The sequence below is a fragment of the Actinomycetota bacterium genome (assembly GCA_014360655.1).
Classification (GTDB): Bacteria; Actinomycetota; Geothermincolia; order Geothermincolales; family RBG-13-55-18; genus JACIXC01.
The window spans coordinates 1-115,343 of the sequence record JACIXC010000002.1 but is presented as its reverse complement, the minus strand read 5'-3'; the positions used below and the strand labels follow the sequence as shown (position 1 = coordinate 115,343).

Sequence of the window (115,343 nt, the reverse complement as noted above, 5' to 3'; positions counted from 1 at the left end):
GTGCCGCCTTCGCCGCACCCGAATGGACCACCACGAGGAGTTCTCCTTTCGCCCCCCCGAGGACATCATCCGGCTGCGGGCCCCCCCCGCCATCATCGAGTGCCCCTTCTCCCTCCTCCCGGTGCGCAACGGGGCCCAGGAAAACGAGCGCGGGGAACCTCCTCGCCAGGTGGCGGGCGGCCTCCCGCGGCAGGCAGTCCCGGTGCATCACGAGCACGTCTCCCCGCGACGGCGACCTGGGCACGCGGCGCAGGGGGCACGCTCCGGGCGGCGCATGCCCGCTGGCAGGATCCGCCACGCAGACCACGTTCGCGATCCCCGCCCCTTCCAGCCAGGCCCTGACCGACAGCACCCTGTCGGCGTACGCCTCTCCCTCGCGCCATTCCCGCACGAGCTGGTAGACGCGCATGGCGCCGCTCTGCGACGGGCCCTCCGCCTTCGCCCGCTTCCGCGCGGTCACGCTATCCACCGCCATCCCCGGCCTCCGGACAGGGGAAACCGCTTCCCCGCAGGGCCTCGCCGAACCTGCGCACGATACGGTCCCAGGAATAGTTGCGCAACACGTAAGCCCTCCCCAGCTCTCCCATCTTCGCCCGCAATCCCGGGCTGTCCAGCAGGAGGTCAAGCGCCGCGTGGAACTGGTGGTAGTCGCGGAACCACAGCCCCCCCTGCGAGTTCTCGACGTGGCTCCTCGTCACCGGGCAGTCGCCGTGCACCAGCGTAGGCGTCCCCGCCAGCCAGGCCTCGAGCTGCACGATGGAAAAACTCTCATTGAGCGACGGCTGGCACAGGACGGCGGCGGCCGCGTAGGCGTCCCTCTTGTCCTCTTCTTTCAGGAAGGCGAGGTCCACCACCTTCCCCTCGAACCCCCGGGGCACTTCCACCGGCCCCGAGCCCACCAGCACCAGCCTCAGGTCCCGGCCCGTGTGCACCAGGTAATTGCAGAAATAGCGGATGAGCAGCGGCGTGTTCTTGCCGCTCTCCCGCCGCCCGGCATACAGGACGAAATCTCCCTGCAGGCCGAACCTCCTCCGGAACCTGGCCTCGTCTGCCACATAGTCGTCAAGGCCCAGTCCCACGACGTGGCCGTCGGCTTTCTCGCCGTAGAGCCTCTTCGCCAGCTCCCTTTCCTGGGGCGTGTTGTAGAGCACGCCCTTCGCCTCGCACACCATGCGGCGGAAGATACCCAGGCGCGCAAAGGGCTCGTCGTGCAGGCACGGTATGAGGAGGGCCCTGTCCCTGACCCTCTCCCACCCCAGGTAGGTGGTGCCGAAAAGGTAGGGGATGAAGAGGAAGGCGCGGTACCGTTCCGCGTTGCGCGAGATATACTCGCACATCTCCTCGCTGTAAACCACCGCCTTCAACCAGCGGAGTTCGTTCCTGCGGGAAAGCCTCCTGCCCTCCTCGATGGCGGAAGCGAGGCGGCGGAAACGCTGCGGGCGCAAGGCCTGCCTGCTGGTGGGAAAACGCCTCACGCGCACCCCGCCGACCAGCTCCTCACCCGCGGGGTAATGGTTTTCCCACGAAAAGCTGTTCAGCGCGCAGGTGGTCAGCACCTCCACCGGCCAGCCCCGCCCGTGCAGTTCCTCGGCCAGGCTGCGCACGAAGGACTCCGCTCCCCCCACCACTTCCTCGCCGTAACGGACCACCACGAAGGCGATCGGTCTTTCCGCCACCCCTACCTCCATGCCTTCACCAGGTAAAAAGCGGGGCCGAGGAGCTCGCCGGCGATGCCGCCCGCACCAGGCCTCGCCTGCTCCCACTGCGCGAGAAGTCCTGCCAGCTCCTCGCGGGCCGCTGTCTCTTCCGGGCCCGCGAGATATTCTATTTCCACCTTCTGGAAGTGAGCCGCCGACAGGATGAAGTGCATGGTCTCGGGGTGCACCAGGCGCAGGACGGTGGGGTCGCGGTAGGCTGCTTCGCAGGCGAAAAGGGAGCGGGGGCAATGGTTGAGCACGACGAGCGGCGCGCCCTTGGCCATCTTGTGGCCCAGCAGCTCCACCACGCGGTACAGCTCCGCTCGGCCGCTCCTTTCTCCGAACTCGTATACGAAGACGGCCTTCAGGCTTTCCGTCGCCGCCTTTTCCAGGTACTGTCTGGGCTCCATGTGCTCCACGCGAAGGCCGGACTCGCGCGCGAAACCCACCAGGCCGGCGTCCGCCTCCACGCCAAGGGCCTCCCTTCCCCTTTCAGAGCAGGCGAGAAGGAATTCTCCCCTGCCGGCGTAGAGGTTGACGATCTCCGCCCCGGGCGGGAAAAGCTCTACCGTTCCCGCCACGCGCTCCTTCACCTTCTCGCGGTCCTCGCCCCAGCGCAGGTAATAGGAAAGCCTGTCGAAGACGGCCCCGTCGCAGAGAGCCCTCTCCTCCACCAGCAGCTCCCTCACCTTTTCCAGGGCCTCCAGCACCTCACCGTTAAAAGCGCTCTGCGGCGAAAAGACCAGGTCGAGGTAGAGGCGCATGAACTTCCTTATCACGCGCTTGACCAGGACCACCAGCGGGCCGATCACCGGCTTCGAGGATGCGATGGGATGGTCGGCGGAAACCGGCGCATAGTGCCGCGCGTACTCTATGGCGAGGGACAGCTCGTGCAGGGGGTCCTCGAAGCGGGGGACACTCACCCGCTTACCCCATTCCTCCAGCTCCTCCAGGGTCATCTCGGGCGGGAGGTCCTTTTCCCGCGCCCGCAATCGCTCCTCGATGCGGGCCATGATCTCCCGGGCGTCGATCTCCGGGTCCTCTATCCTGATTATCTCCTGCGCGCCTTCCATGTTCCCGCACCTCCCGCGCGTTCACGCCGCCATGTGCCTGCCGGGCGACGGCCGCCGCCCTCCCGCCCGGCATCCTCGTACGGCATGCCCCGGCTCAACCACCGCCCTTGTGCAGCCTCACGATCTCGCAATCCATGCCCAGGTAACCCTCATCCTCCCCGTGGGACTTCACGTCGAACTGGTATTTCTTATCCAGGAAATGGTAGTTGACCAGCCCGTCCGAAGACATGGCGTTAACGGTTAGGAAATACCTCCCGTCAAGGAGCATCAGGCTCGGTATGTTGAAGGCGAGGCAACCCTCCCCTTCCACGGTGCCCAGGCCGAACCCCCTGCGTTGCGTGCCCGTCCCGTACACCAGTAGTCCCTGGGAGTTGTGTATGGCTATGGAGAAGACCGGGTCCTCCACGGGGGCGTGCGCCCGGAAGGTGACCCTGATGCTCATGGGTTTCCCCGTCTCGAACTCCACGCAGGGCCTCCCCTCGCCGTCGAGCAGCAGCACCTCGGTCATCTCGAGCTCCCTGGTCCCCGCCTCCTCGCCCACGGGCCGCAGCGACATGGCCTTGTGGTACTCGCCCGCCACCTCCCAGGGATCCCCCAGCATCCTTATCCTTCCCGATTCCAGCCACAGTATGCGGTCCGAGAGCTGGGCGGCGGTATCGGTGGTGTGCGTCACCAGGATTATGGTGGTTCCCTCCTCCTGCAGCCTCCTTATCCTCTCCAGGCACTTGGCCTGGAAGGCCTCGTCGCCGACCGCCAGCACCTCGTCTATGAGCAGGATGTCCGGGTCGACGTTGATGGCCACGGAGAAACCCAGCCGCACGTACATGCCGCTCGAATAGTTCTTCACCTGGTTGTCGAGGAAGGCCTCCAGCTCGGAAAACTCCACGATCTCGTCGAATATGGCGTCCACCTCTTTCTTCTTGAAGCCCAGGATGGAGGCGTTCAGGTAGATGTTCTCCCTGCCGGTGAGATCGGGATGGAAGCCGGCGCCCAGGTCCAGCAGGGCGGCCACCTTGCCGTGCATGTTGATCTCCCCCTTGTCCGGCTTGAGGATGCGGGTCATCATGCGCAGGAGCGTCGACTTCCCCGAGCCGTTGGGACCGATGATGGCCAGCGTTTCGCCGTGTCGCACGTCGAAGGTGACGTCGTTCAGGGCCCAGAACAGCTCGTAGCCCCTTTTCCTCCAGTTGATGATCTTCTCTTTCAGGTTGTAGTTGAGGTCGTGGTAGAGGCGGAAGGACTTGCTCACGCCCTTCACCTCCACCGCGATCCCGTCTTTTCCGCCCCGGTACTCGCCTGCCATGTCCCCTTCCTAGATGAATTCCGCAAAGCGGTGTTCCTGGGAAGTGAAATAGCGGTAGCCCAGGTATATGAGCACCAGGGATCCCACCACCACTCCCAGGATCCATTTCCAGCTGATATAGACTGCGCTCGGCGCGTTGACCCGCGAATTGTACACCACGTACTGGTAGAGCATGGTGACGTGCGCCATGGGGTTGAGGAGGTATATCTTCTGGGCCCAACCGGGAAACCTCCCCAGTATGAAGGTGATGGGATAGACGATGGGGTTCATCCAGAACCATGCCAGGAGCAGCAATTCCGTGAAGTACTGCACGTCGCGGAAATACACGTTCAGGGCGCTGAGGAAGAGGGAAAGCCCCGCGATGAGGAGGATCTGCATCATCATGACCAGGGGGAAGGCGAGTATCCAGGGCGTGAGGGGGACGCGGAATATGACCAGGAAGACCACGAACACCAGCTCCTGCAGGAGGAAGTGGAAGGCCTGCGCTCCCACCTGCGAGAGCGGCAGGACCTCGCGCGGAAAATATATCTTCTTCACCAGCAGGTAATTCGACACCACGGAGCCCACCGACAGCGCCATGGAATTGGAGAAGAAGTTCCAGGGCAGGATGCCGGCGAGCAGGTAGAAAGCGAAGTACTCGATGCCCTCCGACCTCATCCGGAAGATCACCCCGAAGGCCACGTAATAGACGGCGAGCATGATCAGGGGATAGATCATGGACCACACGAAGCCCAGCACGGAGTTCTTGTACCTTACCTTGACTTCCTTGCGCGTCAGGTTCCACAGCAGCTCCCTGCTGCGCACGAGCTCCATTGCCCTGGCGCGCATGCCCTCGGCGTTCCCGCGCTTTCCCGCCTTCATCTCACGCCTTTCCCCGTCTCCTCCGCGCTCGCACCATGCCCCGGCCCGCCGCCCCTCGGCTTCAAGGCCTCCGCGCGCCACGTCACCGCCGCAACCTCGCTTTCCCGCGTCCTTCCGCTCCCTTCCTGGAATAATTCATCACTACATTATACAAGTCCTGCGCTCTCCCACCCGTACGGGACGGCCGTCGCACCCGTCGGGTCCGCGCGCATCCGGAGATTCGCATCGGGAGATTATAACACGCGCCTCGCGGGGTGACGGCATGCCCGCGCCTACCGCGCCCGTCCCACGTGCGCAGGCAAGGCGGGCTTACCGGCTACAGGATTGACGCGAGCCAGTCCGCGAAGCCGTCAAGGTGTTTCTGCCTGGCCGCCCGGAAAGCCTCCTCCCTCCCTCCCCTTGCTTCGCCACCGCCTTGCGCGCGCGGGCGCGCGGCATGCTCCGCCGTCACCCTTGAGAGGGATCGGACGCATGATGGCGCGTCCTCGCAGGATATACCCATCCCCAGGAGCCCCGTGATGCTCGCGGCCAGGGGACAGTCACGCGGGGCCAACGTCTCCTTGCCCCATGCCAGGGCGAGGCACAGCTTCCAGCCCCAGTCCTCGCACCATGCCGCCTGGCAGTAGATCTCCGCAACCCGCAGGAGGAGGCGCTGAAGCGGCGGTGGCGCGGATGAAAAATCCCTCGCCGCGGGGCCGGCTATGCCTTCGTCGCCGATCCCTATGCCTTCGTCGCCGATCCACTCCACCCTCTCGCGACCCGATGCTCCCGCGTTCCCTTCCTCCCTCCCGAGCAGAACGGGCTCCCATGCGGCGGAAGCGGCGTGCCCGTGCCGCAGCACGTCCATGACCTCCTCCCTTGCCCGCCGGGAGCCCTCCACGCCTACCGCCACCGGGAAGGGCAGGCCGTCCTCCCCTGCCAGGCGCGCCCTCCACTCCTCGACCTCCCCGCCGTCGCACACGTCATCCAGCGGCGACGGGAAAAGGGCCGGTGGCGGGAGATGGAAGAAGGGCTTGCCCGCCTCTCGCAGCCACTCTTCCCAGAGGGGCTGGGGATCCGCGACCCCGCGCGCATACCCCACCTGCCATGCGAGGAACGGCAGGGACTCCAGCACATGCCCGCGGGAAAGCAGGGGCACCAGCACCAGCGGCTTTCCCGCCGCCCTCGCGGCCCTGGCGGCCGTGCAGGCGGTATAATGGTGCGACCTTGCGCATATGACCAGGTCATACCCGCCGGCCCGTTCTTCCAGTGCCCGTCGCAACCCCCTCGTGCGCGGTCCCACGATATCCCTCCAGAGCCTCTCCACGTCGCCCGGCAGGGACGCCGGCGCCGGCGCAAACTCGCTTGGTATTTTCTCCCAGTAGCCCGCGGGAGGGCGCGAGAGGTCGGGCTCGATGGAGACCTCGTGCCATCCCGTCGCATCCTTCACGCGCAACCCGCGCAACCCCAGCCCGAGCTCCCTCCTGTCAGCCGCCGGCCGGAAGGTCTTCTCCGGCCGCAGGAAGACGGACAGGCTCTCCCGCAGCGGGACCGCGCAGGCGACGTCCTTCTCCTCGCCCTCGCCGAAGGCCACCCGCTCCGCCGCGCCCGCCACCATGACCTCCACCGCCTGCTCAAGCGGGGAAAGGACCCTCATCTCCACCCTCTCCACCCCGTTGCCCCACAGCAACAGCGTTCCCGGGCCGCGCGACCAGCGGCCCGGGCCGTCCGCCCATATCTCGTAGTCGTGCCACCCGGCGGCCACTATGCCGTGGGCTGCGGGCAGGGCCCGACTGCAGTAGGCCCCCAGGGCATCGGCCGTCTCCACGCGCTCCCACCACGCGCTGCGGGGGCGTCGCGCGCAGGCGCCCGGCGCCCTTCCCCGCCCCGCCGGCGGGAAGCGGTTGACGGCGCGCGGCCCTTCACTCCCGCCACCCTCGGGGTAGCAGCGGTTCCAGGCGAGCGCTCCCGAGTAAGTGGGCACGGGCGCCGATGAGGTGGTGGTGAATATCACCGTCTCGCAGTCGCGCTCCCGCAGTCCCTCCACCAGGCTCCTCAGGAGCACCGTCTCGAGATCCCAGGAGCCCTCCTCCCAGTAGGAGGTCACCAGTGCTATGCGCAAAGCCGCTCTCCTCGCCATGCGCCGTGTCCTTCCCTTGTCGGCCTCACCGCAACCTTCGCCTAACGCCTCAACTCGAGCCTCGCGATGGCGAAGCCCCTCGCGGGTCCGCCCGGCGGGGACTCCGCCGCCGCATCCATCCTCGCCTCCAGTGTTATTTCCAGCAATCCCCCGACGGGTTCCGGGAACGCCAACTCACACGTGGCGGGATACGACCGGAAGGCGAGTTCCCCCAGGTGGCTCCCGTTCACGGACACGGCCAGTCGGGCATCGCTTCTCTCCGGTCCGTAACAGGCCTTTATCCGCAACCTGCCCGCCTTCTTCCTCGGACGCAGGAAGGCGACGGCCCTCTCCCCGCTCCAGCGGAAGCGGGTCCCGTCGGGAGCCGTTTCCCGGCGATGCCAACCCTCGCCCAGGTTCGCCTCGTCGCCGGGCCCCATGACCAGCCCGTCACGGTATCCCGTCACCTCGCCCGCAAGGCGCGGGCGGTAGTCCTGCAGCAGCGGGGAGGGGCGCAGCGAGGGGACCTCAAGGCGGGTGACCATGATCTCGTGCAACAGCTCGCGGTCCTCCTTCCTGCGCATCCCCGCCCATTTCCGCCTCTCCCGCAGCAGGCTGCGTGCGTGCACGAGATTCCAGGCAGGCGCGAGGAGCATGCGCCAGGCGAGACCCAGCCTCTCCGCCGCTCCCCTCTCCGTGTCTCGCCAGTATTCTCCCAGGCGCAAGAAATAGAGCCGCCACCAGTAGGGCCAGCAGGAGCGGAGGGTGCTCGACTGGAAATACTTGGCCATGAGGCGTATGCGGTTCCTCTCCGCGAGGTATACCTTGCGCGAGGAAAAGGAACCCATGCTGAGCGAGAAGTGGTGGTACGCCCTGGCCCGGGGCACGTACACGGCGCGGTAACCGAGGAGGTGGGCGCGCCAGCCCAACTCCACGTCCTCGTAATAGGCGCGCAGCTTTTCGTCGAAGGGCCCCGCCTCTTCGAGGAACTCCCTTTTCGCCAGCATGGCCGCCCCGCAGGGGAAGAAGATATAGGGCGACGAAACGCGCCCGCCCTCGCGCTCGTAGATATCCCGGTCCCAGGCGTAACCCGCCAGGTTCATCATGCCCCCGGTGCTGTTGATCACCCTCCTGTCGGAGTAGAAGAGCAGGTGCGACCCGAAAAGCACGGCGTCGCTCCAAGTATCCACGGCGGCCAGCATGCTCTCCAGCCATCCCTCCCCCAGCACCACGTCGTTGTTGAGGAAGGCGACCCACGCGCCGGAGGAAGCCCGCGCGCCGCGGTTGAGGGAATGGGGCAGACCGCGGTTCCCGTCGTTCACCAGCAGGGTCACCTGGGGATACCTCGCCCGCACCATTTCCACGGACCCGTCCGTGGACGCGTCGTCGACCACGATGATCTCGTGCTCCCCTCCTCCCTGGTTCAGGATCGAGTCCAGGCACTCGGGGAGGACCCCGAGACCGTTGTAGTTGCCGATGACGAAGCTGACCTTCGCTCCTGACATGTCCTTTACGGGTGGTCCTTTACGGATGCGCCTTCCAAGGTTTCCATCCGCCCCTGGCGCGGATGCTGCGGAGGCGGCTGTCCTCAAGGCGTTCGGCCATGCGCTTCCTCCCCTCCGCCGCAACCGCCTCCCGGTCCGCCACGAGAAAAGGATACGTTATACGGGGCGCGCGGGCAAAGCGGGCCGAGCCATGACGCGCAGAACGCCCGGCGAACACCGTTCCGCCGAAAACGACGTTCCCGTCCCGAAGGTCGATACCGGCTCACGGCGGCGAGGGGGGACCTGCTGCCTCTCGGCCCGCGCCCCAGAAAATGGAGGCCTTACTCCTCCGGTGAAGCCCCTACTCCCCCGGCGGAGGGTGCAGGCTGACGAGAAAGGCGTAGTTCACGTCGTCGACGCCCAGGACCGGCTGCATCACCGTCACCTTTTCTATCTTCATGTAGGCGGCGAGCTCCGGCGGCATCTCCGACAACACGAGCCCCTCCTCCAGGTCCGGCGCCGTCGCGTGGAGCACGAAGTAGTCCACTCCCTTCTCCTTAACGTCCGGCCAGGGGTCCTCCGGGTCCACGTCCCCGGGATCGAAATTGCTCCAGTCGCCTATATAGAGGACATCCCTCCCCAGGTAGTAGGAGGCCATCTGCCCCGCGTGCGCGGCCAGCACGGTGTCTTCCGGGAGGTTGTCGCGCACCCAGAACATGAGCTCCCGCAGGGCGATACCCCCGCAGTCGTCCTCCAGGCGCAGGATGTTGCGCCAGAAGTGGTCCCTTATTATGGGGACGGACGAGACGCAGGCCATGCACAGGAGAGAGATCATGAAAACCGTGGCGCCGGCGACCAGCGCCCTCCGCGTGAAGGAGGAGACGATGATACCGTAAAGGGCGGAGAAGGCGACCCCTGCGAGCACGCACATGAGCGCGGCCGCCCCCACGACGTACCGCGAGGAGAAATAGAAGAAGAGGCAGTGCAGCGGCCCGAAGAGCAGCCACCAGAGAAAGACGGCGGGGAAATAGCGCCGCAGCTCCCTTCTCCATGCGGTCAGCGCCATGCCGCCGTAACCGAGCAGCAGCAGCCAGTAGTTGTAGGTGTGGGTGGTCCCGTAGAGGGCCACCGACTCCGTGAAAAATATATATTTCTTGAAGCGGCTCCACAGGATGGGCACCGCGATGGTCTCCTTGTGCGCGGATACCTCCGTCAGGTAATCCAGGGGAAAGGGGTTGCCGCGCACCGCGATGTTCCTCAGCAACCAGGGCGAATAGGCGAGCGTGAAGAAGAGCGTCATGAGGAGCAGGGTCTTCCAGGCCATCCTGCGGCGAGCCACCTCGTAAAGGACCAGGAGGAAGAAGATGGCCATGGCGAGCAATCCCTCCCAGCGCGTCATGGCCGCGAGGCCGCTCACGAACGCCGCGCCGTACAGCGACCTGGCGTCTCCCCGGAAGCGCCGTTTCCAGAAGCGTAAAAACAGGTAAAGGGCCGTGCAGGCCAGGAAGACGAAGAGGCCCTCGCTCATGGGGATCGTGGACCAGGTCACGGAGATGGGTTCCACGGCCGCGAAAAGCGCCGCGAAGACGCCCGCCTTCCTGTCCAGCATGAGCCGGGCGATGCCGCAGGCGGGGAAAACCACCAGGGAGCTGAAGAAGATGCTCACGGCCTTGGCCGCCGATTCATAGCTGGGAAAGATAAGGGAGGCGAGCCCTATGGCCGCCGGATACAGCGGCAGGAACTTGCCGTGGGGCATGCCGCGGAGGGAATAGGAGAAGCCGTGCATCAGCCCCCGCGCCAGGTTCAGGTAATAGTAACTGTCGTACGTGTAGATGTGCGTCCACCGCGCGTAGCGGCAGCGCAGCAGCACGGCGAGCACGAAGACCAGGCACAGGAGGACGGGGTATCTCCTCCCGTAGAGCCCGGCAAGCGTCCTGCGCAGGAACGTCCTCTCTCCCAATGCCCGTTTCACCTCTTCCGCCGCATCAGGGCCTCTGCAGGATCCGCACTCCCGTACCTCCCGATATCGGCTCACCGTCGGCTGCGACCACGGAAAGGTTTAGCTCGCAGCTCCCGTACTCCCCAGGCAGGCGCAGGGAGAAGGGGACCGCCGTCACCTGGCCGGGAGAGAGGTCGCAGGGCAAGGGGCACCTCATCCTCTCCTCGTGCGTCCCCTTTTTCCAGCTCACCTCGAGGAGGGTCGCCCCCACGCCGTCGGCGTCCCTTGTTCCCGCCGGAAGAAGGACGCTCCCCGCGTTCTCCACCTCCACCAGCAAGGGCACGAGCCCTCCCCTGGCGCCCACGACCTCCAGCACCTCCGGCACATCGTGGATCTCGGCCCGCTCGTGCCTCTCCTCCCCTCCGCGGGCTGCCGCTTCCTCCACCCTGACGGAGGCTTCCAGGGTGGCCGCCCGCGGCCAGTCGATCAATTCCACCTGCAGGCGGTATACTCCCGGCGGCGGGACCTTGTTCAGGGTGAAGGGGACCAGGGAACGATCGCCCGGCGCGAGGTAGAAGGGCGGCCAGAACCTCACCTCCTCCTCCAGCGCCGTCTCTCCCCCGGCCGACCACCGCGCCCGCAACAGGTGTGGTCCTTCATCGAGATAGGCGTAGGGGGAACCGCTCGCGTTGCCCACCAGCAGCCCGCACCCCGCCTCCATGCCCGCCCCGATAACCCCGGGGGCCGCCAGGTCCACCTCGAGCTCATCGGGCCCCGGCGCAGCAGACGCGGTGCGCACGGCGAAGACCTCCTCACCGCCGAAATCCATCACCGGCTCCAGTCCGCGGGTGCCGTGCAGCCTCACCCTGAAATCCTCCCTCCACTCCTCCGGAACCCAGTCCCAGTGCCAGATGACCAGGTCGATGCGGAGGGCCCCCAGCATCTCCACCGTCCGCGGCGAGGGGAAACCCTGCATCTCCGCCACGATCCTGCGGTAACTGTAAGGCCAGTAGTTGTTGCCGTTGGCGATGGTGCGTCCGTGGAAGATGCTCCAGTACGTGCACAGGCTTTCGCGGTAGAGGTAGGTCCAGAGGTCGCTCGGGGCGATGGCGAGGGCGCCGTCGTAGTTGGGGGACGGCTCGATGTCCCCGAACGGCAGCTCGATCACGCGCACGTCGCCCTGCTCCTGCAACCACCGGTACACCTGCGGCATTTCCCCGCGAAGGGGGACCTCCTTGAAGGGGAGACCGTACACGGCAAGCTCCGCCAGGAGCAGGAGGATCAGCGCCGCCGCCAGCGCCCCGCGAGGCGAAAGCAAACCGCGCCTGTCCTGCCGGCAGTTGAGCAGCAGCCCCCGCATCCCGATCCCGCCCAGGACCGCCAGGCAGAGGGATAGGGGAGCGAAGAACCTGGCCGGCACGCGTATGAATCTCAGCAACCCGATATCGTAGAAGGCGACGTAGAAGTAGTTCCTTATCCCCGCCACCCGGGGGCCCAGCATGAACAGGAAGATGACCGCCGCCGCGAAGAGGTATGCCGCCTCCGCATCGCGGGACCCGCCGCGGAAAGCGGCCGCTTCCTCGCTGCCGTCTTCCCCCCGCGCCAGCAGCAGGTACAGGCCGGCGCAGGCAAGGAACAGTATGACGAGGCCCGTGAAGACCACCTTCTCCCCCCCGTCGACGGCCCTGACCAGGGGGTTGTTGTTGCCGTACAGCAGGCTGTTCTGGAAGGTGGTGCGGAAGTCCCGCGGGCCTATCCCGTAGAACTCGCTCTCCGCCAGCGTCCGCTCGAAGCCGGGAAGGCGCCGGTGGGTCTTCAAGTATGCAAGGGCGAAGGGGGAGAGGAAGAGGAGGCAGACCGCCATGGCCAGGACGAGGGCCAGGACTCTCCTCCAGGGGAAATCGCGGCGCGAACGCCACGCGTACGCCAGCAGCAGCAGCCCCACCACGACGGCCGCGAAAACGAAGTAATACCAGCTCTCCAGCGCCTGCGCCAGGAAGAAGAGGAAGAACAGGAAAAGATGCTTCTTCCTCCCCTCCTTCCAGAACTTGTGGAAATAGAGGACGGCATAAGGTAGGAACGCCGAAAAGAAGGCGTTCAGGTGCGTCACCTGCGCGAACTTGTAGTTGCAGAAGGCGAAGAAGGTGCCCGCCAGCAAGCCGGCACGGTAATCGTCCGTCAGGTACCTGACGAGCAGAAAGGCTCCCAGACCGGAGAAGATGAAAGAGAACAATATCAGCAGGTTGTGGCAGAGAACCGGGTTGCCGGTGGCGAAATAGACCGGCGCTATCAGGAGAGACAGGGTGAAGAAATGCTCTGAATAGGTGATGACGTCCCTGGCGGGATAGAGTATGTTGCCCTGGAAAAAGCTGGAAGGCGAGGTGAATATGCTCTTCGCGCCGTGCGCGATGATCCAGTTGTTCAGGAGCGGGTCCACGACGTCCCCGACGATCAAGCGGTGCATGCGCAGGACGAGCGGGAAGGTGAACGCGCAGGTGACGACGGTGAAGAAAAGCAGGGCCAGGGCCGTTTCCCGTGCAGACCTCTTCTCGCTCAACGCCCGGCTGACCTCCGAAAGACACATATCCCCGCTATCCCCGAAAACCATAGAAATCGATCCGACCGGAGCCGGGTTAACCGGGTCCCCGCACCGGGGCCGCGCGCCGCGAAGGCGTCCTGGGGAGAGAGCGTACGGGAAAGCGACCGCGGGTGTGCGCCCTCACTTTTCCTCGTGGTATTCCTGCTCCGTGTTGACGGACCAGATGTTCGACTTGTCCGTCCTCCCCTCCAGGATGTTGTCCACGGCCATCATGGCCGTGAGCATGGAGTGGTCCTGGTTGTTGTAGCGGTGCATGCCGTTGCGGCCGATGGGGAACAGGTTCTCCAGGCCGTCGAGGAATCGCGTCACCACGCCGATCTTCTCGTAGGAACCCAGGTAGGCCGGGTAGCACTTGGGCATGCGCACCACCACGTGGTCGAGAACGTCCTCCCCGTCGATGAAACCTATCTTCACCAGCTCGTCGACGGCGAACTTCGCCATCATGTCGTCCGGCATGGACCATATCCCGTCGCCTTCGTTGCAGAAGTACTCCAGCCCTATCCACACCTTCTCGGGGTCCGCCACCATGTAGGGGCTCCAGTTGTTGAATATCTGTATCCTTCCCAGCTTGACGTCCCTCTCCTGCACGTATATCCAGTTGTCGGGCACGATGTCGTTCACCGTCTTCACGTCCGACTCGTTCTTCACCTTGAGTTTACGCAGGAGAACGCCCACGGTGACGAAATCCCGGTAGGGAAGCCGCGACGCCACCTCCCTCACCTCCCCCGGCACGTCGGGGCCCATCGCCGCCACCAGGTCCCTCAGCGGCATGGTGGAGAAGACGTAGTCGGCGGGGAAACGCTTCTCCTCCCCGCTCTCCAGGTCCCTGGCCACCACCTCCACGATCCTGCCGCCGTCGCGGACCAGCCCGCATACCCTGTGCCGCATGAGCACCCTGCCCCCCATATCCTCCACCAGGTCGGCGACCTTCTCCCACAACTGCCCGGGCCCCAGCTTTGGGTAGAGGAAGCGCTCTATGAGGCTGGTCTCGGTGTCCTTCTGCGAGAGGCTCCCGTCCCTGCTCACCGCCTTGCGCAGGGCGTGCAGCAGGGCCTTGGACATGGAAAGGCCCTTCACCCTCTGGGCTCCCCACTCCGGCTTTATCTCCTGGCAGGGAACACCCCACACCTTCTCCGTGTAGTCCTTGAAGAAGGAGCGGTAGAGCTCGCGCCCGAAGCGGTTGATGAAGAAGTCCTCCAGCGATCTCTCTTCGCGGATGGGGAACGCCTGGGCGTAGAGGTAGCTGAAACCCACCTTGAGGGAGCGGGCCAGCCCCATGTTGGTAAAGGTCCGGCGGCTGAGGGTTATGGGGTAGTCGAAGAACTTGCGCAGGTAAAGGATGCGGGAGATCCTGCCCCGCACCAGCATCACCTCGTCGCTCTTCTCGGGATCGGGGAAACCCGCCGCGCGCGCCTTTTCCTGCAAGGCGAGCTCCGCGTACCACTGCTCCGGCGCATAGGGGACCTCCCTCCCCAGCACCAGGTCGTCCCTCGCCGGGGCGCCCTGCAGGGGGAAGATGTTCAGCCACCAGCTCATCACCCGGTCGGACTTGGAGAAAAAGCGGTGGCCCCCGATGTCCATGCGGTTCCCCTTGTACTTCACGGTCTTGGAGATGCCGCCTATGTCGGAGGTCATCTCCAGCACCACGGGGACGATGTCCGTGCGCGTCAGCAGCTCGTAGGCTGCCGTGAGCCCCGCGGGTCCCGCACCGATAACGACCGCTCTTTCTCCCATGTTCCTTCTCCCGCTTCCCGTTCCGCCGTTTGCGATCCCGCAAACCTTTATATCATCATAAACGCGCCCCCTCAATAATTCGCGGGAGCCCCCCCTCCGCCCCTTCCGCTCCCTCGGCCCCTTCCGTCCCCGCCCGGTGCCCAGGTGCCTGGGTTGCCTGTCACCATGGCTTCTGGTAACATACAGCGGGAAATTGACAGGAGGTCGAGATGTCCAGGATCTGCGAGGTTTGCGGCAAGAAACCCTCGTTCGGGTTCAATATCAGCCACTCCCACCGCAAGACCAAGCGGCGGTGGAACCCCAACATCCAGAAGATCCGGGTGCTGGTCGACGGCAAACCGGCCCACATGAACGTCTGCACCAAGTGCATGAAGGCGGGCAAGGTCACGCGCCACTGACCTCACGAGAAAGCCTTCTCCACGTCGTAGAGCATGGCGTCCAGTGCCTCCAATACCGTTTCCGCTTCCTCCCTTGCGATGATCAGCGGGGGCAGTATCTGGCTCACCGAGGTGTCGTTGTTGGCGTAGATGGTCAGGATCCCGTGCCTGAAGCCGGCCAGGGTCATGAGGGGGCCGCAGGCCTCGTTGGCCATCTTCAGGCCCATCATCAGTCCACGCTGCCTGGTCTCCTCGAGGATGTCGGGATGTGACCTCCTGAGGGCGGCGAAGCCCTCCTCGAACACGCGCGCCACGTCGCGCACGTGCGCGAGGAATCCCTCCTCCTCGAGGATGCGCAGGACCTCCAGGGCCACGTGGCAGCCGAGCTCCGCGCCGCCGAAGGTGGACACGTGTATGAACGGGTTTTCGTCGAAAAAGGGGTTGAGGCGGTCGCTGTAGACGGTGGCGGTGATGGGATAGAGCCCGCCCGAGAGGCCCTTGCCGGTCACCATGATGTCCGGGACCACCCCGTAGGTATCGATGCACCACGTCGCCCCGCAACGCCCAAGCCCAGTCTGAACCTCGTCGATGATCATAACCGCCCCGTAGCGGTCGCACAGCTCGCGCACGCCCGCGAAATAACCCTCGGGCGGGATCACGATGCCCAGGGTCGCGGGTATGGCCTCGAATATCACCCCCGCCACGTCCTCGCCCATGCATTCCTCGAGCGCGGAAAGGTCGCCGAAGGGCACCTTGTAAAAGGCGGGCGGCAGGGGAGCGAACGGCTCGCTGTACTTGTCATCCCCCGTGGCCAGCGCGAACCCCGTGTGCCCGTGGTAGCCGCCCACCGCGGAGATGATCCCCGGCCTGCGGGTGTGGCCGCGCGCCAGCTTGATGGCCGTGTCCACCGCCTCGCCCCCTCCCACGCCGAAGATGACGCGGTTGAGGTCGCCGGGCGAGAGGGAGGCGAGCTTTTCCGCCAGCAGGGCCCGGTGCTCGCTTATGAGGTGGTGATTGCCGATGTCCAGCTCCTCCAGCGCGTCCCGCAGCGCGGCCACTATACGCGGGTGACGGTGCCCGAGGTTGAAGACGCCGCCGTTGCAGTGGCAGTTGATCAGGCGCTCTCCGTCAAGGTCCCACACGTATATCCCCTCGCGGCGCGCGAAGATGAAATCTATTCCCACCTGGCGGAAGAACCTCGCTTTCCCGCTGGAGACGTGCCTGGCGAACCTCTCGATCACGGTCTCCTTACCGTCACGCCCGATGAACTTCATGGTCACACCCCCAAGCTGCCGCTAAGTCCCCTTCCTTCCTCGCCGCATCACCGCCAGACATCACTATGACCAAGCCCTCCTCCGCCCTGCCGCCGGGGCCGCGACCGCGCAGCGAGGCCTCACCGGCGGCGCCTTATCCTCCCGGGCAGGATGTAGGGATATTCGCGCCGCAGGACCGTGCCGCGCAGAAAGCGGTCCAGCCTGCGCATATAGAGGTAGAGCGACCATATGAGGGCGTCCTCTCGATAATAGGAAGACACCTCCTTCACGCTGAGGGGCTCCACCCCGAGGTGGGGCGCCTCCCGCAGGAAGAAATGGTTCACGGTCTCCACCAGGCGGGGTACCAGGTCCGCCCTGCCTTCCTTGTAGAAGTTGGCCACCAGGTCCGTCGCCACCAGGCGGGGCCGGTAGTAACGGGTCATGACGTCCCCGAGGAAGGCCAGCCTTATTATCCACACCAGGAAAGAAGGCGCGCTGCGCAGGAAAAGCTCCGGGTCGAGCTGTTCCGTCCCCGCCACCCTGAAAAGCGGGGTGCTGGTATCCAGGTAATACAGGACCTGCCCCTCCTCCAGGCGCGGGTTGCCGGGGTCGAACCCCGCGACGGACCAGTTGGATATCTGTCCGTCTATGGCTACCTCGAACTCCTTCTGCCTGAGGTTGTAATCCCAGACCTTGCGCAACTCGCGCAAGACGAGCAGTACGAGCTCCGAGACTCCCCCTGCGTCGAGGAAAGCTATGGCGTTGTTGCCGATGGAAGACGACGGCACGCGTTCCTGCAATATGAAGAAAACGGGTCGTCCTCCCTTTCCCGTCGTCTCAGCGTAACCGTGCGGGGGAAGCTTGAGCCCGATCTCTTCCTCCAGGAGGCGGTTGTACTCCACGTATATGCGCTCGTATTCCTCTATTTCACGCCGGTCGCGGAATATCGGCAGCCGCTTGCACGCTATACCCTCCAGGTCCCCGCGCGCTATCTCGAAGACGGTGCTTATCTCGCCGTATCCCAGTATGCGCGCCGGGATGGCGCTCCTTTCCGGCCGGCTCGGCTGCAGCCCGAGCTCGAATTCCCGCAGCAACTCCGGGTCGACCTCTATGGCTGGCACCGCGGTCCGCCTCCCAAGAAGTCGAGCAGCGGCGGAAGCCCGCCGCTGCAGCCACCTTCACCGGGGCGAGCGCGCCCCTCTCCCCTCGTGTTTCGCTGCCTCCGCACGGGGGAGTCCGCTTCCTTCGCCGCCACGGTCCCTACGCGACCATGGTCGGTTTCGAGCCTGCTGCTCCGCGTGATGACCGGGCCCTCGCCATCCCGCGTGCCGCGCGAGGGCTATACCAGGTTCTTATCCTTCTTGATCTTTTCCGCTTCCTTCTCCAGCTTCGTAAGTTCGGCCGCCAGCTCGTCGACCTTCTTCATGTTCTCGCTTCCCATGAGCATGGAGATGAGGTCGACGTCCTTTCCCTGGGCGACCGCCGCGAAGGCCTCGCTCATCTCCACGATGAGGGCCTTGGCGGCATCCACCATGCTCTGCCTGACCTCCACGGCATCGATCATAACGGAGGCGTACTCCTTGTAGTCCTGTACCCCCTCGAGACCGGTGATCTTCTTGTAGGACGCGGCGGCTTCATCCAGCTTGTCATTGATCCCGGCCAGTGTGGTCTCGATCTCCTTCTGCAGGGCCGCGCCGGCTTCCCCGGTAAAGGCGGAAAAATCGCCCTGCATCGCCTTGCCCGCCAGCTCCGTCTGCTTGTTCTCCATGTCGCTCCACGTCACCTTGGCTTCCTCGTAGTAACCGTCTCCCTCCCTCATGTACTGCTTGGCGGTGTCCTTGTTCTTGTCGCCGCACCCGGCGACCGCGGCGACGAGAGCGAGCGTGAGGACGACAACCAGACCGATCAGCAACGCCTTTTTCATCTCTCGTACCTCCTGTGACGAAAATGCCTTCCTTCTCGATACCTTTCGCGAACGTCCTTTTCCCTCCGCGTATCCTATATTCTATCGCGGCCGCGCCTTTCCCTTTTACGGGTCCGGTCCACTGCGCTCCGCGGCGCCCACACCCTCTCCCGCCGCCGCGTCAATAGAAACGTGCATCACGCGGTTGCTCTCCGCCCGCGTCCCGCCGCTCCCGCCCGTCGGGGGAGTTCCCGTCAGGGCAGGGACCCGGCCTGTATGGCCTCGCCGCTCCTGATATCGTAGAGCCTCACGGTGTCGTCTTCCAGGATACCCACCGAGGGAACGCCGTCGCCCTTGGGCAGGGACGGGCTCCCCGGATTGCAGACGAGGAGGTCGCCGTGTTCCCATATGCCGTGCACGTGGGTGTGGCCGCGCACGAGAAGACGCATCCCGTACCTTCGTGCCAAATCCACCAGCTCCGGCTCGCCCATGGCGTCGCCGTGGGTGAGCATGATGTTCAGCCCCTCCAGGCGGCATATCACGTAAGGCGACAGGATGGGGTCCCGCAGGGCCAGCTGGTCCACGTCCGAGTCGCAATTCCCCCGCGCGTGCAGCACGGGGATGGGGCATTCGTTGAACTCCCGCGCCATCTCCTGCGGGTCGTAGGTGGGCAGCACCGGGTTGAAGGCCCCGTGGTAGAGGTGGTCCCCCGCGTGGAGGATGAGTTCGCATCCGCTCAGGACCCGCATGGCCATGCGCCAGGAAGCCGGGTCACCGTGCGTATCGCTGACCAGCCCGATCCTCATCTCGGCAACCTCCTTCCCCGAAGCGAGCCTTTCCCGTGCCTCCGCCTTGTTCAACCAGGCGTTTCCCGCCTGCGTCAATCCTCCCTGTCTGGCTTCGGCGCCCGCATGTCGCCGCCCACATGCATGTCGCCGCCCACATGATAGGATAGCAACGGCCGTGGGCCGGTTCCATATCACGCCCGTCTCATCGCCCGCGGGAGAGGGGGTTCACCGCTCCCCTCCCCGCCCCCAGGCGCAGGGAGCTGCGCAGCGCCGCCGTCACGTCCCGCTTGGCCCCCCGTACCGCGCACGTGAACCCCTCTCCCCGCGCGAGGCGCGCCGCTATGGCCGCCGAGAAGACGCAGCCGGTGCCGTGATCGTCCTCCGTCTCCACCCGCGGCGAAGAGAGCGCGAGCATCTCCTTCCCGTCATAGAATATGTCGGTGGCCTCCTTGCCGGCCAGGTGTCCGCCCTTCACCACCACGCAGGTCGGCCCCAGGGCGAGGAGTTTCCGGGCCGCTTTCCTCATCCCTTCCACGCCCCTTATCTCCTCGCCACAGAAGAGCGATGCCTCGTACAGGTTGGGCGTGAAAACGGCGGCGAGTGGGAGCAACGACCCCGCCATCACCGCGACGGCCTCCGCGTCCAGCAACCGCTGCCCGCTGGAGGAGAGCACCACGGGATCGACCACCAGGTTCCGCACCCCTCTCTCCGCGAGGAAGGCGGCGAGCGCTTTCACCACGGCGGCGGTGGCCAGCATGCCCGTCTTCACCGCCGCCACCGCCATGTCGTCCATCACGGCTTCCACCTGGGAGATCACCACCTGCGCGGGAAGATCGAAGCGGGAAACCACCCCCAGCGTGTTCTGCGAGGTCACGCTGGTAAGGGCGCACGCCCCGTGCACGCCGAGGGAGAAGAAGGTCTTGAGGTCGGCCTGTATGCCCGCCCCGCCCCCGGAATCGGAACCCCCCACGGTGAGCGCCACCGGCCAGCTCTTCTTCCCGGACATCCTGTTCCCCCGCATGACCTCCTGCCGCCCGTCAAGCCACGCACGGTCCTCCCCGCGCCGTGCCCGTTTCTCCATCCCTCCCCCGCGCCATTATGGAAATTATTCCCATGAAGGACCGTGCAGGGGCGACCTTCCCGCCGCGCCTCATCCCCGCCCGAAATGCTCGTAGCCGAGGCGGGAGACCTCCACCCGCCTTCCCTCCCCGTCCAGGACGGTGACCCCGCCGCCCTCCGTCACCCTGCCGATTATCGACGCCGGCAGCCGCTCCGCCATCTCACGCGCGCTCTCATCGCCCGCCGTGATGACGAGCTCGTAGTCCTCGCCGCCGTGCAGGGCTGCTCCCAGGTGATCCGTCCCCAACTCCCGCGCCAGCTCCCTCGCCTCCCGTGAGACGGGGATCTCCTCGAGATAGACCTCGGCGCCCACCCCGCTCTCCTCGCAGATGTGCCCCAGGTCGCGCAGCAGGCCGTCGCTCACGTCTATGGCGGCGGTGGCACCCATCCGCATAGCGAGCCTGCCCTCCTCCAGGCGGGGACGCGGGTAAAGGTGCCGCGCGGCGCAGGGATGTCCCGCCTCCCCTCCCCTCCTCAGCCATTCCAGGCCGATACTGGAATCTCCGAGTGACCCGGTGACCAGGACCAGCTCACCCGGCCGCGCGTTTCCCCTCGCCAGGTAACGCCCGCCCTCCAGGCTGCCCACCAGTGATATCGAAACGAACAACCCCCCGGCCGAGCGCACTATATCCCCTCCCGCCAGGCGGCACGCGAAGGCGTCTCCGCACTCCAGCATGCCGCGGTACATCTCCTCCACCGACTCCGTCTCCACCTCTTCCCGCAGGCCCAGCACCACCAGCGCATAGGAGCTTCCGCATCCCCCCATGGAGGCCAGGTCGGAGAGGTTCGCCGCCAGCGCCCGGTAGCCCAGGGAGTGCCACGAGGTATAGGAGAGGTCGAAGTGCACCCCCTCCACCAGGGCATCGGCGGTGTATGCCCACAGGGCCCCGCCGGGGCCGCGGATGACCGCGGCATCGTCACCCACGCCGCGCAGGAGGTCGCCGGCCCCCTCGCCCAGCATCCCGCGCAGGATGGCGATGAGCCCGAATTCCCCCGCATCCGAGACGCGCAACGTTACCTCCTCGCCTCGCCCTGGCCTCCGCGCCAACCCGGCTCCTCTCGTTCCCCCGCGCTCACCCGCAGGCCGGCACCTCCTCGCGCCCCAGGTACTCCGAGATGAAGCGCATGGCGCAGAAATCTCCGCACATGGTGCAGGCCTTCTCGCCCTCCACCTGGCGCTCGCCGAAGAGGCGGCGCGCCTTGCGCGGGTCCAGGGCCATGCCCAGCTGTCCCTCCCAGTCCAGCGCCTTGCGTGCCCGGCTCATGCGCAGGTCCCATTCGCGGGCCGCCGGGATCCCGCGCGCGATATCCGCCGCGTGCCCGGCGATCCTGGTCACTATGACCCCCTCCCTCACGTCCTCCGCGGTGGGAAGCCCCAGGTGCTCGCGGGGCGTGACGTAACAGAGGAAATCGGCGCCCGCCATCGCGGCCAGCGCTCCCCCTATGGCCGCCGCCACGTGGTCGTATCCCGCCGCGACGTCGGTGACCAGGGGCCCCAGCACGTAGAAGGGGGCGCCCCCGGTTATGCCTTTCGCCAGCCTCACGTTGGCTTCCACCTGGTGCAGGGGTATGTGCCCCGGTCCCTCCACCATGCACTGCACCCCCGCCTCGCGGCAGCGCTTCACCAGGCCGCCCAGCACCACCAGCTCGGCAACCTGCGCGGGGTCCGTGGCGTCCTCGATGCAACCCGGTCGCAGGCCGTCGCCCAGGGACAGCGTCACCTCGTACCTGCGGGCAAGCTCGAGCAGGCGGTCGAATCGCTCGTAAAGCGGGTTCTCCTTCCCGTTATGCAGGATCCACCCCGCCAGGAAAGCGCCGCCGCGGCTGACGATGTCCGCCACCCTGGGGTTGGATTTCAGGGTCTCGAGCACCCCCGCGGTCACCCCGCAGTGCACGGTGATGAAGTCGACCCCCGACGCGCAGTGGTCCTCTATGGCGCGGAACATGTCCTCTTCACTCATGGCCACGATGCTGCCCTTTTCCTCCTGCGCGCGCACCGCCGCCTGGTAGATGGGCACCGTCCCCACCGGCACGGGCGAGGCAGCCACCACCGCCTCCCGCACCCTGTCTATGGGCCCGCCCGTGGATAGGTCCATCACCGCGTCGGTGCCCGCCTCCACCGCAGCGCGCAGCTTGGCCAGCTCCTCGTCGACCCCGGCATAGTCGCTCGAGGTCCCGATGTTCGCGTTTACCTTGGTGCGCGAACCTCCCCCGATGACGCACGGCCTCTCCATTCTGCGCGCGACACTGCAGGGGACCACCGCCGTCCCGGCGGCTACCGCCTCCGCCACGTCCTCACTGGAAAGTCCTTCCAGGGAAGCGGCATCCGCCACGCAGGGCGGCAGTATCCCCCTCCTCAGCTCCTCCATCACCGTTTTTCTTTCCATATCCGTCCCTCCCGGACGTCATCCGAACATGCACGGGGGTCGGGCCCCGCTCATTTCCTGCAGGAGTCCACGGCCCTGCGCAGCCGCCTGACCGCGGCCTCCATGTCCGCGGCGGAGGCGACGGCCGAGATCACCGCCACCCCGTCCGCCCCGGCCGCGAAGACGGCCTCCACCTTCCCCTCGTCTATGCCCCCTATGGCTACCAGGGGCAAAGCCACGGCGTCCCTGATCCTGCGCAGGCCCTCCAGCCCTATCGGCTCGCCGGCGTCGGCCTTGCTGGGGGTGGGGAAGACCGGGCCCACGCCGAGGTAATCGGCGCCCTCCCTCTCCGCCCTCACCGCCTCCGCAACCGTGCCCGCCGAGATGCCCAGTATCAATCCCTCTCCCAGCAGGGCCCTGGCGGCGGGGGCAGGGAGGTCCTCCTGGCCCAGGTGGACGCCGTCCGCCCCCGCGGCGACGGCCACGTCCACGCGGTCGTTCACCAGGAAAAGGCAGTCGGCGCCGCTCTCCTCCACCGCACCGCGGACCTCCAGGGCGAGGCGGTAGAGCGCGCCCCCATCCAGCGCCTTGTCCCGCAGTTGCAGGGCGTCCGCGCCTCCCGCCAGGGCGGCGCGGGCAACGTCCACGTGTCCCCTGCCCCGCCCCGCGTCGGCGAGGGTTATAACGTAGACTCCCAGGCGCAGTCGTCCCGCCATCCTCACCCCAGTGATTCCAGGGCCAGTTCCGCGGCCCTCTTCCCGGAAAGGAGCATCCCCCCGAAGACGGCCCCCATGCGGTACGAGCCGAAGACGGCGTTCGCCGTCATGCCGGCCACGATGAGCCCGGGATGCACCTCCCTCGTGTTCTCCACCAGGGAACCTTCGCCCTTCTCCGCCCACATGGGCATCTCCCCCACCACGGAACCGTCCGGCGTGGGAAGGCGCAGCCCGGGCACCTTGCGCGTTAGGGTACGGCATACCTCCGCGTCGTGGCCGGTGGCGTCGATGACCAGGCGCGCGCGCAGCGCCATGGGGTCCACGTGCAGCCCCGCCCTCTCCACCGCCATCCAGTTGAGCACCACGCCGCACACGCGGTGGTCCTCCCTGAGAACCAGGTCCTCCACGCCCATGCCCACCCAGATGCGGGCTCCCGCCCGCAGTGCCGCGGCGGCGCAGCACGACACGGCTTCCACGGAGTCGGCCACGTAGAGTCCAGGCGCGGCCTCCCGCAGGCGCACTCCCACCTCATCCAGCAGGGGCTTCGCCTCCTCCTGCACCACGATGCGCGGGAAGAGCATGCCTCCTCCCCACATCCCACCTCCCACGTAGAGGTTCCTCTCGAACACGGCGGTCTTCGCGCCCGCCCGTGCCAGGTAGCGCGCGGCGGTTATCCCCGAGGGCCCCGCGCCCGCGACGGCCACGTCGAGCTCCAGGTCGGCCAGGAAGTCCTCGCAGAAGGAGCGCGTGATGCACGCCGTTATCGCCGTCTCTTCCAGTGACACCTTTCCTACCTCCGTTTCCTCCTCGCCGGAGCGGACCTTCCCGCATAAAAAGCGCCGCCCGACCGGGCGGCGCCGCGAAAACAATCGATCGTCACGAATCGACCATGTTCCCTACGCTGGCATTACCCAGGTCAGGTTCCGAGGGTATGCTCTCAGCCCCCGCTCGGGAGCACCCCTACATGGAGCTTATGCGGTTGTCAACCTGCGCTGCGGCTTCGGGACAGGCCCTGCGGCTGCGCATACGGCATATTTCCTCATGTAAAATATACAATAAGGCAACAGGGGAAGGAAGGGCGGACATCAACCCGTTCGTTCCGCCCCATACCGGTACGTTGCCGTTTTCGCGCGAAACGGCGTGAGTCGAAATCCCGGAAAGGAGGTCGCCATGGCGGAAAAGGAGGAAAAGGCGCCGCGCAAGCCCCGGACCGGCAAGGCCGCCACGACGGGAGAAAAGCCGCGGGAGGGCGCCGGCAAGAAGGCGGCGGGCAAAGACGCGGCGCGCGATAAGGGCAAGGCCACCCGGGAGGAGACCGGCACGGGAAAACGTGCGGCGACCCGCGCGCAGGCCGCGACGAAAGCGGAGGAGCGGGAAAAGCCCGCCGCGGGCGGGACGGCGGAGGACTCCGCGCCCGGCACGCGCGAGGAGCGCGTCGAGGCGCGCGAGGAGCGCGAGGTAAGCGAGGAGGAATTCCACCGTCTCCTGGAGGAGAGCCTGGAGCGGGTCACGGTGGCCGATGTGGTGCTGACCATGATGAACCAGATGGCCAGCATGGGTTACCTGAAGATGGGCCTGCCCGAGAGCGTGAACCTCAAGTACCGAGACCTGGACCAGGCGCGGCTGGCCATCGACATCCTCGAGGCGATGGTCAAGGGCGCGGAGGGGAAGATCGCCGAGGAGGGCCTGAGGCCGTTTCGCGGCGTCCTGGCCAACCTGCAGCTGAACTTCGTGCAGCTCAAGAGGGGATAGGGCAACGTGCCCCCAAGGCGGCCCGCCAGGCGGTGGCGGGGCGGCCTATTCCCAGGAAAAGGCATCGATGGCGTGCACGGCCACGTGGACCGCTTCGCGCTCCTGCCTCTCCCCCGCCAGGGTACAGCTAACGTCCTTGAGGACCAGGAAACCGCGCTCGTCGACCTCGTCCAGCGTGCCGCGGAAATAATGCCCGCCCACCGTCCAGATCATGAACTCGCATTCCTTCTTGGGCTCACAGAGCGCCCTGAAACCCTCCAGGTCGGCCACCGGCATCACGCTCCTCCCTTCAATCTCTCGAGTCGCCTTCGCGCACGCGCGTCATGCGGCTTGTAGAAGAGATAGTCCTCCAGGTCCTGGCACGCCTCCTCCGTCTTTTTCATCTCCATCCAGGCGAGGGCCCGCCTGTAATAGGCCTGCGCGTAGTCCGGATAGAGCTCCAGGGCCATGGAATAGTCGCTGACCGCGCCGTCGTAATCGCCCGCCGAGGCGCGCACGTCTCCTCGCGCCGCGTAGGCCGCCGCGAAATCCTGCTTCAAGGCGATGGCCCGGCCGAGGGCTTCCATCGCCTCCTCGTGCCGCGACAGCTTCCCCAGCGCGATTCCCAGGTTGTACCAGGCCACCACGAACTCGGGGTAGAGCTCCACGGCCTTGCGGTAAAGGGGGACGGACTCGTCGAACTTTCCCCTGGAATCGAGGAGCTGGGCCTGGGAGTTCAGTTCAGTCGCCTCCTTGATGGCCTCGATGCGGCCGCCAAGAAAGGAGAAACCGCAGACCGGGCACCTCTCGACCCCCAGGGGTACCTCCTTGCTGCAGTTGAAGCACCGCGTCGTTTCGGACAAATCGCGCCCCTCGAAAAAATGGCGCCCTTGGGGAGATTCGAACTCCCGCACGTGGCTCCGGAGGCCACTGCTCTATCCACTGAGCTACAAGGGCACCGGTAAGCCCTGAGCGACACCTACATATTAACAAGGCCCCCGGGGCTTTTCAACGCAAGTCATGTCGCGAGACGCCGTGCGAGAGGCCTTTCCGGAAGCAATCCTCCCGCGCGACGGTGCTTCCCGCGGCGCGGGGCCTTTTCGCGCTCCGTCCCTCACCCGCCTTGCCGCGCAGGCTTGGTGGCCCGGGCCGTGGAAGCCCGCGGGTGCCGTCCGCGCCTTTCCTTCCCCTTCCCCGTCCCCTCGCTCGGGGGACTTCCCGCCGCGGGGCAACCCGCTCCCCCCGGGGACTACCCCCGCTTACTCTCCTCCGCGGGCAGAAAACGCCACTCGCCCCCCTCCCCCTCCGTCCTGCGCACCTCCCCCCGTTCCTCGAGGATGAGCAGGTGCCCCAGCGCCTCCTTCAGGGCAAGGAAATGATCGATGTCCGGGGGCTTGTTCCGCACCTGGGGAAAAAGGCGCAGGGCCACCTGCCAGACGGTGCTGCATCCCTCGTCCACCGCCTCCGCCGTCTTCTCCAGCCTGCGGCGGTGGTGCAGCAGGTTGAAGTCGATGCGCCTCCGCACCTGCCTGATGGGCTGGCCGTGCCCCGGATACGCCTCCTTCACCTCGTATCCCTTCAGGAGCTCGAGGGACTCCATGAACTGGGAGAGGCCGGTGACATGGCCCCTGCGCGGTGGGCAGTAGAGCTCCGGGTTGGGGGTGATGGAGCGCATGAGGTGGTCGCCGGAGAAGAGTATCCCCTCCTCCCTCTCGTAGAAGCAGACGTGGCCCGCGGTATGTCCAGGGGTGTGGATGACCTCCAGGCGACGGTCACCCGCCACCACCGTCTCGCCGCCGCGCAGCCTGCCGTCCAGGGGACAGGGTTCCGACAGCTCGATCCAGCGGTGCGCGAGCCCGAATATGGCCTGCGCCACGTCCTCCGGAAAACCCATGAGCGGGTTCATGGACGCGTAGCAGGCGTATTCCCGGCGCAGCCTCTCGCGCGCCCTCTCGATGCGGGGGCTTTCGGCGCGGTGCGCGACCACGCGCGCCCCCGTCAAGCTCCTGATCCTCGCCGCATTGCCGAAATGGTCGATATGGGAGTGGGTGAGGTAAAGGTGGTGCAACTCGCGCATTCCCGCCGCCCGCAGGGCGCCCTCCACGATCTCCGCCATGACGGGGTGGTAGGGACCGGCGTCGATGAGGGCGGGCTCCTTCCCCAGGAAAAGGTAGAGGTTTACGTTGCGGAGCACGTGCGGGATGGGGATATCCACGTGCACGATGTCGTCGCGGATCTTCCTTACCAGATCCTGGTAGCTGAAGCTGTCCCGGCTCATCCCACCATGGCCGTTTCCAGGTACGGTTCCCAGGTGGGGTGTATCTCGCCCGCCAGGCTGAGGAACCACACGTGGTCGCGGGGTTCGCTGGGCTTGCGCAGCAGCTTCAATCCCGCCTCCGCGGGCAGCCGGTTCATCTTGCGCGTGTTGCACCTCCTGCAGGCCGCTACCACGTTTTCCCAGCTGTGCTCTCCCCCGCGACTGCGCGGGACGACGTGGTCGATGCTCTCCGCCCTGCCCCCGCAGTACTGGCAGGTGTGGTTGTCGCGCGCGAACACGGCCCTGCGGTTGAGGGAAACCGTCCTGTAGGGGACGTTGACGTAATAGACCAGGCGTATCACGGAAGGAAAAGGCATCTCGAGCCTCTCGGAATGCAGGACCCCGTCACCCTCCTCGATGACCTCCGCCTTGTTCTTGAGAACCAGCACCACCGCCCGTCTCAAGTTAACGAGGTTCAAGGGCTGATAGGACGCGTTGAGAACCAGTACCCTGAGCATTGTCTCCTCTTCCACGTCACAGCGGCGCCAGGCCCCTCCTATCCGCTGCGCGTAGTTACCTCCTTCTTCCTTCCTCTCCTCGCCGCTTTGCACCTAATATTAAACTATGAGGCGCGTATGGAACAACGGGCGGGCGCCGTTCCGGCCCGCTCACGGACGCCTGCCGCGCTTTTAATGCCCCGCGCCCAGGGCTCCGGTCTCCTCGAGCAGGCGCAGCGCCGCGAGCTCCGCCAGCACGGAGAGGTCCTCGGTGGGCAGGTAATGCGGCGCGCTCGCGTCGAAGAAAACGCGCGCGCTCGCCGGGAATTCCTCGTCCCCGTCGTTGAAGACGAGCAGCAGCGGCACGCGCGGCAGCACGTACCAGGCCGCTGCCACGTCCCCGGGAAGGTCCACGGCCTCGGCGTTCTCCTCCGCCCATCCCCGCAGCTCCTCCCGCCGCCCCGCCAAACCGCGGGAGAGGGGGTTCTCCACCTCGGCCACGAAGGCAGGCTCGTGGTAACGCGCCCCGGGAAGGTCGCGGTAGGCCACCCACCTTCCCTGCACCGGCGTGCCGTCCGCGTTCACGAGGTAATGCACGACGATGAGCGCCTCCCGCGCCCCCGCGGGGCTGCCGTTTCCGCGCGCCACCGTGCCTTCCGGGTAGGAGACGGAGTACGGCTCGCCGAAGAAGGGGACGAAGAAGGTGCGCCGCGGGTAGGAATAGAAGGTCCCCGAGCGTGAAGCCATCCAGGACGGGTCCAGGAGCCTGAACTCCCTCGCCGCCTTCTCGCGCGCCCTCTTCAGGTCCTCCGGCGCGTGGTCGAGTGCCATCCGAGATCACCTCGCCTTTCCGAATCCGGCATGAATATAGCACACGGCGGGCCGGCGTCCCATGAGCCGTGCGGGCGCGCGGGAACGGCCGACGTGCGGAGCTTTTAAGGGGTGCACGGTCGCCTACCTTATCCCCCAGGCGCGATGCAGCTGGGGGATGACCCGGACATCACGGAAATGGGCGGAGGCGATGCGGAGGAAGGCGGCCGCGCGCTCCGCGCTTATTCCCACCCTGTCCCGCGCAACCGCTGCGGGCGGCTGCGCGCCTCCCGCGCAACCTTCGCCCCGGCCCTCGCCAGCCGGCGCTTCCTTCCCGCCGCCCCATGTGCCAGGCCCCCGCGCCGTATCCCGTAGGGGGAGGGATACCGGCTGCAGCACCAGCGGCACGCCTTCCGCCACCCCCGCCATGACGCGCAGGAAACGTTCCAGCTCTCCGGCGGGGGTACCCTCCTCTATGACCACCTTGAGGAACAAGCGCCGCGAGGAGGCCAGGCGCAGGAAATCCCGCTGCGCTTCCAGGTAGTCTTTCCCGCCCTGGGAATACGGCAGCTTGAGGTCCATGGCGATCCAGTCCACCCATTCCAGCAGTGCGGCCAGCTTCTCCGGAAGGGTGCCGTTGCTCTCTAGGTAGACGGGCATGCCCCGGCGGCGCAGCACGGGCAGCAGCTCCGCCAGCCCTTCTGCCTGCAGGAGCGGTTCGCCGCCGGTGAGGCTCAGCGAGTGCATGCCGCTTTCCCATAACGCCGCGACCCGCTCGGCGAGGAGCCGCGCATCCAGCGGGTTGGTAACTGTTTCCAGGAGCCCTTCCCATCCGTACACGCGACACGTGTCCGACTCCGCCCTCGCCCAGGGCGTGTCGCAATACGAACAGTCGAGGTTGCACCCTCCCAGCCTCAGAAAGACCTGCGGGACCCCGGCAAGCACGCCCTCGCCCTGGAAGGACGGGAATACCTCGCAGACGTTCACAGGCACACCACCGCTTTCCCCCCGCGCGCGCGACAGCTTATCCCGCACGGCGACGGCGCGGGCCGCCCCCGCCCGCGTCGGCCGGGGGCGCATGCCCCGCGAGGCGGGTACGCGGTGCGCGGGAGCGTAAGCCGGAAGGACACGACCGCTCTTCAGGTGACGGCGCGCACCTTGCAGCGCGCGAGCTCCATCCCCTTCATCTCGTTTATGAACCCCTGCAGGACCTTGAGGATGAAATCGTCCACAGGGATCTCCAGGTCGTCAAGCCCCAGGGTGGGCACGGGAGTGTTGCGGCTGGAGATGTTGATGCCCGTATGGATGAGCGTGGACACGGGGCTGGCGGTGGCCACGCTCACCGTCAGCTTGCGGTTCTCCTCCTCGCCCTCGTCCACCTCCACCTCTATGTAGAGGTCATCGCCGCGGCGGTTGATGAAGAGCTCCGGTTTCAGCTCCTCGATGACGTCCTTGATCACGCAGAGGAGGAGGCGCTGAATGGCCAGGGTCAGGTCAAGGTCGCGCCCGAAGAGCTCCACTATGAAATGGGCCATCTCCTCGCTGTAGATCTCGGCCTTCTTCTTGCGGTCCTCCAGGTCCACGAGATCGTCCACCCCCACCCGGCAGGGTCCGCGGAAAGCGACCACGGAGTCGCCCTGCACGTCGTGCTCGGTATAGGCGTAATGGGAACGCAGCTGCGAGCCGTCGTAGGTGATGCTTCTACCCTTGATGTATTTACCCTTCATGGAATCTCTCCCCTTTGACCGGCGTCCCCTTGCGGCGAGCGCCCGCTCCCGAAATATCCCTTCAGCCTATCCCTCACCCCCAACCCCTCGGCGGCTGCGAGAAGCCGTGCGCAGGAGGGGCAGGAACCGCACATCAATTCCCCCTCATTATAGCACGACCAAAGGTAGCGAAAATCGAGTCCGCAGGCGAGGGCCTCTGCCATTATTTCCATTTTATTCATGTTCTTGGTAAAACTCCTCAGGCGCACCCTGGAGAGCGTGGAATAGGAAAAGGCGCGGTTCATCTCCCTTATGAAAGCGGGGGAGTTGTCCGGGAAGACGGCGCCCTCCTCCGCGTTGAGGCCCATGACCACGTACCTCATCCCCAGCGCCTCCGCCAGGCAGGCGCCCACGTTGGCCAGCAGGCCGTTGCGGTTGGGGACCCAGAGCGCGTGCAATGATGCATCGTCCCGCGCCGTTGTGGGCTCACCGTCCCCTGCCCCTTCCGTCCCCGCCGCCACGCCCGTAAAAGCGACCCCCGGCGTGGTCAGGGCGTCCCTGGAATATTTACCCAGCCACTTCGCCGCGATCACCTCGTGTCGGACCCCGTGCACCGCGCACAGCGCGGACGCCCTTTCCACCTCGCGCCGCGCCGCCCTCTGGCCGTAGTCCACGGTGACGGCAAGCCCCACCCCGCCACGGCGCAGAGCCATGAGAAGATTCACGGCGGAGTCCAGGCCCCCGGAAAGGAGCACCAGGTTTTCCGACTTTTTCCTCCGCATGTCCCGCGATGCCTCCATGCCCCAACACCGCCTCAAGGTTCCGCGGTGAGCCGCACCTTCCCCGCTGCACGCGGCGCGGGCTATGCCTCCCGGTAGACCACGCGCGTGTCCGGGGACTCGGATACGCTCACCCAGGAAAGCCGCACCGCCCCCGCCCGCTCGCCCATCCTCCTCGCCAGCTCGCCGTAGACGTGGCGGGCCAGGTTCTCCGAGGTGGGCGCCATCGCCGTGAAGGGCTCCACCTCGTTGAGGCAGCGGTGGTCGAAGGCGGAGACGATATCCTGCAGCCATTCCTTGACTTTCATGAAGTCGACGAGGATGCCCGTATCGTCCAACCGCTCGCCCGCCACCGCCGCCTCCACCCGCCAGCGGTGGCCGTGCAGGCGGGCGCAGGGCCCGTGATACCCGGGCAGGCGGTGCGCGGCGTCGAAGTGCACGGCGGCCGAGATCTCAAATTCTTCCATCATCGCCCTCCTCCACGCGCGCCCCCAGGCGGCAGCACCCCACGGCGGCCACGAAATCGGGGGGGTGGGGGACCAGGGGCTCCGTCCCCAGCCTCTCCCCGATGAGCCTGCGCAGGGCATTATTGTACGCCACCCCGCCGGTGAGGACCAGGGAAGCCGCGGGGAAGCGCGCGAGGAGCGGTAGGAGGCGGCGCAGTATGGCGTGGTTCACGCCCGCCGCCAGGCGCTCCCTGGGCACCCCCTCCCCCAGCAGGCCCACCAGCTCGCTCTCCCCGAAGATGGCGCAGGTGGAAGAGAGCTCCACGGGGTCCTCCCAGTGCCCGCCCAGCTCCTCCAGGCTCATGCCCAGTGCGGCGCACATGTTCTCCATGAAGCGCCCCGAGGAGGCGGCGCAACGGTCGTTGGCGGCGAAGTCAGCCAGCCGCCCGTCCTTCATGAGCAGCGCCTTGGAATCCTGGCCTCCCACGTCGAGGATCACGGCGTCCCGCAGCCCGGTGAGCTCACGGACTCCCGCCACCACCGCCTCCAGCTCGGGCACGGCAAGCGCTCCCCCGCCCAGGCGCGCGCGCCCGTAACCCGTCACCGCCAGGGGCAGACCCTCCTCCATGCCCAATCCCCCGTATAGAAGGGTGCCGCCTCCCCCGCCGGGTTCCACGTGATCACGATAAAAGGCGGCGGTGTCGAAGGGCCCCAGGTAACGGTAGCCGCCGCCATCCTGTTCTGCGGCGACCTTCACGCGGCGGCTGCCCAGGTCCACCCCGTAACGCACGTCCATCAGCCTCTATCCTTCCTCAGCACGGAGACGAAGTTCTCGAGGCGCATCCTGGTGCGGGCGTCGAGGCGGGAGGAGCGGTCCATCTCCAGGGTGAGCATGGGCAGGTCGAGCGAGCGGCGCAGGATGATGTCCTCGACCTGCCGGAAACAGAAGCTCTGCACGTAATGTATCAGCCCCCGCAGGCGGCGGCGTGCCGCCTCGCGCCTTATGTCCCTCAAACGGTAAAATATGGAATAAGGATAGCTGTAGCGGCGGTACTTCTCCACCAGGTCCCCCGTGTCGAAGGGCAGGCTGAACTGCCTCTGCGTCTCGTTGTAGACCACCCTCGCCCCCAGCGATTCCAGGTATTCGTAGAGCTCGGGGGCCATGGGGGGGACGCCCACGTAGCCCAGGCGCACCATGTCTTCGGCGCGCCTGAAACCCTCGTCCCGCCTCCTCTTCGCGACCTCCTCCAGCAACAGGTCCAGCTTCGTTGCGAACCCCTCCGGGTCCCCCTCGAAATCGCTGCAGCTCACCAGGGCGAGATGGTTTTCCAGGCCCCTCACCAGGCCCTCTTTCCAGGACAGCTCGTCCACGCGGCGGGCCTTCCTCCTCACCCTGTCCAGGCGGCGCATCTCCGCCTGCGCCTCCTCCAGGGTGGTCCCCAGGCGGCGCGCGAAGCCCTCGACCTGCGCGCGCAGCAGGTCGTAATCGCGCTCGTAGGGATAGGCGAAGGGGATGACCTCCATGCCCTCGCACTGCAGGGTCTCCATGAGGGCATGGGTGTTGGAGCAGTCCCCCTGCGTGACGGCCACCACCGCCCCCAGGTCGGGCATGCGCCGCACCGCCCCGTATATCCCTTTTATCCAGGCGCAGAAGGAGCGCGGGAACCCCGCGAGCTCGGCCTCCTCGATGAGCTCTCCGCAGGCGGGGCTGGACACGAACACGTTGTTGAGGTCGACCGGCACGTGCCCGGCGGCGTAGATGACCTCGACGGGTACCGTGGTGGTGATTCCTATCCTCGCCATATCTCCCATGTTACCAGACATATCCGGGGACACTAAGGGCGCCGGGGGCGGGAGCCCGTGTCGCTCTGATGCATCCCCGAGTGAGGACGAAAACGGGCGTCCGCATTTCCGGGCAGGACCACGAACACGTCTTCGCCGGGCACCGTCGCGCCCTGGCCCCGGGATATGTCCGTGTTGCTGAAGCGAGAGGGGGCGCCGGCAGGCGCCCCCTCGTTCGCACGTCACGTTGGCGCTCAGCCCCAGGGGAAGGTGTCGGTGACGCCCATGAGGTTGGCGCCGATGATCACGCGCTGGATCTGGTTGGTTCCCTCGTAGATCTGCATGATCTTGGCGTCGCGCATGAGCTTCTCCACCAGGTACTCCTTCATGTACCCGTAGCCGCCGTGGATCTGCACGGCGTCGGTGGTCACCCGCATGGCCATGTCCCCGCAGAAGGCCTTGGCGTAGGAGGACTCCAGGGAGCAGGGCTGCAGTTTATAGGCCTTCCACGCCGCCAGCAGGTAGAGGCGCCGGCCGGCCTCGATCTGCATGGCCATGTCGGCCAGCATGAAGTTGATGGCCTGGTGGGCGATGAGGGGACGCCCGAACTGCACCCTCTCCTTGGCGTACTTGAGCGCCTCCTCGAAGGCGGCGCGGGCGATGCCCACGGCCCCGGCGGCGACGCTGGCCCGCGTCATGTCCAGGGTCACCATCACGTTGTAGAAGCCCTGGCCCATGGGTACCAGGAGGTTCTCCTTGGGGACCTTGACGTTGTCGAAGATGACCTCGGTGGTGTTGGAGGCCCTGATCCCCATCTTGTCCTCGTGCTTGCCGATGGACACGCCCTCGAAGGCGCGCTCCACGATCACCGCCGCGATGCCGCCGTACTTCTTCTCCTTGTCGAAGGTGCAGAAGACGGTGTAGAAGTCGGCGAGGCCCCCGTTGGTGATGAAGCACTTCTGCCCGTTGAGGACGTAGTGGTCGCCCTCCTCCACGATGGTGGTGGAGATGGCGGCGGCGTCCGAGCCGGCTCCCGGCTCGGTGAGGCAGAAGGCCGCGAACTTGGGGTTGTCGGGATCCGCCAGGCGGGGCAGGTACTTGTGCTTCTGCTCCTCGTTGCCCGCGATGAGCATGGGGGTGGTGGCCAGGCTGTTCGCCCCGATGGCGGTGGCGATGCCGGCGCATCCCCAGAAGAGCTCCTCGCTGACCATGGCCGCGGACACCTGGTCAAGCCCTCCCCCGCCGTACTCCTCGGGGATGGCCATGGCGGTGAGCCCCGCGGCCGCTGCCTTCTTGATGAGCTCGTCGGGGATCTCACCCGTCTTGTCGCACTCGAGTGCGACGGGCCTCATCTCGTTGAGGGCGAACTCGTGGGCCATTTTCACTGCTGCTTTTTGTTCTTCGCTGGGTTCGAAATCGATCATCGATCAACCTCCTTACCTCTTCGAACTCCTCGGCGTACGTTACCGCTTCCTGCCCTCCGGGCCTGAGCTGCCCGGCTGTCTATATCATCCAGTACGCGCCCCTAACGGCCCACGAACTTGGCCTTGCCGGGTCCCTCGGCCAGGAAGGTGCGCATACCTATCTTCTGGTCCTCCGAAGCGAAGCAGATGGTGAATCCCTGCGACTCGATGACCAGCCCCTCCTCGATGGAGCATTCCATGCCCTTGTTGATGGCCCTCTTGGCCATGGCCAGGGCCACCGCCGGGCCGGTCGCGTACCTGGCTGCGACCTTCTGGGCGTACTCGATCACCGACTCCTCCCCGGTGACCACCTTCTGCACCAGCCCCATCTCCAGGCATTCCTGTGCGCTGTAGAAACGTCCGCTGTAGATCATCTCCTTCGCTCTCGCGGGTCCGATGAGGCGGGGCAGCCTCTGCGTGCCGCCGGCGCCGGGGATGATGCCCAAAAGGATCTCCGGCTGCCCTATCTTGGCGTTCTCGTGCGCGTAGCGCCAGTCGCAGGAAATGGCCAGCTCGCAACCTCCCCCCAGGGCGAAGCCGTTGATGGCCGCGATGACCGGCTTGGGGATGTTCTCCACCTTGCTGAAGCTCTCCTGTGCCAGGACGTTGAACTTGGTGATGTCCACGGCGCTGGCCTCGACCATCTCCTTGATGTCCGCACCCGCGGCGAAGTTCTTCTCCCCGCCGGTGATGACCACGGCCCTGACCTGGTCATCCGCCGCCAGCTCGTCGGCGCACCTGCCGATCTGGCTGAACAGCTCGGCGTTGAGGGGGTTCAGGGGCGGGCGGTTCAGGGTCACCGTTGCAACGCCGTCCTTTATCTCGACGATGAGCAGATCGTAATCGTAGGGCATGACTCACCTCACTTCCCTTGACCAAGAGGAAACTTCGCCGATAGAGAGGCTGGCTTCGGTTCTCACCTCCTCCTCTAATCCCGGGTTCTCCCGGCTTCTGCGTCCCAGGGTGAGAATCCCATCCCTTGGAGTGTTCTCGCTGGCAGGCGGCCTTTTCCGCCGCTCGACCTTCACGCAGGTCAACCTAAAAAAGATTATCATCAAGCCCAGTCATAGTCAATAAAAGCGGGGTCATGGGGGAAATCCCCCGGCCGCGGACCCCGTGCAGGCAGGGAACGGGGGTGGCGCGAGAGGTAAGGGTCGATGAGCATGGAAGCACCTTCGCTGACCAGTTCGAAACCCGCCGTCCCCGGACAGGGCAGGTGCAACGTCGCCCCCGGGTCACCCATCGTCCCTTGCCCGGTCCAGGGCACGGGCGATGCGCTGCAAACATTTTTCCCGTCCCAGGAGCTCCATGGATTCGAAGAGGGGCGGGCTCACCCTGCTCCCGGTGAGGGCCACCCGGATGGGCTGGAAGGCCTTGCGGGGCTTCAGGCCCATCTCCTCCGCCAGCGCGCGCAGGAGGGACTCGATGTTTTTTGTGTCAAATATTTCCAGTTCCAGAAGGCGCTTCCCGGCCTCCTTGAGCAGCGTCCTGTTCTCCTCGCCGCGCAGGAGCTCGCGCGCATCCTCCTCCGTCTCCGGTTCGCGGAAGAGAAAGGCCAGCAGGGGCACCGCGTCGGAGAGCACCTTCATCCTCTCGCGGACGAGGGGGGCGGCACGCCGCAGCTTGTCCAGCGCCTCACCGTCATCCCCAGCGATCAGGCCCTCGCGCGCCAGGAAGGGCGCCACAGCCTGCGCGAGCTCGGCGTCGCCGAGGGCCATGACGTACTGGGAGTTCATCCAGTAGAGCTTGTCCGTGTCCCACACGGCCGGCTTGGAGGTCACCCGCTCCAGCCCGAAGTTGGCCACCAGGGTATCGCGGTCGATGATGGTGGTGGCGTCGTCCAGGGACCAACCCAGGAGCGCGAGGAAATTCACCATGGCCTCGGGGAGAAAGCCCATCTCGCGGTAGTGCCCCACCGCCACGTCGCCGTGGCGCTTGGACAGGGGCCTGCCGTCCCGCCCCACGATCATGGGCAGGTGTGCGAAGACCGGGGCCTCCGCCCCCAGGGCCCGGTAGAGCAACAGTTGCTTGGGGGTGTTGGGGAGATGGTCGTCCCCGCGCACCACGTGGCTTATGCGCATGTCGATGTCGTCCACAACCACCGCGAGGTTGTAGGTCGGGGTGCCGTCGTTGCGCAGCAGCACGAAGTCCTCTATCTCCCGGTTGCGGAAGGTTATCTCTCCCCGGATGGCGTCTCTCACCACCGTCTCCCCCTCGGGAACGCGGAAGCGCAGGGCATAGGGCCTCCCCTCCTTCGCCAGGCGTCGCACCTCCTCCTCCGTCAGGGAGAGGCAGCGCCGGTCGTACATGGGGGGGCGCCCCTCCTGCAGCGCCCGCTCGCGCCTTTCCCTGAGCTCCTGCGGCGAGCAGAAGCAGCGGTAGGCGTACCCGCCTTCCAGGAGCCTGTGCGCCGCCTCGCGGTAGAGGGCCATGCGCCCGGTCTGGCGGTAGGGCCAGTGCTCGCCCCCGGCGTCGGGCCCCTCGTCCCAGTCCAGGCCCAGCCAGCGCAGGTCGCGCAGGATGGCCTCTATGGCCTCCTCGGTGGAGCGGGAGAGGTCTGTGTCCTCGATGCGCAGGATGAAAGTCCCCCCGGAGCGGCGCGCCAGCAGCCAGTTGTAGAGGGCGGTGCGCGCCCCTCCCACGTGCAGGTAACCCGTCGGGCTGGGTGCGAAACGCAGGCGCAACGTCTTTTCCTCCTCGCTCGGCGCTTGCATCCGTCTGCATCCACCTTCCAAGAACCGGGAAGGCGACGGTGATGGATTAATGATAGCAGATGGCGGCATGCCCCTCTCTTGTCCGCCCGTTCCTTCTCGTCGATGCAAGGTTACTGCGGGGAAGCCACATCCCGCGCCACTCTCAGGCGGCGGGCCGGGGCGTTTCCACCCCGCGGTGCGCGGAGGTCCATTCACGTCCATCCTCGCCCGCTCAAGGCGCGGGTCCGGGTGGCGGCATGGGGAGCCTCGTGAGCGGGGGATAGATGAGTTCCTCTCCGCCCCCGCGCCTTCCGTCCCGCCCGCGCCCGCCCACCTCTTCCCCGCGCACCTCCCTTTCCTCCCTCAATTCAAGGAAGGTCATGGTCCACAGGGAGGACTTGAAGCACTGTACCAGCGTTTGCCCCGGCAGGAGCAGCGCCGCCAGGACAAGGTAGGCGGCGGCCCTGGGGATCCAGCGCGGGGCTTCCACGGACACCGCGCGGAGCAACTGCGTGAACGCCCAGGGGAGCAGCGCGGCGAGGAGCCATGCCGGAACGATGAAGGCCACGTCCACCGCCAGGGCCTGGAACCACGCGACGCAACACCTGGCGGCGTTGGCGCGAAACAGCTCCCAGCCCTCCCTCCACGCCACCGGCGAGGGCTTATCTCCGAGAACCGCCGCCCGTCCCGCGAGGAGGACGGCTATCCCCAGCGGCATGTAAACCAGCGCCAGCAGCGCGAGCCATGAGAGGAACGCCAGGAGATACGGCAGGAAGAGGCGCAGGTGCGGGTCCCACTTCTCCCAGAGGAAGACGAAGGGAAAGGTCACGTAGATGACCGCCACGCGCAGGGCGTCCCACGGCAGGAGGACGGCGCTCAACGAGAGGTACCTCTTTCGGTATCTGGCATAATTTACCATGATGGAAGCGCTCTCACCCTTCGCCGCACTCGCCGCCTGCCCTATGAGGACCAGCTCGCCCGCATACCCCCATGCCCTCAGCAAAGCGAAGACGGCCAGGGCCACGAGCGCCATCACCACGATGTCCGCGATGCCCCTGCCGCCCCCTCCCCGCACCCGGTTCGCCGCCACCTCCCCGGCCCTGTAGGGACCCCAGTCGAAGATGATGCGCCAACAGTCGGCGAACCCCACGGCGACCAGGAGCCCCGCCGGCCACAGGCGCCGCTCATGAAGCGCCAGCCGCAGCGCCTCCCGAAAAACGTCCCCCGCTCCCTTTTCCAAGGATTACCTCCCGGTCCTTGATGGCGGACGTAGGATTTATCGTCATGGACGGGCCGTGGGTAAACGGGCGCGGGTTCACATTGCGCTCAGCCCTCCAGGAAAAGGCCCGTGGGAGCATCAATGACAGCCGCTGCGTGCGCGGAAAGAGACACACGGAGGCGATGCAGTAAGGTCTCAGCAGGCGCTTTTGGACAGGGGTTTGACCGAAATCAACAATTCACTTACCCTTAAACAAGGGGAATATGTTAACGGGTAGATAACATTCCCCGCTCTCCGCATCGAGGGGATGACGGGAGCCAGGGAGTGAGGCTGCGAGAAGGAGGCGGTGAGAGAGGATGGCGCAGGAGCAACGTGACACGCTGGACGCATCCATGCTGGTCCCCGAGCCGGAGGAGAACTTCTTCCTCCCGCAGGACGTCATCGACCACATGGAGCGCATCAACGAACTCTCCAAGAAACACCCGGTCAACGTGCTGGTGGCCGGCAAGCAGGGTTGCGGGAAGTCCACCCTGGTGAGGCAGTTCGCGGCCCGCAACAGGAGGCCGCTGGCCACCTTCCAGGTGGGCATCCTCTCCGAGCCGGGGCAGCTCTTCGGGGACATGCGGCTCAAGGAGGGGGAGACCTACTACCAGCAGTTCCTCTTCCCCCAGGCCATCCAGACCCCCCGCTGCGTGATACACCTGGAGGAGATCAACCGCCCGGAGCACCCCAAGGCCCTGAACATGCTCTTCTCCGTGCTCGCCGAGGACAGGCGGGTGTGGACGGACGAGCTCGGGCTGATCAAGGTCGCCCCCGAGGTGGTCTTCTTCGCCACACTCAACGAGGGCGAGGAGTTCATCGGCGTGGAGATGCTGGACGCCGCCCTGCGGGACAGGTTCTACGTGACGCTCATGGATTACCTCCCCCCCGACGTGGAGTTGGAGGTGCTCAAGCGCAAGACGGGCGTAGACGAGGAGCAGGCGCAGACCATCGTCAACGTGGCCAACCAGTTGCGCAGCAATTCGCAGGAGCCGGTGATGGTCTCCACCCGCCACACCCTGATGATCGCGGAGCTGGTGGCCATAGGGGCGTCGGTCAGGGAGGCCTTCATCTACAGCCTCCAGGTGAGCAGGGACATCCTGGAATCCACCCTCCTCTCCATGCACCTGGAGATGGGGCTGACCAGGAGCGACGATGGCCGAGTCTATAAACCCTACTGAGCGTGACGCGAACGCCGGGGGGTTCGCCGAGGAGGAGAGCCTCTCCGAGTTCTGGCGGGTCAACGTCTCCCACCTCGAGGCCACCGAGCTGGCCAACCTCCTGCGCGCCCTGCGCAAGGTGGCGGGAAGCCTGGGGCGGAACGTGGGCGACGTCATCTATGCCGGCATGTCCATGTCGCCCGGGGCGATAGTCATAGACCCCGAGCCCATCCTCGGCAGGTATCCCGTCAATCCCAGGCAGGTGGACCGCTTGGTGGGCGTGGTGGTCCACGAGGCGCTGCACCGCACGGAGTGGAGCGACCTGGTGTGGCGGGGCGTGAAGCACGTGAGGCCGGACCTGAGCCCGCGCCAGAAAGTCGTCCTCAGCAAGATCATCCAGGTGGGCGAGGACATCTACGTCGATTCCGTCTCCGAGCGTTCGATACTCGGCCTCTACACCCGCAAGGCCAGGAGGACGGCCATGCGCATGATGGAGCTCGGGCTGCGCGCCGGCGAAGTCTCCGTGGACAAGCTGCTCCACCTCTGGTGGTCCTGGGCATGGGGACAGGATATATCCGAAGCCGACCTCATCTGCTACGGTGATGCGCTCGCCGTCCTGCAGGGGATCACCCCGGAGCTTAGGGCGGTCATGGACAGCGGAAAGGGGGTGGTTGAGCGCTGCGACCTGCGCCGGGAGATCTACATACGGGCCCTGGAGGGCATCAGGGACACCGTCGCCTCCTGGAAGATCGTGGATAAGATGGTCCCCTGGAGCCTGTTGAGCGACGAGCCGCTCAGCGAGGAGAGGGCGGGCGGCGGCGGGGGAACCCGGCTCGACCCCACCACCTTCATGGAGATAGAGGCGAAGATGGCCGAGAGTTCCGGCGACCTGACCTCCGTGATCAGGTCCGTCGTCGACGATCCGGAGCAGGAGATCCTCCCCACCCGCATATGGAACTTCTACATGCCGGCGCTCAGCGTGGTGGACCGCCACCAGGCGACGCGCCTCAAGACCATCATGCAGTGCTACGCGGACAGGAAGGTGCTCATAAGCCGCGGGCTTTCCAGCGGCAAGGTGGACAGGAAGCGCCTTTACCGCGCGCCCATCAACGGGGCGTGCTTCCTCGACAAGCAGAAGATACCGGACGCGAGCTGGAGCATCTGCCTGCTCATCGACGCCTCGGGGTCCATGGGGAGGGGGAACAGCTGGAGGCTCGTCGAGTCGACCGTCGCCACCCTGCACGAGGCGCTCAGGGGATCCACCACCCGCCTGCAGGTTTGGGCGTATTACGAGTCGCACCACGTCTGCGTGCTCACCAGCCTGCTCAGGGGGGACGAGTTGATGTCCGTGTCCCCCACCGGCGAGACGCCTTCCGGGCAGGCGTTGATAGCCGCGGCTTACATGCTGCCCAAGGACAGGAAACGGAAGATGATAATCCACATCACCGACGGCGCGTCGAACGCGGGCTGCGACGTCCGCTACGGCATCGATTACTGCGACAAGCAGAACATCCGGCTCATAACCCTGGGCTGCGGCCTGGAGGACCGCCAGGCCATGCTGGAGCAGTACGGGAGGTCGGTGCAGTTCATAGACCACATCTCCCAGTTGCCCTCCGCCCTGGAGAAGCTCCTGAAGTGGGCCTTCGTCTACGGGTTCCGGGGCAAGCCGGGCCTTCCCAGGGGCCTGGAAAAGGTCCTCAACCCCGACTGACCGCCACGGCGCCCAAGACAGCGGTCACAAGCACGCGGGTAATGATACAGATTGTGCTCGGGGCTAACCTTGTGACCGGGGTTCGCTTTCCGCCCAGGAAACCCGAGCTTCGCCATGCCGCTACATCCCACCGCCGCCGTCATGGATTTTGGCCATTATCTCCTCAGCGAGCCCATGGAAGCGTCGCTTGTCAAGGGCAGGATAAAAATGAGCGACATTTTCCAATCACAACATACACTAACGTATAACATACCCAGAAGCGTGAAAATTCAGCTTATGACAAGTTGTCATGGTTGATACTCTATCTTTACTGCCGGTTCGTCGGTGACGAACTCCTCCCAGCTTTCATCGCCGCAAGACGAGGCCCTGAATGACTTGATTAAATTGTCTTTATCGGGTGAAGCCGATCGCTCAAGCACCCAAAGCCTTTTCCCTTTTGGGTACTCAAACTCGGACGATGCGAAATCCCGACGAAATTCCACCTTGTCGCTGTATACATGGATTATGGGCTCTGGCAAGGAATGGAATCTCCAGGGCGCATAGATGATCAACTCTCCGATCCCTAATCTCCCCTTTTCTCTTAATATGTAGTCGTTGCCTGCCCGGGTTCATAAACATGGTGGACACCCCCTATACTTGCTTTGTGTAGCAAACGAAGCAGAGCAAGGAGGTGTCCAAATGAAGGGTTCAGTTGGAACCACCACTAGTATCTACCACACCAGGCTTCCCCATCAATGGAGGTTGGAGAGAATGATGGGCGAGGTCCTCTCCAAGGAGGCCAGAAGGAGGCTGCGCTGGATAGAGCACTTTCACCACTGCGGAAATGCCAGGATGACCTGCCGCCGTGCCATGTTGCCATTCCGGCAGGTGCTTACCGTCATTCTTCCACTATCTCGCTGCTTCGCCCCTCGGCAGTAACGGTGTTGCGGAGGGTGCCCACGCCCTCGATGACCACCTCCACCACGTCACCGGGGAACATCTCCCCCACGCCGGGGGGCGTCCCGGTCATGATGACGTCCCCGGGATAGAGGGTCATGACGCGCGAGGTGAAGCTCAGGAGCTCCTGCGGCGTGAAGATCATGTTGGAGGCCGCCGAGGACTGGCGTACTTCTCCGTTGAGGCGCAGCTCCACCACCAGCTCCTGCACGTCCACTTCCGTCTCGATGAAGGGGCCCAGGGGGCAGAAGGTATCGATGCTCTTGCAGCGCGTCCACTGCCCGTCCTTGGCCTGCAGGTCGCGGGCGGTGACGTCGTTCCCGCAGGTGTAGCCGAGGATGCAGGAGGAGGCTTCCCGGGGTGAGACGTCGCGACATTCCTTCCCGCATACCAGCACCAGCTCCGCCTCGTAGTCCACGCGCCGGCTCATGGAAGGGTAGACTATCTCGCCCCCGTGGGCGAGCAGCGAGGAGGGGGGTTTCATGAAGAGCACCGGCTCGTCGGGGATGGGCATGCGCAGCTCCTCGGCATGGTCCCGGTAGTTGAGCCCCACGGCGATTATCTTCTGGGGATAGACGGGGGTGAGGAGCTCCACCTCCTCCAGGCGGCAGGTCCTTCCCTGCCTGCGTATCCCGGTGAAGGGGGTGCGCTCGATCTCGTGCAGGAGGCCGTCCTCCAGCACCCCGAAACGTATGTGCCCCTTGTGCCGGTACCTCGCGATCTTCATGGTAGATTATGGAATATTCAGGGCTGCGCCTTCTTGTGCAGGAGGCCGTACTCCACGGAGTCCACCAGGGCCTGCCAGGAGGCCTCGATGATGTTCTCGGAGACGCCGACGGTGCCCCAGGTCTTCTCCCCGTCGCCGCTCTCGATGAGCACGCGGGTAACCGCCGCGGTGGCCTTCTCCGGGTCGAGGATGATGACCTTGTAGTCGGAGAGGTCGATGTCTTCCAGCTCTGGATAAGCGCGCCCGATGGCCAGGCGCAACGCGTTGTCCAGCGCGTTCACCGGACCGTTCCCCTCCGCGGTGGCGATGATGCGCCTGCCGCGCACGTGCACCTTGATGGTGGCCTCGGTGACCACCTTGCCGTCCTCGCGCTTCTCCATGATCACCCGGAAGCTCTCCAGGCGGAAGAAGACGCGGTGCATGCCCAGGGCGCGGCGCATGAGCAGCTCCAGGGAGCCGTCGGCGGCCTCGAAGTGGTAGCCCCGGTGCTCCATCTCCTTGATCATGTCCAGGATCTCCTGCACCTTCTCGGGATGGCGGGAGAGGTCCACGCCCAGTTCCTTCCCCTTGATGATGATGGTGGACTTGCCGGAGAGCTCGGAGACCTCGATGCGCTGCATGTTGCCCACCAGCTCGGGGCGGATATGCTCGTACGTCTCGGGGTCCCTCGTCACCGCGCTCACGTGCATGCCTCCCTTGTGCGCGAAGGCCATCTGTCCCACGTAAGGCTGGTGCAGGTCCGGCTTGATGTTGGCGATCTCGCTCACGTAATGAGAGAGCTCCGTGAGGCCGGCGAGGGCCTGCGGAGAAACCGCCGGGATGCCCATCTTGAGCACCAGGGCCGGGATTATGGAGCACAGGTTCGCGTTGCCGCAGCGCTCCCCGTACCCGTTGATGGTCCCCTGCACCATGTCCGCCCCTTCCGCCACCGCCACCAGGCTGACCGCAACGGCGCACTCGCTGTCGTCGTGCGCGTGTATGCCCAGGGGCACGGGTATCTCTTCCCTGGCGCGGCGCATTATCTCCTGCACCTCCCAGGGCAGGGTCCCGCCGTTGGTGTCGCATAGGCAGACCCAGTCCGCGCCAGCTTCCACCGCCGCCTTCACCGTCTCCATGGCGTAGCGGGGGTTGTCCTTGTAGGCGTCGAAGAAGTGCTCGGCGTCGTAGACGACCTCGCGGCCGCGGCGCTTCATGTACTCCACGGAGTCTGCGATCATGAAGAGGTTCTCGTCCAGGCCGGTGCGCAGGGCGGTGCGCACGTGCAGTTCCCAGCTCTTGCCGACGATGCACACCGCCGGCGTCTCCGCGCGCAGCAGATCCTCCAGGTTGCGGTCCTTGTCCGCACCGATCATGGCCTTGCGGGTGGAGCCGAAAGCCACCGGGACGGCATGCCGCAGGTCCACCTCCTTAAGGCGCCGGAAGAGTTCCTCGTCCTTGGGGTTCGAGCCGGGAAAACCGCATTCCACGTAGTGCACGCCGAAGTCGTCGAGGCGCCGCAGGATCTTCAGCTTGTCCTCCACGGAGAGGGAAACCCCCTCCCTCTGCGCCCCGTCGCGCAGGGTGGTGTCGTAGATCTTGACGGACCTTTCCTCCATGATCACCACTCTTCTCTTCCGCTAATGCTCCCGTGCCGTTGCTTCCATATTATGGGAATAATGCAACTGACGTCCCGCGGGCGGGCACGGACGCTCGACCTACCGCGGCCGGCCTTTAATCCACGTAGTCCAGCCACTGCTCGTAGGCCTTCTCCTCGCCCCTCACGATGCGGAAGAACTTCTCCTGGATGCTGCGGGTGATCGGTCCGGGATCTCCCAGGGGCCGGTCGTCCACCTCGCGTATGGGCACCACCTCCGCCGCCGTCCCGGTGAAGAAGGCCTCGTCGGCGGTGTAGAGGTCCGTGCGCACCAGGTCTTTCTCGCGGCAGGGTATCTCCAGCTCCTCCGCGATGCGCATCACCGAGTCGCGCGTGATGCCCTCCAGGGCGCCCGAGGAGGTGGGAGGCGTGTAGAGGTACCCGTTCCTCACCACGAAGATGTTCTCCCCCGCCCCGTCGGCCACGTGCCCGTGCATGTTGAGGAGGATGGCCTCGTCGTACCCGGCCTCGGTCACCTCCATCTTGGCCAGGATGGAGTTCAGGTACTGCCCGGTGGCCTTGGCCGCGGTGGGGATGCTGTTGGCCTCGTTGCGGCGGAAGGAGGAGACCTTGGCGCGCACGCCGTTCCGGATGCCCTCCTCGCCCAGGTACGCGCCCCACGGCCAAACGGCTATGGCCACGTTGACCGGAGCCGCCAGGGGGTGCAGCCCCATCTCGCCGTAACCGCGGAAGGCGATGGGGCGGATGTAGCAGCTCTTGAGCCCGTTGGCCCGGATGACTACCCTCGTGGCCTCCATCAGCTCCTCCAGGGAGAAGGGTATGGGCATGCGGTAGATGGACGCCGAGCGGAAGAGCCTCCTCATGTGGTCGGCCAGGCGGAACACCGCCGCTCCCCGCGGCGTCTCGTAGGCCCTTATGCCCTCGAAGACACCCGACCCGTAATGCAGGGAATGGGAGAGCAGGTGCACGCGGGCCTCCGCCCAGTCCACAAGCTCGCCGTCCATCCAGATCTTTTCCACTTCCTGTATCGGCATCTATGACTCCTTCCGCCTCGCGTCCTGCTCCCGCCCTCACGCGGCCTCAGGCCTCACGGATGTATTTTACGACAAGATCACCCACTTCAGTAGTGGACTTGCCCATCCTGCCCGCGGATAGGGAGAGGAGGTCCCGGGAGCAGACGCGCATCACAGCCCGCTCCACGCGCTCCGCGGCCTCCCGCTCGCCCAGGTGGTCCAGCATCATCTGCACCGCGCAGATGGCCGCCAGGGGGTTGATGACGTTCTTTCCCGTGTACTTCGGCGCCGAGCCGCCTATGGGCTCGAACATGGAGGTGCCCTCGGGGTTGATGTTGCCCCCCGCGGCGATGCCCATACCCCCCTGGATCATGGCCCCCAGGTCGGTTATGATGTCACCGAACATGTTGTCCGTGACCACCACGTCGAACCACTCCGGGTTCTTCACGAACCACATGCAGATGGCGTCCACGTGGGCGTAATCCGTCTGGATGTCCGGGTACTCGGGGGCCACCTCGCGGAAGGCGCGCTCCCAGAGGTCCCAGGCGTAGGTGAGCACGTTGGTCTTGCCGCACAGGGTCAGCTTCCGTCCCTTGTTCCGCCGCTGACAGTACTCGAAGGCGAAGCGGATGCAGCGCTCCACGCCCTTGCGCGTGTTCACGCTCTCCTGCACCGCCACCTCGTCGGGCGTGCCCTTGCGCAGGAAACCTCCGGTGCCCGCGTAAAGCCCCTCCGTGTTCTCCCTCACCACCACGAAATCTATGTCCTCCGGGCCCTTGTCCTTGAGAGGGCAGTCCACGCCCGGGTAGAGCTTGACCGGGCGCAGGTTGATGTACTGGTCCAGCCCGAAGCGGATCTTGAGCAGGATGTCCTGCTCCAGGATGCCGGGCTTGACGTCGGGATGCCCTATGGCCCCCAGGAAGATGGCGTCATAGGTGCGCAGTTCCTCGAGTTCGTCGTCGGTGAGGGTGAGGCCCGTGTCCAGGTAACGCTGCCCACCGAAATCGAAATAGGTGTGCTGGAAATCGAAGCCGCTCGCCGCGGCCGCCGCCTCCAGCGCCTTCATGCCCTCGCGCACCACCTCCGGGCCCGTCCCGTCACCCGGTATCACCGCTATCCTGTACATCATCGCTCCTCGCTTCCTCGCATTCATCACCGTTCCCGCACGACCCGGCGCGGCTTCAGCGGCCCTCGCGTGCCTGCAGCCTCCTCCGCACGTATTCCACCAGCCCTCCCAGGGATATTATCTCGCGCATGAAATCCGGGAAGGGTTCGGCATGGAATACTTTACCAGTCGCCAGGTTCTCGATGGTCCCCGCCGCGAGGTCCACGCGCAGCTCGTCACCCGTGCCTATGTCCTCCACCGCCTGCGGGCATTCCAGGATGGGCAGGCCCACGTTTATGGCATTGCGGTAGAAGATCCGCGCGAAGGAGGAGGCGATGACGCAGGACACACCGCAGCCCTTGATGGCCAAGGGGGCGTGCTCGCGCGAGGACCCGGAGCCGAAGTTCTCCTCGGCCACGATGATGTCCCCGGGCCGCACGCGGCGCGCGAAGTCGGGGTCCAGGTCCTCAAGGCAGTGGGCCCCCAGCTCCTCCGCGGAGGTGGCCGTGAGGTAGCGCGCCGGGATGATCACGTCCGTGTCCACGTTCTTCCCGTAACGCCAGGCTCTCCCCGCAAGCACCATGCCGCCCGTCATGCCGCCACCTCCCCGGGGTGGGTTATCCTGCCCGTCACCGCGGAGGCGGCCGCCACCGCCGGCCCGCACAGGTAGACCTCGCTGCCGGTGTGGCCCATGCGCCCCACGAAATTGCGGTTGGTGGTGGAGAGGGCCCGCTCGCCCTCGGCCAGCACCCCCATGTGCCCCCCAAGGCAGGGCCCGCAGGTGGGCGTGCTCACCGCCGCCCCCGCCTCCAGGAACGCCTCCATCCAGCCACGCCGCACCATCTCCAGCAGCACGGCGCGCGAGCCGGGGAAGACGATGGCCCGCACGCGGGGATGCACGCGGCGGCCCGCCAGTATGCCCGCGGCTATCTCCATGTCCTCCAGCCTGCCGTTGGTGCACGAGCCGATGACCACCTGGTCTATCTCCACCCCCGACGCCTCGGAGACGGGCCTCACGTTGGAGGGCAGGTGGGGGAAGGCCACCTGCGGCTCCAGGTCGCTCACCTCTATGGTGATCTCTTCCACGTATGCGGCGTCCCCGTCGCTGGTGAACTCGCGGTAGGTCCGGCTTGCCCTGCCCTCCAGCCATGCTCTCGTCCTCGCGTCCACGTGGAAGACGCCGTTCTTGGCCCCCGCCTCCACCGCCATGTTGGCCATGGTGAAGCGGGAATCCATGGAGAGCTCCTCCACCACCGGCCCGCGGAACTCCATGGCGCGGTAACGGGCCCCGTCCACCCCTATCCTCCCGATGGTATGGAGGATGAGGTCCTTGCCGCCCACCCAGGGAGGGAGCTTCCCCTCGAACACGAAGAGCATGCTCTCCGGCACCCGCAGCCATATCTCCCCCAGCGCCATGGCCATGGCCAGGTCGCTGGAGCCCACGCCGGTGGAAAAAGCTCCCAGGGCGCCGTAGGTGCAGGTGTGGGAATCGGCTCCCACCACCAGCTCCCCGGGAAGCACCAGCCCTTCCTCGGGCAGCAGGACGTGCTCGATGCCCACCCTGCCGATCTCGTAGTAGTTCTCCAGTCCCTGCTCGCGCGCGAAATCCCGCATGAGGGCGCAGTTGCGCGCCGCCGCCATGTCGCGGGCGGGGGTGAAATGGTCCGGCACCATGACCACCCGGGCGGGATCGAACACCCTCTCGGCGCCCATGGCGCGGAAGGCCTCGATGGCCAGGGGAGCGGTGATGTCGTTGGCCAGGGCGAGGTCCACGCGCACGTTCACCAGCTCGCCCGGGCGTACCTCCTCCCGCCCCGCATGGTAGGCGAGGATCTTCTCGGTGATGGTCTGACCCATTGCGTCTCCCGAAAGAAGGTCATTGAGAGGAGCGCGCTTTCTTCTTAGCCCCGCCCGAGGTGCTCCTGGCCTTGCGGGCCAGCTTCTTCTTCTCCAGCAGGCCCTTCTGGATGCCGCGGTTGATGGCGTTGATGTAGGCGCGGGCGCTGGCCTCGATTATGTCTGGGCTCACGCCCCTGCCCACCACCTCGTGGCCGTCGATGTCCAGCTTGATGGTCACGTCGCCCATGGCGTCAAGGCCCTTGGTGATGGCCTGCACCTGGTAGGTGACCAGCTTGGCCTGGACCTTGGTGGCCTTGGCGATGGCCTTGCACACCGCGTCCACCTGGCCGTCTCCCGTGGCGGTGGCCTCGTATCCCCTGCCCTCGCGGGAGAGCTTCACGGCGGCGATGGGTATGGCCCCGGTGCCGGAGGATGACTGCATGTACTCCAGCTGGAAGAGCTCCTCCAGGGTGCGTATCTCGTCCAGGGCGATGGCCTCCAGGTCCTTCGCGGTTATCTCCTTCTTCTTGCTGGCCAGCTCCTTGAAGCGTATGAAGGCCCGCTCCAGCCCCTTGTCGTCAAGGTAGAACCCCATCTCCTCCAGCTTGGCCTTGAGGGCATGGCGGCCGGAATGCTTGCCCAGGTAGATCTCCGATTCCACAAGCCCCACGTCCTCGGGACGCATTATCTCGTAGGTCATGCGGTGCTTGAGCACGCCGTCCTGGTGGATTCCCGACTCGTGGGCGAAGGCGTTGTCGCCCACCACCGCCTTGTTGGGCTGCACCGGGTAGCCTGTGAGCATGGAGACCAGGCGCGAGGTCTGGTAGATCTCGCGCGTGTTGACGCCCGTGGTGAAGTCCACGAAGTCGCGGCGGGTGTTGATGACCATCACGATCTCCTCCAGGGAGGCGTTGCCCGCGCGCTCCCCCAGCCCGTTTACCGCGCACTCGATCTGGCGCGCACCCACCCTGGCCGCCGCAAGTGAGTTGGCCACCGCCAGCCCCAGGTCGTTGTGGCAATGCACGCTCACGACGACGTTCTCGATGCCGGGGACGTTGTTCATGACCCCCTTCACCAGCTCGGCGAACTCGTCGGGCAGCGCGTACCCCACCGTGTCGGGGATGTTGATCACCGTGGCGCCAGCCTTGATGGCGGCCGCGAAGACCTGGTAGAGGAACTTGGGGTCGCTGCGGCTGGCGTCCATGGCCGAGAACTCCACGTTCTCCGCGTACTTGCGGGCGTAGGCCACCGCGTCCCGCGCCATCTCCAGCACCTCGCGGGGGGACTTCTTCAACTGGTATTTCATGTGGTACTCGGATGTCGAGATGAAGGTGTGGATGAGGGGCCTCTCGGCGAACATGATGGCCTCCCATGCCCAGTCTATGTCGTTGCGGTCGGTGCGGGCCAGGGCGCAGATCACCGGTCCCTTTACCGTCTTCGCCACCGCCCTCACCGCCTCGAACTCGCTGGGGCTGGAGACGGGGAACCCGGCCTCGATGACATCCACCTCGAGGCGCGCGAGCTGCTCCGCGATCTCGACCTTTTCGCGCTGGTTAAGGCTTATCCCCGGTGCCTGCTCGCCGTCACGCAGGGTGGTGTCGAAGATGTAGATCCTCTCGGCCATTGGGTCATCCTCCCCGTTCTCTCACCATAGCTGTATGAACTTCCCTTCCTTCACCTTGGGCACGCGCCGGATCTCCTCCATCACCTCGTCCGGGATGGGGACGTCCACGTTGATCCCCATCACCGCCTCCCCTCCTATCTTCTTCCTTCCCACCTGCATGTGCGCGATGTTTATGTTGTGGTCCCCCAGTATGGTGCCGATCCTGCCGATCATGCCCGGCACGTCGGCGTAGCGGAAGAAGGCCATGTAGCGGGAGGGCCCGAGGTCGATGTCATACTCGTAGACGTGCACGAAGCGCTCCGTGTTGGAAAGACCTACCAGGGTACCCCCCACCGCCACCGCCTTCCTGTTGCGGCGGCCGCGCACCATGATGAGGTTCACGTAATCCCGCGTCTGTTCCGATTTCGTCTCCCGCACCGCGATACCCCTCTCCTTGGCGAAGAGGGGAGCGTTCACGTAATTCACGGGCTCGAAGACCACCTTCTCGAAGAAGCCCTTGAGCACGGCCACGGTGAGCACGCCCGTCTCGTGGTTGGCCAGCTCTCCCAGGTACTCGAGCTCGATGCCGTCCACGTGGCCCTCCACCAGGTGGGTTAGGAGCAAGCCAAGTTTTTCCGCCAGTGGCATGAACATGCGCACCGTGTCGTCCACCTCCGCAGGCACCTGCAGGTTGACCACATTGGGAACGAACTCGCCCTTGAGGGCAGCCGCCACCTGCTCCGCGATCATCACCCCGGCCCGGTCCTGCGCCTCCTGCGTGGAGGCCCCCAGGTGCGGGGTGGCGATGACGTTGGGGTGCTCGACGAGGGGGCACTCCGTGGCCGGTTCCTTCTCGAAGACGTCCAGCGCCGCTCCCGCCACCTTGCCCGACTCCAGCGCTCGCTGCAGGGCTTCCTCGTCGATGATGCCCCCACGGGCCACGTTGAGGATGCGCACCCCGTCCTTCATCTTCGCGAACTCCTCCTCGCCCAGGAGGTGGTAGGTCTCGGAGGTCTTGGGCAGGTGCACGGAGATGAAATCCGCCTCCCGCAGCACGTCGTCCAGCCTGGAGACGAGCTCAACGTTGATCTTGCGCGCCTTGTCCTCCGAGACGTAAGGGTCGTAGGCCAGAACGCGCATCCCGAAGGCCTGACAGCGCTGCGCCACCAGGGTGCCGATGCGCCCCAGCCCCACGATGCCCATGACCTTCTGGTAGAGCTCCACGCCCTCGAAACTCTTGCGGTCCCAGCGTTTCGCGCGCAGGGAGTTGACGGCCTCGGGGATGTTGCGGCAGAGCGCCAGCAGCAGGGCCATGGTCTGCTCCGCGGCCGAGATGACGTTGCTCTGGGGGGCGTTGATGACCATGATGCCCCGCTTGGTGGCCGCCTCCACGTCGATGTTGTCCACGCCCACGCCGGCCCTTCCGATCACCCTTAGCCTCTCCCCAGCCCGGATGACCTCTGCGTCAACCTTGGTGGCGCTGCGCACGATGAGCGCGTCGTAGTCGGCGATGCGACGGAGCAGCTCATCGCGGTCGATGTCCGTCAGGTAATCGACTTCGAAATCCCTGCGCAGGAACTCGATCCCGCTCTCCGCTATCCTCTCCCTGACCAGGATACGCGCCAAGCTTCCCTCCTTTCTCCGTTGCTCTCACCGCGCCTGCGGCCGGCCTTCCTCATCCACGCCATGTTTGCTTATCTTCGCCCGTCGTATCCCCGTTAACCCGTCATCCCGGGGTTTTCCGTGGTTGCTCCCGCCCTCACTCTCGTCGCGACTGGGCCTGCGGCGTCAATTCCAAGTATACCCGCTCCGCGGCGCCTACGCCCGCCCCCAGCTCGAGAGGGTGTCCCAGTTCCTTGAGGGTCAGCTCCAGCGCCGCGATGGCCACGGCCATGTCGAAGAAGTTGTAGTATCCCACGTGCCCGATGCGGAAGATCTTTCCCTTCAGGTGCTCCTGGCCGCCGGCGATGATCACCCCGTGCACCCGGTTCATGTGCCGTACGATGTCCCCGCCGCCTATCCCTTCCGGGGCCTTGACCGCCGTCACCGCGAAAGCGCGGTCGAGCACCTTGGGGAAGAGCTCCAGGCCCATGGCCTGCACCGCGGCGCGGGTGCACAGCGCCAGCACGCGGTGGCGTTCCCAGGCCGCCTCCAGGCCTTCCTCGAGCAGGATATCCACCGCCGCGGACATGGCCTTGACCAGGCTGACCGCCGGGGTGAAGGGCGTTTCCGGGGTGTCGGAACGGTACTTCTTGCGCGCCTTCTTGAAGGAGAAGTAGTAGGCCGGCGACTCCGCCTTTTCCACTAATTCCCAGGCCTTCTCGCTCACCGCCGCCGCCGCCAGCCCCGGGGGCGTCATGAGGGCCTTCTGGGATCCGGTCACCAGGACGTCGATGTTCCACGCGTCGGTGCGGAGCTCCAGGGCCCCCGCCCCGCTGATGGAGTCGACCACCAGGATGGCAGGCGTGTCTTTGACCACCTCACCGATGGTGCGCACGTCGTTGACGATGCCCGTCGAGGTCTCGCTGTGGGTGACGAAAACCCCTTTGATGTCGGGTTTATCGTGCAGCATGCGTGATATGACGTCGGGGTCGGCCGCCTCGTCCCAGGGATATTCGTAGTGCTCCACCGCTAGCCTGTATTCCTCGGCTATCTCGCCGAAGCGCTGCCCGAACTTGCCTCCCGCGGCCACCAGCACGCGGTCCCCCGGGCTGAAGCAGTTGGCAACCGCCGCCTCCATGGCCCCGGTCCCCGAGGCGGCGAAGGTGAGCACGTCGTTCTCGGTGAGCAACACCTTCTTCAGCCCCTCCACCATGCGCACGAAGAGCTCCATGTAGGCGGGGGTGCGGTGGTGGATGATGGGCTCCGCCTGCACCAGGCTCACCTCGGAGGGGATGGGGGTAGGCCCCGGGGTCATCAGGTATTCCTTGCGTATCATCTCCACCTCTCCTTATCTCCCTCCAGCGCGAGTGTGTGAGATCGCTTCGTCGCTTCCCTTCTCGCGATGGCGTTTTCCGTGAGATCGCTTCGTCGCTCCGCTCCTCGCGATGACGTCTTTGGCTCCGTTCCTCGTAATAATGACGTTTTTGGCTTCCCTCCTCGTAATAATGACGTCTTTGGCTTCCCTCCTCGTAATAATGACGTTTTTGGCTTCCCTCCTCGTAATAATGACGTTTTTGGCTCCGTTCCTCGTAATAATGACGTCTTTGGCTTCCCTCCTCGTAATAATGACGTCTTTGGCTCCGTTCCTCGTAATAATGACGTCTTTGGCTTCCCTCCTCGTAATAATGACGTTTTTGGCTTCCCTCCTCGCGATGACGTCCTTCCGCCCATCAACGATAAAAGACTCGTTGCCCGTTCGGTCGCCGTCATCGCGAGGAGGCGCGCAGGCGCCGACGCGGCAATCTCGCCCTTATCCTTTCCGCAGCCAGCTCATCATGGAGCGGAGCTCCTTTCCCACTTTCTCGATGAGATGCTCGGCGTCCCGGCGCTTCAGCGCGTTGTACGCCGGCCGCCCCGCCTGGTTCTCGAGGATCCATTCCCGCGCGAACTCCCCGCTCACCACCTCTTCCAGGATGCGCCGCATCTCCTTCCTGGTCTCCTCGTTTATGATCCTCCTGCCCCGGGTGAGGTCCCCGTACTCGGCGGTGTCGCTTACGGAATAGCGCATGTAGGAGATGCCGCCCTCGTAGATGAGGTCCACGATGAGCTTCAGCTCGTGCAGGCACTCGAAGTAGGCTATCTCCGGCTGGTATCCCGCCTCCACCAGGGTGTCGAAACCGGCGCGGATGAGCTCGGTGACGCCGCCGCAGAGCACGCACTGCTCGCCGAAGAGGTCCGTCTCCGTCTCCTCCCGGAAGGTGGTGCGGAGCACACCCGCCCGCGTGGACCCTATGCCCTTGGCGTAGGCCAGCCCGAGCGGCAGGGCATTTCCGGTATAGTCCTGGTGCACGGCCACCAGCGAGGGGACCCCGCTCCCCTGCTCGAACACGCGGCGCATCATGTGCCCCGGGCTCTTGGGGGCCACCATGACCACGTCCACGTAAGCGGGCGGCACGACCTGGTTGAAATGGATGTTGAAACCGTGGGCGAAGAAGAGCGCGTTCCCCTCCTTGAGCCCCGCCCTCACGCTTTTCTCGTAGACCTCGCGGTGGTCCTGGTCGGGGACCAGCATCATGACGATGTCGCCGGCCTCCGCCGCCTCCGCCACTCCCGCCACCTCCAGGCCCGCCTCGCGGGCGCGCTCCCGGGAAGGGCTTCCCTCCCTCAGGCCCACCACCACCTTCACGCCCGAGTCGTGCAGGTTGAGGGCGTGGGCGTGTCCCTGGCTTCCGAAGCCGATGACCGCCACCGTCTTGCCCTCCAGGAGAGAGAGGTCCGCATCGCCGTCGTAGTAGATCTCCGCCATTTTCTTCCTCCTCCGCTTCGCCTCAGGCTACTTTCCCCGCGGTAGGGCCACCTTTCCCGTGCGCACCAGCTCCCTTATGCCGTAGGCCTTCACCAGGTCCTCGAAGGCACTCAGCTTCTGGGCGCTCCCCGTGACCTCCACGATGATGCTCTCCCGGGAAACGTCAACGATATTCCCCCGGAAGATGTCCACGATCTCTATGACCTCGGAGCGGTTTTCCGAGGTGACCTTTATCTTGGCCAGCACCAGCTCCCGTGCCACCGACGTCTCGGGGTCGAGATCGCTTATCTCGATGACGTTCACCAGCTTGTGCAGCTGCTTGCGCACCTGCTCCAGAGAGTGCTCCGCCACGTCGACCACGATGGTCATGCGCGATATGTCCGGCCTCTCGGTGGTCCCCACCGCCAGGCTGTCGATGTTGAAACCGCGGCGGGCGAAGAGCTCCGCCACCCTCGCCAGCACCCCCGGCTTGTTCTCCACCAGCACCGACAAGGTGTGTTTCATCTCCCTACCTCCCCTCTCGAGGGACGGTCCCGCCGGCTCCCTTCCTCACAGGAAGGGCTCCTCGGCCTTCTCCGGGTGCACCTTCTCCACCGGGTAGAGCAGGTCACCGATCATGTCGTAGAGCGGCGCCCCCGGCGCCACCATGGGATAGACGTTCTCCTCCGGCTCCACCCAGAAATCGATGAGCACTGGGCAGGGGGCCTTGATGGCCTCCCTGATGGCCGCGTCCACCTCTTCCGGCTCCTTGACCCTGATCCCCTTGGCCCCGTAGGCCTCGGCCAGGGCCACGAAATCGGGGGTGCGCTCCCGCTCCAGGCACGAGCAGGAGTACTTGCGGTTGTAGAAGAGCTGCTGCCACTGCCGCACCATGCCCAGGTAACCGTTGTTGAGGATGGCGACCTTGATGGGGGTCCCCTCCAGCACCGCCGTCGCCAGTTCCTGGATGGTCATCTGCACGCTGCCGTCGCCCGCGATGTCGAAGACGAGGTCCCTGGGGCTGCCCAGCTGGGCACCGATGGCGGCGGGCAGCCCGTAGCCCATGGTCCCCAGCCCGCCCGAGGAGATGAAGCGGCGCGGCTTCTCCATGGGATAGTACTGGGCGGCCCACATCTGGTTCTGTCCCACCTCGGTGCAGATGATGGCGTCCCCCTTGGTGAGGGCATATATCCTCTCCACCACGTACTGCGGTTTCAGCCCGTTGTCCCTGTCGTAGGCCAGGGGATATTTCTCCTTCCACTCCTTGATGACGGCGTTCCACTGAGAACGGTCCGCGGGCTTTGTCTCCGCGCGTATCTCCGCTATGGCGGCATTGAGCTCCTTCAGCACCTGCCGGGCATCTCCCACGATGGGGATGTGCGCCCGCACGTTCTTGCTGATCTCCGCCGGGTCGATATCGATGTGGATGACCTTGGCCCTGGGCGCGAACTCCGAGAGCTTGCCGGTGATGCGGTCGTCGAAGCGCGCGCCCACGGCGATGATGAGGTCCGTCTCGCACATGGCGTAATTCGCGCAGCGGGTCCCGTGCATACCCAGCATCCCCAGGGAGAGGGGATGGGACTCGGGGAAGGCTCCCTTACCCATGAGGGTATGGGTCACGTGGATGCCGTTCTCCACCGCCAGCTTCTTCAGCTCCCCAGCGGCGCCGGACGTTATGACGCCTCCCCCCACGTAGAGAACGGGGCTGCGCGCCTCGAGGATGCTCCTCGCGGCCATGCGTATCTGCTTCTTGTGGCCCTTGTAGGTCGGCTTGTAGCCCGGCAGGACGGGGTGGTCCCGGCGGCGGTAATCGAGCTCGCCCCGCGCCACGTCCACCGGGAGGTCGATGAGCACCGGCCCGGGGCGGCCCGTGCGGGCGATGTAGAAGGCTTCCTGCACCACGTCGGGGATGTCGGCGGGGTCCTTCACCAGGTAGTTATGCTTGACGATGGGCAGGGTGATACCCGTGGTGTCCGCCTCCTGGAAGGCGTCCGTGCCGATGAGGTTGGTGGCCACCTGCCCCGTTATGGCCACCAGGGGCACGGAATCCATGTAGGCGTTGGCGATGCCGGTGACCAGGTTGGTCGCCCCCGGGCCGGAGGTGGCCATGCACACCCCCACCTTGCCGGTTACCCTGGCGTAGCCGTCCGCGGCATGGGCCGCCCCCTGCTCGTGCCGGGTGAGCACCTTGCGTATCTTGGACTCGTAGAGTGCGTCGAAGACCGGGAGGAGCACCCCGCCTGGGATGCCGAAGACGATCTCCACGCCCTCCTCCTCGAGGGATCGCACCAGGGCCCTGGCTCCGGTCATTCTCAAGTCGGTCACCGTCCTTCTGCCTAGATCCTCCGCCCCCGACCCACGGATAGCCCGCAAGGCGGGGCGCGCTTCGTCCTTTCCCTTCCCGTGCCGCTCTTTCAGGCCTATCGCCCCTGCAGGCATAGGGCCTTTGCAGGAGCCGCGCCCCGTGGCCCACCGCGCCATCACCGCGTGCCACGGGGCTCCATGCGCGACAGGGAGCGCGGGCGCTTCCGCCCGCCACCCCTCAATCGCGCAACCTCACCGCGCCGCGGCTGGCGCTGGATACCCGCCGCGCGTATTCCGCCAGGTATCCCGACTTCACGCGCGGCTGCGGGGCCCTCCACGCACGCCTGCGCTCCTCGAGCACCTTATCGTCCACCTCCAGGCGTATGCTGCGGCCCGGGACATCCAGCTCGATCATGTCACCCTCCTGCACCAGGGCGATGGGGCCGCCCTGGGCGGCCTCCGGGGAGACGTGTCCCACGGCCGCCCCCCGCGTGCCGCCGGAGAAGCGCCCGTCGGTTATGAGCACCACCTTCTCCGCCATCCCCATGCCCGCGATGGTGGCGGTGGGGTTGAGCATCTCGCGCATGCCCGGACCCCCCCGCGGCCCCTCGTAGCGCACCACGATGACGTCTCCCTCGCGGATCTTCCCTCCCGTCATGGCCGCCACCGCATCCTCCTCGGAGTCGAAGACCCGCGCCGGCCCGCGGTGGCGCAGCAGGTTCTCCGGCACCGCCGCATGCTTGACCACCGCGCCCTCGGGCGCCAGGTTGCCCCAGAGCACGGCCAGCCCCCCGGTGGGCATGTAGGGGTCCTCCACCGGCCGCAGGACCTCGGGGTTCAGCGTGCCTCTGCCCTCGATGACGTCGCCCAGGCGGTCCGCCCCAACGCAGGGCACCTCGGGGTCCACCAGCCCCCGCTTCAGCAACTCGCCCATCACCGCGGGGATGCCTCCCGCCTCGTCGAGGTCCTGCATGAAATGGCGCGCTCCCCCGGCGGGACTGATGCGCGCCAGGTTGGGGGTGGCGTCACAGACCTCCTGTATCTCCCGCAGGTCCATCTCTATCCCGGCCTCGTAGGCCAGGGCCAGCAGGTGGAGTATGGTGTTGGACGACCCTCCTATGGCCATGTCCACCGCCAGCGCGTTGCGCAGGGAAGACCTGGTAACGATATCCAGGGGACGGCGCCCCTTGCGCAGCATCTCCATGACCGCCAGGCCCGCCTGCTTGGCCAGGCGCAGCCTGCGGGCATAGGGTGCGGGCACGGTGCCGTTGCCCGGCAGGCCCAGGCCCACGGCCTCGGTCAGGCAGTTCATGGAATTGGCCGTGAAGAGCCCGGCGCAGCTCCCGCAACCCGGGCAGGCCTCCTCCTCGAGCTCCGCCAGCTCGGCGGGTTCCATGCGTCCCCCCTCCACCGCACCCTGCGCCTCCATCACCGTGATGAAGTCGACGTTCCTCCCGCGGTGCCTCCCCGCCAGCATGGGCCCGCCGCTCACCACCACGGTGGGAAGGTTGAGACGGGCCGCGGCCATGAGCATGCCCGGCACGATCTTGTCGCAGTTGGGAATCATTACCAGGGCATCGAAGGCGTGCGCCTGCACCATGAGCTCGATGCTGTCGGCGATCACCTCCCGCGAGGGCAACGAGTAGCGCATGCCGGCGTGGCCCATGGCGATACCGTCGCAGATCCCTATGACCCCGAACTGCATGGGGGTCCCGCCCCCCATGCGTACGCCGGCCTTCACCGCCTCCGCCACCTGCTGCAGGTGCACGTGCCCGGGCACCACCTCGTTCACGGCGCAGGCGATGCCCACCCAGGGCTGCTCGATCTCGCGGTCGATGAAACCGTCCGCCTTCAGCAGCGTCCGGTGGGGTGCCCTGGAAGTGCCGGTCTTTACGGCCTTGCTCCTGAATTCCATGGTTTCCCTCCGGGAAGGATGACGGATATTTCGGAACGCCGCTCCAAAGCGGTTATTGTTAGTATTATTTAGATAATAAGGGGCGGCGTCAAGGCTATACGTCGATACGGGCCTTCCGGGCGATCCGGGCGACACTGGCGGCCGGTCCGCGCCCGCACCACTCCCCCGCGGAGGGGCTAGAGCCTCGCGATCACGGCGTCCGCCATCTGGGAGGTGCCCGCCTCCCCACCCAGGTCGTAGGTGACCGTCTTCCCTTCGCGGATGACGTCGGCCACCGCCTCGAAGATGCGGTCCGCCGCCTCCCCCTCCCCGATGTGGCGGAGCATGAGCACCCCCGCGAGGATCTGGGCCGTGGGGTTCACCTTATTCATGCCCGTGTACTTGGGCGCGCTGCCGTGCACCGGCTCGAAGACCTGGATCTCGTCCCCGATGTTGGCGCTCGGCGTCACCCCCAGGCCCCCCACGAGCCCGGCGCAGAGGTCGGAGATGATGTCCCCGTAGAGGTTGGGCAGCACCAGCACATCGTAGATATGGGGTTTCTGGACCAGCTGCATGGCCATGTTGTCCACGATGCGGTCCTCGAACTCGATATCCGGGTAATCGCGGGCGACGGCGCGCGCCGTCTCCAGGAAGAGGCCGTCGCTGAACTTGAGGATGTTGGCCTTGTGCACCGCGGTCACCTTGTGCCTCCCCTCGCGGCGCGCGTACTCGAAGGCGAAGCGGCAGATGCGCTCGGAGGCGCGCCGGGTGATGAGCTTGACGCTCTCCGCGGTGTCGTCGTCCACCATGCGCTCGATGCCCGCGTAGAGGTCCTCGGTGTTCTCGCGCACCACCACCAGGTCGATGTCCCTGTAGGGGGAGCGCACGCCCTCCAGGCTGCGGGCCGGCCGCAGGTTGGCGTAGAGGTCCAGTTCCTGGCGCAGGGCCACGTTGATGCTGCGGAAACCCGCGCCCACGGGAGTGGTGATGGGGCCCTTGAGGGCCACCCTATTGGCCCGGATGGAATCCAGCACATGGGATGGCAAGGGCGTGCCGTATTTTTCCATGACCGCGGCGCCCGCCTCCTGCACGTCCCACTCCACGGGCACCCCCGCCGCCTCGATTATCCTGCGGCAGGCCTCGACTATCTCGGGCCCCACGCCGTCCCCCGGGATAAGGGTTATCCTCCTCATAGCTTGAAACCTCCGTGTTTTTTCAGGTAAGCGGTCAGGCCGCCCTCCGCGAGGATGTCCATCATCACCGCGGGCAGGGGCACGATATCGAGTGTGTAACCACGGGTGAGATTGCTGACCTTCCCCTGCGCCAGGTCCACCTCCAGCTCGTCTCCCGCCTCTATGCCTGAGGTGTCGCATTCCACCACCGGCAACCCCTTGTTGATGGCGTTGCGGAAGAAGATGCGCGCGAAGGAGCGTGCGAGCACGGCACCCACGCCGGCGTGCCTGATCACCAGGGGAGCCTGCTCGCGCGAGGAGCCGCAGCCGAAATTGGCGCCGGCGACGATGAAGTCTCCCGGCCGTACCCGTTCGCTGAAAGCGGGGTCGATGTCCTCCATGCAGTGGCGCGCCAGTTCCTTCATGTCCAGCGTCTTGAACTTGTACTTGCCGGAGATGATGTAGTCGGTGTTGACGTCGTCCCCGAAGACGTGCGCCCTGCCCCTGAGGACCTGCCTGTCTGCCATGAGTTACCAACTCCTCCTCGCCTCAAAGCATGCGCCGGGGGTCGGTGATCTTCCCCGCCACCGCGCTCGCCGCCACCGTGGCCGGACTGGCCAGGTAGATGCTCGCGTTGGCGTTGCCCATGCGCCCCTTGAAATTGCGATTGGCGGTGGAGATCACGGCCTCGCCGTCCGCCGGCACCCCGTTGTGCGTCCCCACGCAGGGGCCGCAGCCGGGCGTCACCAGTGCCGCCCCCGCCTCCACCAGCCTCTGGACGATACCCCTCTCCATGGCCTCCATGAGCACCTGGCGCGAGGCGGGCGCGACGACGAGGCGCACTTCCGGGCTCACCCTGCGCCCGGACAGGATGCGCGCCGCCACCTCCAGGTCCTCCAGGCGGCCGTTGGTGCAGGTCCCGATGACCGCCTCCTGGATGAGGATCCCCTCCACCTCCTCCACCGGCTTGACGTTGTCCACGCGGTGGGGCAGCGCCACCTGCGGGGTGAGCCCCGCCAGGTCGAACTCCCGCACCTCGCGGTAAGGCGCATCCGGGTCGGGATCCGCGGGGGCCGGCGGCCGCCCGCTGTGCCGGGAAACCCATTGCAGCACCTTCTCGTCCGCCTGCATGAGCCCCGCCTTGGCCCCCATCTCCACCGCCATGTTGGCGATGGTGAAGCGCGCCTCCACGGAAAGGGATGATATCGCCTCGCCCCCGTACTCGACCGCCAGGTAGGTGGCGCCGTCCGCGGTGAGCTCCCCCGCCAGGAAGAGCGCGATGTCCTTGGAATATACCCCCGGCGCAAGGGTGCCGCGCAGCTCCAGGCGCATGGTCTCCGGGACCTTGAACCACAGCCGTCCGGTGAGCATGGCCGCCGCCAGGTCGCTGGAGCCCACCCCGGTGGAGAAGACGTTTATGGCTCCGTAGGTGGTGGTGTGGGAGTCGGCGCCGATGACCAGGTCTCCGGGCACCACGTGGCCCTGCTCGGGCAGCAGGCAGTGGCAGACGCCCCATCCCACGTCGTAGAGGAGCAGCCCCTGCGCGCGCGCGAACTCCCGCATCATGGCGTGCAGGTTGGAAACCCCTTCCAGGGGGCTGGGGGCGCTGTGGTCGATGACCATGGCAACGCGGGCGGCGTCGTGCACCCTTTCCCCGCCCAGCTCGCGGAAGGCCTGGATGGCCAGGGGTGATGTGCCGTCCTGCCCCATCATGAAATCCACCTCCGCCACCACCAGCTCGCCCGCCCGCACGGGGTGGCCGCAGTGGCGGGAGAATATCTTCTCCGCGATGGTCATGCCCATGAACGTTCCTCCATGCCTGCCTCGCTCCGGGTGGCGACCTTCGCCCGACACGCGCCGCCCCCGCCGCTCTTCCCTCCGGCCCGCCGGGCGAAGCCAGTCGCGGCCCGCGGTGCCCGGTCACGGCGCCGCCCGCGGGGAGCTCTCCGGGAACCCGGCCTCTCCCTCCCCGTCCGGCAACATTATTCACGACCTCCCGCACTTTTGCAAAATGCTTTTCGGCCGCGCCTTTTGCCTGCCGCAAGGCCCCCGTCGTGATAAAATAGCTTGGACATGCGCCCGACGCGCATCGAGCGCGGTAATGTCCGGAAAATCGAACCCCATCAGGCGGATAGTAGCGCGAAGGAGGAGATCATGGCAGCCGAGAAGCAACAGGCCAAGCTGGTGGTGATCGGAGCGGGACCGGGCGGCTACGTGGCGGCCATCCGGGCGGCGCAACTGGGAAGCGGCGTGGTGCTGGTGGAGAAGAACCTCCTCGGGGGCACCTGCCTTAACTGGGGATGCATCCCCACCAAGGCCCTCCTGGCCTGCGCCGAGGTGGTGGAGACCATAAAGGAGGCGCACGAGTACGGCGTCAAGGTGGGGGAACCCATCCCCGACCTCAAGGCCATGGTTGAACGCAAGGAGAAGGTCAGCTCCCAGCTCCGCAACGGCATCGCGCAGTTGCTCAAGGCCAACAAGGTGGAGGTGGTGAAGGGAACGGCCCGCCTTCTCTCCCCGGACCGGGTGGCGGTGGAGGGTGAAGAGGGTGAGACGGTCATCGAGACGGAGAAGGTCATCATCGCCACCGGTTCCGAGCCGGCCCGCCTTCCCACCTTCGACTTCGACCAGCCGGCCATCCTCACCTCAACGGAAGGACTGGAACTCACCGAGATCCCAAAGTCGATGATCATAGTCGGCAGCGGCGTGGTGGGCTCGGAGTTCGCCACCATCTTCAACGCCCTGGGCACCAAGGTGACCATGGTGGAGCTCATGCCGCGCATCCTCCCAACCGAGGACGAGCGCATATCCCAGCAGATGAAACGCATCCTCAACAAGAAGGGCATCGAGATCCTCACCGAGGTGACCATCGAGGAGATGGTGGAATACCGTCCGGACGGCGTGAAGGCGAAGCTCTCCACCGGCGAGGTGCTGGAGGCGGACAAGCTCCTGGTGTCCATCGGCCGCTCCCTCAACTCCTCCGGCCTGGGCCTGGAGGAGCTGGGCGTGGAGCTGGGGAAGCGGGGCGAGATCGTGGTCAACGAGCGCATGGAGACCAACGTCCCCGGCGTCTATGCCATCGGCGACGTGGTGGGCGGTATCCTCCTGGCCCACGTTGCCTCCTTCGAGGGCATCTGCGCCGCGGAGAACGCCATGGGGCACGACTCGGTAATGGATTACAACGTAGTTCCCGCCTGCATCTTCACCGAGCCGGAGATCGCGAGCGTGGGACTCACCCCCGCCAAGGCCGAGGAAAAAGGCATCGAGACGCGCATCGGCCGCTTCATGTTCGGGGGGCTGGGAAAGGCGCTGGCCATGGGCAAGGGCCAGGGCTTCGTACAGCTCGTGGCGGACGCCTCCACGGACAAGGTGCTGGGGTGCCAGATCATGGGTCCCCACGCCTCGGACCTCATCCACGAGGTGGCCCTTGCCATACGCATGGGGGTGACCGCCGACGACATGGGCCGCACCGTGCACGCGCACCCCAGCCTGGCCGAGGCCATCATGGAGGCGGCGGAGGCGGCCCACGACAGGGCCATACACGCGGCGCCGGCGCGCAAGTGACGCATACGGGCGATCCCCCAAGCCCTTTCGTCACGCTTGCAGCGTGAAGGCCGGCCCCGTGGCGGGCCGGGGGGCGGAAGTCGGGAGTTCCCGCCCGTTCCCATATGGCGCGCGAGGTGAGGTTGCGTTATCATGGCATCGTTGTAGCGGATCTGACTGGAGGTGAAAGCAGATGTACCCGGAGGACCTGAAGTATCATCCCGAGCACGCCTGGGCCAAGATCGACGGCAACATGGCCACCCTGGGGATCACCTACTATGCCCAGGACCAGTTGGGCGAGATCGTCTTCCTCGAGCTCCCCGCCACGGGGACGGAGGTCAAGGCGGGGGAACCCTATGCCGAGATCGAGTCGGTGAAATCGGTTTCCGACGTCTACAGCCCCGTCAACGGCACCATCGTGGAGACCAACCAGGAAGTGGTGGAGGCGCCGGAGATCATCAACGAGGACTGCTACGGAGCCGGCTGGATGGTCAAGGTGGAGCTCGCCGATCCCTCCGGGGTGGACGATCTCCTGGACGCCGCGGCTTACGAGAAGCTGGTCTCCGAGGAAGGCTGACGGCGGGCTCTACGGGTCGGTCCTCGCCAGGAACGCCTTTCCCGGCCGGCGGCAAGAAAATAATCGTCCGCACGTGCGGACCGGCGTCAAGCCGTCGAGGATAACGACCCCGCGAGATACGGCTGTAGCGGCCGCATGCGTGGGGCTCGACGACAGCGCCAAGGAGGAGATCAGCGGCGATCGGTCAAGGGGCGGGAACCTTTCTCCCGCCCCTTTCTCGTCACGCGTGGCAACATAAGGACGGTATCACACGCGGCGGCAACCCGCGAGGCATCCCTGCGGTCGCCCTTTCCACGTCACGGTCTCATCGGGAGGCCCCTCATGCTGCGGCGGCTCCTCCAGCTCCTCCATTAGCTCCCGCATGAGTTCCTCGAGGTCCTCGGGGCGCAGGTCCTCCAGCTCCTCCAGGTCCCACTCCTCGGGAAGATATTTCTCGAGGTCCTCGAGGTCGTAACCGTCCGGGGGCCTATCCATATCCATGTCCATGTCGTCGCCGAAGAGATCGAGATCGCCTCCCAGCAACGTGGGCATGGGGTCTTCCGTCAGGTACCACCTGCCGCCCTTCCTGGCCATCCTGAACTCGAGGGGGTCGTCGGCCAGGTCCACCTCCTCCTCCATGCCCATGATGGAGAGGGACATCATCCCCGCCGTGGTCACCACGGTCGCCCCGTCCCCCTCATCGCGCCGCAGGTCCAGCTCCACCCCTTCGAAAGACACTTCCATGAAAATGAAGGACATCTCCACCAACTCGCGCGGGTCCAGGTCCATGCCCTCCAGCAGGGGGTTGTCCTCGAGGGAGAAGAACCCCTCCTCGAAGCAGTCCAGGTAGGCGTCGACGTCTTTCCGCTCCAGCGCTTCCATGTATTTCCTCGCCAGCGCCACGGGATCTCCCGTTCCTCCCGCGCCCTCCCTCCACACGGCGAGGTAGAGGACCAGGATAACCGCCCCCGCCAGGAGCAGCAGCCCGCCCAGGACACCCAGCAACAGTGGAGCCCGGCTCCTCCCGGCTGCCCTTGCCGGTCCGGGGAGCATCCCGGGCTCCTGCGCATCCGCGTCTGGCTGCGGAGGCAACGCCGGGGCAACCCCCGCCTCCCCCGTTCCCGCGCCGCCAGGCACGCCCGCCGCCACGGCTTCCTCCCTTCCAGCCACCGTCCCTACCTCCGCTCCTCCAGCCGTGTCGATACGCCTGCCGCAGGAGGTACAGAACCTGGCCCCCTCCTTGAGCGCCGCCCCGCAGCGGGGACACGTCCTCTCTTCTTCTCCCAAGAAAAACACCTCTCTCCGAAAACCTCGTTTCCCGAACGCGCCGCCTGCCTCTCCGTCACGAAGACACGCCCGGGATCAACCACCGCCCTGCAATTCCCTCAACAGCAGCTCGTTCACCAGCTGTGGGTTGGCGCGCCCTTTCGTCTTCCTCATCACCTGGCCCACCAGGAAGCCCACCGCCCTCTCCTTTCCCCTGCGGAAATCCTCCACGCTCTTGGGATTCTCCGCGATGGTCTCCGCAATGATCGCGGCAAGCTCCCCCTCGTCGCTTATCTGCGTCAGTCCCTTCTCGGCGATGATGTCCCGCGCGTCCTTCCCCGTCTCCAGCATCTCCTCGAAGACCGCCTTGGCGATCCTGCCGCTTATGACCCCCTCCTCCACCAGGGAGACCATGTCCGCGAGCTGCGCGGGGGAGACCCTGACCTCCCCTATCTCCATCCCCCTGGCGTTGAGGTAGGCGGAAAGCTCTCCCATCATCCAGTTGCTCACCGCCTTGGGATCGGGGCCCGCCGCCACCGCCTCCTCGAAATAATCCCCCATGCTCTTGGAGGAGGTCAGCAGCCACGCATCGTGCGCGGGAAGGCCGTACTCTTCGCGGAATCGGCGCCTTCTCTGGGCCGGAAGCTCTGGAAGGGAAGCCCTTATCTCCTCCACGAAATCCCGCTCGGGCTCGAGGGGCACCAGGTCCGGCTCCGGGAAATAACGGTAATCGTAGGCGTATTCCTTGGTGCGCAGGGGGGTGGTCATGTTGGCGTCGGCGTCCCAGTGCCTGGTCTCCTGCACGATCTCCCCGCCGCTTTCCAGGATCTCCCTCTGCCGGGAGATCTCGTGATCCAGTGCGCGGTAGAGGGCACGGAAGGAGTTCATGTTCTTTATCTCCGTCTTCACCCCGTAATCGCGGGAAGCGCGCGGACGCAGGGAGATGTTGGCATCGCAGCGCAGGCTGCCCTCCTCCATCTTGCAGTCGGAGACGTCGAGGTGCTCCATGATGCTCTTCAGCTCCTGCATGAAGAGGCGCGCCTGTTCGGGGGTACGGATGTCGGGCTCGGTGACGATCTCCAGCAGGGGCACCCCGGCGCGGTTGAAATCCTCCAGGCTGTACTCGGAGCCGTGGATGCGCCCGCTCTCGCTCACGTGCACCGTCTTTCCCGTGTCCTCCTCCAGGTGCACGCGGGTGATGCCCACCCGGAAGGTGCCTTCCTCCGTCTCCAGGTCCAGGTGCCCGCGGACGGCGAGGGGCAGGTCGTACTGGGATATCTGGTAATTCTTGGGCATATCCGGGTAGAAGTAATTCTTGCGGTGGAAGACGCAGCGCGGCGAGATCTCGCAGTTCAGCGCGAGGGCCAGGCGCAAGGCCAGCTCCACCGCCCTGCGGTTGAGCACCGGCAGCACGCCGGGCAGGCCCAGGCAGACGGGACAGGTCCTGCTGTTGGGCTCGCCGCCGAAGGATGCGTCGCACGGGCAGAACATCTTGGAGCGGGTCTTCAGCTCCGCGTGGATCTCCAGGCCGATGACCGCCTCGTAGTCGCCCATCATGCACCCCCCTTCCCCAGCCGCGGCCTCTCCCGGAAGTCCAGGGCTTCCTCCATGGCCCGCGCCACGCGCAGCAGCTCAAGCTCACCCAACGGCTTCCCCATTATCTGCAAACCCACGGGAAGCCCGTCCTCCAGGCCGCATGGGAGGCTGACGGCGGGGATCCCCGCCAGGTTTACGGGGATGGTACAGACGTCGGAAAGGTACATGGCCAGGGGGTCCTCCACCTTCTCCCCCAGGGCGAAGGCGGGCGTGGGCGAAGTGGGGCTTACCAGCACGTCGAAACGCTCGAAGGCGCGGCGGAAATCCTCCAGGATGAGGGTGCGTACCTTCTGTGCCTGCCCGTAATAGGCCTCGTAATAGCCGGCGGAGAGGGCGTAGGTCCCCAGCATGATACGGCGTTTCACCTCCGCCCCGAAGCCGGCGGCACGCGTCCGGCCGTACATCTCCAGCATGTCCCCGCCCTCCACGCGCAGCCCGTAGCGTACGCCGTCGTAGCGTGCCAGGTTGGAGCTGGCCTCGGCGGGAGCCAGGATGTAGTAGGCGCTGAGGGCATAGTCCAGGTGGGGCAGCGCGGTCTCCTCCACCTCTGCCCCCAGCTCCCCGCAGAGGCGCAGGGCGTTCTCCACGCTCTCCCTCACGCCCGGCGTCAGCCCCTCCTGCATGAGCTCGACGGGGACCCCCACCTTGAGCCCGCGTATGCCGCCATCCAGCGCCTCCGGGTAAGGCGGCAACTCAACGTCCAGCGATGTGGAATCGCGCGGATCGTGGCCCGCGATGAGGGAGAGCAGCAGGGCGCAATCGCGCACGTCCTTCGCGATGGGCCCCACCTGGTCCAGGGAGGAGGCGAAGGCCACCAGGCCGTAGCGCGACACCAGCCCGTAGGTGGGCTTGAGACCCACCAGGCCGCAGAAGGAAGCAGGTTGCCGGATGGAGCCGCCGGTATCCGATCCCAGCGCCCACACGGCTTCTCCCGCCGCAACCGCCGCCGCCGAACCGCCGCTCGACCCTCCGGGAACCCTTCCCAGGTCCCAGGGATTGCGGGTGGGTCCGAACGCCGAGTTCTCGGTGGAGGAGCCCATGGCGAACTCGTCCATGTTGGCCTTGCCCACCATGGTCATGCCCGCTTTCCGCAACCGCGAGACCACGGTGGCGTCGTAGACCGGGATATATCCTTCAAGCATGCGTGACCCGCAGGTGGTGGGAACTCCCCGCGTGCACAGGACGTCCTTCACCGCCATGGGGATGCCCGCCACCGCGCCGGGGTCCTCCCCCCTTGCGAGTATCTCATCAGCCCGCGCCGCCGCCCGCTCCGCCTCTTCCGCGGTGAGGGTTATGTAGGAATGGACGTCGCCCTCCACCTCCTCGACGCGCCGCCACACGGAATGCAAGACCTCCCGAGCGGAAACCTCGCGGCGCCTCATCATTTCCATTAATTCCCAGGCCTTCTTCGCGTACAGTTCTTCCGTCATCTATCACGCCTCCGTCACGATCCCCGTCGCTAATCCGACATTGTCATCGCCGGTCGCCCCGGGTGCCGGTCATCCTCCCGCGCGCGGCTCCCATCCTCCTTGGGCCTCCCGAGCGCCGGATCATCTGCGACCCGCCACCGCCCTCGCCAGCACCAGCGCGCCCGCAAGCTCGGTTATCTCCACCAGGGGAACATGGGCCCCGAACCAGCTGCGCGCGCCCAATACCCCCTCCATTGCCTTCGCGTAGAAGAGGACGAGAAGCGCCGCCAGCACCACCTTCACGCGCTGCTCCTCCCTACTCTTCCCCTCGCGGCGCAGGTCCTTCAGCAGCAGGACGATATAGACGATGGACAGCACGGCATAGAGCATGAGGGCACCGGCGTTGATCCACGTCGCGGGGGAAGCCCCGTTGAAGACCCACAGGCTTCCCTCCCGCCGGAACACGTTGCCGCCGTTCACCAGTATCGCGGCCACCGCGAGAAGCATGGGCAGCGACCAGAAGAAGAGCGAGTAGTCTACGCCGCGGCTGAATGAGCGCGCGAAGGCGAAGACGAAGAAGGCGCCGGCGACCGCGAACACGCTGGTCACCTGGTAGAAGGAAAGGCTGATGGTATTATCCCCCGTCCACCAGGAAACGGACGAGAACACGGTGGCGAAGGCGCCGGAGAGAAGCCAGAGAAGGAACCAGCTTCCCGTCTCCCCCCTTGCCCCGCCCCGCGAGCGGTACCATATCGCGATGCCCACGAGCACGACCGCGGTGGCGAGGAGCAGGTAGGGGTTCACTTCGCCTCCTTCCGCCTCAGATGATCCTCGGCACCACGAAATATCCCCCTTCCCGGCGGGGAGCATTGGAGAGCGCCTCTTCCTGGGAAAGCCCGGCCTCCACCACGTCGTCGCGCATCACGTTGCGCAGCGGGATGACGTGGGAGGTGGGCTCGACATCCTCCGTGGAGATAGACTTTATCTTCTCCGCGTGCTCCAGGACCTGCCCCAGCTGGCGCGTGAACCTCTCCTTCTCCTCCGCGCTCAACTCCAGGCGGGCCAGCCAGGCCACGTATTCCACGTCCTTTTCGCTTATCATCTCCCCGACTCCTTCCTCGTGCGCGGCATGTTTCCCTTCTTTTTACCTTGCCTGGCGTCCCCCCGGTTCAACGACGCGCGTTATCCGCCCGCCTCCCCCGCAGCAGCGAGAGTAACTCCTCCTCCCCGATGATCCTCACCCCCAGCTCCCGCGCCTTCTCGTACTTGCTGCCGGGTTCGGCGCCCGCCACCACGTAATCAGTCCTGCGGCTCACGCTCGAGCTCACCCTGCCCCCCGCGGCCTCGATGGCCTCCCTGGCCTCCTCCCTCGTCATGGAGGAGAGCGCACCCGTGAGCACGAAGGTCAACCCTTCGAGGTGGCGCGGCCCCTCCTCCGCCCTTTCCTGCATGTTGACCCCCGCCTCCTTCAGCCTGCGGATGAGCTCGAGGTTGCGCGGCTCCTCGAAGAAGGCCCGCACGCTCTCGGCCACCGTGGGGCCCACCTCGTTGACGGAGAGGAGTTCCTCCTCTCCCGCCCGCGCCAGCGCGTCCATGCTGCGGTACCTCCTCGCCAGCACCTCCGCCAGGTGCGAGCCCACATGCCGGATCCCCAGGGCGAAGAGGAGGCGGGAGAGCGGCCGTTCCTTGCTCTCGCGTATGGCGTTCATGAGGTTGGAAACCGACTTCTCCTTGAACCCGGTCAGGTCGTAGAGCTGTTCCTCGCTCAAGTAATAGATGTCCTCGACCGAACGCACGTATCCCTTGTCCATGAGCTCGCGGATGGTGGCCGGACCCAGCCCCTCGATGTCCATGGCGCCGCGGGAAGAGAAGTGGAGTATGCTCTCGAAGAGCCGGGCCGGGCAGTCCACGTTGACGCAGCGCGCCACCACCTCCCCCTCCGGCCGGTATACCCTGCCCCCGCAGGCGGGACAGCGGTCGGGCATGACGAAATCCCTCTCCGTCCCGTCCCGCAGCTCCACTATGGGCTTGATCACCTCGGGGATCACGTCGCCCGCCTTGTGCACCAGGACCACGTCCCCGATCTTTATGTCCTTGCGCCGTATCTCGTCCTCGTTGTGGAGGGTGGCCCGGGAGACCGTGGAGCCCCCCACGAAGACCGGCTCCAGGACCGCCGTGGGCGTGAGAGCGCCCGTGCGCCCCACGTTGATCTCTATGTCCAGCAGGCGCGTGGTCTTCTCCTCCGCCGGGAACTTGTAGGCCACCGCCCAGCGGGGCGCCTTGCTGGTGGCGCCCAGCCTCTCGCGCAGATCGAGGTCATCGACCTTGATCACGGCGCCGTCCACCTCGTAGGCCAGCTCCTCCCGCCGCTCGATCCACTCCTGGCAGAAAGCCAGGATCTCCCCTGCGTCCGCCGCCGGCCTCCAGTGTTCGCTGACGTGGAAACCCCAGGAGGAGATCTGTTCCAGGACCTCGCGGTGGGTGCGGAATTCCCTTCCCTCGCAATACCCTATCTCGTAACAGATGAGGTGCAGGTTGCGGGAGGCGGTGACACGGGGATCGAGCTGGCGCAGGGACCCCGCCGCCGCGTTCCGCGGGTTGGCGAAGGGAGGCTGCCCCTCCTCCTCCCTCTGGCGGTTGAGCTCGAGGAAGGCCTCCTTGGGCATGAAGACCTCGCCCCTTATCTCCAGGTAGGGCACGGCATCCTCCCCCAGGAGGCGCAGGGGCAGGGACCTCACCGTCCTGAGGTTGGCGGTGACGTCCTCCCCCGTTACGCCGTCGCCACGTGTAGCCCCCCGCGCAAAGACGCCGTTCTCGTAGGTAAGGGCGATCCCCGCCCCGTCTATCTTCAGCTCACAGACGTACGCGGTCTTCCCCACCTGGTTCTCCACTCGTCGGATGAACGCGCGCAACTCCTCCTCGTCGAAGACGTTGTCCAGGCTCATCATGCGCGCCCGGTGCCGCACGGGACGGAAGGCCTCCGCGGGAGGAGCGCCGACCCTCTGCGTGGGCGAATCGGGCGTCACCAGCTGCGGGAACCTTTCCTCCAGGGCGACCAGTTCCCTCATGAGGCGGTCGTATTCCTCGTCGCTGATCACCGGGTCATCGAGCACGTAGTAGCGGTAGTTGTGGTAGTTGAGTTCCCGGCGCAGCTCCTCCGCCCTTTTCGCGGCGCTTTCGTACTCGGAAGCCATTTCCCAGCCTTACCCCCGTCTCCGAACGAACCCTCGTCGCGTCGCCATCCCTGTATCGTGCCGTGTTCCCAATCCTTAACAATATTTTTTCTTCCTAACGTCTTCCATATGCTGTTTTACCGATCGCCTCTATTTTACACATCGTAACCTCACGTATTGAAGGCGCTCGTCCCCTTTTGTCGTGCGGATTTTCCGACCAAGGCCGGGAACTACCGGGTCGGTCGCAGCGAGCCTGCGAGCGAGACCGTTACCCGGCGGCCCGGCCGCCGCAAGAAGGACGGATTTCCACCTAGCAAGCCCGGGGAACTACAGGGTCGGTCGCAGCGAGGACGCCTTACCCAGGGTCTCGGATTTATGAGAAAGGAACGCGGCGCCGAGCGAGACCGTTACCCTGAGGCCCCGGGCCGGAAGAAGGACGGATACGCAACAACCAAGGCCGGGAACGACCGGGTCGGTCGCAGCGAGCCTGCGAGCGAGACCGTTACCCGGCGGCCCGGCCGCCGGAAAAAGGACTGATACGCAACCACCAAGGCCGGGAACGACCGGGTCGGTCGCAGCGAGCCTGCGAGCGAGACCGTTACCCTGAGGCCCCGGGCCGGAAGAAGGACATATACGCACCCACCAAGGCCGGGAACGACCGGGTCGGTCGCAGCGAGCCTGCGAGCGAGACCGTTACCCGGCGGCCCGGCCGCCGGAAGGAGGACGGGGGAGGGTCTAAGGGAGGGGGCGAAGCCCTCTCCCTTGGCCTTACCCTCATACGCCCTCCAACGTAAGGTCCCCCTTGACCCCCAGGCGCTCCCCCATGACGAGCAGGCAACCCCACACACCTTCGATACCCGATACGGCGGAGAGAGCATCCTCGATGTGCTCGGGACCCTTGGCGCGGTTGCCCAGCGCGGTCGCCGCGGCATCGGCCAGCGCCGCGCTTTCCGCCACCACCAGTGCTGCATCCGCCGCACCGGCGCTGTAGGAGGGCCCCACCGACGCGGATGAAGTGCAAACGCCCAGGCCGCCCGGGGGCGTGGGCGGAACCACTATGACCAGGCGACCGCTCAAGGGAGAATCTCCCGCGAAGACGCCTATACGTCTCTCACGCGCGGAATGGAGGTAGATGTCACCGCCGTTCTCCACCATTATCTCCGGTGAAAGCGGTATCAGGTCCCTCCCCACCAGTTCGGCAATGGCCCCCGCCACCGCCGCCATGGGCCCAACCCCCGTTTTTTTTGCCGCCGCGGCCATGAGTCGCACGATCTCCGGGGCATCTGCGGGTACCTCGTAGGGCAGGAAGGTCTCGGCGAAAAGCGGCTGCAAGGCGATGAAGTCCTCGAGCTCTTCGCGATGCCCGGCCAGGGAAGCGCGCGCCTCTTCTCTCACGTCGCGCTGTGCCCATATGAAAAGGTCGCTTTCCTTTATGGTCACCCGACAGGAAAGCAGGCCCGAGGCCTGCATCCAGCTGCGGTAGAAGCGGTGAACGTAATCCCGCATCCATCTTCCCTTCTTCCGGCAAGCGACGTCGACATTACGCGCAAACCCAGCAGGGCAGAGCAAGTGACCTTTACCGGCCCGCTTCCGACCCGATACCCGCGAAGTGGTCTCACAAGAGGACGCCGCAGGATCCCCGGATCCTTATTCCTCCTTGCTCTTCCTTTCCTCCTCTCCCGCCTTTCGCCGCGTGACCACGACCACGGTGATCACCGCGGCCATGATGGCCAGCCAGATGGCGGCGATGGTCACGACAAGCCGGACGGAACTCCCCTCGCCGCCCTCGGCGCTCCCCCCCTGGGCGAGCAAAGGGTGAACCCCCCCCGCAAGGAGAAACAGGATGGTCATCACGAAGACGGTCGCCGCCGACGTTTTCCGCGTCATCTCTACCCCCTTGACGTAAGCCGAACCCACCGTTCCTTCCCCAATAGGGAGCGGCCGCGCCATCCCGCAGCCTTCTCGCGCCGTGAACTCAGGTCAACCTCATGATGAGCAGAGCCACCAGGGCGATGGCGATGGCCAGGGCTCCCAGCGCGATGTCCCGGTTGAGCCTCCGCGCGGCCTCGGGCAGTAGCCTCCGCGTCTCCTTCCGCAGCCGCCTCCAGTCCCTCTTGAAGGTCACCTTTGCCTGCTTCTTGGCCTTGGCGTAGTTCCAGCCTCCCCGGGCCAGGAAGGCCTCGAGCTTTCTCGCCGCCCGCGTGTACCAGTATTCAATCCTCGCCTCCTTCGGGTACTTGAAGGCGAATGGGTCGAACTTGAAGATCTTCAGCTCGAAGAGGTCGGACGCCGCCGCGTAGGCGATGACCGCCAGCCCCGCCAGGGCGGCTATGACCGCCGCCAGTAGATCCCTGGCCAACCCGTTTTCCGCCGCCATCCTAATCACCGCGCACACCGTCTCTTCCCTCCGGTCAAGCGGCCTCTCGGCGCGAACCTGCCGCCGGTGCACATTTCCACCGCGCGCAGCCTCCCCTCTCCTTGTTCGGCGCACGCTCCTCATGCGCCGCTGCCCGCGCCATCCCCCTTCCCGCGCGCTCCCTGCCGGCCTCCCCGATCATAATAATCTCATGATAAGGAACAGGGTGAGTGAGACGGCGATGACCAGCGCACCCACCGCGATATCCCCCTGGTACTCGCGCACGCGGGGAAGCAACTCGCCGCGCAGGTTGCCGTAGACAACCCCCGCACGTACACGTACCCAGGCCAGCGGGCGCGTGGTGAGGGAGGGGTAAATGGTATCCCTCACCGCATGGACCACTCCGCCGGCTGCCTTGCGGGAAAACCGCACGAAGGCCTCCTTGAAGGGCGCATACGTGCGCCTGCCCCAGAAGAGAAGGGCCAGCGAGCCGCGCGCCCCGTTCAGGTACCAGAAATCCACCCCCAGCCAGCGCGGGAGGCGCAGGGCGAAGAGGTCGGGGCCGCGCCGCCGCTTCCCGACCAGGTCCGGCCATGCCCCCAGGAAGAAAACGCCCAAACCGATGGCGAGGGGGACGAGGATCTCCTTTATGTTCGCCCACAGGAAGATGGGCGTCTGCGAGAGGTGTTCGACGTAATGCGCATCCAGCCCGGGCACCGAACCGGCAGCGGGAGCGATGAGCCTGCGCAGCAGGAGTCCGGGGAAAAGGCCGTTGCAAAGGACCCCCGCCGCGAGCAGCCCGCTGCCCAGGAGCATCCAGATCGGCGCCTCCTTCACGTGCGCCAGGTGCTCGGCGTGTTCCCCGCCGGGTCGGCGGAAGAAGGTGTAGTAGGTCATCTTGGTGATGTAACCGATGGTACCGCCGCTGGTGATGATGAACATCACCTCCGCCGCCTTCACCCATCCCGCCGTGGCCAGGTGGGCGCCCTCGGCCAGGTGATGGGACTCGAGGATGGCGTGGTGCAGGAGGGTCTTGGAGACGAACCCGTTTCCCAGGGGGATGCCCATGATGCCCAGGGCGGCTATGCACCAGAAGAGGGTGGTCCAGGGCATGCGCCTCCACAGGCCCCCCAGCTTGAACATGTCCAGCTCGTGCGCGCAGAAGAGGACGGACCCCGCCGCGAGGAAGAAGCATCCCTTGAAGAGGGCGTGGTTGATGATATGGTAAAGGCTTCCACCCATTCCCATGGCTCCCTCGCCGCCCAGGTATCCCAGGCAACCGATCCCGAAAAGGATGTATCCCATCTGGCTCACGCTGGAATAGGCCAGCGTGCGCTTGATGTCGTTCTGCACCAGGGCCAGCAGCATGCCGATGAACATGGTGGCCACGGCGATCCAGATGACGGCGAAGCCCAGCATGCGCACGTCGGCAGCCAGCCCTCCCGCCGCATGCACGGTGCTCTCGGCGGCGTGCCCCGCCGCGCCGCCGTGTCCCGAGGCCTCGTGGGACGCCGGCGACTGCATGAAGGTGAGCACCGTCCTCAGTATCCCGTAAGCCCCCGCCTTGATCATGACCCCCGAGAGGAGGGCGCTGGCCGGCGAGGGCGCGGCGGGATGGGCGTCGGGAAGCCATACGTGCAGGGGCACCATGCCCGCCTTGACCCCGAAACCGGCGATGAGCATGAGCAGCGCGACCACCTTGAAGGACCCGGTGAGCCAGGCGCTCTCCGCCAGGGGCCGGAAGGACGTGGTCCCCGCGTAACCCAGGTAGAGAAAGATCCCCCCGACGAGCAAAAGGCCCCCGACGACGGTCATGCCGATATACTTGGCCGCCGCCGCCCGCGCCCGCGGCGTCTCGGAGTGGATGACCAGCACGTAGGCCAGCAGTCCCATGGCCTCGAAGAAGAAATAGAGGCTGAAGAGATCGGCGGCCATGAAGACCCCGAAGGTGGCGGCCTCGGTGAGGAGCATGAAGAGGAAGAAGCGCGTGCGCTTGTGCTCGTGGTCCATGTAGCGGAAGGCGTGCAGCGAGGCCGCGAACCACAGGACGGAGGCGAAGAAGGCGAAGAAGGCGCCCACGGCGTCCACCTCCAGCCCGCACGCGAAGCGCTCGCCGAGGCGCATGAAGTCGAGGTTGAAGTAGACGGGGCCGTTTCCCGTGACGCGCGACAGCAGCGCCGCGGCCACCGCCAGCGCGCCGCCGCTGGAGATCACGGCCGACCAGTTGCGCAGGCGAGCCCTGCGCTCCCCGGCCGCCGCCGCGCAGGCCGCTCCGATGAGCGGCAGGACCAGCGCCAGGGCCGGCAGGTACGAGAAGGCCAGGACGGCGACCTTTTCCTCGTGCACTCCCCCGCTTCACCCCTCACGGAACTCACGGAAAGATGACGTTGACCACCCTGCTCACGAACGAATAGGGGAACCCGGTGACGTTGCTCCAGATGCCCACGACGACCACGAGGAGGGCGAGGATGACGATGGGCACCACCAGCTTGTGGTCGGCCTCCTTGCCGAAGACAAGCTTGGGATGGCGCTTTTCGCCGTGTTCGTCCAGCTCGTCCCCCTCCCACCGGAAGAAGGCGATGTAGATGATGGGAAGGAAGTAGGCCGCGTTCAGCAGGGCGCTGACCAGGAGGATCACGACGTAAACGGGCAACCCCGCCTCCAGGGCCCCGCTTCCCAGCAGCCACTTGGTGATGAAGCCCACGGAAGGGGGCGTCCCCATCATGGCCAGGGCGCACACGGAGAAGCAGATCATGGTGATGGGGAGCTGGTAGCCGATGCCCGCCATCTCGCTTATGTTCTTCTTTCCGGTTTTTACCAGGATGACGCCGGCGCAGAGGAAGAGGCATCCCTTCATGAGGGCGTGGTGAGTGAGGTGCATAACGCCCCCCAGGGCGCCGTCGTGGGCCAGCATGGCCAGCCCCAGGATGATGTAGGAGACCTGCCCGATGCTGGAGTAGGCCAGCCGCCGCTTGAGGTTGTCCTGTGTGAGGGCGAAGACGGAGGCCACCACGATGGTTATGCAGGCCAGGATGGCCATGACCACGAAGACCCCCAGCTCCCTCATGAGGTCGGTCCCGAAGACGTTGAAGCAGACCCTTATTATGCCGAAGGCGCCCGCCTTGAGGATGACGCCGGAGAGCAGGGCGCTGGCCGGAGAGGGCGCGGCGGGATGGGCGTCGGGCACCCACCCGTGCAGCGGCATGATGGCGGCTTTCACGCCGAAGCCAGCCAGGTAGGTGAAGAAGATGGTGGTGAGCGCGGCGCGGCTGGCGCTCCCCAGGCTCAACACCCCGTAGCTGCCGAAGCCGAGCTCCCCGTTGCCCCAGAAATAATGGGCCACGATGGCGAAGAAGAGCACGGTGCCGGCGGCGATGGCGTAGACCAGGTACTTGTAACCGGCGCGGCGCGCCATGGTCGTCTCCTCGTGGATGATGAGAGGGTAGGACCCGAAGGTCATCATCTCGTAGAAGATGAAGTAGGTGAACATGTTGGCGGAGAAGGCGCATCCCAGGATGAAGGACTCGCAGAGCGCCATGAAGGCGAAGAAGCGGTTGTGCTTGTGGTCGATGTAGCTGATGGAATAGACGGTGGCGAGGAGCCACAGGAAGGCCAGGATGAGGGCGAAGTAGAAGCCCAGGGTGTCCACGGTGAGGCGCATCTCGAGGCTCTCCACCACGCTTGCCAGCTTGATGGTGTAGGTCTTCCCGTCCAGTATCCCCGGAAGCATGCTGAACAAGAGCCCGAAGGAGGCCAGTGAACCCAGGGCGCAGAGCCACAGGCGCAGCTTTTCCGCCTTCTTGGGGAAGGCGAGTATGGCCAGCAGGGATATCCAGGGCAGCAGGATGACTACGAGCGGTATCACCGAAAACGTGCTCTTCTCCGGCATCGATTACCCCCTTCTTCGCTCACAACAGGTACGCGGCCGCCTTCAGCAGCGATGGTATCAGCAGGTAGGAGAAGACGCCGAAGAACAGGGTCCCCAGCGAGAGGACCCACACCGGCGCGAGCATGCTCGGAGAGGCGTCGCGCGCCGTCTCCCCCCACGCTCCCTCCTTGCCCGCCTGGAAAAACATGTAATAGATTATACGCAGGCAGTATACCGCCGCCAGTATGCTGCCGGTCAGGAGAACGACGGTATACAGCCATTTCCCCGCCCGGATGTTGCCGAGAATGAGGTACCACTTGCTGATGAACCCCGCCGTGGGCGGGATGCCGATCACCGAGAGGGAGGCCAGGGCGAAGGCGAAGCAGGTCCATGGCATCTGGCGCCAGGCCCCCCGCAGCTCCTCGATCCTGCGGTAGCCCTTCACGTAGATGAAGTTGCCGGCGCAGAGGAAGAGGCACGCCTTGGCCAGCCCGTGGTCCAGCATGTGGTACATGGCACCCGTGAGCCCCTCCGCGGTGAACGCGGTGATGCCCAGGAAGATGTAGCCGATGTGGCTCACGGTGGAATAGGCGATCATCATCTTGAGGTCCTTTTGCAGAATGGCCATGATGCCCCCGTAGAGCACCGCCGCGGCGGCGGCCACCCCCACCGCGTCCGCCGTCCCCCCCAACAGGTCCGTGGCGCTCCGGGTGAAGACGGAAAAGGTGATGCGCACCAGGGCGAAGGCGCACACCTCCACCAGCAGGCCGGAGAGGAGCGCGCTGATGGGGGAGGGCGCGATGGAATGCGCGTCCGGCAACCACATGTGCAGGGGGAAGAGGGCGGCCTTCACCCCGAAGCCGATGACGAAGAGGATATAGGAGACGACGAGCACCTCCGTGTATCCCGACTCCGCTATGCGGGCCGAGAGGTCGGCCATGTTCAGGGTGCCGGTGACCGAATAAAGGAAACCGATGGCCAGGAGCACCATGATGGAGGAGGGCGCCCCCATGAGGACGTACTTGAAAGCGGCGCGCACCGCGTTGCGGTTCCCGGTGATGGCCACCAGGGCGTAGGAGGAGAGGGCCAGGATCTCCATGAAGACGAAGAGGTTGAAGATGTCCCCGGTGGCAGTGAACCCCAGCATGGCCCCGGACATGAGCAGGAAGAGCACGTAATAGGCGGTACGGCGTCCCGGGCTGACCTCCTTGTCTATGTAGCGCCGCGAATAGGCCAGGGCAAGCAGGGTGATGGCGCAGGCCACCAGCATGAGAAAAAGCCCCACGTAATCCACGCGTATCTCGATGCCGAAGGGCGGCTCCCAGCCTCCCATGTGATAGCTCAGGTGGCCCTCAGCGGGTATCCTGCCGATGAGGAGTATTCCCAGCACGGTGGAGGCGGAGAGCGGCAGGAGCGCGGCGTAGGGCACCCACCTCTCGCGCAGGTATCCCAGGAAGGGCAGGAGAACCGCCCCCAGCAGGGGAAGGGTGATCATTAAGATGGGAAAATGCCGCCAGGCTCCCATTCAGGCACCACCCTTTCCCGCGACTTCTGCCTCGCCCTCCGTTCCTTCCGCCCCGGGTTCCTCCTCGCGCATGAGGCGATCCACGTCAAGGGTCCCGTACTGGCGGTAGAGCAGGATGACCATGGAGAGCGCCAGCGCGGTGACGCTCACCGCGACCACGATGCCGGTGAGGATGAGGGCCTGGGGGATGGGGTTGACCATGCGCGCGGGATCGGCGTTCCCGACGCCTATGGGGGCGATCCCCTTGTCCAGGTAACCGAGGGAGATATAGAAGAAGAAGACGGACGTCTCCATGATGTTGAGGCCGATGAGTTTCTTTATGATATTGCGGCGCACGATGACCGTGTAGAGCCCGATGCAGAAGAGCGCCATGGCTGCCACATAATGGTAATTATGCAACAGGCGCAATTTCCTCCTCCTCCTCCCGGATCATGGCGAAGAGTATGGAGATGAGCACCATGGCCCCTCCCAGGCCGATGCCTATCTCCACCAGGACCGTCAGCCAGGTAACCAGCGCCGGTTGCAGGCTCCTCGCCGCGTGCGGCCAGGCATAGGTGAGGAAGTTGCCCCCTCCCACAAGCCCCAGCGCTCCCACGAGGAAGAAGGTCATCACCGCGGACCCCTCCAGGGGCGCCCGCACCTTCTGCGGCACCCGCCTCGAAGACTCGTAGAGCCCGAAGATGGTGGTGAACACGATCATGCTGCCCCCGATGATGGCGCCTCCCTGGAAGCCGCCGCCGGGGGATATCTCGCCATGCAGGATGGTATAGACGGAGAAGAGGATGATGAAGGGGACGATGAAGCGCACCATGGTCCTCACGATGGTCGAGGAAGGGACCGGCGAGCGGTCCACGAAGCCGTTTATCCTGCCCCTCCGCTCGCGTCCCAGCACCGCCAGCACGGCGGCCAGGGCGCAGAAGATAACCGTGACCTCCCCCATGGTGTCGTATCCGCGATAATTGAGGATGATGCCCGTGATCACGTTCTCGGTATGTGCCTCCTCCTCCGCCTTCTCCAGGTAGCGGGGGATGACGTGGGTGGCGGTGGGCGTCTGCGGGTCCCCCATGGGCGGCATGCCGGCCACGACGTAGAGGAGTAGCGCGCCCAGGGCGGCGATGAAAAGCAGGGCGATCACCCTTTTCATTCCTCCTCCCTCCTCCTGGTCTTGAAGATGGTGACCACGAAGAGCACCGTGGTCACGCCGGCGCCCACCGCCGCCTCCGTGAGTGCCAGGTCGGGAGCCTGCAGGCGCTGCCACATGAGGGCCATGATGAGGCTGTACACGGAGAATATGATCACCGCCGCCAGGAGGTCCCGTGCCCAGACCGCCAAAAGGGCGGTGGCCACCAGGAGGGTTATGAACACGAGGTTAAGCGCCGTCCCCATCCCCGGCCTCCTCTCCTTGTCTCCTCCAGTAGGGGATGTTCCTCCTCAGTGCGGAACGGCCGATGGCGTGGCCGCAGGTGGCGCTGGAGAGCAGCAGGAAGCATATTATGATGACCAGCTTGAGCACGTCCCATGACCATCCGCTGTGCACCGCCATGCCGATGATCACCGAGCACGCGCCGAGGGTGTCGCACTTGGTGGAGGGATGCAGGCGGGTGAAGACATCGGGCATGCGCAGCAGTCCCGTCGTTCCCAGGATGAAGAAGAAAGTGCCGATGCAGCAGAAGGCGCCGGCGACGATGTTCCTGGCCATGCTCATGACGCCTCCTTCCAGCCTTCGGCCTCCAGGTAACGCGAGAGGGCCACGGTGACCACGAAGAGCAGCAGGGCGTAGACGAAGGCCACGTCCAGGAAGAAGTTCTCCGCCAGTATGTAGGTGACCAGGATGACCACCACCAGGGTCTTGGTGCCCACTATGTTCACTCCCAGGACGCGGTCCTGCGTGGTGGGCCCCACGGCGGCGCGGTACAGGCATATGACCGCGTTCACGCTTATGATCAGGGCGATGACGGTGAGGAAGTCATCCACGCGGCGCCGCCTCCTCCTCTTTCCTTATGCCGAAAAGCCACGCCACCAGCTTCTCCAGTCCTGCCAGGCCCTCCTCGTGATAGGGGCAGAGGCAGTGCACGTTGAGCACGTCGTCCCTGAGCTCCACGGTCACCGTTCCAGGGGTCAGGGTGATGGAGTCGGAGAAGACGGTGCGGGGGAGGTCGTCGGGCAGGTAGGTGCGGTATTCCACTATCCTCGGGTCGATGGGAAGCCTCGGGTTGAGGATGATCTTCGCCACGTCGTAGTTCGCCTTTACGATCTCCCATCCCAGCCGCACCATGAAGACGGGCAGGCGCAGGATGACGGCGGGCGTGATGCGCGGATCAAGTGCCCGCCCCAGAAGCGACACCGTCACCGCGGCAACCATGGCGCAGCTGACCGCACCCAGCACCAGCTCGTGCCAGGCAAGGCTGGCGGTGAACACCAGCCAGAAGGCGAAGAGAACGAAAAGCAGCAGCAGCTTGCGGCGAACGCTGACGCCATTAGCCAATTTCTGCTCCCGAAAAATTCTTCGACGACTAGCGCAAAATAATTTTAGACAGTCCAAATTTGCGCTATTTTAGCACGAGGCCGTGACTCTGCGCAAAGGCAAGGCTTCACGCCGGATGTGTTGTTGGGCCCTGCAGTGCAAGCTCCTGCCTGCCTTGCGGTTAAGAAGCGAATGGCCGTGTGGGTGGGGTGCTTGAAAGAACCTCCTCGGGGACACCTGCTCACGCTGCGGCGTTTCCCCCGTCCGCCGCAGTCTAAGACGCAGCCCTCCGCCTGCCCGCGACAAAAGCAGGGGGGCACGCCCCACGTCATGTCCCGGGTTCCGCGCCTTCTTTCGCCGCCACGGTCCTCCTGCTCCTGCGACGGCGTACCAGGCACAGGGCGGCGGCCAGCGCAACCAAAGCGACCAGCAGGCCCCACCCCAGCCAGTCCAGGACCCTGGCGATGGTCTCCCAGCTCTCGCCGAAGAAGTATCCCAGCGCGGCGATCATCCCCACCCATATCGCTATGCCGGGCAGATCGTAGAGCATGTACCTGTGGTAGGGCATCCCTCCCGCGCCGGCGGTGAGAGGGACGAAGGCGTCGAGACCCGATACCATGCGCCCGAGGAGCACCGTCGCCCCGCCGTAGCGCGAGAACCATCGCTGGGAGGTCTCCATCCCCCTCCTCAGCCGGCGGCGGTTCCGGTATCTCTCCATGATGCCCTTCCCCAACCTGCGCCCCACGGCATAACCGACATTGTCGCCGAGCAGGGCGCCGGCGAAGGCGGCCGCACCTACCAGGAAGACGTTCAACTCCCCGTGGGCAGCGTAGAAGCCGCCCAGGAGGATCACCACGGTTCCGGGAGCAGCCCAACCGGTGAGGAAAATGCTCTCGAGAAAAACGCCCGCGCAAACGATGAGATAACCCCACGAGGAGAAAAGGGGCTTGATAAGATCCAGGATACTTTCGACCGGCGAGCCGCTCAAAGCCCTCCTACCCTCTACATGGGATACGGACATGAAAGAGGTGGAAAACCCCCGCCCTGCCGTGAACGGCGCGATCCACGCGTGCGGGAAAGCCGCCTTCCATCTACTGGGACTCGTCCTCGATGAGGTCCTTGAGTATCTGTCCCGAGGGGTCCTTCTTGAAGGACTTCACGAACACCACGAACTTGGGGGTCTTGTAATAGGGCAGCCTCTCCTCGCAATACTCGAGTACCTGTTCCTCGGTTAGGTTGGAACCCGGCTTCTGTTTTACGTAGGCCTTTACCTCTTCCCCCAGGTATTTATTGGGAACGCCCACCACCGCCGCCTCTGAGATGAGGGGATGGGAGACCAGGACCTCCTCTATCTCGCGGGGGTAGATGTTGAAGCCTCCCCTGATGATGAGGTCCTTCTTGCGACCCACGATGAAGAGGTACCCGTCGTTGTCCATGTATACCATGTCGCCCGTGTGCAGCCATCCGTCCCTGAGGACCTTCTCCGTCTCCTCGGGCTTGTTGTAGTATCCCTTCATGACGTTGGGGCCGCGCACGATAAGTTCCCCCACCTCGCCGCGGGAGAGCTCCCTGCCCTCCTCGTCAACAACCTTCACCTCCACGCCTTCCACGGGCACTCCTATGGACCCGATCTTGTACGGACCGTCAAGCGGCTGCATGGTCACCACGGGGGCGGCCTCGGTGAGTCCGTAGCCCTCGTAGATGCGCGCCCCCAGCTCGTTGTTCCAGCGCTCCATGACCTCGCGCGGGAAGGGCGCGCCCCCGCACACCCACAGCCGTACCGACCCCAGGTCGTACTGGTAGATGAGTGGGTGGTTGAGGATGTACACGTACATGGTGGGCACCCCGAAGAAGACCGTCACCTGCTCGTGTTGCAGCGACTTGAGCACCTCGCCGGGAATGAAGGACTCATGCAGGACGATGCTGCACCCCGCCTTGATGGACGCGTTCATCACGCAACTCTGCCCGTAGGCGGCGAAGAAGGGGAGAACTCCCATGACCACGTCTTCCGACGTGAGGACGTCCATCTTCTGCACCGCCTCCGCGTTCCAGTCCAGGTTTCCGTGGGTGAGCATGCACCCGCGTACCACCTTGGAGGAGGTGGGCGCATAGAGGATGGCCGCCACGTCGTCCGCGGAGCGCTCCACGGGCTTCAGGTCCTCCGATCTTCCTTCCAGGAGCTTCTCGAACTGGATGACCCCCTCCAGCTCGGGGGCCTCGCTGACGATGATGCGGCTTATCTGGGAGCACATGGAATTCTGGAGCTCCCTCACCATGTCGTCGAACTCGAAATTGGTGATCAGGGTCTCCACCGCAGAATCGCAGACGATCTTCTCGACCTCCTCCGCCAGGCACATGTAGCAGAGGGGAACGACCACAGCGCCCAGTCCCAGTACGGCATAGTAGGAAACGACGAACTCGGGCACGTTGCGGAGCAGGACGGCCACCTTGGAGTTCTCGTCTATCCCCAGCTCGCGCAGGGCGTTGGCGAGCCTGTTCACTCGCGACAACAGCTCTCCGTAGGAGATGGTCTCATGCCCGAAATATAGGGCTGTGGCATCGGGATTCCGCTCCGTCGTGGTCACGAGATTCTGGTATAGATTCATATTTCATCTCTCCCGTCTCTGCCTGCTCCTGGGGCCCCTTCCTGGAACCTCGTATTCCGACATCTCTCCCTTTGCTCGTTTCCGCCCCGGTCCGCTAATATTCTATCATCGAATACCGCGGTGGTCAGCAACAACGTCTGCGGCATCATCCCGCGGCCTTTCCCGTCCCGTGGCCGCAGACCTCAGGCTTTCACGTAATCGAGCTCCTTCATGGAGGCTCCGGTCACGATACGCACCGCCGCTACCTTGTACTCCGGGATCTTCGCAACGGGATCCAGAGCCGGGTTGGTCAGGGCGTTGGCCGGTGACTCCCCGAAATGGAAGGGGACGAAGACGACCCCCTCCGGAACCTTCTCGGTTATCCTGGTCTTCACCCTGATGGCTCCGCGCCTGGACTGCACGGCCACCTCCTCGCCGTTCGCCACCCCCAGCCTGGCGGCGTCCCCGGGGTTTATCCACACCTGGTTCTCCGGCACCAGCTCGTCGAGGGGCTTGACGCGCCGCGTCATGGAACCCGTGTGGTAATGGGTGAGGAGGCGCCCCGTGGTGAGCACCAGCGGATATTCATCGTCCGGCTCCTCGGCCGGCGGCTTGTATTCCACCGCGCTGAAAAGCCCTTTTCCTCTGGTAAATCTTTCCATATGCAAGATGGGCGTGCCCGGGTGGTCGTGAGACGGGCACGGCCAGCGCAGCTCGCCCAGCTCCTCCAGTCGCTGGTAGGATATCCCAGCATAGGAAGGGGTGAGCGCGGCTATCTCCTCCATGACCTTCGCCGCGGAAACGTCGCCCATGTCGTAGCCCAGGCGCGAGGCCACCTGCGCGATGATCCACGAATCCTCTCGCGCCTCCCCGGGAGGCTCCAGCGCCTTGCGCACCCTCTGCACGCGGCGGTCGGTGTTGGTGAAGGTCCCCTCCTTCTCGGCGAAGGACGCCGCGGGAAGCACCAGGTCGGCCAGGGACGCCGTCTCCGTGAGGAAGATGTCCTGCACCACCAGGAAATCCACCCTTGCGAGCGCTTCCCTCAAGTGGGAGATGTCCGGGTCGGAGATGAGGGGGTTCTCTCCCATGATGTAGAGCACCTTCAGATCGCCGCGGTGCGCGGCGTCCATCATCTCCATGAGGGTCAGCCCCGGCGTGCCGGGGAGGTAGTCCACCCCCCAGGCGCGCTCGAACTTCTCCCTCGCCTGGGGATCGGAAACCGGCTGGTAGCCGGTGAAGACGTTGGGCAGGGCGCCCATGTCGCAGGCCCCCTGCACGTTGTTCTGGCCGCGCAGCGGGTTGACGCCCGCGCCCTCCTTGCCGATGTTGCCCGTCAGCATGGCCAGGTTGGCCAGGGTTAGCACGTTGTCCACCCCGGTGGTGTGCTGGGTGATGCCCATGGCGTAGACGATGGCGGCCGCCTCCGCCGTGGCGAAGGTGCGCGCGGCGCGGCGGATCTCCTCCGCCTCCACGCCGCATATCTCCGCCGCCCTCTCCGGGGTGTATCCCTCCACCACCTTCTTGAACTCCTCGAAGCCCTCGGTGCGCTCGCGGATGAACTCCTCGTCCGCCAGGCCCTCGGAGAGGATCACGTTCATCATCCCGTTGAGGAGGGCTACGTCCGTGCCCGGCCGCTGCCTTATCCACTGGTCGGCGTAGTAGCAGAGGCGGATGTGGCGCGGCTCCGCCACGATGAGCCTGCAACCGTTCTTCATCACCGCCCGCTTGATGCGCAGGCCGATTATGGGATGTCCCTCCGTGGTGTTGGAACCTATGACCAGGATGCAGGAGGCCTTCTCCAGGTCGTCGATGGAGTTGGTCATGGCCCCGCTGCCGAAAGCCGTCGCCAGACCGGCGACCGTGGAGCTGTGTCATAACCGTGCGCAGTGGTCGACGTTGTTGGTGCCGACCACCGCGCGGGCCAGCTTCTGCATGAGGTAATTTTCCTCGTTGGTGCAGCGCGCCGAGCTCAGGAAGGCCACGCCGTCCGGCCCCCTGTCGTCCAGGGCCTGCGAGATGCGCTCCGCCACCATCCCCAGGGCCTCCTCCCAGGTAACGGGGACGAACTCCCCGTCCTTCTTGAGCAATGGCGTGGTGAGGCGGTCCGGGTGGTTGATGAAGGCATACCCGTAGCGGCCTTTCACGCAGAGGTTGCCCTCGCCCGGTCCCACCAGGAGGGGCGAGGAGGCCTCCACCACCTCGCCGTCCCGCACGTGCAGGTCTATCTGGCAACCGCACCCGCAGTAGGGACAGGTGGTCCTCACCTTCTCCACCTGCCAGGGCCTCCCCTTACCCTTCGAGGGCACGGAGATGATGGCGCCGGTGGGACAGGTGGAGACGCACTGTCCGCAGAACTCGCAGGGAGTCTCGGTAAGGGGCCGGTTGTAGGGCGTGCCCGGGACGGCCTCGAAGCCCCGATTGACGAAATCGTAGACCCCCACCCCCTGGACCTCGCGGCAGATGCGGATGCACCTGCCGCAGAGCACGCACTTGTCGTAATCCCGCTCGATGAGGGGGTTGTCCGTGAGGGGCTCGAAGTGATGCTGCTCGCCCTCGAAGCGCGTTTCCTTGATCCCGTACTCGTAAGCCAGGTCCTGCAGCTCGCAGTTCCCTGCGCTCTCGCAGGTCATGCAGTCCTTGGGATGGTCGGAGAGGAGGAGCTCGATGACCGTGCGCCTGATGCGCCGCAGCTCCTCCGTATCCGTGCGCACCACCATGCCGTCGGTGACCCTTGTGGCGCACGATGGCAGCAGCCCCCTCGCTCCCTCCACCTCCACGATGCACACGCGGCAGGCCCCGTAGGGCTCCATGCGCCGGTCGTAGCAGAGGCTGGGGATGCGTATGCCCGCCTCACGCGCCGCCTCCAGGATGGTGCGGTCGGAGGTGGTGACCACTTCCACGCCGTCGATGTTCAATCGTACTTGCTCCATGCCATCCTCCTCATTCCGCGTAGATGGCCTCTTCCGGGCAACGGCTGAGGCAGAGCTTGCATCTTATGCATACTTCGGGATCGATGGAATGGGCTTCCTTCTTCTCCCCCGAGATGGCCTCCACGGGGCAGACCTTGGCGCAGGCCCCGCACCCCGTGCAGATCTCCGCGTTTATCTTCACGGTGATGAGGGCGGGGCAGACGCCCGCGGTGCACCTGTGGTTCAAGATATGGTCCTCGTACTCGTTGCGGAAATACTTGAGGGTGGTGAGAACCGGGTTGGGGGCGGTGCCCCCCAGGGCGCAGAGGCTGGCGGCCTTGATGTCCGCAGCGAGGATCTCCAGCTTCTCGAGGTCCTCGGGCTCTCCCTTTCCCTCGCAGATGCGCGTCAGTATCTCCAGCATGCGCTTGGTCCCCAGGCGGCAGGGGACGCACTTTCCGCAGGACTCCGCCTGGGTGAAGGAGAGGAAGTACCTGGCCAGGTCCACCATGCAGGTGGAGGAATCGGCGACGATCATACCCCCCGAGCCCATGATGGCCCCGGTGGCAGTGATGGCCTCGTAGTCAACCGGCGTGTCCAGGAGGCTTGCGGGGAGGCACCCTCCCGAGGGACCCCCCAACTGCACCGCCTTGAACTCCTTGCCCTCGCGCACGCCTCCTCCCACGTCGAAGATGACCTGGCGCAGGGTGTAGCCCATGGGCACCTCGGCCAGCCCGCTGCGGCGCACCTTTCCCGCCAGGCAGAAGACCTTGGTCCCCTTGCTCTTCTCCGTACCCAGCTCGGCGTACTTAACCCCCCCGTTGGCGATGATCCAGGGGACGGCGGCCAGGGTCTCCACGTTGTTGATGTTGGTCGGCTTGCCCCACAGCCCCTCGTTGGCGGGGAAGGGGGGACGGGGCCGCGGCATGCCGCGCTTGCCCTCGATGCTGGCGATGAGCGCCGTCTCCTCGCCGCAGACGAAGGCGCCCGCGCCCTTCTTTATCCTGATGTCGAAGTCCCAGTCCGTGCCGAAGATCCTCTCCCCCAGAAAACCCCTCTCGCGGCAGGCGGCGATGGCGATGTCCAGCCGCTTCAGCGCCAGGGGGTACTCGGCCCGGCAGTAGATGTAGGCCTGGGTGGCACCGATGGCGTAACCGGCGATGATCATCCCCTCTATCACCGCGTGGGGGTCGCCTTCCAGGACGCTGCGGTCCATGAAGGCCCCGGGGTCACCCTCGTCCGCGTTGCATACCAGGTATTTCTGGTCTCCCTTCGCCTTGCGGGCGAATCCCCACTTGGTGCCCGTGGGGAAACCGGCCCCTCCCCTTCCCCGCAGGCCGGACTTGCTCACCTCGTCTATGACCTCCTCCGGGGTCATGGTGGTCAGGGCCTTGCGGGCCGCCTCGTACCCGCCCATGGCGATATATTCGTCGATGCTCTCCGGGTTGATGTTCCCGCAGTTGCGCAGAACGATGCGGTGCTGGTTGGCCAGGAAGTCCCCCTCTCCCGCCGTCGGGTCGTCGCTGCGGCGCACCACCCACTCCTCCATGATCTCGCCGGAGTCCACCGCCTCCAGGAGCTGGCCCACCCGCTTGGGGGTGAGGTCGCCGTAGACGACCGCTTCCCCGCCGGGATAGAAGACCTCCACGATGGGTTCCCGGAAGCAGAAACCCATGCATCCGGCTATGTCCAGCTCCATGTCGTACTTCCCGCCGGCAAGCTCGCTCTCCAGGGCTTCCTTCACCGCCGTGGCCCCGGCGGCGATGCCGCAGGTGCCGTACCCCAGCACCAGCTTGGTCCTCCCGTTGCCCTTCATTCTTCCCTCTCCTCTTTCTCTCCCATGTACCTCTTGAGGACCTTGCGCACGTTGGCCGGCTTCAGCTTCCCGTGGGTGTCCTCGTCCACGATCATGATGGGCGAGAGGGAGCAGGCCCCGACGCACATCACCGATTCCACCGTGAACTTGCGGTCCGGGGTGGTCTCGCCGTCCCTGATCCCCAGGATGTTGCTGATCTCCTCGGAGATGAGCTCCGCCCCCGCCACGTGGCAGGCGGTTCCGTGGCAGACGCGGATGAGATGCTCCCCGATGGGTTCCAGGCGGAACTGGGTATAGAAGGTGGCCACGCCGTAGAGCTGGCTCAACTGGTAACCGGCTCCCCTGGCCAGGGCGCGCATGATCTTCTCGTCAAGGTAACCGTAAGCCTCCTGCGCATCCTGCAGGAGGGGGATGAGCGCCCCCTTCTCCTCGCGGTAGCGCGCCAGGATCTCCTGCAGGGGGCCGAGGTCATCCACATCGGCAAAGCGCTTGGCGCAACTGCAGGTATCGCCTTCCATCTTGCAACCTCCTTGGGACCGCAGGCCCTGAATCACGTTCCCCGGGTCTTACGAGGGGCCGGCAGGCATGTAAGGGTTCCGGCGGGCAACCACCCCCGCCGCACCCCCGCTTCCCGCAGGTATGGAAGGGCGGAAGCGGAGTCCGGCCCCCCTCCAGGCCCGGCTTTCCTTACAGCTCCAGGTAGGAGTGGGCGTAAAGGGTTTCCTCGGTAAGCACCCTCCAGGTCTTGAGGAGCTTTATCGCCGTGGGGTCGGACTCGTCCACGGGCTCCCCGTTTACTATCTTTTCCACTATCTGGTATTCCTCGTTCTTGTTGACCACGCCCATTAGGGCCTCGTCGTTGGGGTCCACGATGGCCGCCGTCAGTCCCTTGACCATGAGCACGGCCAGGAGGGTGCGGTTGAGCAGGCTGCAGAGCGACTCGTCGGGGACGCTGTTGGAGACGTTGGAGAGACCCACCACCGTGCCCGGCTGGGGATCGAACTCCGCGAAGACCCCCTGCAGCATGTCCATGGCGTCGATGAGGGCGTGCACCTGGTCCTGGGTCACGCTGATGGGGAGCACGATGGGGTCGATGAGCAGCTTGTCCAGTGGTATCCCGTACTCCTGGGCGGCCATGATGATGTTGTAGGCCACCTCCACCCTCTCGTTGGCGTCGCGGGGCACGTTCCCCTGCGCGTTGAGCACCAGCCCGACCACCCAGGCGTTGTGCTCCACGGCCATGGGCATGAGCCTCTCGATGCGTTCCGGCTGCGAGGAGATGGAGTTGATCATGACCTCCCTGCCCTCGACGACCTCCAGGCCCGCCTTCATGGCATCGATGTTCATGGTGTCGAGGGCCAGGGGCACGTCGGTCACCTCCTGCACCGCCTGGACCACGAAACGCATGCGCTCTGGCCCCTCCTTGGTCGCCGGCCCCAGGTTGATGTCCAGCCAGTTGGCCCCGCCTTCCACCTGGAGCAACGCCATCTCCTGGATGGGCTTCTTGTCGTATTCCTTCATGGCCTGGCCGATCTTCTTCATCATCACGTTGACCTTTTCCCCGATGATCAGCATTTCCTCCTCCTTCGTTTTTCCTGCGGTCGTCTCGATTGCTTATCCTTCACCTTCTATGCGAGCAGGAGTTCCCTCGCCCGGTAGGAGCTGCGCACGAAGGGTGCCGAGGCCACCAGCGGGATGCCCGCCTTCCTGGCCTCCTCCCCCAGCTCCTCGAACTCTTGCGGGGAGAGAAACCTTTCCACCTTCAGCTGCTCCCTGCCCGGGCGCAGGTACTGCCCGATGGTGAGCATATCACAGCCCACCCCCGAGAGGTCACGGAAGGCTGCCTGCAGCTGCTTCCGCGTTTCTCCCAAACCCACCATGAGGCCGCTCTTCGTCTTCATATCCCCGTCCATTTTCTTCGCCGCCTCCAGCAGGCGCAGGGAGCGCCGGTAATCCGCACCGGGCCTCACCCGTGCGTAGAGCTCCTTAACCGTTTCCAGGTTGTGGTTGAGGACGTTCGGCTTCTCCGCCACGACTTCCCGCAACGCCTCCTCGTCCCCACGGAAATCCGGCACCAGCACCTCCACCGTGGACTGCGGCAGGCGGGCGCGTATCTCCCTTATGGTGGCGGCGAACACGGATGCCCCTCCGTCCGGGAGGTCGTCACGGGTCACGCTGGTCACCACCACGTGTCGCAGCCCCAACGATGCAGCCGCCGCCGCCACCCGCGCCGGCTCCTCCCCGTCCACCGCCCGCGGCTCGCCCTTGCCCACCCCGCAGAAGGCGCACCTGCGGGTGCAGACGTCCCCCAGGATCATGAAGGTGGCGGTGCGCCTGGAAAAACATTCCATGCGATTGGGGCACTTGGCGCTCTCGCACACGGTGTGGAGTCCACGCTCTCGCAAAGTCCTCTCCACCTCGCGCATCTCCCTTCCCGCCCGGATGGGGCGGTGCAGCCAGCGGGGGAGACGCGTCTCGTGGCGGCTCTCTGCCCCGGTCGTCGTCTTCACCGTTCCTCTTCCGCCTTTCCCGGTCATCGCCTTCCCGCGCAAGACCTCATCCTCGTAACAGGCTCGAGAGTTCCGAGGTCAGGCGATAAGCCTTCTCCGCCTGCGCCTCGCTCACCCCCTCGAGTCCGCACGAGGGGGTGAGGAGCGCCCTTTCCCTCAGCAGGTCGGCATCCACTCCGCGCGAGGCGAGCAGGGCCACGCCCTCCTCGAAACGCCTCGCCAGGGAATCCGCCGTCTCCTCGTCCACCCGGGCGTCGTTGGGCACCAGGCCCCAGGCCAGCGCCCCTCCCCCTTCCAGGAAGCGGCACAGCTCCTCCGGGTAGAGGGCCATGCTGTCCATGTACCCGTAGGCGTCGAAGCTCACCACATCCACGCCCGCCTCGAAGAGATACGTCCAGTCGGTGTTGCCGCAGCAGTGCACGCCCGTCAGGCAGGTGAGCCCCTCTCCGCAGAGGCGCAGGGAATCCACCACCCGCCCGCGGTCCACGCTCACCAGCGCCGAGCCCACGGAGACCAGGTAGGGCTCGTCGAAGAAGACGAGCACCCCGCGCGCCCTGCCCGTCCCGCGCAGGAAGCCCTCCATCCAGCGCGCTTTGAGGTTGAGCAACCTCACCATGACCTCCGCCAGTTGGTCGTTATAGAGGATGGGCCGGTTTTTCCCGTCCAGCACGGTGAGCCCGAAGCTCACCGGGCCCGTCACCTGCCCCTTCAGCAAGCGGTAGCTCCTTTCCTCCTGCGCCAGCCGCTCCGCCATGCGGTACAGCCCCGAGGCGTATTCCTCGCCGATGCGCGCCATGGAGATGTCGCCGTCCAGGTAAGCCTGGTAGACCACCTCCATCTCCGGGATGAGGTCCCGCTCCGTATCGCAGAAGACCTTGCGCCTCTCCTCGTCCACCACCACTCCCGGCAGGCCCTCGCTGTACTGCGCGTACATGTTCTCCCGGAAGCTGAGCCGCGGTAGCTGCGGCCAGACGGGGGCCTCGGTAAGGTGCTGCAACGTCATGGCGCAGGCCTTTTCCGCATCGGTGTGCGGAAGACTGCCTATGGCGGTCGCCGTAAGGGCGGGCTCCCAGTCCTCCATTCAACACCACCCATGCTCGACGCATGCCCTGCGAGGGTCGGCAGGGCTCCGTGCCTCACCCCGCCGACCCCCCTTATCCTGCAATCCTACCGCGAGTATGCTCGAGGTACGTGGTTGTCCCGTCGCTCGCCTGCAGCGCCGGTTCCGACCCCGAGCCCGCTACATCTTGGTGATGTCCACCTCGGCTTCCTCGAGGATGCGGGGAACCACGTCCTCCTTGCCGATGGCCATGATGTGCACGCCGTCGCACAGCTTCTCGTCGATGCACTGGCGTATCTGGCGGGCCATGATGCGGATGCCGGTGGCGAGCCTCTCCTCCTTGGGAGCGTCCTCCATCTCCCGGGCCAGGTCCTCGGGCACGAAGACGCCGGGGACGTTGGCGTTCATGTACTTGATCTGCCCGGGGCTGGTAAGGAGCACCAGGCCGCAGCATATGTACACCTTGTCGCTGATCTTGCGCGCCTTCTCCATGAAGCGCTTGAAGTTGTCCATGTCGTACACGGCCTGGGTCTGGAACCACTGGGCTCCCGCCTCGATCTTCTTCTCGAACTTGAGCATCTGGGGCTCGATGGGGATGGCCTCGGGGGTGACGATGGCTCCCTTGAAGAAGGACACGCCGCCCTTGAGCTCGTTGCCGCCCGAGTCGCGCCCCTCCTCCATGTTGCGGATGATCTGAAGGAGCTGCACCGACTCGCAGTCGAAGACCGCCTTGGCCTCCTTGTGGTCCCCCACGGGGATGGAATCCCCGGTGAGGCAGAGCACGCTGCGGATGCCGCGCGTGTAGGCGAATAGCAGGTCGGCCTCGATGGCCAGGCGGTTGCGGTCCCGGCAGGTCACCTGCAGGTTGGGCTCGCCCCCCAGCTCCTTGATGAGGATGGCCGTGGCCAGCGAGGGGTAGCGCATCACCGAGGACTGGTTGTCGGTGATGTTCATGGCATGCACGCGGTCCTTGAGCAGGTGGATGTGCTCGATCATCTCGTCGATGTCCGTGCCCTTGGGGGGCCCGATCTCCCCGGTGACCAGGAACTTCCCTGCTTCCAGGATCTCCTGGATGGCCGGCTTCACGTGCTCCTTGATGAGGACGGTCATCTCACTCACCCCCTCCGCCCTTCTTCTCGAAGACCACGCGGCCGGGCTTCATGTTCGCCTGCCAGTTCTTGAGGCCGTAGATCTTGCGGAAGCGGTCCAGCTTCCCCAGCTTCTCCAGCTGGTTGTAGATGAGGGTCCAGCCGCAGTCCTTCTCCTTGTCGGTCTCGCACTTGCCCTCGTCGGTGCCCCCGCAGGGCCCGTTGAGGATGCCCTTGTGGCAGCGGGTCACGGGGCAGATGGCCCCGAAGTCCTCCAGCACGCATTCGCCGCAGAGGGAGCATTTCTCCGTGAACTGGCCCTGGCGCAGGATGTTGCCCAGGAAGACGGTGTTGCAGGCGGGGTGCACCGACTTCTCGGTGGCCTCGCGCACCGACTGCACTCCGGCGCCGCAGCACATGACCAGGAAACCCTCGGCGGCCTCCACCGCCTCCTTGTTCTCCCGGAACTTGCGCTTGGTGTTCAGCTCGTGGCATACCTCCTCGTAGACCACGGTGCCGGTGACCGTCTTGCCCTCGGCCTCCAGCTTGGCCTTCATCTCGGCGACCTGTTCCTCGCCTCCCGTCTCGCAGGTGGTGGCGCAGGAGCCGCAGCCCACGATGAAGACCTTCTCCTCGCCCTCGAGCTCCTGGAGCACCTCCTCAAAGGGCTTCGATGTGGTGATGATCATCTCTTGCGTTCCTCCTCCGTTCTTCGACTTCTACCGCGTACCTTCCATCCAAGTCGCGGTGCTCGTTTCTCTTCCAACCCCTTTCCCTCAGGAGGTGGAGAACTGGCGCAGGAAGGCGGGGATGTCCGCGGCCTCCCTGGTGCCTATGACGATCTCCCAGTCGGGCAGCTCCTCCTCCAGCTCGCCGGAGATCTGGGCCACGTAACCGGGGATGATAAGCTTGCGGTGCTTCACCTTATCCGCGATCCCCGAGGTGTTGATGAACTTGGCGATGGTCTCGGGAACGAACTTGCCCGCCGCCCAAGCGGTGAGCACCGACTGGCCGTCCACGTCCACCACGCCCAGCCAGGCGGGGATCTTGCTCCCCTCGATCTCGCCGGAGACGATGAAGTAGGTGAGGGAGAAGTTGGTGGTCACCAGCACCGGGCTGTTCTCGTCCGGGGCCCCGATCTCGTAGAACTTGGAGTCCACGGCCATGGGGCGCTGGGGGTCGGTGTAGATGTTGAGCACCAGCACCAGCAGGGGGTACATCCTCCACTGCTCGGCGTGGGAGAGGATGACGATGCCGCCGTACTTGCAGATGTACATGGCCGCCAGGGCCGTCTCGTAGAGCTCGTCGTCCGTCTCCTCGCAGGGGAAGGTGATGGTGGGGAACCCGAAGGGGGCGAACTTCTCGTTGAGGGCCGCCCGGCGGATGGCCACCAGGTCCTTGAAGGTCTCGCCCGGCTTGCGCGGCGCCGGGTCGAGCACCAGGTCCTTGAGGCCCATGCCGGTCAGCTTCTCCGATAGCTCGGCCAGCTTGTCCAGGTCGGCGGCCTTCACCGCCAGGGGCAGGTCCTTCTCCTTGGCCAGCCCGCCCATGGCGTCCACGTTGGCCTCGGTGGCGGCGTAGAGCAGGGGACGGGAGTCTCCGGCAGCCTCCACCCCCGCCTTCATGACCTCGACGTCCTCGGCCATCAGGATGAGGGGCTTGTTCACGGCACCCTTCACCTTCTCCACCAGCGCCTTGAACTTCCCGGCGTCGCCCGAGGCGGACTTCACGGCGATGGTCCCCACCTTGAGTATCACGCCTACCCGCTCGTGCTCGCATTCCTTGGCCTGCTTGAGCAGATCATCCACCCTGGCGTCGTCCATGTCGTCGCTCACCAGCACGCCCAGGACCGCGGGATTGAAGAAGGTCTTCTCGTGACGGAAGAGCACCAGCTCCTCACCCACCTTGAAGGCTTCGTCCCCCACCCCGACGGTGACACCCCGGATGGGAGGTGCAGCCGCCTCGGCCAGCTCGGCCCGTACCTCATCCGTCACGTAGGGGCAGTCGTCGAGGTTCGCCTGTCCCGCCGCCAGCTTCATGGCGAAGGCCAGGCAGGTCGGGAACCCGCATTCCTTGCAGTTGGTCTTGGGCAGCTTCTTGAAGATATCCAAGCCCGAAAGTCCCATCTCTTTCTCCTTCCTTCCCGATAAGCGGTCTTCCCACCTTATATGTTCAGCGAGAGGGAAGGGGGGCGCGCCCCCCTTCCCTTCCTTCCTACATGAGCATGGGCTCCATGGTCAGGGCGGGATGGCCCTTCTCCTCCAGCCAGGGAAGGATCTCCTCCTCGGTTGTGCCCACGTCCTCGTCGGCGATCTTGTTGATGAAATCGGGGTCGCCGATCTCCTCGCAGCGCTTCTGGAGCTGCTCCTTGAGGGTCTCCTTGAGCTCCTTGGGCATCCACACGATGCGCTGGAAACCGCCGTCCGCGGAGATGAACTTCTTGGAGGTGATGTACACCTTCCCGATGCCTATGAAGCCCGGCGTCTGCTGGCCGCCGCCCACCGAGTTGGCCAGGGTGGAGAAGGTCATGCCGCACGGGGTCTCGCCCTTGTGCTCGCGGTTGACGATCATCACCCCGTTGCACATGGGCAGGAAGGCCACGATGCACTCGAAGCACCCGCAGGAGGTCATGGGGTCCTCCATCATGGAGTACATGGTGACGCTCTGGGTGTTGCCCCCCGACTTCTCCTTGACGAACTCGTTGATGGCCGGCCAAACGCCCTTCACCTCATCGGTGCAGTCGCCCTTCTTCACCGGCTGGTTGGGCCCGGTGGGGTCGATCTCGTAGGCCGCCTTGCCGTCCAGCCAGTTGTAGGCCCCGCACAATCCCAGCCTCTCCGGAGAGATGATGCACACGTGGGTGGGGGCGAAGGACTGGCACAGGGTGCAGGAATAGAAGGTGTCCACAGACTCGTCGGTCATGCCCGCCGTCTTCTCGTCGCGGTAGCGGTAGGCCTGCCTCGCTACGGCCAGCCACTTCTCCACGTCCTCCATGTTGGTATAGATGGTCACCTGCACCTTGTCCACGATGGAGGGGAAGTCGTTGAGCAGCTTGGCGTGGATGATCTCGCCGTAGTGGCGGATCTTGAACCCCTTGGCCTGGGCCTTCTTGCTGATGCGCGTCCACACGATGTCGCGCTGCCCCATGTGCCAGATGCCCTCGGCACCGTTGATGAGGTGATGGATCTGGCGCTCCAGGATGGACTCGAAGTCCTCCTGCATCTTGCGTCCCGCCACCTCCACCACGATGCCCAGTGGCAGGGCGTCGCCCTCGTTGACGTCGTCGATCTCCGGGCCCACCACCTCGATCTTGCCGTCGGTGACCTCGTCCATCTCCCTCATCTTCACGAACTCGAAGGCGGGGGTGATGTTCCCGCCGAACTGCAGGTACATGTCGTCCTTGCGGATGACCTCGCCCTCGAAGGCGGGGCCGTAGGCCATGGGGATGGGGATCTCGGTGATCTGGATCTTGAGGCCGCGCACCTCCACGCACTTCTGGACGATCTCCTCCTCCGGCACGCCGCCCACCACGTGCTCGTAGGTGCACACGCCGGTGGGGAGGATGTCCGGGATGGGCGTGTTGGCGATGGTGGGGAACCCGTAGTTGATGGCCCCCGCCGCGTAGGCGTACTTCTGCTCGTCCACGTAGTCCAGGGCCAGCACGAAGGCGAAGATGCGGTTCTTGTTGTAGCGCAGCACCTTGCGGAAGTCGCCCGGCTGGGCCCCGCCGAAGGACATGGCGGCGCGGGCGGCGAACCCCAGCGAGTACACCGCCGAGGTCATCTCCTTGCCGTAGGGCACGATGCGCGTGTCCCATCCCAGCTGGCGGTCCACCTGCTGGAGCTGCTCGGCTATGGAGAGGCCGTCCACGTGGCCGGAGATCCACACGTAGAGGTTCTTCTCCAGGAGCTCCACCACGATCCTGTCCGCCATCTCCGGGGTGGAGGCGCGACCCACCAGCGCGCAGAAACCGGGGGCGGTGCCGTCCACGAACTCCACGCCGCGCTCGCGCATGATGACGTCGTCCGCCGCCCCCAGCCAGAGGTCATCCACCGGCGGGTTGGTGGCGTACTTGCAGCCCTCGATTATCTCTCCGGCGAAGAGAGTGGCCACGCCGGCGTCCAGGGTGTGCCCCAGGTAGGGCACCCAGTGGTTCTGCCTGGGGATGGGGGGCAGGAGGTCCTTGGCGTACTGGATCACCTGGTCCATGTCCTCCAGCTTCTCCACGGCGATGCCGGTGAGGGCGTAGATGATGGGCAGGTAGTACCCGGTGTTGGGGAACTCCACCTTCGCGGTGGCTCCGACGGCCTCCTTGGTCTCGGCGAGCATGCGCTCGGCTTCCGCCACCTCCTTGTGGGCTCCCTTGATGGCTGCGGTTGCGATTATCCTACTCATCAGATCTCCAACTCCCTTCTCATGGCCATGTCGAAGAGCACCCTTTCGCGCTTGGCCATGATGCCCAGGGCCTCGCGCTTGCTGTCGATGTGGCTCAGGATCTTCCCGACCATCTTCTCGGGGTCGGGCTCGAAGTCCCAGGTGTTCTTGAAGAGCTCACCGTACTTCTGGAAGAGGAAGTCGGTGACGTTCTTGGAACCCAGGGTGGGCCACTTGACCCCGAACACGGTATACACGCCGGAGGCCACGAAGTACTCGCCGATGGAGATGGCCTTCTCGCTCATCCACTCCGGCGCGCACCCGGCCACGGGGAGCTCGCTTATGTCGTCCCCCAGGCCGCCCTCGTGCACCATGGCCGTGCAGGCGATGAGGATGCGGCTGTTGTCAACGCAGGAACCGCAGTGCAGCACCGGCGGGATGCCCACCGCCTCGCAGATCTCCCACAGCCCCTGCGGGCAGATGTCGCGCGCCACCTCTGGGAGCATGAGCCCGGCCTTGGCCACCGACTGGGCGGCGCAACCGGTCATGACCACCAGGCAGCCGTTGGCGATGAGCTCGCGCACCACGCGCACGTGGATGTCGTCGTGCTTCACGCGGGGGTTGTTGCAGCCCACCACGCCCACAACGCCGCGGATGCGCCCGTCGATGACGCCGTCGTTGAGCGGCCGGTAGGAGGCGCGGAAACGCCCTCCCAGCATGTAGTTGATGTACTCGTGGTTGAAACCGGCGATGAGGGATTCCCTGACGTCGGGGATACTGACCCTTCCCCGCTTCGGGAAGTTATCGATGGCCGAGGAGACTATCTCCTTGGCGATGTCCAGCGCCTTGTCCTCGTGGAACTCGATATGGCGAGCGTAGGGCATCTTGGCCTTGGGGGAGGTGGTGATTATGTCGGTGTGTATACAGTTGGCGATCTGCCCGACCCCCTGGTAGATGCACTGCACGTCCACCACCATGGCCTCCACCGCGCCGGTGAGCAGGGCCAGCTCCTGCTGAAGGACGTTGCCCGCTACCGGTATGCCGTGCCGCGTGAGGATCTCGTTGGCCGTGCAGCAGATGCCGGCCAGGTTGATCCCCTTGGCCCCCACGCTCTTGGCCTTTTCCTGCATCTCCGGCAGGTTTGCGGCGAGCACGATCATCTCGGAGAGGATGGGCTCGTGGCCGTGGACGATGATGTTCACCTCGTCCTCCTTGAGCACCCCCAGGTTGATCTTGGCCTCGATGGGTACCGGGGTCTGGAAGAGGATGTCCTGCAGCTCCGTCCCGATCATGGAGCCTCCCCAGCCGTCGGCCAGGGCGGTGCGGGCGCAGGCCATGAGGATGTTCTCGTAGTCCTGGTCCACGCCCATGTGGGTGCGGTGCATGAGCTCCACCACCTCGCGGTCGATGCCGCGGGGGAAGACGCCCAGCTGGCGCCAGATCTCCTTGCGCGGCTCGGGGGCCCTGAGGGCGAAGGGAAGCTCGCCCTCCTGCTGCCCGAACATGGCCAGGCAGCGCTCGCCCACTTCCAGGGCGATGTCGTTGATCTCGCGGTCGCCCACCTCCACGCCCAGGTCGGCGGCCACCTCGAGCAGCTTGATGCGGTCCTTGATCTCGTAGTCGGTGGCCTCCCCCCTGGCTGCCATGACCAGGGTCTCGGCCACCGCTCGCCCGTGGTCGGAGTGGGCGGAAGCCCCCCCGGCTACCATGCGGGCGAAGTTGCGGGCCACGATGGTGTCCATGTCGGCGCCGCACACCCCGCGGCTCTCGTCCGGCTTCTTGGGGTTGATGCGGCAGGGGCCCATGTTACAGATGCGGCAGCAGCTCCCCGCCTCGCCGAAGGCGCAGCCCTTCTGCTGCTCCACGCGGTCGAAGGCGGTTTCCTGGCCCTCCTCCTTGGCCTGCCTCAGCATCTCCAGCGTGGCCTCGCACGCTGACATTTCCTCGATCTCTGCCATGTCTCTTATTCCTCCTGTGGAACTTTCGGGTCCTTCGCGGACCTTCTCCAAATCCGGCTTTCCGTCCCTTCCGAGCCTGTCCCGCAACGTGTTTTCCGGTTCGAAAGCCGGCCCTTTATGCAAAGCCTACCCGGAAAGGTCGGCGATCAACTGTTTCACCAGTCTTATGGATTCGGGATGGCGCAACACCAGGATGTCCGCGCCCGCCAGCAGCAGCGCCACCGCGGTGACCGTCTCCCACATGATGCCGCGCTTCTCCGCGTCGCCCCACTCGGGGTACTCCTCCTCGGGGCTCTTGGCCTCCTTGGTCTTCCAGGCCTGGAAACCGATGTTGGCCAGCATGGGCATCTGGGTCATGGAATCGTCCTGGAAGAGGCCGGCTATCTTCAACCGCTCCATCACCGAGTAGGTGTACTCCAGGCCGTATCCCAGGGCTCCGGTGGTGGGGTCGATGACCAGCTTCTCCGCCTCCATGCCCAGGTTGGTGAGGAGGATGTTCAGCTGCTTGGCCAGGTTGACGTCGATGGGGGTCATGCCGGCTACCGTCTGCTTGTACCCGATGGCCGGCGCCCCGACCTTCTTGAAGTTGTCCTCCTTGGCGGGACCTATCAGCAGGTTCCTTCCCTCGGCCTTGGTGGCCACCACCCTGGCTATCTCTGCGTCCTTCTCCAGGTCCTCCGTACCGTAGACGATCACGGGGGCCTTCACCGCTTCCTCCACCTTTAGCACCGTCTCCGCCGCCTGGTCCGCGGGGGCGTTGGTGGCCTTGGGGTCGGTGGAGGTGAGCAGGAGGAAGATGGCGTCGGCGCCCCATTCCTCCACCGCCTTCTTCGCCCAGGCGACGGGGTCGCTCTTCACCTCGCCCAGGGCTTTCTCCAGCGCCGGCACCAGCTCGCCCACCTCGTCCATAACCTCGGCGGCCACCATTGGCTTGTTGGGCATCTCGCCCTCCCAGAGGTAGAAGGGCAGGCAGGATTCTCCTCCCACCTTCCTGGCCTTGTCGCCACTACCGAGCTCTACCTCGCGGATCTTGCCCTTGGCCGTTTCCGTCGGTAGATTGAACGCCATTTCCATTCTCCTTTCCGATGTCCCTTTACCGCCTTTTCTATATTATTCCTCTCGTGACGGGCGGACTTTGTCGTCCGTCATTCCAGCCCGTGCTGCATCCTGCAGGCGCGCAGGGCGTTCTTCATTAGCATGCGGTTGGTCACCGAGCCCACGCCGCCGGGCACGGGCGTGATGGCCTTGGTCATGTCCTTGACAGCGTCGAAGGAGACGTCTCCCACCGTCTTGGTCTTGGGCTTTCCCTTCTCGTTGAGCACGGGCTCGCCCTTCTCATCCAGCACCTTGACGCGGTTGATGCCCACGTCGACCACGATGGCGCCCTCCTTCACCTGGTCGGGACCGATGAGGTCGGCCTTCCCCGCGGCGACGATGAGGATGTCGGCGCCCTTGGTATGCTTTTCCAGGTTGCCCTTCATGCTGGTGAAGACATGGCACACGGTGGTGGTGGCGTTGCGGTTGAGCATGAGGAAGGCCACCGGCTTTCCCACGATGTTGGAGTGGCCCACCACCACTATCTCCGCCCCCTCGTAGAAGTCCTTGGGATCCATCTTCTCGTACTCGCGGGCGTAGCGGTCGAGGATCTCCACCACCGCCGAGGGGGTCGCTGGCGGGAAGGTGGGCTCGCCCAGCGCCAGCTTGCCCATGTTGAAGGGGTGGAAGCAGTCGATATCCTTGTTCACGTCGATGGAATTGATAACCGCGCTGTCCGAGATGTGCTCGGGAAAGGGGCGCAGGGGAAGGATGCCGCTCACCGCCTTGTCGGCGTTGAGCCGCTTCACGATCTCCACCACCTCTTCCTCGCTCACGTCGGCGGGCGGGTTCTCGTTGATGTAGTTGAAGCCCGCCTCCTCGCAGAACTTCTCCACCTGCCCGCGGTACATGCGCGCCCCGAAATCGTCCCCCACCAGGAGGGTGGCGATGCCGGGGGTGATGCCCTTTGCCTTGAGGGCTTCAGTCTCGGCAACGATCTCCTTCATCAGCTCATCGCCGATCGCGACACAATCGATGACCACCGTCATATGCCTCGCTCCTTTCCCTTTCCCGATCCTTGGCGGACTCGAACGCCTTTCCCTCTAACACCTGCCGGCGCGCTGTACCTTCACCGTCGCGAGGCCCGTTCCCGCACGAATCCCTGCAGCGGCCTTCCCGCGGCCGGCGGCGCCGTGCCTCATCCCAGCTTTTCGTAGGTAAGCTTCACCACGCGGTCCCGCAGGAGCGCCGCCTCCTCGAGGATCTCCTGCACACGCGACCATTTCGCCTCCGCGAAGTCGCGGTCCTCGATGCTGTTGACGTTGATCTTCACGTTGAGCGCCGCGCTCTGCGCCGCCGCCTCGGCCAGGAGCGCCGCCACGCCGGCGTCGCTCACCGCCCCCACGTTGCCGATCTCCGCCGCCGTCAGCGATATGCGCGCCACCTCGAGACATTTCTCGGCGATCTCGAAGGGCACCTCGGTGGCGGTCTTCAGGGCTTTCTGGATGCTCGCCGCACGCGCCGCCTTCTCCTCCTCGCTCTCGCGTGGCATCTTGTAAGCGGCGGAGACCTCCGCGTAGACCTCGGTGTCCTTCTGGATGAGTCCCTGCAGCTCGTCTCGGAGTTTTTCGGATGACTTGAGGAGCTCCTCCACCTGGTCCTGCACGTCCGCGTACTTCTCCTTGCCCAGGGTGAGGTTGCCTACCATGGAGACCAGAGCGGCTCCCAGCGCTCCCGTGAGGGCGGAAACGGCGCCGCCGCCCGGCTCCGGTGACCTGGAGGCGAGCCTGTCCAGAAATACGATCATGGGCTTTTCCACGTACATCGTCAGACCTCCCCGGTCCAAAACCTGATTATCTCACCAATTCCCCTGCAATTCCACCTCTTTTCCGGCAAATACCACCAGCGCATTATCGCGCCCGTCATCAACCCCGCCTGCCACTCCCCTTGACGTAGCGCTCCAGGATCTCATCAACTGCGACACGGGCCGGGCTGTCGGGGGGAAGGGAGACGATGGCCTTCCCTTCCTCGTCCAGGGCGCTTACCAGCGGGTCCTCGGGGACCGTGCCGGCTACCTCCAGGTTGCTCTCGTCGGCGATGGCGCGCAGGTTCTCGGGCAGCCCGTCCCTTACCCGGGAGACCACTAGGGCCACGCGGCGGATGTCCAGCTTGAGCTCGCGCGCCAGGTCGCGGATGCGCAGGGCGGTCCTGATCCCGCGCACGGTGGGATCGGAGGCGATGAACATCACGTCCACACCCCGGGTGGTGCGCCGCGAGAGATGCTCCATGCCCGCCTCGTTGTCCATGACCACGTACTCGTACTGGTCGGTCATGATGTCCAGGTAGCGCCGGAAGATGTTGTTGAGGTAGCAGTAGCAACCCGGCCCCTCCGGCCTCCCCATGGAGATGAGGTCGAAGCCCTTCTCCTCCACCAGGGCCTGGCGCAGCATGGTCTCCACCCAGACCTCCTTGGACATGCCCGCCGGCATGCGCGAGACGTTTTCGGTGAGGTTCTCCCTCACCGCGCCGATGGTCTTCTCCACCTTCGTCCCCAGCGCCTGGTCGAGGTTGGCGTTGGAATCCGCGTCCACCGCGAGCACGGCCTTGCCGGTGGTACGCACCAGGTAGTCCACGGCCAGGGCCGAGAAGGTGGTCTTCCCGGTGCCGCCCTTGCCGGACACGGCGATGACGAAACCCACTCAGCCCACCTCCCCTCCCGCGGCCGCTTCCCTGGCCCAACGCTGCTCGTCGCGGTAGCTCTCCAGCCTTTCGCGCACCGAGGGAAAGGCGTCCAGGTCGGTATGGGGAAAGAAGAGGGCCGACAGGTAATGCTCCATGAAGGCCGGGTTCATGGAGAGCTCGAGATAGGTCATCTGGCGGGCGATCTCGTTGGCCTTGTTGAGCATGTCCTTGGAGAGCGCGGCGAGGTGAGCCCCCAGGAGGGACCCATTGCCCACGAATTTCATCTTGTCGTACCCGATGTCCGGCAACAAGCCGATGGTCACCGCCTTGTCCACCTCCAGGTAGCGGCCGAAGGCCCCGGCGATGAGGAGCTCGTCGATCATGGAGACGTCCATGTCCACGGAGGAGAGGAGTATCTCTATGCCCGCGTAAACCGCCGCCTTGGCGCGCATGAGGTTGTCTATGTCCACCTCGGTGATGACGATGTCCCGCCTTGTCGCCGAGTCCTCCGCCCGCACCAGCACGTATTCGGCCCCGCTTTCCGTGGCCCGCACCCTGTCCGTGGGGAGATCGGTGTTTATCTTCCCCTTCTCGTTGATGATGCCGGTGAGGAACATCTCGGAGAGGGCATCGATGAGCCCGGACCCGCAGATGCCGATGGGCTTGCGGTGGCCCACGGTGATGATCATGGGCTCGTAGTTCACCTTGTTGATGCGCACCTGCTCGATGGCCCCGCGGGTTGCCCGCATGCCGTGCTTGACGCCGCCCCCCTCGAAGGCAGGTCCCGCCGAGCAGGAGCAGGAGAGCATCCATTCGCGGTTTCCCAGGACCATCTCACCGTTGGTGCCGATGTCGATATACAGGGTGAGCTTGTCGGAGTTGAAGATACCCGCGGCGAGCATACCGGCGACGATATCCCCGCCCACGTAAGATGCCACGCAGGGTATAGCGTAAAGATAGACCCCCGCCGCGATGCGCAGCCCGATGTCGCTGCACTTTATCCAGGGGAAGAAGGTCGCCGAGGGGATGTAGGGTTCCTCGCGTATATAGCGGGGATTGAGGCCCAGGAGGAGGTGGGTCATGGTGGTGTTCCCGGAAACCACCAGGTGGGTGATGTCGCAGTACTCTATCCCCGCCTGTTCCACCAGGCTCTTGATGAGGTTCCAGATGGTGCCCACCACCACCGATTGCAGCTTGGCCAGCCCCGTGCCGCGCGTGGCGTAGATTATGCGGGTGATGACGTCCTCGCCGAAGGCCACCTGCGCGTTGTAGTCGGAAGCCCGGGCGGTGACCTCGCCCGTCTGCAGGTCGATGAGCTCGGCGGATATGGTGGTGGTCCCCACGTCGATGGCGATCGCGGACTGGCGCCCGGAGGTGTCTCCCTGCTCGATGCGCACGGCTCGCAGTTCCTCCCCGCTGTCCAGGACGGTCACGGTTATGTCCCAGTCGCTCTGCCGCAGCATGTTTGGAAGGCGCTGCAGCACCGGGTAATCGATGACCACGTCGCGCAGTCCAGCCTCCACGGATAACCCACGCTTCACCCTCTCGGCGTCGCTCACGTTGTCGTCGAGTGTCGGTTCCGCGAGGACCAGGTGTATCTTGCGCGTGGAGGGATTGAGCTCCCAGTGGGGGAGCCGCTTCTCCCAGTCGGCCGCGGAGAGCAGGTGGCCGTGCGCCGGCTCCGGCTCCTTGCGCTCGAAGATCCTCCTGTCCCCGATGCGCGACTCGATGGGGACGTTTACCTTCAGGTCGGAGAGGACGCTGGTCTGGCAGGCCAGTGCGTATCCCCTCGAGATGTCCTCCTCGGAGAGCTTTGGGTTGGGTTCCCGCTCCACCTCCCCTTCCTCGATCAAGACGCGGCACTTGCCGCATGAACCGGAACCGCCGCAGGAGGCGTTCACGTGCACGTCGGCGTCCATGGCCGCCTTGAGGAGGTTCTCGCCCCTGGGAACCACGATGTAGCGGTTATCAGGCAGAAACAGGACCCGGCAGCTCTCTTGCAAGGCTCGACCTCCCAGGGATCGACTTACCTTTCTTGTAGATGCCCCGGTCCCGAGGACCGGGGCATCCTTCTCCCTTCATCACCGATACGCGGAAATCACTCTCAGAACAGTCCCATGGTCCTGCCGTTCTCGTCGATGTCCACGTCAACCGCCGCCGGGCGGCTGGGAAGCCCGGGCATAGTGCGCATGGCGCCGCACAGCGGGTAGAGGAAACCGGCGCCGATGGAAGGCCTGATATCCACCACCGGCAGGCGGAAGCCCTTGGGCGCGCCCTTCAGGTTGGGGTCATGGGAGAGCGACAGGTGGGTCTTGGCCATGCAGATGGGGAGCTTGTCGTAGCCCGCCTCGGTGTACTGCTTGATCTTCTGCTCCGCCAGGGGGCTGTAGTCCACCCCGTCCGCGCCGTAGATCTTGGTGGCGATGGCCTCGATCTTCTCCTTGATGGACCAGTCCAGCTCGTAGAGGAACTTGAAGTCCTTGGGCTGCTCGCATGCCTCCACGATGGCCTGGGCGGCCTCCTTGCCGCCCTCGCCGCCCTTGGCCCAGACCTCGATGGGCACGCAGGCCACCACGCCGGCGCCCTCGGCCAGCTTCTTCACCAGCTCTATCTCCTTGTCGGTGTCCGTCACGCGCCTGTTGATGGTCACCACCACCGGCACGCCGAAGAGCTTCATGTTCTCGATCTGCTTGATGAGGTTGCTCGCGCCTTCCTCGAGGGCGGGCATGTTCTCCTTCTTCACCAGCTCCTCGTCGAGGGGCTTGCCGGGACGGGCCTCGAAGGCGCCGCCGTGCATCTTGAGAGCGCGGATGGTGGTGGTGATGACCACGCAATCCGGGGTGACGCCCGAGTAGCGGCACTTGATGTTCATCATCTTCTCCGCCCCCATGTCGGCACCGAAACCGGACTCCGTGACCACGTAATCGGCGCACTTCAGGGCCACCAGGTCGGCCACGATGGAATTGTTCCCGTGCGCGATGTTGGCGAAGGGGCCGGCGTGCATGATGCAGGGGTTATGCTCCAGGGTCTGTATGAGGTTGGGCTTGAGGGCCTCCTTGAGGAGAACGGTCATGGCGCCGGCGGCCTTGAGGTCCTCCGCGGTCACCGGCTTGCCTTCGTAGGTATAGGCGACCACGATGCGCCCCAGCCGCTCCCTGAGGTCCTTAAGGCTGGTAGCCAGGGCCAGGATGGCCATGACCTCCGAGGCCACGGTGATGTCGTACCCGGTCTGGCGGGGATAGCCGTTCTCCCTGCCGCCGAGGCCGATGACGATGTCGCGCAGGGCGCGGTCGCTGATGTCCACCACCCTCCTCCAGGAAATGGTGAGGGGGTCGATGTTCAGGGGGTTGCCCAGGAGGATGCTGGTGTCGATCATCGCCGCCAGCAGGTTGTTGGCCGCTCCCACGGCGTGGATGTCCCCGGTGAAATGGAGGTTGAGGTCCTCCATGGGCACCACCTGCGAGTAACCGCCTCCCGCCGCGCCTCCCTTGATGCCGAACACCGGCCCCAGGGAAGGCTCACGCAGCGTGAGGCAGACGTTCTTGCCGATCTTGGCCAGGGATTCGGTCATGCCGATGGAGGTGACCGTCTTGCCCTCGCCCAGGGGGGTTGGGGTGATGGCGGTGACGTCGATATACTTCCCGTTGGGGCGGTCCTTCAGCCTCTCCAGGACCTGCTCGAAGTTGATCTTCGCCTTGTATTTGCCGTACAGCTCGATCTCGTCCTCCTCCAGCCCCATCTTCCTGGCGATCTCCACGATGGGGAGGAGCTCTGCCGCTTGAGCGATCTCCAGGTCACTCGGAACCATGCTGCAACTCCTTTCCTCTTCTCTCAAGTGACGGGCTCTTCGAAAACATGCCCTCGCTTTCTTTCCGGCTCCCGCACCGGATTTAGGGCATATATTTAACCGAAGGCTCTCAGCCTGCTCGGCCTGGAGTCCCCGGTGAGTCCTCATCGCGGATTTGCGGTGTCCCCGGCCTCCGCCGGCGCACCGAGGGTATTATATCCGCTGTGAACGGCCATTGCAAGGCAAAGCTTGCTCTGCTCGGCGCCGGGTGTTGTGCGCCCGACCCTTACATGAGGTACGTGCAGGAAAAGCGACCCCGCATCGTGATGCGGTGTCGTGAAAAATCCGTGTTTCATGCACTGGGACCAGGGCGCTGCACGGCGTCGTCCCCAAGTGGGGAGAGAAGATAAACGGAAGGTTCATACGGAAGGTTAAAAAGCAACGGCCTTGTGTCCGGTCGCTCTAATCTGCGAGACATGCATCACCCGAGGCAGCAAGTCGTTCTTGTAAGCCAGCGGTCTCGATCGTCCGGAAGTGACCGTCACGTTCAGTACAACGAGCCACCCGCCGGGGCCGCCCGCCACTCCTTCCCGGGTTGTGCCCACATCAGCCCTGGGTTATGGTGGGAGCCTCCCTTTCCTCTTCCCCTTCAGAGCCCTCGTAGTAGATATCCTCCCTCTCCAGGATATCGGCCGGGTAAGAGCCTACCATCTCCCATCCCAGCCTCAGGTCCTCGGGAAGAGAGGAGGCTAACATCTCTGCCTGCTCCGGTGGAAGCCCTGCCTTCAAAACGGCGACCACTGCCCTTACCACGGCGTCCGCCTGTCGCACGGATTCCAGGCCCGCCGCCTCCTTCACCTTTTTCAGGAACTCCTCCCGCAGCATGGCCACCACCCCTTTCAATCCGATCCCTGCACCACTTCCCTTTGTTTCCCTCGTAACATTATTCCCCTTCCTTCCATCTATAATCATCGTCAAGGGAAGGGCGATGGATTAGGGGGCAGGGGCTGCTTCCGGACAGTCGGGAGGATCCCGTAGGGTATCCCTTCCGTTCATACCCCGGAATGGCCGCGCAGGAACGGTGCGATAACGACACGTCGATGCCCCTGAAGCCCGCCCCCTCCCCGGCAGATTCCTGTGAGCGGCATAAAGGCGTTCTCCGGCCCGGACGTGCATTGCCCTCTGTTTTACCCCTGCCGCCCCGCATCGCCGGTCGCCCGCGACCCTTCCTGCCCTTCGAAGACCGCCTCAGAAATTGGCTGGGTGATTCTTCCAGTGTTCCGCTATCGCCTGGGCGACCCGGGACTCGTGGCCGAAAAGGAAGTGATCCGCGCCTTCCAGGAGGACGAGCTCTCCTCCCAGCCTCGCGGTGAGCTCCCGCAGCTTCTCCTCCCCCGCGAACTGATCGCGGCTCCCCGCCACCACCAGCACCGCCGGCAGCGCGGAGGGGGATATTGCTTCAAGAAAATGGAAGAAATCGAACCCCACCATGGGCGGGCTCACCAGCGCCAGCCGGCGGCACCGCCCCTCCTGCAGCGCCCATCTCAGCCCCACCCATGACCCGAAGGACCATCCGGCCAGGGAAAGGTCCTCCGCGTCCACCTCTTCCCTCTCCCGCAGGTAGTTGTAAGCGCCCTGGACGTCCTCCGTCTCCCGCAACCCCCCGGAGGACTCTCCCGTGCTGCGCCCCACCCCCCGGAAATTGAAGCGCAGGCACGCCCAGCCCTGCTCGCAGAGCGTCCGGGATATCACCTGCAGAAGGGAGACGTGCATGGAGCCCCCGCCGAGGGGGTGGGGGTGGCAGAGGATGCAGGCCGGGTGCGGCCCTTTCCCGTCGGGCATCTCGAGGATCCCCTCCAGCCTTATATGCTCGACGCTGTCGGCGTAGAAGGCCACCTCTTCCCGGAACATCCGCTCTCACCCCCCTTTCTCGCGCGGGCCCATCCCCGCCCCGGTAAACGGCGCCGCACCCGCGGGACGCGGGACCCGCCCCATCGCCTCCGGCGTCTCCTTCCCCCGTGCCGTCCGTGAACGGGCATCTCGTTCCCCGCTTCGTACTCCTTCCCTGGAGATCAAGCTTACAATAGATACAGCCCCGGGAGAATCGTGTTTTTTGATATATTGGAGATGCCGGTGCGCGGGGAGGCGTCGCTTTCCCCTCGCGGTAAGCCCGTTCGACAAGAGGGAGTTGCACATGGATTACGACGTCATCGTGATAGGCGGTGGGTACGCGGGGCTCTCCGCGGGAGCCCTGCTCTCCCACAAGGGGTACCGGGTACTGCTGCTGGAGGGGGCGCGTTCCCTGGGGGGCAGGGCCGGGTACATTGAGCGTGACGGCTATACGGTCGAGTACGGGTTGCATGCCAACCGCTTCGCCTCGCAGGGAGCCGCGGCGGCGGTCTTCCGCCGTCTCGGCCGCGAGTTGCGCTTCCTCGAGCAGGGCGAGCCGGAGCTCTACACCGGGGGGGAGTTCCGCCCGCTCCCCAACAACGTGGGAAAGATACTGCGCTCTCCCTTGCTGCCTTTTTCCGCCAAGCTCAGCGCCGTCCGCTACCTGCTGAAGCTGGTGCTGGGAGATCCCGCGCGCAAGTACGGTATCTCCCTGGAGGAGATGACCTCGCGCTGCCGCTCCGCGGAAACGCTGGAGCTCCTGCGCGTCCTCTCGGGTATCGGCATCATCGCTCCCGACCTGCGCCAGGCATCCGCGGGTGAGATGGCCGCCTTCCTGAAGAAGGCCCTGCGCGCCAAGGTGAAGGTGGGATACCCGGAGGGCGGCACGCGCCAGATAATCGAGGGCCTGCGGGAGGAGCTGGAGAAGAACGGCCAGGTGATGACCTCATCCAGGGTCACGCGCCTCACGGTGCGCAAGGGGATCGTGGGGCAGGTGAAGACGGAGGCGGCCACCTACGCGGCGCGGGCGGTCATCAGCGCCATACCCGTGCAGGAAGTCCCCAATCTCTTCGGGGGCAAGGACCTCCCCATCAAGTTCGTGAAGAAGGCGAAGGAACTCGTGCCCACGGCGGGGATCGCCCTCGACGTGGGGCTCAAGGAGAAGGTCAGCGACAAGAGCGGACTTTTGGTGACCTCCGACCCGCTGACCATGGGGCAGTTCACCTCCAACATCGACCCCGGCATGGCGCCGGAGGGAAGGCAGCTCCTCTCCTGGTATTACCCCCTCCCCTACGGCTGGATGAAGAACGGCGAGAAGGTGGGCCGCGAGGAGGATCGCCTGCGCGGCCTGCTGCGGGAGATGTTTCCCGGTATATGGGAGGTGGTGGATTGGGAGCGTGCCATGCACCTGCACATGGTGGACGGCTTCCTGCCCCGTCCCGGCCAGGGCCGGGATGAACGGCCCGGCTTCACCATCCCCTCCATCGACAATTTCTTCCTCTGCGGGGACACCACCTGCGCCGAGGGCACGGGCGGCGACACCGCCTTCAACTCCGCCATGCGGGTCGCGGACCTCGTGCACGATTACCTCGAGGGAACCTCCGGGGAGAAGGACGACGAGGGATGAGAGCGCGGCGAGCTGCGCGGGGGCTTCCGGAAGGAGGTGTGGAACATGAAGAGGCATCCCGACCTGGCGAACGCCGACGACAGCGTGCTGGTGGTCATCGATCCCCAGGAGAAGCTGGTGCGCATGATACACGACCGCGAGGAGGTGACGGGCGCCATCTCGCGCCTGCTGCGCTTCGCCTCCATATTCCGTTTGCCGGTGATCCTCACCGAACACTACCCACAGGGACTCGGCTACACGGTGGACGAGATAAAGGCGGACCTGCCCTCCTATGATCCCGTCGTCAAGCGCATCTTCAGTTGCTTCGGGGTCCCGGAATTCTCCGACGCCGTCAGGGGAACGGGCCGCAGGCGGCTGCTGGTCTGCGGCATCGAGACGCATATCTGCGTGTGCCAGACGGTCCTCGACGCCCTGCACCGGGGCTACCAGGTGCAGGTGATCGCCGACGCCACGGGCACCCGCAAGCCGCTGGACCATGCCGTGGCCCTCGAGAGGATGCGCCGGGCCGGCGCCACGGTGACCACCTCGGAAGCCCTCATCTACGAGGTTACCTACCGGGCGGACGGCGAGGAGTTCAAGCGGGTACTGGACCTGGTGAAATGAACCGCACGAGGTTCGCCTACACGGGAGGCGGGTGCGCGCTGGGCCTCTTCTTGCTGGCCATGGGATGGGCATTTGGTAATTTCTACCTGGTCGTGCTGGGAAGCATGTTCATCGTCTCCGCGCTGGCCACCCTGACCATGCCCCGCCCGTGAGCACGGGGCCCGCGAGGAGGCGAAAGCCTCTCCTCCTCCCCGGCGGCGCAAGGGTGGTACAATGGCTTCCTGCCGGGCACCGCTCCAGCGAGCCCCTTCCGGGCAAGGGGAGAGCCTCGCGGAGCGGAGCTGATTACGGCGGCCGGTAAGCGGCGGCCCCGCATGTCATGGAAGGTCGCGGGGGCGGGAATCCCTCCGGAGTGGGTTCTCCACGCTACCCGTGGACGGGGAAAAGGCGGGGATCCGGGGGAAAGGTGCGCGGGCGGGATGCACGGACAGTTTGTCGGGACGACGGATCAGGGAAGATGAACGGAGCGACGGAAAACGACCTCCCGCGGGATCATTACCCCGCTCTCATCCTTACCGGGGAACGCACCCTCCCCGGCATCAGGGAGGAGAACTACTGGTTCCAGCGCCACCTGGTGGCCTACCGCTTCCTCCTCCCCCTCGCGGCCGGCAAGCGCGTGCTGGACCTGGGGAGCGGCGAGGGTTACGGGACGGACCTGCTGGCCTCGGTGGCACTGGAGGCGGTGGGAGTGGACCTGGCCCCGGAGGCCGTATACCACGCCCGCCGCACCTACCGGCGGCCAAACCTGCGCTTCCTCTACGGGGACATCTACGAAACCGGCCTGGAAGAAGCCTCCTTCGACCTGGTCTGCTCCCTGCAGGTGGTGGAACACCTGCACCGGCCCGAGCGCTTCATGGAGGAGGCCCGCAGGGTGCTCAGGCCGGGGGGGCTGTGCGTGATCACCACGCCCAATCGTCTCATCATCTCCCCCGGCAGGGAATCGCCGCTGAACCCCTTCCACATCCGTGAATACGATTACCGGGAATTCCTCGCCTTCATGCAGAGCTTCTACCCACGCGTGGAGGTGAAGGGGATATTCCATGCGCGCCTGCTGCGACTTCACGACCTCCTCTTGCGGCGCAACTTTTCCCAGTACTGCCTGGAATTGCCGCCGCGACGGGAGCGCTTCTTCTACCGCCCCCTCTTCATCCCCCTCCTGCGCACAGGGGATTTCAAGGTCCGCGAGGAGGGCCTGGAGGGCGCCCTGGACTTCATCGGCATGGGATGGAAAGAGCTACCAGGAGACGGCGGCGGCCATGGGTGAAGCTAACATCGCCCTCCTGCTCCACACCCACATGCCCTACGTGCGGCGCAACGTCGACTGGCCCGTGGGGGAGCAGTGGATCCTCGAGGCCTGGGCGGAGTGTTACATCCCCGTATGGGACATCGTGGCCGATATGAGCGAGGGGAGCCTGCCCGGGAAGCTGGCCATGACCGTGACGCCGGTGCTCTGCGAGCAACTCACCGACCCCCACCTGCAGCGCCGCTTCGACGATTACCTGGACAACCGCATCCGCCAGGCGGAAGGAGAGATCGCGCGCCTGCGCGACATGGGAGAGGAGGCGCGGAGCGCGCTGGCCTCCTTCTACCGCGACAGGTTGCGCGAGCTGCGGGACCTCTACCGGGAGCGCTTCCGCCACCGCATGCTGGAAACGCTGCGCGAGGGCATGGAGGCCGGGGTGCTGGAGGTGCTCGCCAGCTCCGCCACCCACGCCCACCTTCCCCTCCTGCCCTGCGAGACATGTCGCAGGGCGCAGGTGGCGGTGGGCCTGGAGAGCTACCGCCGCGCCTTCGGGCGGGAACCGCGCGGCTTCTGGCTGCCTGAATGCGCCTACACCCCCGACCTGGACGGGCTGCTGCGGCGCTTCTCGCCCCCCATCTCCTACGTGGTCCTCGACTTCTCCGCCGCGGAGGGGGATCCGCTGGACAACGCGACCTGGCGACCCCGCCGGCTCGGATCCACGCCCCTGGTGGCCCTGCTGCGCGACCCGCTGGCGCACCGCCTGGTCTGGGCGGAGGACGGCTACCCCTCGGGGGGGAGCTACAGGGACTACTCCAAGAAGGACCACGAGGGTCACGGCTTCCAGTACTGGCGCATCACTTCCCACCAAACGCCCATCGACGACAAGGAGGTGTACGTGCCGGAGCGGGCGCTCGCGGCCGCGGAGGGAGACGCCCGGGACTTCGCGCAGCGCATCCGCGCCAGGCTGCACGAGCTCGCGGCGGAGGGAAGTGCCGGGAACGCCTCTCCCCTGGTTCTCATCGCCTACGACACGGAGCTCTTCGGCCACTGGTGGTACGAGGGGCCCTTCTGGCTGCGACACGTGCTGCGCCACCTCCACCCCCGCCTTGTCCTTCCGGGCGACCTGGCCGTGCAGGCGCACCGGGATCCGTTGCCCGCCATCGCGCCATCCGTCACCGCCTGGAACGTGGACGGTACCTTCGCCACCTGGCGGAACCCGCGCACCGCAGACATGTGGGAGGAGACGCGCCGCGCGGAGGAGGAGTTCCTCTCCCGGGTGACGCGGCGGGAGAAAGCGGGTACGGGCCGCGCCCTCGCCCAGGCGGCGCGCGAGCTGCTCATCCTGGAGGCCAGCGACTGGCCTTACATGGTCACCCGGGAGGCCGCCGCGGAATACGCCCGCCTGCGTTTCCGCTCTCACCGCGACCGCCTCTCCCTCCTGCTGAAAACGGTGGATGAGGGGGAGGAGGACGGCGATCTCCTGCGCGAGCTGGAGGAGACCGACAACCTCTTCCCCTGGCTCGAAACCAACTGCTGGAGGTGACGGGGCGGCAAACTCGCCGCCGCACGCGGAGAAGCCGGCTCACGCCGGGTTTCCCCGGGGTCGAGCCGGCCTTTTTCTTCCCGCCGGCCTTTTCCTTGTTTTTTCCGATGGAACACGGGTCCGCGTGACGGCATTGCTTCCGGCGCACGGACGTAGGCGCTCTTGCCGTGGAAATCCCTTCAGCGATCGCCAAACCGCGCGCCAACACGCGGTTGACCCCCTTGCCCGGGTTCATAAACATGGTGGACACCCCCTATACTTGCTTTGTGATAAACGAAGCAGAGCAAGGAGGTGTCCAAATGAAGGGTTCAGTTGGAACCACTACTAGTATCTACCACACCAGGCTTCCCCATCAATGGGAGTTGGAGAGAATGATGGGCGAGGTCCTCTCCAGGGAGGCCAGAAGGAGGCTGCGCTGGATAGAGCACTTTCGCAGCTGCGGAAATGCCAGGATGACCTGCCGCCACTTCGCCATCTCCCCCACCACCTTCTACAAGTGGCTGAAGAGGTACCTGAAACGGGGCCTCAGGGGACTGGAGGACCTCCCCCGCACCCCGAAAAGGAAAAGGGTCTCGGAGATCCCCTGGCAGACGATCCAGCTCATCTGCGACTTAAGGAGAGAGCACCCCGCCTGGTCCAAGCACAAGATAGCGGTGATCCTCAAGAGGGACTACGGCATCCGCCTTTCTTCCTCCAGCGT

The 115,343-nt window shown here is 65.5% G+C and carries 103 protein-coding genes, 1 tRNA gene and 1 riboswitch (1 of these 105 running past the window's edge); of the genes, 13 read left to right on the top strand and 91 right to left on the bottom strand.

Features of this window, described 5'->3' with window-relative positions; all coding sequences use genetic code 11:
- The 10 genes from H5T73_02005 to H5T73_01960 form a co-directional block, all read right to left on the bottom strand.
- A protein-coding gene (locus H5T73_02005; protein MBC7246539.1) for a glycosyltransferase crosses the window boundary here: on the bottom strand, positions 1–475 show its beginning. Its footprint begins 668 nt before the window's first position; the window shows 475 of its 1,143 coding nt (coding positions 1–475); it begins with the start codon at positions 473–475; its stop codon lies off the left edge, out of view.
- The gene (locus tag H5T73_02000; GenBank protein MBC7246538.1) at positions 462–1,676 is read right to left on the bottom strand and encodes a glycosyltransferase family 4 protein; all 1,215 of its coding nucleotides are present in this window, start codon (positions 1,674–1,676) and stop codon (positions 462–464) included. The genes H5T73_02005 and H5T73_02000 overlap by 14 nt, the downstream gene beginning before the upstream one ends.
- 2 nt (positions 1,677–1,678) lie before the next feature.
- The gene (locus H5T73_01995) at positions 1,679–2,770 is read right to left on the bottom strand and encodes a hypothetical protein (GenBank protein ID MBC7246537.1); all 1,092 of its coding nucleotides are present in this window, start codon (positions 2,768–2,770) and stop codon (positions 1,679–1,681) included.
- A 94-nt stretch (positions 2,771–2,864) separates the two neighbouring features.
- A complete protein-coding gene (locus H5T73_01990) occupies positions 2,865–4,073 on the bottom strand; it encodes an ABC transporter ATP-binding protein (GenBank protein ID MBC7246536.1) in 1,209 nt (402 codons plus the stop codon).
- A 9-nt stretch (positions 4,074–4,082) separates the two neighbouring features.
- On the bottom strand, positions 4,083–4,934 hold the full coding sequence (locus tag H5T73_01985; GenBank protein MBC7246535.1) for an ABC transporter permease: 852 nt from the start codon (positions 4,932–4,934) through the stop codon (positions 4,083–4,085).
- Between the two features lie 316 nt (positions 4,935–5,250).
- A complete protein-coding gene (locus H5T73_01980; protein MBC7246534.1) occupies positions 5,251–7,053 on the bottom strand; it encodes a hypothetical protein in 1,803 nt (600 codons plus the stop codon).
- A gap of 41 nt (positions 7,054–7,094) precedes the next feature.
- On the bottom strand, positions 7,095–8,537 hold the full coding sequence (locus tag H5T73_01975; GenBank protein MBC7246533.1) for a glycosyltransferase family 2 protein: 1,443 nt from the start codon (positions 8,535–8,537) through the stop codon (positions 7,095–7,097).
- A gap of 340 nt (positions 8,538–8,877) precedes the next feature.
- The gene (locus tag H5T73_01970) at positions 8,878–10,476 is read right to left on the bottom strand and encodes a glycosyltransferase family 39 protein (protein MBC7246532.1); all 1,599 of its coding nucleotides are present in this window, start codon (positions 10,474–10,476) and stop codon (positions 8,878–8,880) included.
- A gap of 25 nt (positions 10,477–10,501) precedes the next feature.
- Positions 10,502–13,039: a hypothetical protein gene (locus H5T73_01965; GenBank protein MBC7246531.1), complete on the bottom strand. Its 2,538-nt coding sequence runs from the start codon at positions 13,037–13,039 to the stop codon at positions 10,502–10,504.
- Positions 13,040–13,174: 135 nt separating this feature from the next.
- On the bottom strand, positions 13,175–14,788 hold the full coding sequence (locus H5T73_01960; GenBank protein MBC7246530.1) for an NAD(P)/FAD-dependent oxidoreductase: 1,614 nt from the start codon (positions 14,786–14,788) through the stop codon (positions 13,175–13,177).
- 209 nt (positions 14,789–14,997) lie between these two features.
- On the opposite strand from H5T73_01960, the gene H5T73_01955 reads away from it, so the two are divergent.
- A complete protein-coding gene (locus tag H5T73_01955; protein ID MBC7246529.1) occupies positions 14,998–15,186 on the top strand; it encodes a 50S ribosomal protein L28 in 189 nt (62 codons plus the stop codon).
- Positions 15,187–15,188: 2 nt separating this feature from the next.
- Here the strand turns inward: H5T73_01955 and H5T73_01950 are convergent, their stop codons facing one another.
- The 9 genes from H5T73_01950 to H5T73_01910 form a co-directional block, all read right to left on the bottom strand.
- The gene (locus H5T73_01950) at positions 15,189–16,439 is read right to left on the bottom strand and encodes an aspartate aminotransferase family protein (protein MBC7246528.1); all 1,251 of its coding nucleotides are present in this window, start codon (positions 16,437–16,439) and stop codon (positions 15,189–15,191) included.
- Positions 16,440–16,558: 119 nt separating this feature from the next.
- The gene (locus H5T73_01945) at positions 16,559–17,539 is read right to left on the bottom strand and encodes a hypothetical protein (protein ID MBC7246527.1); all 981 of its coding nucleotides are present in this window, start codon (positions 17,537–17,539) and stop codon (positions 16,559–16,561) included.
- Positions 17,540–17,757: 218 nt separating this feature from the next.
- Positions 17,758–18,342: a hypothetical protein gene (locus tag H5T73_01940; GenBank protein ID MBC7246526.1), complete on the bottom strand. Its 585-nt coding sequence runs from the start codon at positions 18,340–18,342 to the stop codon at positions 17,758–17,760.
- 233 nt (positions 18,343–18,575) lie between these two features.
- A complete protein-coding gene (gene yfcE / locus H5T73_01935) occupies positions 18,576–19,205 on the bottom strand; it encodes a phosphodiesterase (GenBank protein MBC7246525.1) in 630 nt (209 codons plus the stop codon).
- Positions 19,206–19,311: 106 nt separating this feature from the next.
- The gene (gene thiD, locus H5T73_01930) at positions 19,312–20,115 is read right to left on the bottom strand and encodes a bifunctional hydroxymethylpyrimidine kinase/phosphomethylpyrimidine kinase (protein MBC7246524.1); all 804 of its coding nucleotides are present in this window, start codon (positions 20,113–20,115) and stop codon (positions 19,312–19,314) included.
- Between the two features lie 144 nt (positions 20,116–20,259).
- On the bottom strand, positions 20,260–21,240 hold the full coding sequence (gene thiL / locus H5T73_01925; GenBank protein ID MBC7246523.1) for a thiamine-phosphate kinase: 981 nt from the start codon (positions 21,238–21,240) through the stop codon (positions 20,260–20,262).
- Positions 21,241–21,301: 61 nt separating this feature from the next.
- Positions 21,302–22,597 (bottom strand): phosphomethylpyrimidine synthase ThiC, encoded by a 1,296-nt coding sequence (thiC, locus tag H5T73_01920; protein ID MBC7246522.1) that lies wholly within the window; start codon positions 22,595–22,597, stop codon positions 21,302–21,304.
- Between the two features lie 68 nt (positions 22,598–22,665).
- Positions 22,666–23,310, bottom strand: a complete 645-nt coding sequence (gene thiE, locus H5T73_01915; GenBank protein MBC7246521.1) for a thiamine phosphate synthase — start codon at positions 23,308–23,310, stop codon at positions 22,666–22,668.
- A 2-nt stretch (positions 23,311–23,312) separates the two neighbouring features.
- Positions 23,313–24,095, bottom strand: a complete 783-nt coding sequence (locus tag H5T73_01910; GenBank protein MBC7246520.1) for a thiazole biosynthesis protein — start codon at positions 24,093–24,095, stop codon at positions 23,313–23,315.
- Positions 24,096–24,186: 91 nt separating this feature from the next.
- Positions 24,187–24,282: riboswitch (TPP riboswitch) on the bottom strand.
- Positions 24,283–24,480: 198 nt separating this feature from the next.
- On the opposite strand from H5T73_01910, the gene H5T73_01905 reads away from it, so the two are divergent.
- Complete coding sequence (locus H5T73_01905) at positions 24,481–25,062, top strand: DUF1844 domain-containing protein (protein ID MBC7246519.1); 582 nt, start codon at positions 24,481–24,483, stop codon at positions 25,060–25,062.
- A gap of 45 nt (positions 25,063–25,107) precedes the next feature.
- Here the strand turns inward: H5T73_01905 and H5T73_01900 are convergent, their stop codons facing one another.
- The 17 genes from H5T73_01900 to H5T73_01820 all read right to left on the bottom strand — a co-directional run bounded on the left by H5T73_01900 (position 25,108) and on the right by H5T73_01820 (position 38,714).
- Complete coding sequence (locus H5T73_01900) at positions 25,108–25,338, bottom strand: hypothetical protein (GenBank protein MBC7246518.1); 231 nt, start codon at positions 25,336–25,338, stop codon at positions 25,108–25,110.
- Positions 25,338–25,904 carry a tetratricopeptide repeat protein gene (locus H5T73_01895; GenBank protein MBC7246517.1) on the bottom strand — a complete coding sequence of 189 codons (567 nt, stop codon included), beginning with the start codon at positions 25,902–25,904 and terminating at the stop codon, positions 25,338–25,340. Before H5T73_01895 ends, H5T73_01900 begins: the two co-directional genes overlap by 1 nt.
- A 19-nt stretch (positions 25,905–25,923) precedes the next feature.
- A tRNA-Arg gene (locus tag H5T73_01890) sits at positions 25,924–25,998 on the bottom strand.
- A 292-nt stretch (positions 25,999–26,290) separates the two neighbouring features.
- A complete protein-coding gene (locus H5T73_01885) occupies positions 26,291–27,319 on the bottom strand; it encodes an MBL fold metallo-hydrolase (protein ID MBC7246516.1) in 1,029 nt (342 codons plus the stop codon).
- Positions 27,316–27,816, bottom strand: coding sequence for an HNH endonuclease (locus tag H5T73_01880; protein ID MBC7246515.1), 501 nt, complete (start codon positions 27,814–27,816; stop codon positions 27,316–27,318). The genes H5T73_01885 and H5T73_01880 overlap by 4 nt, the downstream gene beginning before the upstream one ends.
- Positions 27,817–27,987: 171 nt before the next feature.
- Entirely contained in the window at positions 27,988–28,626 is a 639-nt protein-coding gene (locus H5T73_01875) for a DUF3786 domain-containing protein (GenBank protein ID MBC7246514.1), read from the bottom strand.
- A gap of 123 nt (positions 28,627–28,749) precedes the next feature.
- Positions 28,750–29,592: a 7-carboxy-7-deazaguanine synthase QueE gene (locus H5T73_01870; GenBank protein ID MBC7246513.1), complete on the bottom strand. Its 843-nt coding sequence runs from the start codon at positions 29,590–29,592 to the stop codon at positions 28,750–28,752.
- 152 nt (positions 29,593–29,744) lie between these two features.
- Positions 29,745–30,332 (bottom strand): DUF366 family protein, encoded by a 588-nt coding sequence (locus tag H5T73_01865; protein MBC7246512.1) that lies wholly within the window; start codon positions 30,330–30,332, stop codon positions 29,745–29,747.
- Positions 30,329–31,129: a 7-cyano-7-deazaguanine synthase gene (locus tag H5T73_01860; GenBank protein MBC7246511.1), complete on the bottom strand. Its 801-nt coding sequence runs from the start codon at positions 31,127–31,129 to the stop codon at positions 30,329–30,331. The genes H5T73_01865 and H5T73_01860 overlap by 4 nt, the downstream gene beginning before the upstream one ends.
- 44 nt (positions 31,130–31,173) lie before the next feature.
- Positions 31,174–31,557: a 6-carboxytetrahydropterin synthase QueD gene (gene queD, locus H5T73_01855; protein ID MBC7246510.1), complete on the bottom strand. Its 384-nt coding sequence runs from the start codon at positions 31,555–31,557 to the stop codon at positions 31,174–31,176.
- Positions 31,544–32,332: a 2-hydroxyglutaryl-CoA dehydratase gene (locus H5T73_01850; protein ID MBC7246509.1), complete on the bottom strand. Its 789-nt coding sequence runs from the start codon at positions 32,330–32,332 to the stop codon at positions 31,544–31,546. Before H5T73_01850 ends, queD begins: the two co-directional genes overlap by 14 nt.
- A complete protein-coding gene (locus H5T73_01845) occupies positions 32,332–33,339 on the bottom strand; it encodes a 2-hydroxyacyl-CoA dehydratase (protein ID MBC7246508.1) in 1,008 nt (335 codons plus the stop codon). Before H5T73_01845 ends, H5T73_01850 begins: the two co-directional genes overlap by 1 nt.
- Positions 33,340–33,572: 233 nt before the next feature.
- Positions 33,573–34,742: an acyl-CoA dehydrogenase family protein gene (locus H5T73_01840; GenBank protein MBC7246507.1), complete on the bottom strand. Its 1,170-nt coding sequence runs from the start codon at positions 34,740–34,742 to the stop codon at positions 33,573–33,575.
- A 101-nt stretch (positions 34,743–34,843) separates the two neighbouring features.
- A complete protein-coding gene (locus H5T73_01835; GenBank protein MBC7246506.1) occupies positions 34,844–35,635 on the bottom strand; it encodes an enoyl-CoA hydratase/isomerase family protein in 792 nt (263 codons plus the stop codon).
- A gap of 200 nt (positions 35,636–35,835) precedes the next feature.
- Complete coding sequence (locus tag H5T73_01830; GenBank protein ID MBC7246505.1) at positions 35,836–36,024, bottom strand: hypothetical protein; 189 nt, start codon at positions 36,022–36,024, stop codon at positions 35,836–35,838.
- On the bottom strand, positions 36,017–37,495 hold the full coding sequence (locus H5T73_01825; GenBank protein MBC7246504.1) for a glutamate--tRNA ligase: 1,479 nt from the start codon (positions 37,493–37,495) through the stop codon (positions 36,017–36,019). The genes H5T73_01830 and H5T73_01825 overlap by 8 nt, the downstream gene beginning before the upstream one ends.
- 211 nt (positions 37,496–37,706) lie before the next feature.
- The gene (locus H5T73_01820) at positions 37,707–38,714 is read right to left on the bottom strand and encodes a hypothetical protein (GenBank protein MBC7246503.1); all 1,008 of its coding nucleotides are present in this window, start codon (positions 38,712–38,714) and stop codon (positions 37,707–37,709) included.
- Positions 38,715–39,049: 335 nt separating this feature from the next.
- Between H5T73_01820 and H5T73_01815 the strand changes: the two genes are divergently transcribed.
- The 3 genes from H5T73_01815 to H5T73_01805 all read left to right on the top strand — a co-directional run bounded on the left by H5T73_01815 (position 39,050) and on the right by H5T73_01805 (position 42,521).
- Positions 39,050–39,913: an AAA family ATPase gene (locus H5T73_01815; protein ID MBC7246502.1), complete on the top strand. Its 864-nt coding sequence runs from the start codon at positions 39,050–39,052 to the stop codon at positions 39,911–39,913.
- Positions 39,888–41,603 (top strand): VWA domain-containing protein, encoded by a 1,716-nt coding sequence (locus H5T73_01810; GenBank protein ID MBC7246501.1) that lies wholly within the window; start codon positions 39,888–39,890, stop codon positions 41,601–41,603. The genes H5T73_01815 and H5T73_01810 overlap by 26 nt, the downstream gene beginning before the upstream one ends.
- Before the next feature lie 678 nt (positions 41,604–42,281).
- On the top strand, positions 42,282–42,521 hold the full coding sequence (locus H5T73_01805) for a hypothetical protein (protein MBC7246500.1): 240 nt from the start codon (positions 42,282–42,284) through the stop codon (positions 42,519–42,521).
- Here the strand turns inward: H5T73_01805 and H5T73_01800 are convergent.
- From H5T73_01800 to H5T73_01725, 16 genes are all read right to left on the bottom strand, one after another.
- Positions 42,481–43,266 carry a fumarylacetoacetate hydrolase family protein gene (locus H5T73_01800; GenBank protein ID MBC7246499.1) on the bottom strand — a complete coding sequence of 262 codons (786 nt, stop codon included), beginning with the start codon at positions 43,264–43,266 and terminating at the stop codon, positions 42,481–42,483. The genes H5T73_01805 and H5T73_01800 overlap by 41 nt on opposite strands.
- Positions 43,267–43,283: 17 nt before the next feature.
- Positions 43,284–44,861, bottom strand: a complete 1,578-nt coding sequence (locus H5T73_01795) for a citramalate synthase (protein ID MBC7246498.1) — start codon at positions 44,859–44,861, stop codon at positions 43,284–43,286.
- Between the two features lie 115 nt (positions 44,862–44,976).
- On the bottom strand, positions 44,977–45,894 hold the full coding sequence (locus H5T73_01790) for a branched-chain amino acid transaminase (GenBank protein ID MBC7246497.1): 918 nt from the start codon (positions 45,892–45,894) through the stop codon (positions 44,977–44,979).
- Positions 45,895–45,940: 46 nt separating this feature from the next.
- On the bottom strand, positions 45,941–47,002 hold the full coding sequence (locus H5T73_01785; GenBank protein MBC7246496.1) for a 3-isopropylmalate dehydrogenase: 1,062 nt from the start codon (positions 47,000–47,002) through the stop codon (positions 45,941–45,943).
- A gap of 52 nt (positions 47,003–47,054) precedes the next feature.
- A complete protein-coding gene (locus H5T73_01780) occupies positions 47,055–47,561 on the bottom strand; it encodes a 3-isopropylmalate dehydratase small subunit (GenBank protein ID MBC7246495.1) in 507 nt (168 codons plus the stop codon).
- Positions 47,562–47,569: 8 nt separating this feature from the next.
- Positions 47,570–48,835 carry a 3-isopropylmalate dehydratase large subunit gene (gene leuC, locus H5T73_01775; protein ID MBC7246494.1) on the bottom strand — a complete coding sequence of 422 codons (1,266 nt, stop codon included), beginning with the start codon at positions 48,833–48,835 and terminating at the stop codon, positions 47,570–47,572.
- Positions 48,836–48,854: 19 nt separating this feature from the next.
- Positions 48,855–50,441, bottom strand: a complete 1,587-nt coding sequence (locus H5T73_01770; protein ID MBC7246493.1) for a 2-isopropylmalate synthase — start codon at positions 50,439–50,441, stop codon at positions 48,855–48,857.
- Positions 50,442–50,462: 21 nt separating this feature from the next.
- Positions 50,463–52,046, bottom strand: a complete 1,584-nt coding sequence (locus tag H5T73_01765) for a phosphoglycerate dehydrogenase (GenBank protein ID MBC7246492.1) — start codon at positions 52,044–52,046, stop codon at positions 50,463–50,465.
- A gap of 133 nt (positions 52,047–52,179) precedes the next feature.
- Positions 52,180–53,358 (bottom strand): alanine--glyoxylate aminotransferase family protein, encoded by a 1,179-nt coding sequence (locus H5T73_01760; GenBank protein MBC7246491.1) that lies wholly within the window; start codon positions 53,356–53,358, stop codon positions 52,180–52,182.
- Positions 53,359–53,832: 474 nt separating this feature from the next.
- Entirely contained in the window at positions 53,833–54,828 is a 996-nt protein-coding gene (ilvC, locus tag H5T73_01755) for a ketol-acid reductoisomerase (GenBank protein ID MBC7246490.1), read from the bottom strand.
- A 27-nt stretch (positions 54,829–54,855) separates the two neighbouring features.
- The gene (gene ilvN / locus H5T73_01750) at positions 54,856–55,332 is read right to left on the bottom strand and encodes an acetolactate synthase small subunit (GenBank protein MBC7246489.1); all 477 of its coding nucleotides are present in this window, start codon (positions 55,330–55,332) and stop codon (positions 54,856–54,858) included.
- Positions 55,333–55,377: 45 nt separating this feature from the next.
- Positions 55,378–57,117 carry a biosynthetic-type acetolactate synthase large subunit gene (gene ilvB / locus H5T73_01745; protein MBC7246488.1) on the bottom strand — a complete coding sequence of 580 codons (1,740 nt, stop codon included), beginning with the start codon at positions 57,115–57,117 and terminating at the stop codon, positions 55,378–55,380.
- 232 nt (positions 57,118–57,349) lie between these two features.
- Positions 57,350–59,026, bottom strand: coding sequence for a dihydroxy-acid dehydratase (gene ilvD, locus H5T73_01740; protein MBC7246487.1), 1,677 nt, complete (start codon positions 59,024–59,026; stop codon positions 57,350–57,352).
- Between the two features lie 176 nt (positions 59,027–59,202).
- Positions 59,203–60,198: an isocitrate/isopropylmalate dehydrogenase family protein gene (locus H5T73_01735; protein ID MBC7246486.1), complete on the bottom strand. Its 996-nt coding sequence runs from the start codon at positions 60,196–60,198 to the stop codon at positions 59,203–59,205.
- Positions 60,195–60,704 carry a 3-isopropylmalate dehydratase small subunit gene (locus H5T73_01730; GenBank protein ID MBC7246485.1) on the bottom strand — a complete coding sequence of 170 codons (510 nt, stop codon included), beginning with the start codon at positions 60,702–60,704 and terminating at the stop codon, positions 60,195–60,197. The genes H5T73_01735 and H5T73_01730 overlap by 4 nt, the downstream gene beginning before the upstream one ends.
- A 22-nt stretch (positions 60,705–60,726) precedes the next feature.
- Positions 60,727–61,980 carry a 3-isopropylmalate dehydratase large subunit gene (locus H5T73_01725; protein MBC7246484.1) on the bottom strand — a complete coding sequence of 418 codons (1,254 nt, stop codon included), beginning with the start codon at positions 61,978–61,980 and terminating at the stop codon, positions 60,727–60,729.
- 351 nt (positions 61,981–62,331) lie between these two features.
- Between H5T73_01725 and lpdA the strand changes: the two genes are divergently transcribed.
- Both lpdA and gcvH read left to right on the top strand, forming a co-directional pair.
- Positions 62,332–63,741 (top strand): dihydrolipoyl dehydrogenase, encoded by a 1,410-nt coding sequence (gene lpdA / locus H5T73_01720; protein MBC7246483.1) that lies wholly within the window; start codon positions 62,332–62,334, stop codon positions 63,739–63,741.
- Positions 63,742–63,913: 172 nt separating this feature from the next.
- Positions 63,914–64,297 (top strand): glycine cleavage system protein GcvH, encoded by a 384-nt coding sequence (gene gcvH / locus H5T73_01715; GenBank protein MBC7246482.1) that lies wholly within the window; start codon positions 63,914–63,916, stop codon positions 64,295–64,297.
- A 246-nt stretch (positions 64,298–64,543) separates the two neighbouring features.
- On the opposite strand, the gene H5T73_01710 is transcribed toward gcvH, so the two are convergent.
- From H5T73_01710 to H5T73_01520, 39 genes are all read right to left on the bottom strand, one after another.
- Positions 64,544–65,563 (bottom strand): zinc ribbon domain-containing protein, encoded by a 1,020-nt coding sequence (locus tag H5T73_01710; protein ID MBC7246481.1) that lies wholly within the window; start codon positions 65,561–65,563, stop codon positions 64,544–64,546.
- Positions 65,564–65,638: 75 nt separating this feature from the next.
- Entirely contained in the window at positions 65,639–67,096 is a 1,458-nt protein-coding gene (gatB, locus tag H5T73_01705; GenBank protein MBC7246480.1) for an Asp-tRNA(Asn)/Glu-tRNA(Gln) amidotransferase subunit GatB, read from the bottom strand.
- Positions 67,096–68,568, bottom strand: coding sequence for an Asp-tRNA(Asn)/Glu-tRNA(Gln) amidotransferase subunit GatA (gene gatA / locus H5T73_01700; protein ID MBC7246479.1), 1,473 nt, complete (start codon positions 68,566–68,568; stop codon positions 67,096–67,098). Before gatA ends, gatB begins: the two co-directional genes overlap by 1 nt.
- 120 nt (positions 68,569–68,688) lie before the next feature.
- A complete protein-coding gene (locus H5T73_01695; protein MBC7246478.1) occupies positions 68,689–69,351 on the bottom strand; it encodes a hypothetical protein in 663 nt (220 codons plus the stop codon).
- A 16-nt stretch (positions 69,352–69,367) separates the two neighbouring features.
- A complete protein-coding gene (gene gatC / locus H5T73_01690) occupies positions 69,368–69,649 on the bottom strand; it encodes an Asp-tRNA(Asn)/Glu-tRNA(Gln) amidotransferase subunit GatC (protein ID MBC7246477.1) in 282 nt (93 codons plus the stop codon).
- A 67-nt stretch (positions 69,650–69,716) separates the two neighbouring features.
- A complete protein-coding gene (ligA, locus tag H5T73_01685; protein ID MBC7246476.1) occupies positions 69,717–71,741 on the bottom strand; it encodes an NAD-dependent DNA ligase LigA in 2,025 nt (674 codons plus the stop codon).
- A gap of 753 nt (positions 71,742–72,494) precedes the next feature.
- Positions 72,495–73,226: a UPF0280 family protein gene (locus H5T73_01680; GenBank protein MBC7246475.1), complete on the bottom strand. Its 732-nt coding sequence runs from the start codon at positions 73,224–73,226 to the stop codon at positions 72,495–72,497.
- Positions 73,227–73,367: 141 nt separating this feature from the next.
- On the bottom strand, positions 73,368–73,607 hold the full coding sequence (locus H5T73_01675) for a hypothetical protein (protein MBC7246474.1): 240 nt from the start codon (positions 73,605–73,607) through the stop codon (positions 73,368–73,370).
- Positions 73,608–73,695: 88 nt separating this feature from the next.
- The gene (locus H5T73_01670; protein MBC7246473.1) at positions 73,696–74,097 is read right to left on the bottom strand and encodes a hypothetical protein; all 402 of its coding nucleotides are present in this window, start codon (positions 74,095–74,097) and stop codon (positions 73,696–73,698) included.
- Positions 74,098–74,274: 177 nt separating this feature from the next.
- Positions 74,275–76,422 carry an NADH dehydrogenase gene (locus tag H5T73_01665; protein MBC7246472.1) on the bottom strand — a complete coding sequence of 716 codons (2,148 nt, stop codon included), beginning with the start codon at positions 76,420–76,422 and terminating at the stop codon, positions 74,275–74,277.
- A gap of 25 nt (positions 76,423–76,447) precedes the next feature.
- Positions 76,448–77,965: a monovalent cation/H+ antiporter subunit D family protein gene (locus H5T73_01660; GenBank protein ID MBC7246471.1), complete on the bottom strand. Its 1,518-nt coding sequence runs from the start codon at positions 77,963–77,965 to the stop codon at positions 76,448–76,450.
- A 19-nt stretch (positions 77,966–77,984) separates the two neighbouring features.
- Positions 77,985–79,469 carry a monovalent cation/H+ antiporter subunit D family protein gene (locus tag H5T73_01655; protein ID MBC7246470.1) on the bottom strand — a complete coding sequence of 495 codons (1,485 nt, stop codon included), beginning with the start codon at positions 79,467–79,469 and terminating at the stop codon, positions 77,985–77,987.
- Positions 79,470–79,841 (bottom strand): cation:proton antiporter subunit C, encoded by a 372-nt coding sequence (locus H5T73_01650; protein ID MBC7246469.1) that lies wholly within the window; start codon positions 79,839–79,841, stop codon positions 79,470–79,472. It lies immediately after the preceding gene.
- Positions 79,842–79,860: 19 nt separating this feature from the next.
- Complete coding sequence (locus tag H5T73_01645; GenBank protein MBC7246468.1) at positions 79,861–80,613, bottom strand: sodium:proton antiporter; 753 nt, start codon at positions 80,611–80,613, stop codon at positions 79,861–79,863.
- Entirely contained in the window at positions 80,610–80,855 is a 246-nt protein-coding gene (locus H5T73_01640) for a DUF4040 domain-containing protein (GenBank protein ID MBC7246467.1), read from the bottom strand. The genes H5T73_01645 and H5T73_01640 overlap by 4 nt, the downstream gene beginning before the upstream one ends.
- A complete protein-coding gene (locus H5T73_01635; GenBank protein MBC7246466.1) occupies positions 80,839–81,174 on the bottom strand; it encodes a monovalent cation/H(+) antiporter subunit G in 336 nt (111 codons plus the stop codon). Before H5T73_01635 ends, H5T73_01640 begins: the two co-directional genes overlap by 17 nt.
- Positions 81,171–81,443: a cation:proton antiporter gene (locus H5T73_01630; protein ID MBC7246465.1), complete on the bottom strand. Its 273-nt coding sequence runs from the start codon at positions 81,441–81,443 to the stop codon at positions 81,171–81,173. Before H5T73_01630 ends, H5T73_01635 begins: the two co-directional genes overlap by 4 nt.
- The gene (locus H5T73_01625; protein MBC7246464.1) at positions 81,436–81,954 is read right to left on the bottom strand and encodes a Na+/H+ antiporter subunit E; all 519 of its coding nucleotides are present in this window, start codon (positions 81,952–81,954) and stop codon (positions 81,436–81,438) included. The genes H5T73_01630 and H5T73_01625 overlap by 8 nt, the downstream gene beginning before the upstream one ends.
- Positions 81,955–82,261: 307 nt before the next feature.
- Positions 82,262–82,954: a DedA family protein gene (locus tag H5T73_01620; GenBank protein ID MBC7246463.1), complete on the bottom strand. Its 693-nt coding sequence runs from the start codon at positions 82,952–82,954 to the stop codon at positions 82,262–82,264.
- A 70-nt stretch (positions 82,955–83,024) separates the two neighbouring features.
- Positions 83,025–84,539 (bottom strand): long-chain fatty acid--CoA ligase, encoded by a 1,515-nt coding sequence (locus H5T73_01615; protein MBC7246462.1) that lies wholly within the window; start codon positions 84,537–84,539, stop codon positions 83,025–83,027.
- A gap of 182 nt (positions 84,540–84,721) precedes the next feature.
- Entirely contained in the window at positions 84,722–87,448 is a 2,727-nt protein-coding gene (gene fdhF / locus H5T73_01610; protein MBC7246461.1) for a formate dehydrogenase subunit alpha, read from the bottom strand.
- A gap of 10 nt (positions 87,449–87,458) precedes the next feature.
- Complete coding sequence (gene nuoF / locus H5T73_01605) at positions 87,459–89,243, bottom strand: NADH-quinone oxidoreductase subunit NuoF (protein ID MBC7246460.1); 1,785 nt, start codon at positions 89,241–89,243, stop codon at positions 87,459–87,461.
- The gene (gene nuoE, locus H5T73_01600) at positions 89,240–89,761 is read right to left on the bottom strand and encodes an NADH-quinone oxidoreductase subunit NuoE (protein ID MBC7246459.1); all 522 of its coding nucleotides are present in this window, start codon (positions 89,759–89,761) and stop codon (positions 89,240–89,242) included. The genes nuoF and nuoE overlap by 4 nt, the downstream gene beginning before the upstream one ends.
- A gap of 169 nt (positions 89,762–89,930) precedes the next feature.
- Positions 89,931–90,818, bottom strand: coding sequence for a dihydropteroate synthase (locus tag H5T73_01595; protein ID MBC7246458.1), 888 nt, complete (start codon positions 90,816–90,818; stop codon positions 89,931–89,933).
- 53 nt (positions 90,819–90,871) lie between these two features.
- A complete protein-coding gene (gene lipA / locus H5T73_01590; protein ID MBC7246457.1) occupies positions 90,872–91,780 on the bottom strand; it encodes a lipoyl synthase in 909 nt (302 codons plus the stop codon).
- Positions 91,781–91,799: 19 nt separating this feature from the next.
- Positions 91,800–92,834 (bottom strand): methionine synthase, encoded by a 1,035-nt coding sequence (locus H5T73_01585; GenBank protein MBC7246456.1) that lies wholly within the window; start codon positions 92,832–92,834, stop codon positions 91,800–91,802.
- A 159-nt stretch (positions 92,835–92,993) separates the two neighbouring features.
- A complete protein-coding gene (locus H5T73_01580) occupies positions 92,994–93,923 on the bottom strand; it encodes a methylenetetrahydrofolate reductase (protein ID MBC7246455.1) in 930 nt (309 codons plus the stop codon).
- A gap of 1 nt (position 93,924) precedes the next feature.
- Positions 93,925–94,590, bottom strand: coding sequence for a methylenetetrahydrofolate reductase C-terminal domain-containing protein (locus H5T73_01575; protein MBC7246454.1), 666 nt, complete (start codon positions 94,588–94,590; stop codon positions 93,925–93,927).
- 87 nt (positions 94,591–94,677) lie between these two features.
- A complete protein-coding gene (locus tag H5T73_01570) occupies positions 94,678–96,027 on the bottom strand; it encodes an acetyl-CoA decarbonylase/synthase complex subunit gamma (GenBank protein MBC7246453.1) in 1,350 nt (449 codons plus the stop codon).
- Between the two features lie 88 nt (positions 96,028–96,115).
- Positions 96,116–98,296, bottom strand: coding sequence for a CO dehydrogenase/CO-methylating acetyl-CoA synthase complex subunit beta (gene cdhC / locus H5T73_01565; protein MBC7246452.1), 2,181 nt, complete (start codon positions 98,294–98,296; stop codon positions 96,116–96,118).
- On the bottom strand, positions 98,296–100,233 hold the full coding sequence (cooS, locus tag H5T73_01560; GenBank protein MBC7246451.1) for an anaerobic carbon-monoxide dehydrogenase catalytic subunit: 1,938 nt from the start codon (positions 100,231–100,233) through the stop codon (positions 98,296–98,298). The genes cdhC and cooS overlap by 1 nt, the downstream gene beginning before the upstream one ends.
- A gap of 126 nt (positions 100,234–100,359) precedes the next feature.
- Positions 100,360–101,301, bottom strand: coding sequence for an acetyl-CoA decarbonylase/synthase complex subunit delta (locus H5T73_01555; GenBank protein ID MBC7246450.1), 942 nt, complete (start codon positions 101,299–101,301; stop codon positions 100,360–100,362).
- Between the two features lie 77 nt (positions 101,302–101,378).
- On the bottom strand, positions 101,379–102,317 hold the full coding sequence (locus H5T73_01550; GenBank protein MBC7246449.1) for a bifunctional 5,10-methylene-tetrahydrofolate dehydrogenase/5,10-methylene-tetrahydrofolate cyclohydrolase: 939 nt from the start codon (positions 102,315–102,317) through the stop codon (positions 101,379–101,381).
- A gap of 149 nt (positions 102,318–102,466) precedes the next feature.
- Positions 102,467–103,093 (bottom strand): cyclodeaminase/cyclohydrolase family protein, encoded by a 627-nt coding sequence (locus H5T73_01545; protein MBC7246448.1) that lies wholly within the window; start codon positions 103,091–103,093, stop codon positions 102,467–102,469.
- 100 nt (positions 103,094–103,193) lie between these two features.
- Positions 103,194–103,967, bottom strand: coding sequence for an AAA family ATPase (locus H5T73_01540; protein ID MBC7246447.1), 774 nt, complete (start codon positions 103,965–103,967; stop codon positions 103,194–103,196).
- A complete protein-coding gene (locus H5T73_01535; protein MBC7246446.1) occupies positions 103,968–105,953 on the bottom strand; it encodes a DUF4445 domain-containing protein in 1,986 nt (661 codons plus the stop codon).
- Between the two features lie 101 nt (positions 105,954–106,054).
- Positions 106,055–107,758 carry a formate--tetrahydrofolate ligase gene (locus H5T73_01530; protein ID MBC7246445.1) on the bottom strand — a complete coding sequence of 568 codons (1,704 nt, stop codon included), beginning with the start codon at positions 107,756–107,758 and terminating at the stop codon, positions 106,055–106,057.
- A 585-nt stretch (positions 107,759–108,343) separates the two neighbouring features.
- A complete protein-coding gene (locus H5T73_01525) occupies positions 108,344–108,640 on the bottom strand; it encodes a DUF2267 domain-containing protein (protein MBC7246444.1) in 297 nt (98 codons plus the stop codon).
- A gap of 345 nt (positions 108,641–108,985) precedes the next feature.
- Positions 108,986–109,648 (bottom strand): alpha/beta fold hydrolase, encoded by a 663-nt coding sequence (locus H5T73_01520; GenBank protein ID MBC7246443.1) that lies wholly within the window; start codon positions 109,646–109,648, stop codon positions 108,986–108,988.
- 283 nt (positions 109,649–109,931) lie between these two features.
- Here H5T73_01520 and H5T73_01515 point away from each other — a divergent pair, with 283 nt between their 5' ends.
- The 6 genes from H5T73_01515 to H5T73_01490 form a co-directional block, all read left to right on the top strand.
- Positions 109,932–111,254 carry an NAD(P)/FAD-dependent oxidoreductase gene (locus H5T73_01515; GenBank protein ID MBC7246442.1) on the top strand — a complete coding sequence of 441 codons (1,323 nt, stop codon included), beginning with the start codon at positions 109,932–109,934 and terminating at the stop codon, positions 111,252–111,254.
- A gap of 45 nt (positions 111,255–111,299) precedes the next feature.
- Positions 111,300–111,857 (top strand): hydrolase, encoded by a 558-nt coding sequence (locus H5T73_01510; GenBank protein MBC7246441.1) that lies wholly within the window; start codon positions 111,300–111,302, stop codon positions 111,855–111,857.
- Complete coding sequence (locus tag H5T73_01505) at positions 111,854–112,009, top strand: hypothetical protein (protein ID MBC7246440.1); 156 nt, start codon at positions 111,854–111,856, stop codon at positions 112,007–112,009. Before H5T73_01510 ends, H5T73_01505 begins: the two co-directional genes overlap by 4 nt.
- 305 nt (positions 112,010–112,314) lie before the next feature.
- On the top strand, positions 112,315–113,121 hold the full coding sequence (locus H5T73_01500) for a class I SAM-dependent methyltransferase (GenBank protein MBC7246439.1): 807 nt from the start codon (positions 112,315–112,317) through the stop codon (positions 113,119–113,121).
- On the top strand, positions 113,114–114,643 hold the full coding sequence (locus H5T73_01495) for a DUF1957 domain-containing protein (protein MBC7246438.1): 1,530 nt from the start codon (positions 113,114–113,116) through the stop codon (positions 114,641–114,643). The genes H5T73_01500 and H5T73_01495 overlap by 8 nt, the downstream gene beginning before the upstream one ends.
- A 299-nt stretch (positions 114,644–114,942) precedes the next feature.
- Positions 114,943–115,343, top strand: a 401-nt coding sequence (locus H5T73_01490) for a helix-turn-helix domain containing protein (protein MBC7246437.1), incomplete at its 3' end; no start/stop codon positions are given.

Excerpts from the sequence above, each read along its gene's own strand:
- H5T73_01825 (MBC7246504.1), bottom strand. The coding sequence starts at position 37,495 with ATGCAAGCGCCGAGCGAGGAGGAAAAGACGTTGCGCCTGCGTTTCGCA.
- lpdA (MBC7246483.1), top strand. The coding sequence starts at position 62,332 with ATGGCAGCCGAGAAGCAACAGGCCAAGCTGGTGGTGATCGGAGCGGGA.
- H5T73_01805 (MBC7246500.1), top strand. The coding sequence starts at position 42,282 with ATGAAGGGTTCAGTTGGAACCACCACTAGTATCTACCACACCAGGCTT.
- H5T73_01770 (MBC7246493.1), bottom strand. The coding sequence starts at position 50,441 with ATGGCCGAGAGGATCTACATCTTCGACACCACCCTGCGTGACGGCGAG.
- H5T73_01845 (MBC7246508.1), bottom strand. The coding sequence starts at position 33,339 with ATGGCGAGGATAGGAATCACCACCACGGTACCCGTCGAGGTCATCTAC.
- H5T73_01660 (MBC7246471.1), bottom strand. The coding sequence starts at position 77,965 with ATGCCGGAGAAGAGCACGTTTTCGGTGATACCGCTCGTAGTCATCCTG.
- H5T73_01505 (MBC7246440.1), top strand. The coding sequence starts at position 111,854 with ATGAACCGCACGAGGTTCGCCTACACGGGAGGCGGGTGCGCGCTGGGC.
- H5T73_01905 (MBC7246519.1), top strand. The coding sequence starts at position 24,481 with ATGGCGGAAAAGGAGGAAAAGGCGCCGCGCAAGCCCCGGACCGGCAAG.
- H5T73_01865 (MBC7246512.1), bottom strand. The coding sequence starts at position 30,332 with ATGAAGGGTAAATACATCAAGGGTAGAAGCATCACCTACGACGGCTCG.
- H5T73_01810 (MBC7246501.1), top strand. The coding sequence starts at position 39,888 with ATGGCCGAGTCTATAAACCCTACTGAGCGTGACGCGAACGCCGGGGGG.
- H5T73_01875 (MBC7246514.1), bottom strand. The coding sequence starts at position 28,626 with ATGGCACTCGACCACGCGCCGGAGGACCTGAAGAGGGCGCGCGAGAAG.
- H5T73_01650 (MBC7246469.1), bottom strand. The coding sequence starts at position 79,841 with ATGGCGCTCTTCTGCATCGGGCTCTACACGGTCATCGTGCGCCGCAAT.
- H5T73_01620 (MBC7246463.1), bottom strand. The coding sequence starts at position 82,954 with ATGTCCGTATCCCATGTAGAGGGTAGGAGGGCTTTGAGCGGCTCGCCG.
- H5T73_01555 (MBC7246450.1), bottom strand. The coding sequence starts at position 101,301 with ATGGCGTTCAATCTACCGACGGAAACGGCCAAGGGCAAGATCCGCGAG.
- H5T73_01850 (MBC7246509.1), bottom strand. The coding sequence starts at position 32,332 with ATGGACGTGCGTTACGGGGTGGACCTGGGCAGCCGCCGCGTGAAGGTC.
- H5T73_01655 (MBC7246470.1), bottom strand. The coding sequence starts at position 79,469 with ATGGGAGCCTGGCGGCATTTTCCCATCTTAATGATCACCCTTCCCCTG.
- H5T73_01990 (MBC7246536.1), bottom strand. The coding sequence starts at position 4,073 with ATGGCAGGCGAGTACCGGGGCGGAAAAGACGGGATCGCGGTGGAGGTG.
- H5T73_01835 (MBC7246506.1), bottom strand. The coding sequence starts at position 35,635 with ATGCCCTACGATTACGATCTGCTCATCGTCGAGATAAAGGACGGCGTT.
- gatB (MBC7246480.1), bottom strand. The coding sequence starts at position 67,096 with ATGGGCGACTACGAGGCGGTCATCGGCCTGGAGATCCACGCGGAGCTG.
- H5T73_01885 (MBC7246516.1), bottom strand. The coding sequence starts at position 27,319 with ATGAGCCGGGACAGCTTCAGCTACCAGGATCTGGTAAGGAAGATCCGC.
- H5T73_01510 (MBC7246441.1), top strand. The coding sequence starts at position 111,300 with ATGAAGAGGCATCCCGACCTGGCGAACGCCGACGACAGCGTGCTGGTG.
- H5T73_01575 (MBC7246454.1), bottom strand. The coding sequence starts at position 94,590 with ATGATCATCACCACATCGAAGCCCTTTGAGGAGGTGCTCCAGGAGCTC.
- H5T73_01975 (MBC7246533.1), bottom strand. The coding sequence starts at position 8,537 with ATGTCAGGAGCGAAGGTCAGCTTCGTCATCGGCAACTACAACGGTCTC.
- gcvH (MBC7246482.1), top strand. The coding sequence starts at position 63,914 with ATGTACCCGGAGGACCTGAAGTATCATCCCGAGCACGCCTGGGCCAAG.
- H5T73_01670 (MBC7246473.1), bottom strand. The coding sequence starts at position 74,097 with ATGGCGGCGGAAAACGGGTTGGCCAGGGATCTACTGGCGGCGGTCATA.
- H5T73_01595 (MBC7246458.1), bottom strand. The coding sequence starts at position 90,818 with ATGCTGATCATCGGGGAAAAGGTCAACGTGATGATGAAGAAGATCGGC.
- thiC (MBC7246522.1), bottom strand. The coding sequence starts at position 22,597 with ATGGAGGAGCTGAGGAGGGGGATACTGCCGCCCTGCGTGGCGGATGCC.
- H5T73_01785 (MBC7246496.1), bottom strand. The coding sequence starts at position 47,002 with ATGATGTACAGGATAGCGGTGATACCGGGTGACGGGACGGGCCCGGAG.
- H5T73_01780 (MBC7246495.1), bottom strand. The coding sequence starts at position 47,561 with ATGGTGCTTGCGGGGAGAGCCTGGCGTTACGGGAAGAACGTGGACACG.
- H5T73_01795 (MBC7246498.1), bottom strand. The coding sequence starts at position 44,861 with ATGGAGGAAAGGTCCGTCAAGATCTACGACACCACCCTGCGCGACGGG.
- H5T73_01790 (MBC7246497.1), bottom strand. The coding sequence starts at position 45,894 with ATGCCGATACAGGAAGTGGAAAAGATCTGGATGGACGGCGAGCTTGTG.
- ilvC (MBC7246490.1), bottom strand. The coding sequence starts at position 54,828 with ATGGCGGAGATCTACTACGACGGCGATGCGGACCTCTCTCTCCTGGAG.
- thiE (MBC7246521.1), bottom strand. The coding sequence starts at position 23,310 with ATGGCGGGACGACTGCGCCTGGGAGTCTACGTTATAACCCTCGCCGAC.
- H5T73_01495 (MBC7246438.1), top strand. The coding sequence starts at position 113,114 with ATGGGTGAAGCTAACATCGCCCTCCTGCTCCACACCCACATGCCCTAC.
- H5T73_01830 (MBC7246505.1), bottom strand. The coding sequence starts at position 36,024 with ATGGGTGACCCGGGGGCGACGTTGCACCTGCCCTGTCCGGGGACGGCG.
- H5T73_01800 (MBC7246499.1), bottom strand. The coding sequence starts at position 43,266 with ATGAAGATCGCGAGGTACCGGCACAAGGGGCACATACGTTTCGGGGTG.
- ilvB (MBC7246488.1), bottom strand. The coding sequence starts at position 57,117 with ATGACCGGAGCCAGGGCCCTGGTGCGATCCCTCGAGGAGGAGGGCGTG.
- H5T73_01760 (MBC7246491.1), bottom strand. The coding sequence starts at position 53,358 with ATGATACGCAAGGAATACCTGATGACCCCGGGGCCTACCCCCATCCCC.
- H5T73_01880 (MBC7246515.1), bottom strand. The coding sequence starts at position 27,816 with ATGCTCAGGGTACTGGTTCTCAACGCGTCCTATCAGCCCTTGAACCTC.
- H5T73_01615 (MBC7246462.1), bottom strand. The coding sequence starts at position 84,539 with ATGAATCTATACCAGAATCTCGTGACCACGACGGAGCGGAATCCCGAT.
- nuoE (MBC7246459.1), bottom strand. The coding sequence starts at position 89,761 with ATGGAAGGCGATACCTGCAGTTGCGCCAAGCGCTTTGCCGATGTGGAT.
- H5T73_01735 (MBC7246486.1), bottom strand. The coding sequence starts at position 60,198 with ATGAGGAGGATAACCCTTATCCCGGGGGACGGCGTGGGGCCCGAGATA.
- H5T73_01995 (MBC7246537.1), bottom strand. The coding sequence starts at position 2,770 with ATGGAAGGCGCGCAGGAGATAATCAGGATAGAGGACCCGGAGATCGAC.
- H5T73_01645 (MBC7246468.1), bottom strand. The coding sequence starts at position 80,613 with ATGAAAAGGGTGATCGCCCTGCTTTTCATCGCCGCCCTGGGCGCGCTA.
- H5T73_01940 (MBC7246526.1), bottom strand. The coding sequence starts at position 18,342 with ATGAAAAAGGCGTTGCTGATCGGTCTGGTTGTCGTCCTCACGCTCGCT.
- cdhC (MBC7246452.1), bottom strand. The coding sequence starts at position 98,296 with ATGAGTAGGATAATCGCAACCGCAGCCATCAAGGGAGCCCACAAGGAG.
- H5T73_01960 (MBC7246530.1), bottom strand. The coding sequence starts at position 14,788 with ATGGGAGAAAGAGCGGTCGTTATCGGTGCGGGACCCGCGGGGCTCACG.
- H5T73_01840 (MBC7246507.1), bottom strand. The coding sequence starts at position 34,742 with ATGATCGATTTCGAACCCAGCGAAGAACAAAAAGCAGCAGTGAAAATG.
- H5T73_01550 (MBC7246449.1), bottom strand. The coding sequence starts at position 102,317 with ATGACGGTGGTCATCGATTGTGTCGCGATCGGCGATGAGCTGATGAAG.
- thiD (MBC7246524.1), bottom strand. The coding sequence starts at position 20,115 with ATGTCCGGGAAGAAGAGCTGGCCGGTGGCGCTCACCGTGGGGGGTTCC.
- cooS (MBC7246451.1), bottom strand. The coding sequence starts at position 100,233 with ATGGCAGAGATCGAGGAAATGTCAGCGTGCGAGGCCACGCTGGAGATG.
- H5T73_01520 (MBC7246443.1), bottom strand. The coding sequence starts at position 109,648 with ATGTTCCGGGAAGAGGTGGCCTTCTACGCCGACAGCGTCGAGCATATA.
- H5T73_01500 (MBC7246439.1), top strand. The coding sequence starts at position 112,315 with ATGAACGGAGCGACGGAAAACGACCTCCCGCGGGATCATTACCCCGCT.
- H5T73_01570 (MBC7246453.1), bottom strand. The coding sequence starts at position 96,027 with ATGGGACTTTCGGGCTTGGATATCTTCAAGAAGCTGCCCAAGACCAAC.
- H5T73_01680 (MBC7246475.1), bottom strand. The coding sequence starts at position 73,226 with ATGCGGGATTACGTTCACCGCTTCTACCGCAGCTGGATGCAGGCCTCG.
- H5T73_01730 (MBC7246485.1), bottom strand. The coding sequence starts at position 60,704 with ATGGCAGACAGGCAGGTCCTCAGGGGCAGGGCGCACGTCTTCGGGGAC.
- lipA (MBC7246457.1), bottom strand. The coding sequence starts at position 91,780 with ATGACCGGGAAAGGCGGAAGAGGAACGGTGAAGACGACGACCGGGGCA.
- leuC (MBC7246494.1), bottom strand. The coding sequence starts at position 48,835 with ATGGGTCAGACCATCACCGAGAAGATCCTCGCCTACCATGCGGGGCGG.
- H5T73_01585 (MBC7246456.1), bottom strand. The coding sequence starts at position 92,834 with ATGGAGGACTGGGAGCCCGCCCTTACGGCGACCGCCATAGGCAGTCTT.
- H5T73_01815 (MBC7246502.1), top strand. The coding sequence starts at position 39,050 with ATGGCGCAGGAGCAACGTGACACGCTGGACGCATCCATGCTGGTCCCC.
- H5T73_01515 (MBC7246442.1), top strand. The coding sequence starts at position 109,932 with ATGGATTACGACGTCATCGTGATAGGCGGTGGGTACGCGGGGCTCTCC.
- ilvD (MBC7246487.1), bottom strand. The coding sequence starts at position 59,026 with ATGGAATTCAGGAGCAAGGCCGTAAAGACCGGCACTTCCAGGGCACCC.
- nuoF (MBC7246460.1), bottom strand. The coding sequence starts at position 89,243 with ATGAAGGGCAACGGGAGGACCAAGCTGGTGCTGGGGTACGGCACCTGC.
- ilvN (MBC7246489.1), bottom strand. The coding sequence starts at position 55,332 with ATGAAACACACCTTGTCGGTGCTGGTGGAGAACAAGCCGGGGGTGCTG.
- H5T73_01580 (MBC7246455.1), bottom strand. The coding sequence starts at position 93,923 with ATGACCGTCCTCATCAAGGAGCACGTGAAGCCGGCCATCCAGGAGATC.
- H5T73_01965 (MBC7246531.1), bottom strand. The coding sequence starts at position 13,039 with ATGTGTCTTTCGGAGGTCAGCCGGGCGTTGAGCGAGAAGAGGTCTGCA.
- H5T73_01635 (MBC7246466.1), bottom strand. The coding sequence starts at position 81,174 with ATGAGCATGGCCAGGAACATCGTCGCCGGCGCCTTCTGCTGCATCGGC.
- H5T73_01530 (MBC7246445.1), bottom strand. The coding sequence starts at position 107,758 with ATGGTTCCGAGTGACCTGGAGATCGCTCAAGCGGCAGAGCTCCTCCCC.
- H5T73_01545 (MBC7246448.1), bottom strand. The coding sequence starts at position 103,093 with ATGTACGTGGAAAAGCCCATGATCGTATTTCTGGACAGGCTCGCCTCC.
- ligA (MBC7246476.1), bottom strand. The coding sequence starts at position 71,741 with ATGGCTTCCGAGTACGAAAGCGCCGCGAAAAGGGCGGAGGAGCTGCGC.
- H5T73_01900 (MBC7246518.1), bottom strand. The coding sequence starts at position 25,338 with ATGCCGGTGGCCGACCTGGAGGGTTTCAGGGCGCTCTGTGAGCCCAAG.
- H5T73_01725 (MBC7246484.1), bottom strand. The coding sequence starts at position 61,980 with ATGGGCATGACCATCGCGGAGAAGATATTCTCCCGCCACTGCGGCCAC.
- H5T73_01640 (MBC7246467.1), bottom strand. The coding sequence starts at position 80,855 with ATGGGGACGGCGCTTAACCTCGTGTTCATAACCCTCCTGGTGGCCACC.
- gatC (MBC7246477.1), bottom strand. The coding sequence starts at position 69,649 with ATGATAAGCGAAAAGGACGTGGAATACGTGGCCTGGCTGGCCCGCCTG.
- H5T73_01980 (MBC7246534.1), bottom strand. The coding sequence starts at position 7,053 with ATGGCGAGGAGAGCGGCTTTGCGCATAGCACTGGTGACCTCCTACTGG.
- gatA (MBC7246479.1), bottom strand. The coding sequence starts at position 68,568 with ATGACGGAAGAACTGTACGCGAAGAAGGCCTGGGAATTAATGGAAATG.
- queD (MBC7246510.1), bottom strand. The coding sequence starts at position 31,557 with ATGGAAGAATTTGAGATCTCGGCCGCCGTGCACTTCGACGCCGCGCAC.
- H5T73_01950 (MBC7246528.1), bottom strand. The coding sequence starts at position 16,439 with ATGAAGTTCATCGGGCGTGACGGTAAGGAGACCGTGATCGAGAGGTTC.
- H5T73_01955 (MBC7246529.1), top strand. The coding sequence starts at position 14,998 with ATGTCCAGGATCTGCGAGGTTTGCGGCAAGAAACCCTCGTTCGGGTTC.
- H5T73_01675 (MBC7246474.1), bottom strand. The coding sequence starts at position 73,607 with ATGACGCGGAAAACGTCGGCGGCGACCGTCTTCGTGATGACCATCCTG.
- H5T73_01985 (MBC7246535.1), bottom strand. The coding sequence starts at position 4,934 with ATGAAGGCGGGAAAGCGCGGGAACGCCGAGGGCATGCGCGCCAGGGCA.